This window comes from Pseudolabrys taiwanensis (assembly GCF_003367395.1).
Taxonomy (GTDB): domain Bacteria; phylum Pseudomonadota; class Alphaproteobacteria; order Rhizobiales; family Xanthobacteraceae; genus Pseudolabrys; species Pseudolabrys taiwanensis.
The window spans coordinates 2,260,388-2,372,143 of the sequence record NZ_CP031417.1 but is presented as its reverse complement, the minus strand read 5'-3'; the positions used below and the strand labels follow the sequence as shown (position 1 = coordinate 2,372,143).

The 111,756-nt window shown below is 65.5% G+C and carries 113 protein-coding genes, 1 tRNA gene and 1 other RNA gene (2 of these 115 only partly in view); 67 read left to right on the top strand and 48 right to left on the bottom strand.

The annotated features are described in order from the left end of the window. Window positions 1-655, bottom strand: partial view of an EAL domain-containing protein gene (locus tag DW352_RS11400; protein WP_115691320.1) — the beginning only. The gene continues 2,243 nt to the left of window position 1, outside the view; only the first 655 of its 2,898 coding nucleotides appear in the window; its start codon is at window positions 653-655; its stop codon lies beyond the left edge, outside the window. A gap of 366 nt (window positions 656-1,021) precedes the next feature. Then, entirely contained in the window at window positions 1,022-2,017 is a 996-nt protein-coding gene (locus DW352_RS11395) for an NAD(P)H-quinone oxidoreductase (RefSeq protein WP_115691318.1), read from the bottom strand. A gap of 102 nt (window positions 2,018-2,119) precedes the next feature. Between DW352_RS11395 and DW352_RS11390 the strand changes: the two genes are divergently transcribed. Continuing rightward, window positions 2,120-2,314: a DUF1192 domain-containing protein gene (locus DW352_RS11390; protein WP_115691316.1), complete on the top strand. Its 195-nt coding sequence runs from the start codon at window positions 2,120-2,122 to the stop codon at window positions 2,312-2,314. A gap of 389 nt (window positions 2,315-2,703) precedes the next feature. Beyond that, window positions 2,704-3,231, top strand: coding sequence for a protease adaptor protein RcdA (gene rcdA / locus DW352_RS11385; protein ID WP_115691314.1), 528 nt, complete (start codon window positions 2,704-2,706; stop codon window positions 3,229-3,231). 72 nt (window positions 3,232-3,303) lie between these two features. Here the strand turns inward: rcdA and DW352_RS11380 are convergent, their stop codons facing one another. The 3 genes from DW352_RS11380 to rpmE all read right to left on the bottom strand — a co-directional run bounded on the left by DW352_RS11380 (window position 3,304) and on the right by rpmE (window position 5,077). After that, complete coding sequence (locus DW352_RS11380) at window positions 3,304-4,224, bottom strand: NAD(P)/FAD-dependent oxidoreductase (RefSeq protein ID WP_115691312.1); 921 nt, start codon at window positions 4,222-4,224, stop codon at window positions 3,304-3,306. After that, window positions 4,214-4,678 carry an Rrf2 family transcriptional regulator gene (locus DW352_RS11375; protein ID WP_115691310.1) on the bottom strand — a complete coding sequence of 155 codons (465 nt, stop codon included), beginning with the start codon at window positions 4,676-4,678 and terminating at the stop codon, window positions 4,214-4,216. Before DW352_RS11375 ends, DW352_RS11380 begins: the two co-directional genes overlap by 11 nt. 165 nt (window positions 4,679-4,843) lie before the next feature. Then, the gene (gene rpmE / locus DW352_RS11370) at window positions 4,844-5,077 is read right to left on the bottom strand and encodes a 50S ribosomal protein L31 (protein ID WP_115691308.1); all 234 of its coding nucleotides are present in this window, start codon (window positions 5,075-5,077) and stop codon (window positions 4,844-4,846) included. Window positions 5,078-5,336: 259 nt separating this feature from the next. Between rpmE and DW352_RS11365 the strand changes: the two genes are divergently transcribed. Then, window positions 5,337-7,145, top strand: coding sequence for an ABC transporter transmembrane domain-containing protein (locus tag DW352_RS11365; protein WP_115691307.1), 1,809 nt, complete (start codon window positions 5,337-5,339; stop codon window positions 7,143-7,145). A 165-nt stretch (window positions 7,146-7,310) separates the two neighbouring features. Here DW352_RS11365 and DW352_RS11360 read toward each other — a convergent pair whose 3' ends face one another. The 8 genes from DW352_RS11360 to DW352_RS11325 form a co-directional block, all read right to left on the bottom strand. Further along, window positions 7,311-7,871 carry a GNAT family N-acetyltransferase gene (locus DW352_RS11360; protein ID WP_115691305.1) on the bottom strand — a complete coding sequence of 187 codons (561 nt, stop codon included), beginning with the start codon at window positions 7,869-7,871 and terminating at the stop codon, window positions 7,311-7,313. A gap of 14 nt (window positions 7,872-7,885) precedes the next feature. Next, a complete protein-coding gene (locus DW352_RS27635; RefSeq protein WP_115691303.1) occupies window positions 7,886-8,329 on the bottom strand; it encodes a DUF4031 domain-containing protein in 444 nt (147 codons plus the stop codon). Window positions 8,330-8,444: 115 nt separating this feature from the next. Continuing rightward, a complete protein-coding gene (locus tag DW352_RS11350) occupies window positions 8,445-9,470 on the bottom strand; it encodes a peptidoglycan -binding protein (protein ID WP_115691301.1) in 1,026 nt (341 codons plus the stop codon). A gap of 115 nt (window positions 9,471-9,585) precedes the next feature. Beyond that, complete coding sequence (locus DW352_RS11345; RefSeq protein ID WP_115691299.1) at window positions 9,586-10,566, bottom strand: flagellar motor protein MotA; 981 nt, start codon at window positions 10,564-10,566, stop codon at window positions 9,586-9,588. A 299-nt stretch (window positions 10,567-10,865) separates the two neighbouring features. Further along, complete coding sequence (locus DW352_RS11340; RefSeq protein ID WP_115691297.1) at window positions 10,866-11,660, bottom strand: inositol monophosphatase family protein; 795 nt, start codon at window positions 11,658-11,660, stop codon at window positions 10,866-10,868. A 145-nt stretch (window positions 11,661-11,805) separates the two neighbouring features. Continuing rightward, window positions 11,806-12,780, bottom strand: a complete 975-nt coding sequence (locus DW352_RS11335; RefSeq protein WP_115691295.1) for a tetratricopeptide repeat protein — start codon at window positions 12,778-12,780, stop codon at window positions 11,806-11,808. Continuing rightward, entirely contained in the window at window positions 12,777-13,433 is a 657-nt protein-coding gene (locus DW352_RS11330) for a thiamine phosphate synthase (RefSeq protein WP_115694368.1), read from the bottom strand. The genes DW352_RS11335 and DW352_RS11330 overlap by 4 nt, the downstream gene beginning before the upstream one ends. 44 nt (window positions 13,434-13,477) lie before the next feature. Continuing rightward, entirely contained in the window at window positions 13,478-15,664 is a 2,187-nt protein-coding gene (locus DW352_RS11325) for a tetratricopeptide repeat protein (protein ID WP_115691293.1), read from the bottom strand. 167 nt (window positions 15,665-15,831) lie between these two features. Between DW352_RS11325 and DW352_RS11320 the strand changes: the two genes are divergently transcribed. Continuing rightward, on the top strand, window positions 15,832-16,146 hold the full coding sequence (locus DW352_RS11320; protein WP_162826665.1) for a hypothetical protein: 315 nt from the start codon (window positions 15,832-15,834) through the stop codon (window positions 16,144-16,146). 81 nt (window positions 16,147-16,227) lie between these two features. Here the strand turns inward: DW352_RS11320 and DW352_RS11315 are convergent, their stop codons facing one another. Next, the gene (locus tag DW352_RS11315; RefSeq protein ID WP_115691289.1) at window positions 16,228-16,866 is read right to left on the bottom strand and encodes a glutathione S-transferase family protein; all 639 of its coding nucleotides are present in this window, start codon (window positions 16,864-16,866) and stop codon (window positions 16,228-16,230) included. Between the two features lie 57 nt (window positions 16,867-16,923). After that, window positions 16,924-18,504, bottom strand: a complete 1,581-nt coding sequence (locus DW352_RS11310) for an MFS transporter (protein ID WP_115691287.1) — start codon at window positions 18,502-18,504, stop codon at window positions 16,924-16,926. Window positions 18,505-18,673: 169 nt separating this feature from the next. Between DW352_RS11310 and DW352_RS11305 the strand changes: the two genes are divergently transcribed. Beyond that, entirely contained in the window at window positions 18,674-19,393 is a 720-nt protein-coding gene (locus DW352_RS11305) for an AraC family transcriptional regulator (RefSeq protein ID WP_245434407.1), read from the top strand. Window positions 19,394-19,444: 51 nt separating this feature from the next. Here the strand turns inward: DW352_RS11305 and DW352_RS11300 are convergent, their stop codons facing one another. Continuing rightward, complete coding sequence (locus tag DW352_RS11300; protein WP_115691283.1) at window positions 19,445-20,956, bottom strand: FAD-binding oxidoreductase; 1,512 nt, start codon at window positions 20,954-20,956, stop codon at window positions 19,445-19,447. 16 nt (window positions 20,957-20,972) lie between these two features. Further along, window positions 20,973-22,307, bottom strand: coding sequence for a glycolate oxidase subunit GlcF (gene glcF, locus DW352_RS11295; RefSeq protein ID WP_115691281.1), 1,335 nt, complete (start codon window positions 22,305-22,307; stop codon window positions 20,973-20,975). A gap of 121 nt (window positions 22,308-22,428) precedes the next feature. Here glcF (DW352_RS11295) and DW352_RS11290 point away from each other — a divergent pair, with 121 nt between their 5' ends. After that, window positions 22,429-23,358 carry a helix-turn-helix domain-containing protein gene (locus DW352_RS11290; protein ID WP_162826914.1) on the top strand — a complete coding sequence of 310 codons (930 nt, stop codon included), beginning with the start codon at window positions 22,429-22,431 and terminating at the stop codon, window positions 23,356-23,358. A 136-nt stretch (window positions 23,359-23,494) separates the two neighbouring features. On the opposite strand, the gene DW352_RS11285 is transcribed toward DW352_RS11290, so the two are convergent. The 4 genes from DW352_RS11285 to tkt form a co-directional block, all read right to left on the bottom strand. Then, window positions 23,495-24,523, bottom strand: coding sequence for a class I fructose-bisphosphate aldolase (locus DW352_RS11285; protein WP_115691277.1), 1,029 nt, complete (start codon window positions 24,521-24,523; stop codon window positions 23,495-23,497). A gap of 132 nt (window positions 24,524-24,655) precedes the next feature. After that, window positions 24,656-25,852, bottom strand: a complete 1,197-nt coding sequence (locus tag DW352_RS11280; protein WP_115691275.1) for a phosphoglycerate kinase — start codon at window positions 25,850-25,852, stop codon at window positions 24,656-24,658. Between the two features lie 133 nt (window positions 25,853-25,985). Then, entirely contained in the window at window positions 25,986-26,993 is a 1,008-nt protein-coding gene (gap, locus tag DW352_RS11275) for a type I glyceraldehyde-3-phosphate dehydrogenase (protein WP_115691273.1), read from the bottom strand. Between the two features lie 103 nt (window positions 26,994-27,096). Continuing rightward, the gene (gene tkt / locus DW352_RS11270) at window positions 27,097-29,109 is read right to left on the bottom strand and encodes a transketolase (protein ID WP_115691271.1); all 2,013 of its coding nucleotides are present in this window, start codon (window positions 29,107-29,109) and stop codon (window positions 27,097-27,099) included. Between the two features lie 233 nt (window positions 29,110-29,342). Here tkt and DW352_RS11265 point away from each other — a divergent pair, with 233 nt between their 5' ends. The 7 genes from DW352_RS11265 to DW352_RS11235 all read left to right on the top strand — a co-directional run bounded on the left by DW352_RS11265 (window position 29,343) and on the right by DW352_RS11235 (window position 33,240). Then, on the top strand, window positions 29,343-29,624 hold the full coding sequence (locus DW352_RS11265) for a DUF4164 family protein (protein WP_115691269.1): 282 nt from the start codon (window positions 29,343-29,345) through the stop codon (window positions 29,622-29,624). 48 nt (window positions 29,625-29,672) lie between these two features. Next, window positions 29,673-30,056 carry a cell division protein ZapA gene (locus DW352_RS11260; RefSeq protein WP_115691267.1) on the top strand — a complete coding sequence of 128 codons (384 nt, stop codon included), beginning with the start codon at window positions 29,673-29,675 and terminating at the stop codon, window positions 30,054-30,056. Window positions 30,057-30,064: 8 nt separating this feature from the next. Then, window positions 30,065-30,505 carry a PaaI family thioesterase gene (locus DW352_RS11255; RefSeq protein WP_115691265.1) on the top strand — a complete coding sequence of 147 codons (441 nt, stop codon included), beginning with the start codon at window positions 30,065-30,067 and terminating at the stop codon, window positions 30,503-30,505. Window positions 30,506-30,663: 158 nt separating this feature from the next. Then, a non-coding RNA gene (gene ssrS, locus DW352_RS11250) (6S RNA) lies at window positions 30,664-30,818 on the top strand. Window positions 30,819-30,947: 129 nt separating this feature from the next. Beyond that, on the top strand, window positions 30,948-31,532 hold the full coding sequence (locus DW352_RS11245) for a 5-formyltetrahydrofolate cyclo-ligase (RefSeq protein ID WP_115691263.1): 585 nt from the start codon (window positions 30,948-30,950) through the stop codon (window positions 31,530-31,532). Between the two features lie 6 nt (window positions 31,533-31,538). Further along, window positions 31,539-32,360: a TIGR00282 family metallophosphoesterase gene (locus DW352_RS11240; RefSeq protein ID WP_115691261.1), complete on the top strand. Its 822-nt coding sequence runs from the start codon at window positions 31,539-31,541 to the stop codon at window positions 32,358-32,360. Window positions 32,361-32,493: 133 nt separating this feature from the next. Then, a complete protein-coding gene (locus DW352_RS11235; RefSeq protein WP_115691259.1) occupies window positions 32,494-33,240 on the top strand; it encodes a YebC/PmpR family DNA-binding transcriptional regulator in 747 nt (248 codons plus the stop codon). Window positions 33,241-33,413: 173 nt separating this feature from the next. Here the strand turns inward: DW352_RS11235 and DW352_RS11230 are convergent, their stop codons facing one another. The 3 genes from DW352_RS11230 to aspT all read right to left on the bottom strand — a co-directional run bounded on the left by DW352_RS11230 (window position 33,414) and on the right by aspT (window position 37,857). Beyond that, window positions 33,414-34,262, bottom strand: coding sequence for an EamA family transporter (locus DW352_RS11230; protein WP_115691257.1), 849 nt, complete (start codon window positions 34,260-34,262; stop codon window positions 33,414-33,416). 213 nt (window positions 34,263-34,475) lie between these two features. Then, window positions 34,476-36,122: a bifunctional aspartate transaminase/aspartate 4-decarboxylase gene (locus DW352_RS11225; protein ID WP_115691255.1), complete on the bottom strand. Its 1,647-nt coding sequence runs from the start codon at window positions 36,120-36,122 to the stop codon at window positions 34,476-34,478. Between the two features lie 40 nt (window positions 36,123-36,162). Then, a complete protein-coding gene (gene aspT, locus DW352_RS11220) occupies window positions 36,163-37,857 on the bottom strand; it encodes an aspartate-alanine antiporter (protein WP_210209964.1) in 1,695 nt (564 codons plus the stop codon). Between the two features lie 167 nt (window positions 37,858-38,024). Here aspT and ruvC point away from each other — a divergent pair, with 167 nt between their 5' ends. The 9 genes from ruvC to DW352_RS11175 all read left to right on the top strand — a co-directional run bounded on the left by ruvC (window position 38,025) and on the right by DW352_RS11175 (window position 43,490). Next, window positions 38,025-38,534: a crossover junction endodeoxyribonuclease RuvC gene (gene ruvC / locus DW352_RS11215; protein WP_115691253.1), complete on the top strand. Its 510-nt coding sequence runs from the start codon at window positions 38,025-38,027 to the stop codon at window positions 38,532-38,534. A 100-nt stretch (window positions 38,535-38,634) separates the two neighbouring features. Further along, on the top strand, window positions 38,635-39,249 hold the full coding sequence (locus DW352_RS11210; protein ID WP_115691251.1) for a LysE family translocator: 615 nt from the start codon (window positions 38,635-38,637) through the stop codon (window positions 39,247-39,249). Window positions 39,250-39,257: 8 nt separating this feature from the next. After that, window positions 39,258-39,875: a Holliday junction branch migration protein RuvA gene (gene ruvA / locus DW352_RS11205; RefSeq protein ID WP_115691249.1), complete on the top strand. Its 618-nt coding sequence runs from the start codon at window positions 39,258-39,260 to the stop codon at window positions 39,873-39,875. Window positions 39,876-39,878: 3 nt separating this feature from the next. Next, window positions 39,879-40,301, top strand: coding sequence for a cytidine deaminase (locus DW352_RS11200; RefSeq protein WP_115691247.1), 423 nt, complete (start codon window positions 39,879-39,881; stop codon window positions 40,299-40,301). After that, a complete protein-coding gene (gene ruvB / locus DW352_RS11195) occupies window positions 40,298-41,344 on the top strand; it encodes a Holliday junction branch migration DNA helicase RuvB (RefSeq protein WP_115691245.1) in 1,047 nt (348 codons plus the stop codon). The genes DW352_RS11200 and ruvB overlap by 4 nt, the downstream gene beginning before the upstream one ends. Continuing rightward, complete coding sequence (locus DW352_RS11190; protein WP_115691243.1) at window positions 41,337-41,732, top strand: NUDIX hydrolase; 396 nt, start codon at window positions 41,337-41,339, stop codon at window positions 41,730-41,732. The genes ruvB and DW352_RS11190 overlap by 8 nt, the downstream gene beginning before the upstream one ends. A 114-nt stretch (window positions 41,733-41,846) precedes the next feature. After that, complete coding sequence (gene ybgC / locus DW352_RS11185; protein WP_115691241.1) at window positions 41,847-42,308, top strand: tol-pal system-associated acyl-CoA thioesterase; 462 nt, start codon at window positions 41,847-41,849, stop codon at window positions 42,306-42,308. Between the two features lie 139 nt (window positions 42,309-42,447). After that, window positions 42,448-42,915 (top strand): nuclear transport factor 2 family protein, encoded by a 468-nt coding sequence (locus DW352_RS11180; protein ID WP_115691239.1) that lies wholly within the window; start codon window positions 42,448-42,450, stop codon window positions 42,913-42,915. A gap of 44 nt (window positions 42,916-42,959) precedes the next feature. Next, window positions 42,960-43,490, top strand: a complete 531-nt coding sequence (locus tag DW352_RS11175; protein ID WP_245434406.1) for a TetR/AcrR family transcriptional regulator — start codon at window positions 42,960-42,962, stop codon at window positions 43,488-43,490. Between the two features lie 12 nt (window positions 43,491-43,502). On the opposite strand, the gene DW352_RS11170 is transcribed toward DW352_RS11175, so the two are convergent. Beyond that, complete coding sequence (locus DW352_RS11170) at window positions 43,503-43,973, bottom strand: MarR family winged helix-turn-helix transcriptional regulator (RefSeq protein ID WP_115691237.1); 471 nt, start codon at window positions 43,971-43,973, stop codon at window positions 43,503-43,505. Window positions 43,974-44,053: 80 nt separating this feature from the next. Between DW352_RS11170 and DW352_RS11165 the strand changes: the two genes are divergently transcribed. From DW352_RS11165 to DW352_RS11155, 3 genes are read left to right on the top strand one after another with little or no spacing between them, the layout of a single operon-like run. Further along, on the top strand, window positions 44,054-44,383 hold the full coding sequence (locus DW352_RS11165) for an antibiotic biosynthesis monooxygenase family protein (protein WP_115691235.1): 330 nt from the start codon (window positions 44,054-44,056) through the stop codon (window positions 44,381-44,383). 53 nt (window positions 44,384-44,436) lie between these two features. Then, entirely contained in the window at window positions 44,437-45,000 is a 564-nt protein-coding gene (locus DW352_RS11160; RefSeq protein ID WP_115691233.1) for a methylated-DNA--[protein]-cysteine S-methyltransferase, read from the top strand. 57 nt (window positions 45,001-45,057) lie between these two features. Beyond that, window positions 45,058-45,702: a TetR/AcrR family transcriptional regulator gene (locus DW352_RS11155; RefSeq protein ID WP_115691231.1), complete on the top strand. Its 645-nt coding sequence runs from the start codon at window positions 45,058-45,060 to the stop codon at window positions 45,700-45,702. Between the two features lie 171 nt (window positions 45,703-45,873). On the opposite strand, the gene DW352_RS11150 is transcribed toward DW352_RS11155, so the two are convergent. Then, a complete protein-coding gene (locus DW352_RS11150) occupies window positions 45,874-46,722 on the bottom strand; it encodes an SDR family oxidoreductase (protein WP_115691229.1) in 849 nt (282 codons plus the stop codon). 126 nt (window positions 46,723-46,848) lie between these two features. Here DW352_RS11150 and DW352_RS11145 point away from each other — a divergent pair, with 126 nt between their 5' ends. The 14 genes from DW352_RS11145 to DW352_RS11080 all read left to right on the top strand — a co-directional run bounded on the left by DW352_RS11145 (window position 46,849) and on the right by DW352_RS11080 (window position 63,254). After that, the gene (locus DW352_RS11145; RefSeq protein WP_245434405.1) at window positions 46,849-47,289 is read left to right on the top strand and encodes a winged helix-turn-helix transcriptional regulator; all 441 of its coding nucleotides are present in this window, start codon (window positions 46,849-46,851) and stop codon (window positions 47,287-47,289) included. Between the two features lie 279 nt (window positions 47,290-47,568). Continuing rightward, on the top strand, window positions 47,569-48,018 hold the full coding sequence (locus DW352_RS11140) for a DUF2852 domain-containing protein (protein ID WP_115691225.1): 450 nt from the start codon (window positions 47,569-47,571) through the stop codon (window positions 48,016-48,018). A 497-nt stretch (window positions 48,019-48,515) separates the two neighbouring features. Then, entirely contained in the window at window positions 48,516-49,229 is a 714-nt protein-coding gene (gene tolQ / locus DW352_RS11135; protein WP_115691223.1) for a protein TolQ, read from the top strand. Between the two features lie 6 nt (window positions 49,230-49,235). Beyond that, window positions 49,236-49,700 (top strand): protein TolR, encoded by a 465-nt coding sequence (tolR, locus tag DW352_RS11130; RefSeq protein ID WP_115691221.1) that lies wholly within the window; start codon window positions 49,236-49,238, stop codon window positions 49,698-49,700. Between the two features lie 9 nt (window positions 49,701-49,709). Continuing rightward, window positions 49,710-50,624, top strand: a complete 915-nt coding sequence (locus tag DW352_RS11125) for a cell envelope integrity TolA family protein (RefSeq protein ID WP_162826913.1) — start codon at window positions 49,710-49,712, stop codon at window positions 50,622-50,624. 34 nt (window positions 50,625-50,658) lie between these two features. Next, window positions 50,659-52,020, top strand: coding sequence for a Tol-Pal system beta propeller repeat protein TolB (tolB, locus tag DW352_RS11120; protein WP_115691217.1), 1,362 nt, complete (start codon window positions 50,659-50,661; stop codon window positions 52,018-52,020). Window positions 52,021-52,294: 274 nt separating this feature from the next. After that, window positions 52,295-52,795, top strand: coding sequence for a peptidoglycan-associated lipoprotein Pal (gene pal / locus DW352_RS11115; RefSeq protein ID WP_115691215.1), 501 nt, complete (start codon window positions 52,295-52,297; stop codon window positions 52,793-52,795). A gap of 169 nt (window positions 52,796-52,964) precedes the next feature. Further along, complete coding sequence (locus DW352_RS11110) at window positions 52,965-54,146, top strand: efflux RND transporter periplasmic adaptor subunit (protein ID WP_115691213.1); 1,182 nt, start codon at window positions 52,965-52,967, stop codon at window positions 54,144-54,146. 131 nt (window positions 54,147-54,277) lie between these two features. After that, on the top strand, window positions 54,278-57,427 hold the full coding sequence (locus tag DW352_RS11105; RefSeq protein ID WP_115691211.1) for an efflux RND transporter permease subunit: 3,150 nt from the start codon (window positions 54,278-54,280) through the stop codon (window positions 57,425-57,427). Between the two features lie 92 nt (window positions 57,428-57,519). Continuing rightward, window positions 57,520-58,584, top strand: a complete 1,065-nt coding sequence (gene ybgF / locus DW352_RS11100; protein ID WP_115691209.1) for a tol-pal system protein YbgF — start codon at window positions 57,520-57,522, stop codon at window positions 58,582-58,584. Window positions 58,585-58,707: 123 nt separating this feature from the next. Beyond that, window positions 58,708-59,847 carry a tRNA lysidine(34) synthetase TilS gene (gene tilS, locus DW352_RS11095; protein WP_115694365.1) on the top strand — a complete coding sequence of 380 codons (1,140 nt, stop codon included), beginning with the start codon at window positions 58,708-58,710 and terminating at the stop codon, window positions 59,845-59,847. A gap of 129 nt (window positions 59,848-59,976) precedes the next feature. Next, window positions 59,977-61,905: an ATP-dependent zinc metalloprotease FtsH gene (gene ftsH / locus DW352_RS11090; RefSeq protein ID WP_115691207.1), complete on the top strand. Its 1,929-nt coding sequence runs from the start codon at window positions 59,977-59,979 to the stop codon at window positions 61,903-61,905. A 334-nt stretch (window positions 61,906-62,239) separates the two neighbouring features. Next, on the top strand, window positions 62,240-62,950 hold the full coding sequence (locus DW352_RS11085) for an AzlC family ABC transporter permease (protein WP_115691205.1): 711 nt from the start codon (window positions 62,240-62,242) through the stop codon (window positions 62,948-62,950). Continuing rightward, window positions 62,943-63,254 carry an AzlD family protein gene (locus DW352_RS11080; protein ID WP_115691203.1) on the top strand — a complete coding sequence of 104 codons (312 nt, stop codon included), beginning with the start codon at window positions 62,943-62,945 and terminating at the stop codon, window positions 63,252-63,254. The genes DW352_RS11085 and DW352_RS11080 overlap by 8 nt, the downstream gene beginning before the upstream one ends. 11 nt (window positions 63,255-63,265) lie before the next feature. On the opposite strand, the gene DW352_RS11075 is transcribed toward DW352_RS11080, so the two are convergent. Then, window positions 63,266-64,375: an amidohydrolase family protein gene (locus tag DW352_RS11075; RefSeq protein ID WP_115691201.1), complete on the bottom strand. Its 1,110-nt coding sequence runs from the start codon at window positions 64,373-64,375 to the stop codon at window positions 63,266-63,268. 179 nt (window positions 64,376-64,554) lie between these two features. Here DW352_RS11075 and DW352_RS11070 point away from each other — a divergent pair, with 179 nt between their 5' ends. Further along, complete coding sequence (locus DW352_RS11070) at window positions 64,555-65,157, top strand: hypothetical protein (RefSeq protein ID WP_115691199.1); 603 nt, start codon at window positions 64,555-64,557, stop codon at window positions 65,155-65,157. A gap of 4 nt (window positions 65,158-65,161) precedes the next feature. On the opposite strand, the gene DW352_RS11065 is transcribed toward DW352_RS11070, so the two are convergent. Beyond that, a complete protein-coding gene (locus DW352_RS11065) occupies window positions 65,162-66,367 on the bottom strand; it encodes an MFS transporter (RefSeq protein ID WP_115691197.1) in 1,206 nt (401 codons plus the stop codon). Between the two features lie 124 nt (window positions 66,368-66,491). Further along, window positions 66,492-68,015, bottom strand: a complete 1,524-nt coding sequence (locus DW352_RS11060; RefSeq protein WP_115691195.1) for a bifunctional aminoglycoside phosphotransferase/ATP-binding protein — start codon at window positions 68,013-68,015, stop codon at window positions 66,492-66,494. 212 nt (window positions 68,016-68,227) lie between these two features. Between DW352_RS11060 and DW352_RS11055 the strand changes: the two genes are divergently transcribed. The 8 genes from DW352_RS11055 (at window position 68,228) to DW352_RS11015 (ending at window position 75,151) form a co-directional block, all read left to right on the top strand. Then, window positions 68,228-68,641 (top strand): hypothetical protein, encoded by a 414-nt coding sequence (locus DW352_RS11055; RefSeq protein WP_115694364.1) that lies wholly within the window; start codon window positions 68,228-68,230, stop codon window positions 68,639-68,641. A gap of 56 nt (window positions 68,642-68,697) precedes the next feature. Continuing rightward, window positions 68,698-69,735: a glucose 1-dehydrogenase gene (locus DW352_RS11050; RefSeq protein WP_115691193.1), complete on the top strand. Its 1,038-nt coding sequence runs from the start codon at window positions 68,698-68,700 to the stop codon at window positions 69,733-69,735. 11 nt (window positions 69,736-69,746) lie between these two features. Next, entirely contained in the window at window positions 69,747-71,573 is a 1,827-nt protein-coding gene (locus tag DW352_RS11045; RefSeq protein ID WP_115694363.1) for a glycoside hydrolase family 15 protein, read from the top strand. A gap of 84 nt (window positions 71,574-71,657) precedes the next feature. Further along, window positions 71,658-71,999, top strand: coding sequence for an NIPSNAP family protein (locus tag DW352_RS11040; RefSeq protein WP_115691191.1), 342 nt, complete (start codon window positions 71,658-71,660; stop codon window positions 71,997-71,999). A 156-nt stretch (window positions 72,000-72,155) separates the two neighbouring features. Continuing rightward, window positions 72,156-73,835, top strand: coding sequence for a thiamine pyrophosphate-binding protein (locus DW352_RS11035; RefSeq protein ID WP_115691189.1), 1,680 nt, complete (start codon window positions 72,156-72,158; stop codon window positions 73,833-73,835). A 68-nt stretch (window positions 73,836-73,903) separates the two neighbouring features. Then, window positions 73,904-74,137 carry a hypothetical protein gene (locus DW352_RS11030; protein WP_162826912.1) on the top strand — a complete coding sequence of 78 codons (234 nt, stop codon included), beginning with the start codon at window positions 73,904-73,906 and terminating at the stop codon, window positions 74,135-74,137. Then, the gene (locus DW352_RS27630; protein ID WP_115691185.1) at window positions 74,134-74,307 is read left to right on the top strand and encodes a type II toxin-antitoxin system RelE/ParE family toxin; all 174 of its coding nucleotides are present in this window, start codon (window positions 74,134-74,136) and stop codon (window positions 74,305-74,307) included. Before DW352_RS11030 ends, DW352_RS27630 begins: the two co-directional genes overlap by 4 nt. Before the next feature lie 169 nt (window positions 74,308-74,476). Beyond that, a complete protein-coding gene (locus tag DW352_RS11015) occupies window positions 74,477-75,151 on the top strand; it encodes a TetR/AcrR family transcriptional regulator (RefSeq protein ID WP_115691183.1) in 675 nt (224 codons plus the stop codon). On the opposite strand, the gene DW352_RS11010 is transcribed toward DW352_RS11015, so the two are convergent. From DW352_RS11010 to DW352_RS11000, 3 genes are all read right to left on the bottom strand, one after another. Next, window positions 75,139-75,675, bottom strand: a complete 537-nt coding sequence (locus DW352_RS11010; RefSeq protein ID WP_162826911.1) for a GNAT family N-acetyltransferase — start codon at window positions 75,673-75,675, stop codon at window positions 75,139-75,141. The genes DW352_RS11015 and DW352_RS11010 overlap by 13 nt on opposite strands. 115 nt (window positions 75,676-75,790) lie before the next feature. After that, window positions 75,791-76,618, bottom strand: a complete 828-nt coding sequence (locus tag DW352_RS11005; protein WP_115691179.1) for a universal stress protein — start codon at window positions 76,616-76,618, stop codon at window positions 75,791-75,793. 123 nt (window positions 76,619-76,741) lie between these two features. After that, on the bottom strand, window positions 76,742-77,128 hold the full coding sequence (locus tag DW352_RS11000) for a c-type cytochrome (RefSeq protein ID WP_115691177.1): 387 nt from the start codon (window positions 77,126-77,128) through the stop codon (window positions 76,742-76,744). A 140-nt stretch (window positions 77,129-77,268) separates the two neighbouring features. Here DW352_RS11000 and DW352_RS10995 point away from each other — a divergent pair, with 140 nt between their 5' ends. From DW352_RS10995 to DW352_RS10965, 7 genes are all read left to right on the top strand, one after another. Next, window positions 77,269-78,762 (top strand): FAD-linked oxidase C-terminal domain-containing protein, encoded by a 1,494-nt coding sequence (locus tag DW352_RS10995; protein ID WP_115694361.1) that lies wholly within the window; start codon window positions 77,269-77,271, stop codon window positions 78,760-78,762. Between the two features lie 28 nt (window positions 78,763-78,790). Beyond that, entirely contained in the window at window positions 78,791-79,021 is a 231-nt protein-coding gene (locus DW352_RS10990; protein WP_115691175.1) for a hypothetical protein, read from the top strand. Further along, complete coding sequence (locus DW352_RS27625; RefSeq protein ID WP_115691173.1) at window positions 79,018-79,308, top strand: type II toxin-antitoxin system RelE/ParE family toxin; 291 nt, start codon at window positions 79,018-79,020, stop codon at window positions 79,306-79,308. Before DW352_RS10990 ends, DW352_RS27625 begins: the two co-directional genes overlap by 4 nt. Continuing rightward, on the top strand, window positions 79,305-80,519 hold the full coding sequence (gene glcE / locus DW352_RS10980; protein WP_210209963.1) for a glycolate oxidase subunit GlcE: 1,215 nt from the start codon (window positions 79,305-79,307) through the stop codon (window positions 80,517-80,519). The genes DW352_RS27625 and glcE overlap by 4 nt, the downstream gene beginning before the upstream one ends. A 187-nt stretch (window positions 80,520-80,706) precedes the next feature. After that, window positions 80,707-81,522, top strand: coding sequence for a hydroxyethylthiazole kinase (gene thiM / locus DW352_RS10975; protein WP_115691169.1), 816 nt, complete (start codon window positions 80,707-80,709; stop codon window positions 81,520-81,522). Window positions 81,523-81,693: 171 nt separating this feature from the next. After that, window positions 81,694-83,013: a glycolate oxidase subunit GlcF gene (gene glcF / locus DW352_RS10970; protein ID WP_115691167.1), complete on the top strand. Its 1,320-nt coding sequence runs from the start codon at window positions 81,694-81,696 to the stop codon at window positions 83,011-83,013. Window positions 83,014-83,105: 92 nt separating this feature from the next. Beyond that, a complete protein-coding gene (locus DW352_RS10965) occupies window positions 83,106-83,432 on the top strand; it encodes a histone H1 (protein WP_115691165.1) in 327 nt (108 codons plus the stop codon). 853 nt (window positions 83,433-84,285) lie between these two features. On the opposite strand, the gene DW352_RS10960 is transcribed toward DW352_RS10965, so the two are convergent. Together DW352_RS10960 and pdxH are read right to left on the bottom strand one after the other, a co-directional pair. Next, on the bottom strand, window positions 84,286-85,038 hold the full coding sequence (locus DW352_RS10960; protein WP_115691163.1) for an SDR family NAD(P)-dependent oxidoreductase: 753 nt from the start codon (window positions 85,036-85,038) through the stop codon (window positions 84,286-84,288). 54 nt (window positions 85,039-85,092) lie between these two features. Then, window positions 85,093-85,734 carry a pyridoxamine 5'-phosphate oxidase gene (gene pdxH / locus DW352_RS10955; protein ID WP_115691161.1) on the bottom strand — a complete coding sequence of 214 codons (642 nt, stop codon included), beginning with the start codon at window positions 85,732-85,734 and terminating at the stop codon, window positions 85,093-85,095. A gap of 65 nt (window positions 85,735-85,799) precedes the next feature. Here pdxH and DW352_RS10950 point away from each other — a divergent pair, with 65 nt between their 5' ends. Both DW352_RS10950 and DW352_RS10945 read left to right on the top strand, forming a co-directional pair. Then, a complete protein-coding gene (locus DW352_RS10950; RefSeq protein WP_245434404.1) occupies window positions 85,800-86,246 on the top strand; it encodes an RT0821/Lpp0805 family surface protein in 447 nt (148 codons plus the stop codon). A 145-nt stretch (window positions 86,247-86,391) separates the two neighbouring features. Beyond that, complete coding sequence (locus DW352_RS10945; protein ID WP_115691159.1) at window positions 86,392-87,384, top strand: DnaJ C-terminal domain-containing protein; 993 nt, start codon at window positions 86,392-86,394, stop codon at window positions 87,382-87,384. 110 nt (window positions 87,385-87,494) lie between these two features. Here the strand turns inward: DW352_RS10945 and DW352_RS10940 are convergent, their stop codons facing one another. Both DW352_RS10940 and DW352_RS10935 read right to left on the bottom strand, forming a co-directional pair. Beyond that, entirely contained in the window at window positions 87,495-88,289 is a 795-nt protein-coding gene (locus DW352_RS10940; protein ID WP_115691157.1) for an anti-sigma factor family protein, read from the bottom strand. A 13-nt stretch (window positions 88,290-88,302) separates the two neighbouring features. Then, window positions 88,303-88,815: a sigma-70 family RNA polymerase sigma factor gene (locus tag DW352_RS10935; protein WP_425374645.1), complete on the bottom strand. Its 513-nt coding sequence runs from the start codon at window positions 88,813-88,815 to the stop codon at window positions 88,303-88,305. Between the two features lie 218 nt (window positions 88,816-89,033). Here DW352_RS10935 and fabI point away from each other — a divergent pair, with 218 nt between their 5' ends. Then, complete coding sequence (gene fabI, locus DW352_RS10930) at window positions 89,034-89,855, top strand: enoyl-ACP reductase FabI (RefSeq protein ID WP_115691153.1); 822 nt, start codon at window positions 89,034-89,036, stop codon at window positions 89,853-89,855. 87 nt (window positions 89,856-89,942) lie between these two features. Continuing rightward, window positions 89,943-90,542, top strand: a complete 600-nt coding sequence (locus DW352_RS10925) for a histidine phosphatase family protein (RefSeq protein WP_115691151.1) — start codon at window positions 89,943-89,945, stop codon at window positions 90,540-90,542. A 113-nt stretch (window positions 90,543-90,655) separates the two neighbouring features. On the opposite strand, the gene DW352_RS10920 is transcribed toward DW352_RS10925, so the two are convergent. Further along, entirely contained in the window at window positions 90,656-90,883 is a 228-nt protein-coding gene (locus DW352_RS10920; RefSeq protein WP_115691150.1) for a SlyX family protein, read from the bottom strand. A gap of 128 nt (window positions 90,884-91,011) precedes the next feature. Here DW352_RS10920 and aroC point away from each other — a divergent pair, with 128 nt between their 5' ends. Beyond that, on the top strand, window positions 91,012-92,136 hold the full coding sequence (gene aroC, locus DW352_RS10915; protein WP_115691148.1) for a chorismate synthase: 1,125 nt from the start codon (window positions 91,012-91,014) through the stop codon (window positions 92,134-92,136). A 23-nt stretch (window positions 92,137-92,159) separates the two neighbouring features. Then, the gene (ribB, locus tag DW352_RS10910) at window positions 92,160-93,248 is read left to right on the top strand and encodes a 3,4-dihydroxy-2-butanone-4-phosphate synthase (RefSeq protein WP_115691146.1); all 1,089 of its coding nucleotides are present in this window, start codon (window positions 92,160-92,162) and stop codon (window positions 93,246-93,248) included. Between the two features lie 3 nt (window positions 93,249-93,251). Here the strand turns inward: ribB and DW352_RS10905 are convergent, their stop codons facing one another. Then, window positions 93,252-94,238 (bottom strand): alpha/beta hydrolase, encoded by a 987-nt coding sequence (locus DW352_RS10905; protein WP_162826909.1) that lies wholly within the window; start codon window positions 94,236-94,238, stop codon window positions 93,252-93,254. Window positions 94,239-94,382: 144 nt separating this feature from the next. On the opposite strand from DW352_RS10905, the gene DW352_RS10900 reads away from it, so the two are divergent. Next, window positions 94,383-95,231, top strand: a complete 849-nt coding sequence (locus DW352_RS10900) for a DUF1194 domain-containing protein (RefSeq protein ID WP_115694359.1) — start codon at window positions 94,383-94,385, stop codon at window positions 95,229-95,231. A 123-nt stretch (window positions 95,232-95,354) separates the two neighbouring features. Here the strand turns inward: DW352_RS10900 and DW352_RS10895 are convergent, their stop codons facing one another. The 3 genes from DW352_RS10895 to DW352_RS10885 form a co-directional block, all read right to left on the bottom strand. Then, entirely contained in the window at window positions 95,355-96,596 is a 1,242-nt protein-coding gene (locus DW352_RS10895) for a class I SAM-dependent RNA methyltransferase (protein ID WP_115691142.1), read from the bottom strand. Window positions 96,597-96,633: 37 nt separating this feature from the next. After that, entirely contained in the window at window positions 96,634-98,064 is a 1,431-nt protein-coding gene (locus DW352_RS10890; protein ID WP_245434403.1) for an MATE family efflux transporter, read from the bottom strand. A 142-nt stretch (window positions 98,065-98,206) separates the two neighbouring features. Then, window positions 98,207-98,938, bottom strand: a complete 732-nt coding sequence (locus DW352_RS10885) for a TlyA family RNA methyltransferase (protein WP_115691138.1) — start codon at window positions 98,936-98,938, stop codon at window positions 98,207-98,209. A 109-nt stretch (window positions 98,939-99,047) separates the two neighbouring features. Between DW352_RS10885 and DW352_RS10880 the strand changes: the two genes are divergently transcribed. Beyond that, window positions 99,048-99,260 carry a DUF6496 domain-containing protein gene (locus DW352_RS10880; protein ID WP_115691136.1) on the top strand — a complete coding sequence of 71 codons (213 nt, stop codon included), beginning with the start codon at window positions 99,048-99,050 and terminating at the stop codon, window positions 99,258-99,260. Window positions 99,261-99,341: 81 nt separating this feature from the next. Here the strand turns inward: DW352_RS10880 and dxs are convergent, their stop codons facing one another. The 4 genes from dxs to DW352_RS10860 all read right to left on the bottom strand — a co-directional run bounded on the left by dxs (window position 99,342) and on the right by DW352_RS10860 (window position 103,696). Beyond that, window positions 99,342-101,255, bottom strand: a complete 1,914-nt coding sequence (dxs, locus tag DW352_RS10875) for a 1-deoxy-D-xylulose-5-phosphate synthase (RefSeq protein WP_115694358.1) — start codon at window positions 101,253-101,255, stop codon at window positions 99,342-99,344. A gap of 68 nt (window positions 101,256-101,323) precedes the next feature. After that, window positions 101,324-102,574, bottom strand: coding sequence for an alpha/beta hydrolase (locus DW352_RS10870; protein ID WP_115691134.1), 1,251 nt, complete (start codon window positions 102,572-102,574; stop codon window positions 101,324-101,326). Window positions 102,575-102,584: 10 nt separating this feature from the next. After that, window positions 102,585-102,833, bottom strand: a complete 249-nt coding sequence (locus DW352_RS10865; protein ID WP_115691132.1) for an exodeoxyribonuclease VII small subunit — start codon at window positions 102,831-102,833, stop codon at window positions 102,585-102,587. Between the two features lie 68 nt (window positions 102,834-102,901). Further along, complete coding sequence (locus DW352_RS10860) at window positions 102,902-103,696, bottom strand: SDR family NAD(P)-dependent oxidoreductase (RefSeq protein ID WP_115691130.1); 795 nt, start codon at window positions 103,694-103,696, stop codon at window positions 102,902-102,904. A 52-nt stretch (window positions 103,697-103,748) separates the two neighbouring features. On the opposite strand from DW352_RS10860, the gene DW352_RS10855 reads away from it, so the two are divergent. Further along, window positions 103,749-104,471, top strand: coding sequence for an SDR family NAD(P)-dependent oxidoreductase (locus tag DW352_RS10855; protein WP_162826907.1), 723 nt, complete (start codon window positions 103,749-103,751; stop codon window positions 104,469-104,471). A 147-nt stretch (window positions 104,472-104,618) separates the two neighbouring features. On the opposite strand, the gene DW352_RS10850 is transcribed toward DW352_RS10855, so the two are convergent. The 3 genes from DW352_RS10850 to DW352_RS10840 all read right to left on the bottom strand — a co-directional run bounded on the left by DW352_RS10850 (window position 104,619) and on the right by DW352_RS10840 (window position 108,287). After that, window positions 104,619-105,548 (bottom strand): histone deacetylase family protein, encoded by a 930-nt coding sequence (locus DW352_RS10850; protein ID WP_115691126.1) that lies wholly within the window; start codon window positions 105,546-105,548, stop codon window positions 104,619-104,621. A 101-nt stretch (window positions 105,549-105,649) separates the two neighbouring features. Then, a complete protein-coding gene (locus DW352_RS10845; RefSeq protein ID WP_115691124.1) occupies window positions 105,650-106,510 on the bottom strand; it encodes an SDR family oxidoreductase in 861 nt (286 codons plus the stop codon). Window positions 106,511-106,559: 49 nt separating this feature from the next. Next, complete coding sequence (locus tag DW352_RS10840; RefSeq protein ID WP_115691122.1) at window positions 106,560-108,287, bottom strand: acyl-CoA dehydrogenase family protein; 1,728 nt, start codon at window positions 108,285-108,287, stop codon at window positions 106,560-106,562. Window positions 108,288-108,584: 297 nt separating this feature from the next. Between DW352_RS10840 and DW352_RS10835 the strand changes: the two genes are divergently transcribed. From DW352_RS10835 to DW352_RS10825, 3 genes are all read left to right on the top strand, one after another. Continuing rightward, window positions 108,585-108,659 (top strand) — tRNA-Gln (locus tag DW352_RS10835). Between the two features lie 467 nt (window positions 108,660-109,126). Continuing rightward, entirely contained in the window at window positions 109,127-109,375 is a 249-nt protein-coding gene (locus DW352_RS10830) for a hypothetical protein (protein WP_162826906.1), read from the top strand. A gap of 27 nt (window positions 109,376-109,402) precedes the next feature. After that, window positions 109,403-111,756, top strand: partial view of an autotransporter domain-containing protein gene (locus DW352_RS10825; RefSeq protein WP_115691117.1) — the 5' portion only. It continues 1,228 nt past the right edge of the window; only the first 2,354 of its 3,582 coding nucleotides appear in the window; its start codon is at window positions 109,403-109,405; the stop codon falls past the right edge of the window.

Sequence of the window (111,756 nt, the reverse complement as noted above, 5' to 3'; positions counted from 1 at the left end):
AGCCGAGCGCGGCCGCGGCGGGGAACATCACCGAGCCCTTCACCACGAACAGGATGGTGAGAAACAGCGCCAGCAGGCCGGCGATGCCGATGACGATGCCGTAGTACAGCGTGAACGAGTTGATCTTGTCCTTGTAGGCGTCCGGCTCCCACAGATAGATCTGCGGCAGGTTATCGGTGCGCAACTCGGCGACGAAGGTGATGACGGTGCCGGGGTCGAGCGTGACGCGGAACACGTCGGACGTCGTGTTCTCCTGCCGCACCGGCCGGTCGCCGGACGAGGGCGTGATGGCTGCGACGCGCGAGAGGCCGAGGTCGGGCCAGATGAGGCCGGAACCGACCATCCGGTAGTGCGGCACGACGATCAGGCGGTCGATCTGCTCGTCGCTGTTGTTGGTCAGCGCGAACACCGCCCAGTTGTTGTTGCTCTCGCGGGCGCGCACCTCGATGCGGCGGACGATGCCGTCCGGGCCCGGGGCGGTCGAGACCTGGATGCGGTCGGTCTCGGTCTTGAGGCGCTCGGTGGCGGCGGTGATGTCGATGGCCGGCGCGTCGACGCGCACATTGACCGCTTCGACGGCGCGCACGGGCACGGCCGCCACGAGGGCGGCTGCCAATGCAAGCACAGCGGCGACCGCCTGCACGGCGCGCGTCATCTGCAAACCGTAGACCCTCCCGGCTTAGTCCCCACTCCAGCCAGTTCCCGATCAGTAGCCGGGGGGACAGGCCATGGGCAAGTCCCGAAGGTATCGGCCGAAATTGTGGCGAGATGTAGCGTTAACGATAGCGGGGGCGGCTCCATCGGGAGCTATCCCGGCCCTCCACGGTGTGGAGCCGGCCATACCGTAGCGGAGGCCGGCGCCTTGAACCAGGGGGCTTCCCCATTGTGTCGTCCCCGCGCAGGCGGGCCCATAGCCTGTGCCCTCTCCCGACGCTGCGGCGTAGGGATCCCGGACCTCGCGTATAGCGCGTCGAAGACGCGCTTAAACGCGCTTACGGCGCTCGCCCGGGACGACAGATCTTCACACCGTCAGCACGATCTTGCCGATGTGGGCGCTCGATTCCATCAGCGCGTGTGCATCCTTGGCGTCTGCAAGCGGGAAGGTCTTGAACATGACCGGCTTCACCTTGCCCGCGGCGAGCAGCGGCAGGACCTTGTCCTCGACCGCGCGGGCGATCGCCGCCTTGTCCTCGGTCGAGCGCGAGCGCAGCGTCGAGCCGGTGTGGTGCAGGCGCTTGAGCATCAGACGGCGGAAATCGACGGTGGCCTTCGAGGGGCCCATGAAGGCGATCTGCACGATGCGGCCTTCGACGGCGGCCGCTTCGTAGTTGCGCTCGATGTAATCGCCGCCGACCATGTCGAGGATGACTTCGGCCCCCTTCTTGTCCGTGAAGGCCTTGGTCTTGGCCACGAAGTCGTCGGTCTTGTAGTTGATCGCGAGATCGGCGCCGAGCTTGACGCAGGCATCGCACTTTTCCTGCGAGCCGGCGGTGGCGATGACACGGGCGCCGAACTGCTTGGCGAGTTGAATGGCGGTGGTGCCGATGCCGGACGAGCCGCCATGCACCAGCAGCGTTTCGCCTTCCTTCAGCGCGCCGCGTTCGAACACGTTATGCCAGACGGTGAAGAAGGTCTCCGGCACCGCCGCGGCTTCTTCGAAGGGCAGGCCGCTGACGGCGAGCGTGTGGCTTGCATGCGCGACGCAGTATTCGCCGTAGCCGCCGCCGGCGACCAGCGCCATGACGCGGTCGCCTTCTTTCCAGCGCTTGACGCCAGGACCGAGCGCCGCGATTTCGCCGGCGATCTCGAGACCCGGAATGTCGGGCGCGCCGGGCGGGGGCGGATAGAGACCCTTGCGTTGGACGACGTCGGGCCGGTTGACGCCCGCGGCGCGCACCCGCACCAGGATTTCACCGTCACCGGGTTTGGGGACCGGACGCTGTTCCGGCACCAGGGCTTCGGGTCCGCCGGGCTCCTTGATGCCGATTACGGTCATGGTGGTGGGAAGTGCGGCCATCGGATCCCTCCGTCTCGCGAGTGCGGGCTTTGTTTAGGCGTCGCCCGGCGGTGTGACAACCCGTCGGGCGGCCGCTAAATTCGCACCGCGCAGGAGAGTGAAATGCCGCTATTCGACGACGACGACAAACCGAAGAAGAAGATCGTGCACGAGATCGGGCAGGACCTGAGCCTGTTGTCGGTCGAAGAGCTTGCCGCGCGCGTCGCCCTTCTGCAGGACGAGATCAAGCGGCTCGAGGCCGACATGACGCGCAAGCGCGCGACGCGCTCGGCCGCCGATCAATTCTTCAAGAAGTAACGGCCTACGCCTTCCTGGTAGTATTGTGCGGCAAAAGCCCCGATTTTCAGCGCTTTTTACGCTTTTTTGACCATACGGCTTAAGCCTCGATTAAGCTTTCTCGAATATTACTGTGCATGTCCATCTTCATGGACGTGAGTGGCTCCTGTCCACTCGTTTGACGCCTCCCTGTTATCTACTTTGAGCCGCCGTTTTCGGCGGCTCCTTTTTTTGTCCCGTTTTGAGACGGCTGTGCAAAAAGCCGCTTCATTTCGGCACTTTAAGCACGCATTTCAACTATATCGGCAGGTTCGCATTCGTTCCGTCTGGACGAACGCCGCGCGGCGCGCCATCCTTACTCAATCGTTTACGGAGCGCTTTTTGGCTCCGATGTGAGTGAGGCGTTGCGTATGTCCGAGAAGCCGATGTTCAGCGAAGTTGAGCCCGTATCCTTCGGCGAGCGGCTCGCCAATTCGCAGGCTTTTGCCGCTTTATTCCGTGACGGCATGGCGCTGGTCGAAGAGACCGCGACCTATCTCGATGGTCCGGGCCGTCAGGAATCCAAGAAGCTCGAGCGCTCGGCCGCGCTCGCTTACGCCACCGAGAGCATGCGTCTCACCACCCGGCTGATGCAGCTTGCCTCATGGCTGCTGCTGCACCGCGCGGTGAAGGAAGGCGAGATGTCGCTGGCGCAGGCGAGCAAGGAAAAGTACAAGGTCAAGCTGACCGCGGCGGAGACGCACGATCCGAACAACCTCGCGCTGGTGCCGGAAACCTTGCGCGTGCTGATCGAGCGCTCGCAGGCGCTGCAGAGCAAGGTGCGCCGCATCGACGCCACCATCCACAACCGCACGGCGCCGGACGCCATCGTGACGCCGAACCCGGTCGGGCGTCAGCTCGGCCTGTTGAAGGCGGCCTTCGGCGGCGAGAACATCTAGCGCGTTCTTTCGACGACATGTCGTGTTGCGATGGCCGGGCTTGCCCGGCCATTTTCGTTTCACGGACTCTCGTCAGCGCGCCGACGCGTGCGCAAGCGGTTCGAACACCAGCGACTGGTGCAAGAAAACGCCGGCGGTCACACCATCGGCCGCGGCCCAACTGGCATTGTGCGGAACGCGCGCGATGTCGCCTGCGGCGTAGACGCCGGGCACGGTGGTCGACTTCGCAGCATCGGTGCGGATGACGAGTCCGAAGGGGCCGTCGTCCAACGCACAGCCGAGCTGCTCCGCGATTGGACTGTTGAGGCGCGATCGCGGTGCGACGTACATCGCATCGATGCCCATTTCCCGTCCGTCGGCGAGAAGCAGGGATGACAGCGCACCGTTGTCTCCGCGAAGCGCGGCGATCCGCGCCGGCTCGATGGTCACACCGCGTTGCGCGAGCTTTGCCTGCGTCTCTTCGTCCGGCGCTGTGCTGCCATTGAGATACAGCGTTGTCGGCCCCCAATCGGCAACGAGCAGGGCCTGGTGGGCCGCCATCGGCGTCGTCTGCAGAACACCGAGATTGCGGTCCGCATATTCGAAACCATGACAGTAGGGGCAATGGAGCACACTCTTGCCCCAGCGTTCGGCGAGGCCAGGCAGGTCCGGCAATACGTCGGAAATGCCGAAAGCCAAAACCAGTTTGGCAGCCGTCAGGGGCGTGCCGTCCGTCAACGATACTTCAAACCCGCCTTTCGCAGCGCGCGCGGCGTTCGCCTCACCGGCGACGAACCGCACGGTCGGGTAGCGCTGCACTTGAGCGCGCGCGGCAGCAATGATGGCGCGGGGTTCGTTGCCGTCCTGTGCGAAGAAGCCGTGCGACGCGGGCGCGAAGCGGTTGCGCGGATTGCCGGCATCGACGACGCACACCGAGCGGCGCGCGCGGGCGATTTGAATGGCGGCGGAAAGTCCGGCGAAGCTGCCGCCGATGACGATGGCGTCATGATGCATGGATCGTCTCCAGGTCGATGGTCTTGCCGCTCGCGACCATGCGGGCGTGAAAGTCCGCGCTGAGCTGCGCCAGCGTGACCGCGCCGAATCGCTCGAGCAGCAGTGCTTCCGCATCGCGGAAAGCATCGTCGAGGGCGCTGTTCACCGCCTGCTCGACAAGGCATCCGGGAGATTCGGTCCGATTGCCCATGGCAAAAAGGGCGGGCTCTCCGAGCGCGAGGTAAACATCGCGCAAGGTGATCGCGTTGAGGTCTCGAACGATCGTCCAACCGCCACCATGCCCCTTCTCGGAGTTGACGAACCCAGCCTCGCGCAAACCGGCCATGATCCGGCGGACCACGACCGGATTGGTTTGCATGGCTCCCGCCAACGTGTCCGATGTCACGGGGCCTTTCAGTTCGGCCATGTGCAGGAGGACGTGGAGAACGCCCGACAGTCTGCTGTCGCGTTTCATGTAATTTCATATGTTACATGATGTGGCGTGAGTCAATCCGCTGAAACGCAAAGGCCGCACGGCAAATCGGGAGGCGGGCTCGCTGGCGGCGGGGTTAAACCGGCCCCAAAACAAAAACCCCGCAGCCAGGCCGCGGGGTTTTGCATGTCCGCCGAGGCGGAACGCTTATTTCTTGCCGCCGAGGCCGAGGCCCGAGAACTTCTTCTGGAAGCGCGACACGCGGCCGCCGCGGTCCATGAGCTGCTGGGTGCCGCCGGTCCAGGCCGGGTGCGACTTCGGATCGATGTCGAGGTTCAGCACGTCACCCTCCTTGCCCCAGGTGGAGCGGGTGATGAATTCGCTGCCGTCGGTCATCACCACCTTGATGGTGTGATAATCGGGATGGATATCGGCTTTCATGGCTCGCCTTTTGCGTTCGAATTGTCGGGTTTGCGGCTTTAAGGCGCGCGCGGGCGGCGCCAAAATTGCGCGAAATTTCGCGGGTCTATACAGGAGGCGGAGGCCTGAGGCAACCCGTCCCGCCAGCCTGCCGATTGACCCTTATCAAGGCGCCGGGGCATTGTCCGGCCAACTTTGCCGGCCGTGCCGGCGGCCGGGGTTCCCCGGTATCCCGCGCGGGGGCGACGCAGGAAGAAGCAGTCAAGTCGAAGGCGTCGCAATGGACATTTCAAGTGATGGTCGCGGTCTCGGCGGAAGCACCGCGCCGGCCCCCGCCGAAAAGGGCCGCGCGCGGCTGAAACCGCTCGCCGGGCTCGTCCCCTACATCCGCCGCTACACCGGCCGGGCCATCGCCGCCCTGATCGCGCTGACGGTCGCGGCGTTGACCACCTTGCTGGTGCCGGTCGCGCTGCGGCGCATGATCGATTTCGGCTTCTCCGACAAGGCCGTCCAGCTCATCGACAGCTATTTCGCGGTGATGATCGCGGTCGTCGCCGTGCTCGCGGTGTCGAGCGCGCTGCGCTACTACCTCGTCACAACGCTCGGCGAGCGCATCGTCGCCGACCTGCGCAACGACGTGTTCGCGCATGTGACGCGCCTGTCGATGGATTTCTTCGACAGCGCGCGCTCCGGCGAACTGATCTCGCGCCTCACCGCCGATACGACGCAGATCAAATCCGCGGTCGGCGCCTCGGTGTCGATCGCGCTGCGCAATCTCGTGCTGTTCCTCGGCGGCGCGGTGATGATGGTGGTGACGAGCCCGCGGCTGTCGCTGTTCGTGCTCGTCGCCATTCCGGTGATCGTGCTGCCTCTGGTCGGGTTCGGCCGCGCCGTGCGCAAGCGCGGCCGCGCCGCGCAGGACACCTTGGCGGAAGCGTCCGGTTACGCCAACGAACTGATCGGCGCGGTGCGCGTGCTACAGGCCTTCACCAATGAGGCGCTCGCGTCATTGCGTTTCAAGGCCGCCGTCGAGGAGGCCTATGACGCGGCGCGCGGCGCGACCAAGGCGCGCGGCATCCTCACCGCCGTCACGATCTTCCTCGTCTTCGCGAGCGTGGTAATGGTGCTGTGGATCGGCGCGCAGGACGTGCTGGCCCAGCGCATGACGCCGGGCACGCTCGGCCAGTTCGTGCTCTACGCCGTGTTCGCCGCCGGCGGCCTCGGCGAGCTCAGCCAGGTGTGGGGCGAGATCGCGCAGGCGTCCGGCGCCGCCGAGCGGCTGTTCGAGCTGCTCAACATCAAGTCCAAGATCACGGCGCCGCCGCAGCCGGTGAAATTACCGGTGCCCGGACGCGGCGCGGTGACGTTCCGCGACGTGCGCTTCTCCTATCCGGCACGGCCGCTGGCCGGCGTGCTTGATGGGTTGTCGTTCAGCGTCAAGCCGGGCGAGAAGCTGGCGGTGGTCGGTCCCTCCGGCGCCGGCAAGAGCACGATCTTCCATCTCATCCTGCGCTTCTACGATCCGCAGACCGGGACGGTGAGCTTCGACGGCGTCGATGTCACGCAGGCCGACCCCGCCGATCTGCGCTCGCGCATCGCGCTGGTGCCGCAGGACCCGGTGGTGTTCGCCACCACCGTGCGCGAGAACATCCGCTTCGGTAAGACGGACGCCAGCGATGAGGAGATCGCGCGCGCGGCGGAGGCGGCGTCGGCTGCGGAATTCATCGCGCGCCTGCCGCAGGGCTACGACACGCAACTCGGCGAGCGCGGCATCACCTTGTCGGGCGGACAGCGTCAGCGCATCGCCATCGCCCGCGCGATTCTGCGCGAGGCGCCGCTGTTGTTGCTCGACGAAGCGACGTCGTCGCTCGATGCCGAGAGCGAGACCTTGGTGCAGCAGGCGCTCGAACGCCTGATGGCCTCGCGTACGTCGATCGTCATCGCGCATCGCCTCGCCACGGTGCAGTCGTGCGACCGCATCCTGGTGGTCGACCGTGGCAAGATCGTCGAGGAAGGCACGCATGCCGCGCTCACCGCGAGTGGCGGGCTCTATGCGCGGCTTGCGAAGCTGCAGTTCGAGCAGGCGTGAGCGTGACCTTTCCCCATGGTCATTGCCGGGCTTGACCCGGCAATCCATGATGATCCTCCACGCGCACTGCGGTATGTAAAGCTCACACGTGCGGCAAGTCATCATGGATGCCCGGGTCAAGCCCGGGCATGACGCCGAGTTTGCGGCGCCGCTTGCCTCAAGCTGCTACGGCCGCCACGCCATCCGGTCCACCGCGATGCCCGACACCGGGTTCTTGTCTTCGCCCGCGTACACAAACCCATGCTTCTCGTAGAAACGGATGGCGCGGGCGTTGTCCTTGTTGACGAGAAGATCGAGGCCGGTGGGCGATTGTCTCTTGGCCGCGTCCATCAGCGCCTTCGCGACCTCGGTGCCCCAGGCTTCCGGTGCGACGACAAACTGGTCGAGATAGTGGGTCTTCCGGTCGACGGTGACGAAGCCGAGCAACTTCTTACCCGTTCGTCCCCGCGAAAGCGGGGACCCAGGCTGATCGGCATTGCCTGTTTGCTCATGGATTCCCGCTTGCGCGGGAATGAACGGAGAATGGGGCGCTTCCTGCGCCTCATCCATCTCGGCCAATGTAATCGTCGCGACCGGCACCAGCTCCTTGCGCCAGCGCTCGCGCCACCAGCCAACGCGCGCCGAAAAGTCGATGCGCGGATAATGCTGCTGCCAGGTGCGGCGCCACAGCTCGATTGTCCCGTCTTCGTCGGCTTCGGTGTAAGCGCGCAGGGTGAGGGGAGTCATGCAACCTGTCCGCGTCATCCTGAGGTGCGAGCCGCATTCGCGGCGAGCCTCGAAGGATGAACGGCCGCTGAGTCGGTGCCCGTCATCCTTCGAGGCGCGCCCTCAAGTCGGCTGTAGCCGATTTGAGCTCTATTGTGCCGATCTCGGGTAAACCCGAGATCGGTGTCGCGCACCTCAGGATGACGGATCGAAGTGGCCACTTGCCGCCGCAACCGGTGTAGCACCATGACAATGGTCGTGCGGTCGACGGCCATCGCGCCGTAGACGATCGCGCGGCGACGTTCGAACGACGTGATGTCGTAATGTGGCGAGGCAGTCTTCGGCGGCCCCTGGTACGAAATACGATGCAGGCCAAGCTCTCGCGCGAAGCGGTGCAGTTCGTCGATGTCGTCGGCGAGCAGGTGGCACCATTTGCGGCCCTGCCAGCTCCAGATTGCTTCGTCGACGTAGACGGTCATTGGCCGGCTCCAACATCGTCATGGCCGGGCTTGTCCCGGCCATCCACGTCTTACTTTGCTGTCAGACCCAAAGGTCGTGGATGCCCGGCACAAGGCCGGGCATGACGGAGCCAACTTACCGCTCCGTCAGCTTGAACTCGATGCGGCGGTTGCGGCGATAGGCGTCGTCGGTCTTGGCCTGATCGATCGGCTGGAATTCGCCGAAGCCGGCGGCGACGAGCCGCTGCGGCGACACGCCCTTGCCGACGAGATACTGCACCACCGAGATGGCGCGCGCGGCCGACAAGTCCCAGTTGGATTTGAACTGGCCGGTGATCGGTCGCACGTCGGTGTGGCCGTCGACGCGCAGCACCCACGGAATATCGGTTGGAATCTGCTTCTCGAGTTCGATCAGCGCGGTCGCGACCTTGTCGAGTTCGCTCTTGGCTTCCGGCAACAGGTCGGCCTTGCCCGTGTCGAAGAACAATTCCGATTGCAGCACGAAGCGGTCGCCGACGATGCGCACGTCCGGCCGGTTGCCGAGGATCTCGCGCAGCTTGCCGAAGAAGTCGGAGCGGTAGCGCGACAGTTCGCGCACGCGCTCGGCCAACGCCAAATTCAGCCGTTGTCCGAGTTCGCGGATGCGGCTTTGCGACTCGGCGTCCTTCTTCTCGGAAGCGTCGAGCGCCTGTTCGAGCGCGGCAAGTTGCCTGCGCAGCGCGGCGATCTGCTGGTTGAGGACTTCGACCTGCGCCAAGGCGCGCGTCGTGATGTTCTTCTGGTTATCGAGTTCGGTCTGCAGTCCCGCGATGCGGCCTTCGGCACTCGCGCCGGCCGCACCGGCTGCGTCGGCCGCACCCTTGAGCTTGTCGCGCTCGGTCTCCGCGCTGGCGAGCGAGGCGCGCAATTGCGCAAGCTGCTCCTCGAGGTCGGTCTTGCCGCTCTTCTCGAGCGAGAGGAGTTCGGTGAGCTGCGCGATCTGCGCGTTGAGGCGGTTGAGCGCGGTGTCCTTGCCGGCGACCTCCTGCTGCAGAAAGAACTGCACCACGACGAACACCGTGAGGATGAAGATGATGCTCAGGATCAACGTCGACAGCGCGTCGACGAAGCCCGGCCAGTAGTTCATGCCGTTGTCGCCGCGGCGTGAGCGTGCGAGGGCCATTCGTTAGGTACTCCGACTTGGCCCGCTCGTCCCCGCGAAAGCGGGGACCCAGCGCTGGAGTCCCGCTTGCGCGGGAATGAGCGGAGAATGCGGCAACTCTGTCCGCATCAATGGGTCACCGGTTCGCGTTCTCGCGCACCATGATCTCGAGCAGCTTCTTGATCTCGCGCTGTTGCTCGGCCTGGCCGTCGACCCAGTCGCGGATCATCTGTTGTTCGTTGCGCATGTGATGCACCAGGCCCTGGATCGCCTCGGCGAGGTTGGCCATTGCCGCGGACGCCGCTTTGCCGGATCCGGCCTGATCGACGGCTTCGCGCAGGCGGTCGATCGCGCCGCGCACTTCGGCGGTGACGCCGACGCCGCCAGCGCCCGGTTCGGCGGAATGGTCGTAGACCGTGGTCGAGAGCCAGTCTTCCAGCTCGGTGTAGAATCGGTTCTGCGCCTGGCTCGATTGCAGGTCGAGGAAGCCGAGCACCAGCGAGCCGGCGAGACCGAACAGCGAGGACGAGAACGAGATGCCCATGCCGCCGAGCGGCGCGGCGAGACCTTCGCGCAACGTATCGAACATGCCGGCCGCGTCGCCGCCGGCCTTGAGGCCCTGAATGACGTTGCCGACGGAGCTCACGGTCTCGATCAAGCCCCAGAACGTGCCGAGCAGGCCGAGGAAGACCAGCAGCCCGGTCATGTAGCGGGAGATGTCGCGTGCTTCGTCGAGGCGGGTGGCGATCGAATCGAGGATGCCGCGCATCAGCTGCGAGGAGATGGCGGTGCGGCCGACGCGGCTGCCGAGAATCGCCGCCATCGGCGCCAGCAGCACCGGCGGACGCTCGACGGCGAGGCCCGGATCGGCAAGGCGGAAATTGTTGACCCAGGCGATCTCCGGATAGAGCCGCAGCACTTGCCGCAGCGCCAGGATGATGCCGATGGCCAGCACGCCCAGGATCAAGGCGTTAAGGCCTGGATTGGCCATGAACGCGACCTGGATCTGCTTTTGCAGCAGGAAGGCGATCAGCCCGCCCAGGACGACGAAGACCAGCATCCGGAACAGGAAGATGCGGGGGGAGGAGAGCTTGAGCGGGTCGAGTTCTTTTGCCATGGCCTGAGGGTAAACGGCGGCACGGAGCCTGCCAAACAAATATGGCACAGACCCGTGACGGGCAAAAATACCCGTGTGGGGAACCCTTAATGGTGATGGCGGATGAAATTGAGGCGCTTTCTTACCCTCCCCCCGCGTAGCGGTGGGGAGGGTCGGTTTGAATCACGTCATGATGCAAACCGGGGTGGGGGGATTTTATCGAGCGCTTGTGTTCACTTTCGCCCCCCACCCCCGACCCCTCCCCACCACGCGCAAAAGCGCGCGGGGGGAGGGGAGAGGGCCGCGCCCCGGAATGACGATTACGCCTTCGCGCTCTTGATAACCTGCAGCAATTCTTTGTGGATCGTCTCGTTGCCGACGATGACCTCGCCCTTGCTGAGCATGTCCTCCTTGCCGTCGCAGTCGGAGGCGTAGCCGCCGGCCTCGCGCACCAGCATGATGCCAGCCGCCATGTCCCACGGCTTGATGTCCCGCTCCCAGTAGGCGTCGAGCCGGCCGGCGGCGACCCAGGCGAGATCGAGTGAGGCGGCGCCGAAGCGGCGCAGCCCCGCGACCTTGTGCTGAACGGCCTCGGTTTCCTTCTGCGCTAGCGGGATGCCGGGCCGGCCGAGATGCGGTAGGCCGCAGGCGACGACCGCATCCGACAGGCTGCGGCGGGCCGCGACCCGGACGCGCTGGTCGTTGAGGAAGGCGCCCTTGCCCTTCTCGGCGATGAACAGCTCTTCCATGACCGGATTGTAGACGAGGCCGGCGACGATCGCGCCGTCGCGCTCCAGCGCGATCGAGATCGCGAATTGCGGGATGCCGTGCAGGAAGTTGGTGGTGCCGTCGAGCGGATCGACGATCCAGGTATTGGTCTTGTCGGTGCCTTCGCGGTGGCCTTCCTCCTCGCCCAGGAAGCCGTAGCCGGGCCTCGCCTTGCTCAGCTCCTGGTACAGCGTCTCCTCGGCGCGCCGGTCGGCGGCGGACACGAAATTGGCCGGCCCCTTCATCGAGACCTGGAGCTTCTCGACTTCGCCGAAGTCGCGCTTGAGCGCGCGCGCGGCCTTGCGCGCGGCGGCAATCATCACGTTGAGGAGGGCGGAATGGATCATGCTGCTTTCTTTTCTATCCCTCCCCCGATGGGGGAGGGTGGACGCGCTTTAGCGCGGCCGGGTGGGGGGCGCCTAGCATATTTGTAAGAAAGACCCCACCCCGGCGGACGTCGTCCGCCCTCCCCTTTCAGGGGAGGGACAAGGATCACGACTTCAGCCCCGGGGCGCCGGCGAGCCACTTCTTGGCCGCCTTGTCGGCGGCATCGCGCACATCCGGCTTCTGCTTGGCGGCGAAGATGTCGAGCTCCGGGTCGCCGGCGCCGCCGGCTTTGGCGATGATGTGCCACTTGATCGCCTCGGTCGGGTCGGCCGGCATGCCGCGTCCGGCCATCAGGATGCGGGCGAGACGGTTCTGGGCGATGGCGCTGCCGTGGCGCGCGGCTTTGAGGAAAAGCTGCGCGGCGGCGCTTTCGTTCTTGGCCACGCCGTCGCCGTTGAACTCGCCGATGGCGTATTCGACCATGGCGTCGACGTTGCCGGCGAGGGCGGCCTGGCCCATCAGTGCCATGGCCTTGGCCGGGTCTTTCGGGACGCCGCGACCTTCCTTGTACATGGTGGCGAGCGCGTATTGCGCTTCCGGATTGCCGGCGTTGGCCGCGTCCGTGAACAGCGCGGCGGCGTGGGCGAAGTCCTGCGTCACCTCGTGGCCCTGCAGGTAGAGCAGCCCAAGGTCGTAGGCGGCAATCACATGGCCGCGTTTGGCCGCATCCGTGAATAGCCGGATGGCTTCCGTCATGTTGCGCTGGCCGAGGCGGCCGTCGAAGTTGATCATGCCGAGCGCGAAGATGGCGTTGCGGTCGCCGCGGTCGGCGGCCAGCTTGTACCAGTCGGCGGCCTTCTTGATGTCGCGGCTGACGCCGAGGCCCTGTGAGTAAAGCTCGCCGAGCAGCGTCATGGCGGCGGCATCGCCTTGTTCGGCGCGGGCCGTCGCCGCGCGCAGGGCGGTCAGATAGAAGCCGCGCTGATAGGCGCCGAAGGCTTCGTCGGCATTGGCCGATGGCGCCGGTGGTGCCGGCGGCGCTGGCGTCGACGCTGGCGGCGGCGTCGCCCGCCTGGGCTGCGCGGCCACCGGCGCCGCCAAGGCAGCGGCGAGCAGCACGCCGAGCAAGGCGGCTCTCATCCCGCGGACTCCGACAGACGCAGTTGCTGCTGCGCCAGCGCGATGGCGCCGGCGGCATCGCTTTGCTGCCAGACCCAATCGCCAAGGGCGACGAAATCGGCGCCGGCGGCGACCAAGGGCGCCACTTCCTCGGGCGCGGCGGCGAAGCCGACGCAGGGCGCCTCGAACACTTCGGCCCACCACGACACGCGCTCTTCGATCGCGCTGAAGGCGGGACGGTGGCCGTCGGCGTCGGGCTCGCCGAACATCACGTAGTCGGCGCCCTGTTCGGCCGCGACCATGGCGTCGTGGCGGCTCTCGAGTCCACCGCAGCCGGCAATGCGATCGGGGCGAAGCGCGTCCAGCGCATCGCTGAAATCGGCAATAGTCGTCAGATGCGCGCCGTCAGCACCGGCGCGGGCCACGAGGTCGGCATGGCCTTCGATGAGAAGCGCGGCATCGCGCTCCTGCACGAGCGGCGCCAATTGCTTCACGCGGTTGATCAGGGTGCGCTCGTCGCCCGCTTCAAGCCGCAGCAGGACGGCGGCGACATCGCCCGCGGGCATCGCCGCCGCGAGCCGGGCCGCAAAGGCCCGGGCGTCCCCGACCGGCGGGGTGACGAGATAAAGGCGCGGCTGAGGGCGCGGTTCCGCCTGTTTGGGTCGAGAGGCCATGATGTCCGCATGGTAGCCCAATCGGGCGGAATATTGACCGTCCGTCAGCCGGCGGCGAGGGCCGCAAGCTCACGGGTCAAGGTCGCGATGACGCTGTCCCAGTTACCGTCACGCGATTGCCGGAACAAGCGGGCGCTTGGATACCACGGGCTGTCGGCGCGGTCTCGCAGCCAGCGCCAGTCCTGGATGTGCGAGAGCAGGACCCAGAGCGGCTTGCCGAGGCTGCCGGCAAGATGCGCCACGGCGGTGTCGACCGCGATCACCAGGTCGCATTGTTCGACCACGGCGGCGGTGTCGGCGAAATCGGCAATGCTGTCGTCGATACGGGCGATCGGCAATTGCGCGAGAACGGGGAGGTCGGCGTCGCGGTATTCGCGCTGAAGACTGACGAAGGACAGCCCCGGTGTCGCAATCAGCGCCGCCAGCCGTCCGAGCGCAATGCTGCGGTTGTGGTCGTTCTTGTGGCTCGGCTTGCCCGACCACACCAGCCCCACGCGGCGTGTATCGTCTTTCGGCAGGCGCGCGCGCCAGCGCTCGCGCCGCTCGGCCGGCACATGCAGGTAAGGCACCTCCGCCGGAACGGTCTCGACGCGCGTGCCGAAGGCGAGCGGCAAACTCATCAGCGGGCAATGCATATCGAACGGCGGCAGTGGCGTGCCACGGTTGAAAACAGTGACGTTGTCGGCCATGGCTCCGAGCAACGGTATCAGGGCATCCGGCAGTTCGAGCACGATGCGCGCGCCTTTGGCTTTCACCAGCGGCAGATAGCGCAGCATCTGGATGCTGTCGCCGAAGCCTTGCTCGGCGTGCAGCAAGATCGTCTTGCCGGCGACGTCCTCGCCGCGCCATTGCGGCTGGGAGAAGCCGCGCGGGGTCAGTTCGGTGGCGCCGCGCCAGCGCCATTCATAGCCTTCGAGGCCACGCTCATAATCGCCGAGGGTGAGGCACAGCAGTGCCTTGTTCCAGTGCGCTTCCGGCATGTTGGGCTCGAGCGCGATCGCCTGATCGAAGCTCGCCAGCGCCTCGTCGGCGCGGTCGAGATAGCGCAATGCGCTGCCGCGATTGACCAGCGCCGAGGCGAAAGGCTTGCCGCCGATCGCCGCGTTGTAGTCGCTCAGCGCCTCGTCGAGCCGGTTGAGCTCGACCAGCGCATTGCCGCGGTTGTTATAGGCTTCGGTGTATGCGGGATCGATCGTCAGCGCGCGCTCGTAGCTCGCCAAGGCTTCGCTGTGGCGGCCGAGCGCCTGCAACGCGTTGCCGCGATTATTGAAGCCGTAAGCGAAGTCGGGCTGCATCGCCAGCGCGCGCTCGTACTCGGCCAGCCCCTCGGCGAAACGGCCCATCTGGTAGAACACGTTGCCGCGCGCGACGACCGCATCGATGAAATCCGGTTTGAGCGCCAGCGCGCGGTCGTAGGCCGCGAAGGCCTCGTCGAAACGCTTGAGGTCGCGCAGCGTGAGACCGCGTCGGGCATGGGTCTCGGCGTCGTCGGGCGTGATGGCGAGCGAACGGTCGTAGCAATCGAGCGCTGCGGCGAGCTCGCCGCGATCGAAGAGCAGCCGGCCGCGCTCCTTCAGCGCCACGGCGTGGTGCGGATGAAGCGTCAGCGCTCTGTCGAAATCGGCGAGCGCCTCGTCCGCGCGCCTGAGCGCGTTCAGACATTGGCCGCGATTGACGAGCGCGTCGGCATAGGCCGGCCGCGCCGCGAGCGCCGCGTTGTAGCTCGCGAGCGCCTCCTCCCGGCGACCGACCTCCATCAGCGCGTTGCCGCGATTGTTGTGCGCCTCGGCGTAATCGGCCTTCAGCGCCAGCGCGCGGTCGAAGGCGGCCAGGGCATCCTCGGTGCGGGAGAGGGCGCGCAGCGCATTGCCGCGGTTATTGTGCGCTTCTGCATAATCGGGCTTGAGCGCAATGGCGCGCTCATAGGCTTCGACCGCTTCGGCATGACGGTTGAGCACCGCGAGAACGATGCCGTGGTTGGAATGCGCAGCCGGCGCCCGTGCATTGGCAGCGAGCGCTTTGCCGATCGACGCGAGTGCCTCGACGGGTCTGCCGCGCTGGTGCAGCAGCACGCCGTAGAGATGCAAGGCGTCGAAATTATTGGCCTGACGCGCCAGCACTTGGCTGTAGAGCGTCTCCGCCTGCGTCAGTTCGCCGCGCTGGTGATGCGCGGCGGCGCGGCGAAGCAAGTCGGTGAGGTCGCTTGCGGCTTTGGTTTGCGGCTGGGCCATGGGACATTGTTGATAGGCGGCGACAGACGCGGCAGCGCCCGTAGGTGACGGGCGCGTGACGAATCACTATTAAGATTATTCCGCGCGCGACGCGGCACCAAGTCTGGAACCAAAGCGGATCGAAAACGTTATCCGTGGGGTTTCTTCAAAAGAAAAAGGATCTGATTATGCGAGGTAGGCGCATCGCGCTTTCGTTCTTGTTTTCGTTGGCGATGTTCGGGGCGGCGTCTGCCGCGCCGGCACAGCATCAGAAGGGTCTGACGTCGCCGTCCGACATCGTGGACGTGCAGTATCGTCACGACAACCGTCGCCCGGGGAACGTTCATCGCGGCCCGACCTTCCGCGGCCCTCCGCATTCGCATTATCGGGCCGGTCAACGCTATCGCAGCGCGCCGCGCGGTTGGCATCGCTATCATGCGCGGCCCCGTGACTGGCAGCGTCGCGGCTGCGTCATTGTCGGGCCGGTGTGGTTCTGTCCGTAAGAACCGCGCTTGACGCCAGCGCTTAATACAAAAGCCCCCGGTAAAAACCGGGGGCTTTCTTTTTCATGCCACGCGTGACCGTCAGGCCGGCATCGGGATCGGGATCGGGCCGGTATCCTTCGGCACGCTGTAACCCTTCTGCACAGCCGGCCGCTTGGCGATGGTCTCGTACCAGCGCTTCACGTTCGGATACTGCTTCATGTCGATGGTCTGCCATTCGAAGCGCGAGACCCACGGCCAGATCGCGATATCGGCGATCGAGTATTCGTCGACGACGAATTCGCGGCCTTCGAGGCGCGTGTTCAGCACCTTGTAGAGACGGTGCGCTTCCTTGAGATAACGCTCTTCGGCGTAAGGCGCCTTGCCGGGGTTATACTTCACGAAGTGATGCACCTGGCCGAGCATCGGACCGATGCCTCCCATCTGCCACATCAGCCATTCAATGGCGCGGTAACGCCGTTCGCCTTCCTTCGCCAGCAGCTTGCCGGTCTTGTCGGCGAGATAGATCATGATCGCGCCCGTCTCCATGAGCGCGATGCCGGTGTCGCGGTCGACGATCGCCGGGATGCGGTTGTTCGGCGCGATCTTGAGGAAGTCCGGAGCGAACTGCTCGTCCTTGCTGATGTCGATCGGATGCACCGTATAGGGCAGGCCGATTTCCTCGAGCATGATGGAGGCCTTGCGGCCGTTAGGGGTAGTCCAGGTGTAAAGATCGATCACGGGATGTGTCCTTGCGAACGGGGAACCGCGGGAACGCGATCAACATATATCGCGTTGTCATGCGGAGTTCCCATAGCAGGAGGCTACTATGAAGCTCAATGTTCTTGCTCTCGCGCTGGCGGCGACCGCCTTCGGTACCCTTGGCGCAAGCGCGCAGACCACCGTCATCGAAGAACGGCGCGATCCCGCCGTCGTGATCGAACACGACAAGCCGGCCGATTCCTCGGTAACCGTCGAGAAACGCGAAGGCATTCTCGGCGAGAAGAAGACCATTACCAAGGAAACGACCGGCGCGGGCGGCTGCGATAGCAAGACCGTGCACCGCGAAGGCATCGGCGGTTCGACCACCGTGAAGAAGACCAACTGCGACTGATTTGGTCTGGTGAAAATTAAGCGCGGCGAGGTGGGTGCGAAGTCGCGCCCACCTCGTTTGCGCGTGTTACGCGGCCAGTTCGGGATCCTTGCGTGCAAGAAGGATAACAACCAGGACCCGACAAGGCCGGCGAACCCGCCGATCAGGAAGACGACACCGTAACCGAACTGGTCGGCCAGCAAGCCCGTCACCGGACCGGTGAGTCCATAGGCCAAATCTTGAAAAGCCGTGAAGCCGCCCGTTGCCGTGCCGCGCAAGTGCGGTGCGACGCGCCGCACCACTTCGAGGCCCATCGCCGGGAAGATGAGCGAGCAGCCGACGCCAGTCAGGGAAGCGCCGAGGAGAGCCAGCGCAGGGCTCGGCGCCGACCACAGCAAATACTGTCCGGCCGCTTCGATCGCCATTGAAATCAGGGCAACAGGGATGCCGCCGATTTTATCGGGCAGATGGCCAAACAAAATGCGCACCAGCACATAAGAGCCGCCGAAGCACGTGAATCCCAGTCCGGCATGGGGCCAGCCTTGATGCAGAAACAAAAGCGGCATGAACGCGCCGATCGCCGCGAAGCCAATGCCCTGACAGAAGAGCACGAGGCCCGGCTCCCATATGCGGCCGATGATGCGCCAGAACGAAGGACGCTTGCCGGTGTGCAGGGCTGCGGCCGTCACCGGCAGCACCATCGCGAGGCCGATAAGGGGAACGAGCGTGCAGGCAGCCATCGTGCCCACAAACCCGCCCCGATCGAACAACGCTAAACCGATGGGGCTGCCGATCGCGAAAGCGCCGTAGATGCCCATGCCGATGAGTGCGAACACGCGGCCGGAATGCTGCGGCCCCATGATGCCCAAGGTCCAGCCCATCACGCCGACCGTCGCCAAGCTTTCGCCCAGACCCAGAAGCAGGCGGCCGGCGATGAGAATGCCGTAGGCGATCGGCGCCGGTAGAGAGGGCAAACTCGCAGCGCCGCAAACGACGCCGGCCAGCGCATAGACGACGAAGCCCCAGATCATGCAGGCTTTGCCGCCACGGTGATCGGTCAGGCGGCCGGCCAGCCCGCGCGTGAGAATTGTCGAGGCAAAGGCGATGCCCACCGCGAGGCCGGCAAGCGCGTTGCCGAAGCCGAGTTGCGTGGTGACGTAGATCGATGTCACCGGCAGCGACATCGCCACGCACAGATAGGAGAGGAATAGCGCCAGCGTGAGCCAGATGACGCGGTGGAAGTTCCGATCGGCGCGGAGACGCGGCGCGGATGTTGCAGATGGCATGACAGTCGACTCTTATGGATACGAGAATTACGCGTCCTTGAACTGGACGCGTAATTGACAGTATCCATGCGTTTCCGCGATGTTGCGCCAAAGGATATCGATGACACGCCAATCCGCAGAACGGCCGCTTTTCCGGACGCGGCGCGGGAGCAAGGCACGGGGCTCGTCCGTGGTGCTGCATGCGCATGACGAGGCGCAGCTCATTTATGCCGCATCGGGAGCGATGCAGGTCCATACGGCGTATGGCCGCTGGCTTGTGCCACCGCAACTCGCCGTTTGGCTGCCGGCGGGAGTCGCTCATCGACTCGATGTGCTCTCCGATTCCGATTTCTGGATGATCTATTGGGCCCCGTCGGCAACGCGGAATTGGGCGCCGTCCAAGTCCCTCGACAGGACGTTCGCGTTGAAAGTGACGCCCCTTCTTCGGGAGTTGATATTCGCGGCGTTTCGGGCGAACGCCGTCCTCGACAAGACCAGGCTCGTCGTAAAGCTCATTCTCCACGAACTTACCGAGGTGCCCGACGCGCCGACCTTCTTGCCGCTGCCGTCGGGCGCGATCGGCAAGCGCGTTGCCAAGGTCGCTCTGGCCGATGTGCGGCATCAACTCGATATCGACGAAATTGCTTCGCGCTCGGCCACGTCCGTCCGCACCGTCAGCCGTCTGTTTCCCGCCGAGACCGGATTGACCTTCAAGGCGTGGCGACAGCGCGCGCGGATCGTGCTTGCAATCGATCAGCTATCGTCGGGGCGCTCGATTGCGCGCGTGGCTGCGCATGTCGGTTTCGCCAGCACGGCGGCGTTTTGCTATTCCTTCAGGCAGGTCACGCACATGACGCCGACCGCATTTCTCGACCAATCCACTTCTCCGGCTGACGATCGGAAGCGTTGATGGAAGGCGCACGAAAAGGCCGCGTCCGGTGACGCGGCCTTCTTCCGTCGGTTACTGAATGCCGTAGCGGCCCGGCGCGATGACACCGTTCGGGTCGAGCGCCTGCTTGATCGCCGTACAAGCCTGGCGGAAGCCGGGCATGGTCTGGGCGAAGTGCATGTCGTGATAGTCGAGCGGCGCCCGGCCGACGAATACGCCGCGCTCGGCGAAGGCCTTGGCCATGGCGCGATAGCAGGCGTCGGCGCGTTTGCTCTCGTCGGCGTCCTCGCGATTGAAGGTGATGACGTGCAGGCCGCGGGCGAAACGGGCGCCGCAGACATTCATCACGGTGTAATCGAAACCGTGATCCTCATAGATTTTGCGGCAGAGATGCTGGAATTCGTTGGCGATCTTGCCGTCCATCGGCGTACCCGGCGTGAACCAGATGTTGCCGCCGCCCGGGCGCCATTTCAGCAGGCCCAGTTCGCCGAGGCTCGGCGTGCCGGAAAAGGCGTTGATCGCGACCTGCAGAGTCGGGATCGACTTGGCCTGCTCGTGGTCGATGTAGCGCGCCTTGCCCGATTTCATGAAGTGATCGCGCACGCGCTGGATCATCGGCGCCATGGCCGCTTCGTTCGGACCGTAGAACGCGCCGGAGATATTCCAAGCTCCCAGGCCGAAGTGCTCGCGCAGGGCGCGGCGGCCTTCGGTCGAGAACGCTTTGCCGCTGCCGTATTCCTTGCTCTGGCCTTCCGACGCGCTGAGATAGAGATCGTTGGCAACTCGGAAGAGCGTCGGCACGAAGTTCGACATCTTCAGCGGCCGGCACAGCTCGATGACCTCTTCGAGATCATCGTCGTCGGGAAACGTGAAGTGGAATGACTGTACGGCGGGCGGCCGCGGCATCAGCCAGAAGCCCATGCGCGTGACGATGCCGTAGTTCGACTGCGTGAACAGACCGTCGAGGATCGGTCCGAACGAATATTTCGACGTGTGCCAGTTGACGAGCTTGTCGCTGTCGATTGAACCGTCGCCGGTGCGCAGCACCTCGCCGTTGCCGAGCACGACCTCCATGCCGCAGGCGAAGCCGAAGTGATCGAAATAGGGCGTGTAGCCCGCGCCCTTATCGAGCGCGTTGCCAAGCGGGCCGCCTTGCGGCGGGCCCGACGTGACGTCGAGCATCAGCTGGCCGCCGCGGCGCATGAGCTCGTCGGTGATCGCCTGATAGGTGACGCCGGGCTCGACCACGCAATAAGCGAGACGGTCGTTGATCTCCAGGATGCGGTTCATTTTGCGGCCGAGATCGACGATCACTTGGCCGGCTTTCGACGCGGAGCGGCTGCCAAGACCGATATTGTTGCCGGTCGATACCGGATAGAGGGGCACCTTGTGCGTGTTGGCGGCGCGCACGATCGTCTGCACCTCGGCGGTCGATGCCGGATAAACGACGCCGGCCGGCCGGCGGTCGCCGCCGGGCATGGTGTTTTCGCCGTAACGCGTCAGCGTCTCGTCGCTGCGGTTGACGGCGTCGGTGCCGAGCTTGGATTGGATCTCGTTGAAGAAGGCGTCGAAGTTCGCGCTCATCATTTTCCCCTGATACTCACCAGAAACCGGCGTCGGCGGCCGGTGCGACCTGTGTTTGAACGGCTTGCGGCTCCGGCAGCGGTACGCCTTCCAGCGCCGGCGGCAGCGGTCCGCCGGTCGCCCAGTCGAGCAGTTCGGCCGTGTGGACGACGGGCCTGCCGAGATAGCGGGAAAGCTGCGTCATGCAGCCGATATTGCCGGTGGCGACGATGTTGGGCGTGGTGCTGTCGATGTGCGCGGCTTTGCGCTGGCCCAGAGCCTCGGCCATCTCCGGCTGAAGCAGATTGTAGGTGCCGGCCGAGCCGCAGCAGAAATGCTTTTCCGGCACGTCGACGACCTGGAAGCCGGCGGCGCGCAACAGCGCGCGTGGCTGGTCGATCACCTTCTGGCCGTGCTGCATCGAGCAGGGATCGTGATAGGCGACGCGATAGGCGCGCGGGTTCGGCGGCGTTATTAGGCCGATGTCGTGCAGCACCTCGGTGATGTCGCGGGTGAGGGCGCTGGCGGTCTTGGCATCGTCGGTGTGCAGCAGATGGCCGTAATCCTTCATCGTCGTGCCGCAGCCCGAGGCGTTGACGATGATGGCATCGAGGCCGTGCACGCGCGCTTCGCGCGACCAGGCGTCGACATTCGCCGCGGCGAAGCGCTTGGCCTCGTCTTCGCGGCCCATATGCAAGGGCAGCGAACCGCAGCAGCCGCTGCCTTCCGCGATCACCACCTCGCAGCCGTGACGCTGCAGCAAGCGAATGGTGGCGGCATTGATGTTGCCGTTGAGCGCCTGTTGCGCGCAGCCGGCGAGCAGCGCGACGCGTTTCTTGCGCGAAGCGTCGGCGGGATAGATCCGGGGCGCGAGGATATCGGGCGATGCCTGCGCGGGAATCATCGACAGCATGGCACGCAGCCGTGACGGCAGCATCGATGAGAACGGCTGCGCCAGCCAGCCGGCCCGCATCGCCGTCTCGAACAGACGCGGCCGGGGCAGCACAAAAGCGAGCAGGGCGCGCATCAAGCGGTCGGCGAGGGGCCGACGGTAGTGCTGCTCGATATAGGTGCGCGCGCGGTCGATCAGATGCACGTAGTCGACCTTCACCGCGCAGGTGGTCATGCAGGACAGGCACGACAGGCAACGGTCGAGATGGTGCACCGTCTTGGGCGCGGGCGTGCCGCCCTGCTCGAGCATGGCGCGGATGAGATCGATGCGGCCGCGCGGGGAATCGTTCTCGTCGCGGGTCAGCACGTAGGTCGGGCAGGCATTGGTGCAGAAGCCGTAGTGGACGCAGGTCTGCAGGATCTGGTCGGCCTCGGCGATGGCCGGGTCGGCGAGCTGGGCGGCGGTAAAGTTCGTGCGCATGGCGCAACGTTACGGCGGCCGGCGCGGCGCGGTCTTGGCCGTGCGTGCAGCGGCTTGGCCGAGCGCGCAAAGCCGTATAGTTTTTGCGAGCCTTGCCGGGCTCTAAGCGATGGAGCGGGCCATGTCCGCGAAAACCTGGTCGACCGATAGCGTGCGGGCCCGCGAGGGGCTTTCGTTCTGGCGCGATGCCGTGTGCGAAGCCGTGCTGAACGTCGTGCCGGAGGCGCCGGGTGAAACCTTTCGCGCCAGCCTGTCGGGGCAGGCTTTCGGGCTGCTGCGCTTTGCCGCCTTCTCTTCGACCGGGCACTTCATTGTGCGGGAGAAGGGCCACGTGAACCGGGCCAGCGACGATCACTACCTGATCAGCTTGCAGCAGCGCGGCTCGAGCGGCCTGGAGCAAGGTGGCGATCCCTACTGGCTGGCGCCGGGCGAGGTCGGCATCGTCGATGGCACGCGGCCGTTTCGGGTGCGCTTTCCGAGCGCGGTGAGCCGTCTGCTCGCCGTGGTGCCGCGCCAGCGTATCGAGGCGCGCGCGCCTTGGCTGCGTCGTGGGCCTTCGCGCAAGGTCGCGGCGTCATCGCCTTATGTCGATCTGGTCCGCCGACATCTCGTCGAATTGGCGAGCGGCAGTCTCGACGCGCATCAGGCCGAACTGCTCACGGATAATCTCTGCAATCTGCTGGCACTGGCGACGGCGCCGCAGGGGCCGGTCGAGGACATGCCGTCGGCGACGCAGACCGAGGCGATCATGGCCTATTGCCGCGCCCGTCTTTCGGATCTGACGCTCAACCCGCGCGCGGTCGCCGCGCAATTCGGCATTTCGCTGCGCACCTTGCATCTGCGCTTCGAGCAAACGGGTGCGAGCTTCGGCCGTTGGCTGCTGGAGAGCCGTTTACAGGAATGCCGGCGCATCTTGAGCGATCCGGCGCAACATGGCCGCACCATCTCGGAAATCGCTTACGCGGCCGGTTTTGGCGACCTGTCGCATTTCAGCAAGGCGTTCCGCGCCCGCTTCGGTGAAGCGCCCCGCGACCTGCGCAAGGGGCACTGACTCTGTCGCCGTCATGGCCGGGCTTGTCCCGGCCATCCACGTCTTGCTTGTTGGCAGGGTCCAAAAACGTGGATGCCCGGCACAAGGCCGGGCATGACGCTGGTGGGTGGGCGATCGCCCTGATGAGCGGGCGCGCTTACGCCGCCTTCGCCTTTTCCAGGTCGGCCTTCCACTGGCCGAGCGCGGCGAGGCCGTTCATCTTGGCGCGGTGCGTGAAGGCGCGCTGGCCGGCAGCGACGTTCTCCGCCTTGCCCGACCACGCCTTCTGCGGCGCGGCCTGCAGCGCGCGACCGTACGAGAAGGTGAGGCCCCACGGCAGATTGCCGATCTTGTTCATGGCGTCGAGATGCGCGGTCGCTTCTTCGTCCGACTGACCGCCGGAGAGGAAGGCGACGCCCGGTACGGCGCCCGGCACGCATTCCTTGAGCATCTTCACGGTCTTCTCGGCGACTTCCTGCACCGAAGCCTTCTTCGCGCTCTTCTTGCCCGGCACGGCCATGTTCGGCTTGAGCACCATGCCTTCGAGCGCGACGCGCTGATAGTAAAGCTCCTGGAAGGTCTCCTTGAGCATGAACTCGGTGACCTCGTAGCAGCGGTCGATGTCGTGATCGCCGTCCATCAGCACTTCCGGCTCGACGATCGGCACGATCTGCGCCGCCTGGCACAGCGCGGCGTAGCGGGCCAGCGCATGGGCGTTGGTGCGGATCGCGGTGTAGCTCGGAATGCCGGCGCCGATGTCGATCACCGCGCGCCACTTGGCGAAACGCGCGCCCTGCTCGTAGTACTTGGTCAGGCGGTCCGCGAGCTTGTCGAGGCCGACGGTGATCAGTTCGCCCGGGCAGTTCGGCAGCGGCTTGGTGCCTTCATCGACCTTGATGCCGGGAATCGCGCCCATCTGCTCGATGATCTTCACGAGCGGTGTGCCGTCCTTGGCCTTCTGCCAGATCGTTTCGTCGTAAAGGATGACGCCGGAGATGTGGTTCTTCATCGCCTCGGCGGTGCGGAACATCATCTCGCGGTAGTCGCGGCGATTGTCCTCGGTGTTCTCGACGCCAATCGCGTCGAAACGCTTCTTGATCGTGCCGGTGGACTCGTCCGCGGCCAGAATGCCCTTGCCGGGTGCGACCATCGCGCGAGCCACTTTGTTCAGTTCGTCCAGATTCATCGTCAACTCCCCTCTCATCAATGCATCTCTCGGCGTCATCGTCCGCGAAAGCGGCCGATCCAGTATCCCTGAGCAGCCAACGGGCCTTCGGGTTACGGGATGCCCCGCTTGCGCGGGGCATGACCGGTGAACTTACTGCGCGCGTAAAACTTCTACGCCTGGCAAGGCCTTGCCTTCCATCCATTCGAGGAAGGCCCCGCCGGCGGCCGATACGTAGGTAAACCGTTCCACGACGCCGGCCACGTTGAGCGCGGCGACGGTGTCGCCACCCCCGGCTACCGTGACAAGCTTACCGGCGGCCGTGAGTTCGGCCGCGGCCTCCGCCACTTCGACGGTGCCGTTGTCGAAGGGCTCGATCTCAAACGCGCCGAAGGGGCCGTTCCACACCAAAGTCTTGACCCGCGCCAGCACGGAGACGGCCTGTTCAATGCTGCGCGGGCCGATGTCGAGGATCATATCCTTATCCTCGACGTCGTCGATCGCGACGACGCGCGACGGCGCATGCGCCTCGAGCTTTTCGGCAACGACGGCGTCGACCGGCAGGACGATTTCGCGGCCGGCGGCCTTGGCCTCGTCCATGATCTTCTGTGCGGTGTCGACGAGATCGCGCTCGACCAGCGAACGGCCGACGCTCTTGCCCTGCGCCATCAGGAATGTGTTCGCCATGGCGCCGCCGATGATCAGGACATCGACCTTCTGCAACAGATTGCCGAGCAGATCGAGCTTGGATGAGATCTTGGCGCCGCCGACGATTGCGGCGACCGGGCGCGTCGGATGGTCGAGCGCCTTGCCGAGCGCTTCGAGCTCAGCCTGCAGGCTGCGGCCCGCGTAAGCGGGTAGGAGATGGCCGAGGCCTTCGGTCGAGGCGTGCGCGCGGTGCGCGGCCGAGAAGGCGTCGTTGACCCAGACGTCGCCGAGCTTGGCGAGCGCGGCCACGAACTGCGGATCGTTCTTCTCTTCGCCCGGATAGAAACGGGTGTTTTCCAGGCACAGAATGTCGCCCGGCTTCATTGCGGCGACGGCCTTTTCGGCAACCTCGCCGATGCAATCGTCGGCGAACTTCACCGGGCGTTTGAGCACGCGCGCGACTTCGGCGGCGACAGGCTTGAGCGATTGCTTCGGATCGCGGCCTTTCGGGCGGCCGAAATGCGACAGCAGGATCACCTTGCCGCCCTTGTCGGCGATCTCGGTGATCGCGGGCGCGGCGCGCTCGATGCGGGTGGCGTCGGTGACAACGCCGTTTTCGACGGGGACGTTGAGATCGACGCGGACCAGGACGCGTTGGCCCTTCACATCGACATGGTCGAGGGTGCGGAAGCTCTGAGACATCAGGAAGGCTCTTTTGCCGTCACCCTGAGGTGATCGGCTGAAGGCCGAGCCTCGAAGGGTGGCGGCCGTTAGACCGTGCCCGTCATCCTTCGGGGCGCGGCTGCGCCGCGCACCTCAGGATGACGGTTCGAAGTTAGATCAGCTTGCCCATCGCCACGGCCGTGTCGGCCATGCGGTTGGAGAAGCCCCATTCGTTGTCGTACCAGGACATCACGCGCACGAGCGTGCCGTTCATGACCTTGGTCTGGTCCATGTGGAAGGTCGACGAGTGCGGGTCGTGATTGAAGTCGATCGAAACGTTCGGGTGCGTGGTGTAGCCGAGGATGCCCTTGAGCTGTTGCTCGGCCGCACGCTTCATCGCCTCGTTGATCTCTTCCTTCGTGGTCGCCTTCTTGGCGACGATCTTGAAGTCGATCACCGACACATTCGGCGTCGGCACGCGGATCGAAACGCCGTCGAGCTTGCCGTTGAGCTCGGGCAGGACGAGGCCGATCGCCTTGGCGGCGCCGGTCGAGGTCGGGATCATCGACATTGCCGCGGCGCGGGCGCGGTAGAGATCCTTGTGCATGGTGTCGAGCGTCGGCTGGTCGCCCGTGTAAGCATGGATCGTCGTCATGAAGCCGGTCTCGATGCCGACGGTGTCGTTCAGCACCTTGGCGACCGGCGCCAGGCAGTTGGTGGTGCAGGAGCCGTTGGAGACGACCAGGTGGTCCTTGGTCAGCTTGTCGTGGTTGACGCCGTAGACGATGGTCGCGTCGGCGCCGTCGGCCGGCGCGGAGACCAGCACGCGCTTGGCGCCGGCGGTCAGGTGGGCCGAGGCCTTGTCCTTGGCGGTGAAGATGCCGGTGCATTCCAGCGCGATGTCGATGCCGAGGTCTTTCCACGGCAGCTTGGACGGGTCGCGCTCGGCCGTCACCTTGATGGCGCCGTTGCCGATGGAAATGGTGTCGCCCTTGACGGTAACCTCGTGCGGGAAGCGGCCGTGCACGCTGTCGTAGCGCAGGAGATGGGCGTTGGTCTCAACCGGACCGAGGTCGTTGACGGCGATGACCTCGATGTCCTTGCGGCCGCCCTCGGCAATGGCACGCAGGATGTTGCGGCCGATACGGCCAAATCCGTTGATGGCTACGCGTACAGTCATTTCGTCGCTCCCGGGTCCTTTCGGTCATGCCCAGGTTCCACCCAAGCATCCATCTATGTTCGAATTATAGATGGATCGCTCGGTCAAGCCCTGCCATGACGCTCTAACGAAGTTTACTTAATGCCGCTTCGGCAATCCCCTCAGCGGTAATTCCGAATTTCTGATAGAGTTCCTTGTAGGGCGCGCTGGCCCCGAAAGTCGTCATGCCGACGAAGATGCCGTCGGAACCGATGATGGCATCCCAGCCCATCCGGACGGCGGCCTCGACGCCGATTTTCACCGGGGCGGTGCCGATGATGGCGCGGCGGACGTCCTCAGGCTGTTCGGCGAACAGTTCGAACGACGGCACCGAGACGACGCGCGCAGCAACGCCCTTGGCGGCCAGGAGCTTCGCGCCGTCGACCGCGATCGAAACTTCCGAGCCGGTGGCGAAGATCGAGACCTGCGCGGCGCCGTCGGGGCCGGCGATCTCGTAGGCGCCGCGGGCGCACACGTTTTCTTCGTCGAGGCGGTCACGCAATTGCGGCAGGTTCTGGCGCGTCAGCGCGAGCACGCTCGGCCGATCCTTCGACTTCAGCGCGAGTTCCCAGCACTCGGCGGTCTCGACCGCATCGGCCGGACGGAACACGAGCAGATTCGGGATGGCGCGCAGCGCCGCAAGGTGTTCGACCGGTTGGTGCGTCGGGCCGTCTTCGCCGAGGCCGATCGAGTCGTGCGTCATCACATGGATGACGCGTTCGCCCATCAGCGCCGCGAGGCGGATCGCCGGGCGCGCATAATCGGAAAAGACGAGGAACGTGCCGGAATAGGGGATGATGCCGCCGTGCAGCGTCATGCCGTTCATGGCGGCCGCCATGCCGTGCTCGCGGATGCCGTAGTGGATGAAGCGGCCCGAGAAGTCGGCGGCCGAGATCGCCTTCATCGACTTGGTGCGGGTGTTGTTGGAGCCGGTGAGATCGGCCGAGCCGCCGACCATTTCCGGCACCGCCGGCACCAGGAATTCGAGCGCGTATTCGGACGCGCTGCGCGAGGCGATGTTCTTCGGCGTTGCGACGAGGCTTTCCTTGAGCGCGCGCATCGCGGCGGCGAGCGCTTCAAGCGGCAAATCGCCCTTCATGCGGCGTTCGAACTCGACGCGTTTGGCCGGTTCGACCGCGGCGAGCTGCTTCTGCCAGGCGGCATGCACGCCCTGTGAGCGGCTGCCCGCAATGCGCCAGGCGGACAGGATGTCCGCCGGAATTTCGAATGGCGGATAGTCCCAACCGAGGGCGGCGCGGGTGCCCTTGATCTCGTCGGCGCCGAGCGGCGAGCCGTGCGACGAGGACTTGCCGGCCTTGTTCGGCGCGCCATAGCCGATGGTGGTCTTGCACGCGATCATCACCGGGCGGTCGGCGCTCTGCGCCTTCTCCAGCGCGGCGGCGATGGCTTCCGGGTCATGCCCGTCGATGCGCCACGACGCCCAGCCGGCGGCTTCGAAGCGCTTGACCTGATCGACCGAGTCCGACAGCGACAGCGCGCCGTCGATCGAGATGCCATTGTCGTCGAACAGCACGATCAGCTTGGAGAGCTTGAGATGGCCGGCGAGGGCGATGGCTTCCTGACTGATGCCTTCCATCAGGTCGCCGTCGGAGGCCAGCACGTAGGTCTTGTGGTCGACGATGCCGCCGAACTCCGCGGCGAGATGCCGCTCCGCGATCGCCATGCCGACGGCGGTGGCGAGCCCCTGGCCGAGCGGGCCGGTGGTGGTCTCGATGCCTTCGGTGACGAAGTTTTCCGGGTGGCCGGGCGTCTTCGAGCCGAGTTGGCGGAAGCGCTTGATCTCGTCGAGCGTCACCGACGAATAGCCGGTGAGGTAGAGCAATGCGTAGAGCAGCATCGAGCCGTGGCCGGCCGACAGCACGAAGCGGTCGCGGTCGGCCCACTTCGGCGCCGCCGGATCGAATTTCAAAAAGCGCGAAAACAGGACAGTGGCGACGTCCGCGGCGCCGAGCGGCAGGCCGGGGTGACCGGAGTTCGCCTTTTCGACCGCGTCCATGGCCAGCGCGCGGATCGCGTTCGCCATGCTTTTGTGTGCCGTGATCGGGGTCGCGGACCCGTGGCGTTCGTTGGCCGCCATGGCCGCCTGAGAGGCTTGTGCGCTCATGAAAAATGCCTGTTGGTTGCGGCTCCTTAGCATGTGACGGCCTTGAGTCAATGTGAGCGCACGCGCGCAGGCCCGCCATGCACAGCGCTGCGAAAACACCTGGGCAAATTGGCGAACGGGCGTTGACGCGGTGGTTGTGCGACACGTAAGGTTCTCGGTCTAAACATTTGCTACCGCAGGAGTTTTGGGTATTCAGAGGCGGGGCGATGAGTGAGCAAAGCGCAATCGATGCTGCGGTGAAGCGCCTGGCGCTCGCGCTCGACGCGCTCGATGCCGCAGTCGAGCGGCGGCGTGAGGCCGACCGCAGCGAAGAGGCGCTCGCCAATCAGGTGCAGGCTTTAGGCGTGGATCGCAGCAAGCTCGCCGCGGCGCTCGACGGCGAGACGTCGCGCTCGCGCAAGCTCGAGGCGACCAACCGAGAGATCGCGGAACGGCTCGATGCGGCGATCGCCGACATCCAATCGGTGCTGGACACGCATCAGAAGTAAGTCGCGAGCGTCGGATCGAACGAACGGGAACAGTCAGCGAGCACAGTCATGGCCCTCGTCAATGCCACCATCGCCGGCCGCCAATTCCGTCTCGCCTGCGAGGATGGGCAGGAGGAGCATCTCACCGCGCTGGCGAAGGACATCGATACCCGCATCATCGATTTGCGCCGCAAGTTCGGCGAGATCGGGGACACGCGTCTCACGGTGATGGCGGCGCTGATGGTCGCGGACGATCTCAGCGAATCGCACCGTCGCATCCGCCGGCTCGAAGAGGAGATTCAGGCGTTGCAGGATGCGCGCATGGTGTCCTCGGACCGCGCGCGGGCGGCCTCCGACGCGGTGGTCGGTGCCTTCAATTCGGCGGCCGAGCGCATCGAGGGCATCACCAAGAAACTCAACCAGACGCTCGGCCCCGGCGCGGCGATCGGGTGAATGCCGCAATGACCCCTGCCGAGGTCGAAACGCGAATCCGCGATTCCTTCGCCAAGCAGACGATCATGCAGACAATCGGCGCCGAGGTCCTCGCCGTGCGGGCCGGCGAGGTCGAGATCGTGCTGCCGTTTTCCGACAAAGTGCTTCAGCAGCACGGTTTCGTGCATGCCGGCGCGGTGGCGACGATCGCCGATTCGGCCTGCGGCTACGCGGGATTGTCGGTCATGCCGATGGATGCCGCGGTGCTGACCACGGAGTTCAAGATCAACCTCCTCTCGCCGGCCAAAGGCGACCGGCTGCGCGCGGTCGGCCGCGTCATCCGCAACGGCAAGACCCTGGTGGTCACGCTCGGCGAGGTGTTCGCGGAAACCGGCGGCACGTCGAAGCAGGTGGCGATGATCACCGCGACGATGATGGTGGTGAATACCGGGACGGGGCTGAGGGATTGATTGCCGTCTGTCGTCCCCAAGAGGGCGGGGACCCATACGCGCTGTCCTGTCGAGATGCTGCGGCGTATGGGGCCCGGACCTCGCTCGCAGCAAGTGCTCGCTCGCCCGGGATGACGGAGATGGTGGCGCTTCCGGCTCGTAGCGCCTACATTGCCCTGGCGGGGCTGCGGGGTGCGTGAGGAGTCACATTCCCCGGGGCCTTACGATCCCTAAGGGAGCTGTCCCTGACCGGGCCCGTGGGCTCGGACATATGGCGCCCACCTACTTCTGTAGGTTCCCGGGATCAGCCTCCCACGGCCATCGTGGCTCCGCGCTTGTTTCTTTCGCTCGCGACCTTTCGCCGTCACCCTGAGGTGCGAGCGACCGAAGGTCGCGAGCCTCGAAGGGTGGGGCGGTGTGGCATCCTTCGAGGCTCGCTGCGCTCGCACCTCAGGATGACAGTTTGAGTCAGTTCGCCGAGCCGGCCACCAAGGAATCTCTCCGTGCCGCCGCGCTCGCCCAGCGCGATGCCCTGCCGGCGGCCGAGCGCCAGGCCGGCGCCGAGACCATCGCCGCACGCCCCTTTCCGGTGAACATCGCGCCGGGCGTCATCGTCTCCGGCTTCATGCCGATGAAGAGCGAGATCAACCCGCTGCCCTTGCTGCACAAGGCGGCCGATCAGGGCGCGCGGCTGGCGCTGCCGGCGATCGACAAGCGCGGCAAGCCGCTGATCATGCGCGCCTGGAAGTTCGGCGATCCCTTCAAGGCCGGGCAATGGGGCATCCGCGAGCCGGTGCCGGAAGCGCCCGCGGTCGATCCCGACATCCTCATCGTGCCGCTTGCCTGCTTCGATCGCGCCGGTCACCGCATCGGCTACGGCGCCGGCTACTACGATATGACCATCAATGCCCTCCGTGCGAAGAAGAAGGTGATTGCCATCGGCATCGCTTTCGCGGTGCAGGAAATTCCTCGTGTGCCGGCGACGGAGCGCGACGAGCGGCTCGATCTCGTGCTAACGGAGCGCGAGGCGATTGATTTCCGTGGATAATTCTAAATGCGCATACTCTTCATCGGTGACATTGTCGGGCGTGCCGGACGCGCCATCGTGCTCGACCGTCTGCCGAACCTGATCAGGGACTGGAAGCTCGAACTGGTTGTCATCAACGGCGAGAACGCCGCCGGCGGCTTCGGCATCACCGAGGCGATCTACAACGAGTTCATCGACGCCGGCGCCGACGCCATCACGCTCGGCAATCACGCGTGGGATCAGCGCGAGGCGCTGGTGTTTATCGAGCGCGCGCCCCGCCTCGTCCGTCCCGTGAATTTCCCCGCCGGCACGCCCGGGCGCGGTGCCGCGCTGGTCGATACTAAGAACGGCAAGCGCGCGCTGGTGATCAACGCCATGGGCCGCATCTTCATGGACCCGCTCGACGATCCATTTGCGGCAGTCGATCGCGAATTGAACGCGTGTCCGCTGCGCAGCGCCTGCGATGCCGTGATTGTCGACATGCACTGCGAGGCGACGAGCGAGAAGCAGGCCATGGGCTTCTTCGTCGACGGCCGCGCCAGCCTGGTCGTCGGCACGCATACCCATGTGCCGACTGCCGACCATCGCATCCTTCCGGGCAAGACCGCCTTTGTTTCCGATGTCGGCATGACCGGCGACTTCAATTCCGTCATCGGCATGGGCAAGGACGAGCCGCTCAACCGCTTCCTGCGCAAGATTCCGAGCGCCAAGTTCGAGCCGGCCAATGGTCCGGCGACCCTGTGCGGCCTGGCGGTGGAAACCGACGACGCCTCCGGTTTGGCGGTGAAGGTCGGCGCGGTCCGTCTCGGTGGAACGCTGGAAGAAGCGCGGCCGCCGTTCTGGGCCTAGCGGGCCGGCCGGCGGTTCCGGACGCAAGAGGGGCGTTTATTTTCCGGCGTCGGCATTCTATATAGCCGCGCGGCGGCAAGCCCATTCCTTAACTTTGAAGCCTTTAGGCCCCTTTTAGCGAGCGTGGACGGTCATGGCCGGTCATTCCCAATTCAAAAACATCATGCACCGCAAGGGCAAGCAGGACAAAGTCCGCTCCAAGCTCTTCGGCAAGCTGGCCCGCGAAATCACCGTCGCGGCCAAGCTCGGCATGCCGGATCCGGCGTTCAACCCACGCCTGCGCCTCGCGGTGCTGGCGGCACGCGCCGAGAACATGCCCAAGGACAATATCGAGCGCGCCATCAAGAAGGCGTCCGGCGCCGACCAGGAGAACTACGACGAGATCCGCTACGAGGGCTATGCGCCCGGCGGCGTCGCCGTCATCGTCGAGACGCTGACCGACAATACCAACCGCACCGCCGGCGAAGTGCGCTCGATCTTCACCAAGGCCGGCGGCAACCTGGCGACGACCGGCGCGGTGTCGTTCATGTTCGACCACGTCGGGGTCGTCGAATACGACGCGGCCAAAGCGAGCCCCGACGACATGCTGGAAGCGGCGATCGAGGCTGGCGCCGAGGACGTGGTGTCCGACGACAGCGGCCACCAAGTGATCACCAAGACCGACACGCTGCACGAGGTCACCAAGGCGTTGGAGGCCAAGTTTGGCGAGCCGCGCAAGACCGGCATGGTGTGGAAGCCGCAGAACACGGTCGCGGTCGACGACGAGGCGGGCGAGAAGATACTCAAGCTGATGGACGCGCTCGACGACAACGACGACGTGCAGAACGTCTACGCCAACTTCGAAGTGTCCGACGCACTCGTGCAGAAGATGAGCGCGTAAGACCAGTCATCGAGCGCTGAAGCGCCGCGAGCACGGCGCGACTCCCTCTCCCGTTGGGGAGAGGGTTGGGGTGAGGGGGCTCCTGACTCTAGGGCTTTGTAACCTGTCACCCGGCGCACTTCGAGCGCCGACCTCTCCCATAGGGGGAGGTGAAGAGAGGTTGCGGCGTAGCTTCAACTCACCGCGAACAGCCCGAGCGCCGCGATCGCCACCACAAGGCCGATCCGCTTGCGTGCGTTCAGCTTCTCGTGGAATGCCAGCGCGCCGACGATGGCGGTGAAGACGAAGCTCATTTGCGCCACCGGGACCAGCACGCTGGCCGGACCGAGCGCGAGCCCGTGCAGCAGCAGCACGAAGGCGACGAGCAGCGCAAAAGCGGCGGGCGCGGAATAAGTCCACGCCCAAGGTGTGAGCCTCAGGCGCCTCTCCTGGACAAAACACAGCAGTGTGGCGAGCGACGAGAACGACCAGGCCTGCGCCGCCACCATGGTCTCCGGCACCGCGCCTTGGGTGAGCCCGATCTTGTAGGACAGATTGGCGAAAGCCATCGCCACCGTGGCGATCAAAACGCGCGTCAGCGACGCGAGCTTGATCTGGCCGCGTGCTGCGCCGGGCTCGGCGAGCAGCAGCCATACGGCAACGAGCGCGCAAGCAAGGGCACCTGCCTTTGCGATGGTGAAAGTTTCGCCAAGCAGGACGATCGCGAGCGCCGCCGTCAGCGTGAAGTTGAGGCGAAAGATCGGCGCATTGGTCGAGACCGCACCGTCCTTCAGGCTGCGCGCGAAATTGTAGAAGGCGACCAGCGAGAACAGGCCGGCGAGCGAGCCCCACGCCGCCGACCAGTGCACGTCGAGCGTGCCGGTCAACCAGGCGTACAGATTGATCGAGGGCGCAAACGCCCAGGCCTGCAGCATCACGAATTGCGCCGCGCCGATGCCGGCGGCGGCCGCGCGCTTGTAGATGAGATCGCCGACGCCAAAGAGCAGCATGGCGCCGAGCGCGAACAAAAGGCCGGGAGTCATGAGAGCCGCACGGAGGAGAACCTGTGTCTCCGGCTTAGCGGCTGGTACGCGGGATGTACAGGGCGTGCGTATGCTCCGTCATGCCCGGCCTTATGCCGGGCATCCACTTCTTCTTTTCAATGGGCGAACAAAGAAGGCTGCGGACGGTCGGAACAGACGCTCGTCCACGTCAGCTTCCCGGTCCATGACGAACCGGCGTGCGGTGTCTCGGCGCTACTTCTTCTTTGCCTTCCGCCACTCGTCGGCATATTCGCGCACGATGGCTTCCAGATGCGCGCCGATCTGCGCATAGGCGTCGTCCGGGAGATTGGCGAGCGAGGTTCGCACCGACCACAGCGGGCCGTCGAAACCACTGCCGTTCAGCAGCACCGTGCCGTATTGCTCGGCGAGCCGGATTAGGATGTCGATCGGCTCGTAGGTCTCCTGCATGTAGTCGACGAACTCCTGGCCGAGCGCCTTGTCGGCGCCGATCAGGATGTCGACTGTGGAGTAGTAGTTGGCGCGCAAGGGATCGACCGGCGGCTTCAGATGGAACCCTTCCCAGAACTTCTCCGTTCGCTTGGCCACGATGCGGCGCGTCAGCTTCTTGTAGGCGTCGCCTTTGTCGGTGAGGCAGAACAGCGAGAACAGCATCATCTGTACCTGCTGCGGCAGCGACAAGCCGGCGGTGTGATTGAGTGCGACGCGCCGCGAGTCCGCCACCATGCGGTCGATGAACTTCATCTTCTCCGGCTCGAGCGTCAGCGACTCATAGCGCCGGTGTAACGCTTTCTTATCTGCGTCCGGCAGCGCGGCGATCATGCGGTCGTAGATGTTGTCCTGGTGCACGCAGACGACGCCCAGACGCCAGCCGGTGCAGCCGAAATACTTCGAGTACGAGTAGACGCCGATGGTGTTGTGCGGCAGGTCGGCCATCAAGGAGCGGAAGCCCTCGACGAAGGTGCCGTAGACATCGTCGGTGATGATGATGAGGTTGGGGTTCTTCTTCTCGACGATGTCGACGATGCGGTCGATGGTCGGCTGCCGCACGGCGGTCGAGGGCGGATTGCTCGGATTGACGAGGAAGAACGCCTTGATCGCGGGATCGGCGAGCTTGTCGATCTCGTTGTCCGGATACTGCCAGCTGTGGATGCCTTCGGTGCGCATCTCGCAGGCGTCGATGCGGACGACTTCGAGCCCGTACTGGTCGAGCTGCGGCATCTCGATATAGGGGGTGAAGATCGGCGCGCCGATGGCAATCTTGTCGCCGCGCTTGATAAGGCGATTGATCTGCAGGCTGTCGAAAATGTAGCACATCGCCGCCGTGCCGCCCTCGACGGCGAAAAGATCGAAGCGGCCCTTGGGCGGCCGGTTGCCGCACATCTCCTGCATCAGATAGGCGTGCGCGACCTGTTCGGCGTGCGTGAGCATGCGGTCAGGCACCGGGTAGTTGTCGCCGATGATGCTATCGGTGAGTTCGTGCACGAAGGCGTCTTCGTTGAAGCCCAGCGTGTTGACGCCGTAGTCGAGCGCGGTCTTGAGGAGCCGGCCGCCGTCGCTCTCGCCGTGCGTGGCAAGGAAGGCGTGCAGGCGCGCGGCGATGCCGTCCTTGGCCGGCATGCCGCCGAGATCCTTGTCTTGCCACACGCGTTTCGACTCGCCGAGCGCGAACTGACCGAGCAGGAAGAAGGATTCGCGTGGCGTCGTGGCGATCCAGTTGGGATTGCCGCGGCCGGCGTTGAGCATCTGATGGGCGCCGGCCATCTTAGCGCGCTCTTGCGCGATCTTGATGAGCTTGTCCTTGAGTTCGAAGGGGCTGAGCTGCTCGAGCGCTTTCTCTTCGGCGCGCTCCATGTGCTTCATCTGTGCCGCGTCTGCCATGACGACTACTCCTGTTTGACCGCGTTGAGGATGCGCGCCGTCACGCCAGCAGCATGATGATGACCATGCCCCAGATGGTGAGCAGCGTATTGCCGACGGCGTAAGTGACGGTGTAGCCGAGGCCGGGCACCTGGCTCTTGGCGACCTCGCAGATCATGCCAAGCGCGGCGGTGGTGGTGCGCGCCCCTGCGACGCAGCCAAACAGGATGGCTGGATCGAAGCGGAAGATGTAGCGCGCCGCGAACATGCCGAGGATCAACGGCAGCGTGGTGGCGAACACGCCCCACAGGAACAGGCTGATGCCGAGCTGTTGCAGGCCGGCGACGAAGCTCGGGCCGGCGGAGATGCCGACCACGGCGATGAAGACGTTGAGGCCGACCGAGTTCATGAACCACACCGTCTGTGACGGAATGCGGCCGAAGGTCGGATGGATGGAGCGCAGCCAGCCGAAAACGAGACCGGCGATCAGCGTGCCCCCGGCAGTCGATAGCGTCAGCGGCACGCTGCCGATATTGAGCGTGAGTGCGCCGACAAGTGCGCCGATCGCAATGGCGCCGCCGATGAAGGCGACATCGGCGACGGTGCTGGGCTTGTCGATATAGCCGATATGCTTGGCGGCGGCTGCGATGTCCTGCGTGCGGCCGACGAGCGTAAGAATGTCGCCGCGATGAATCTGCGTCTGCGGCAGGATCGGAATATTGACGCCGGTCGCGCCGCGCGTGATTTTGCGCAGGAAGACGCCGCGCGCGCCCGGCTGCGACGCCGCTTGAGCGAGCGTGATGCCGTCGAGCCTCTTGTCGGTGACATAGACGTCGACGCCTTCCAGGCCGACCGCGAGCAATTCCGGGTCCTCGACTTCGATGGCGGCCTTACCCACGACGTCGACCAGGATCTCGCGCCGGCCGGCGAGGGCGACGATGTCCCCATCCTTGAACACGGTGTCGGGCTTGGCCTCGATGATCTTGCCGTCGCGGCGGAGGCGCTCGACGAACACGCGCGCGGGCAGGGCCATCGCTTCGGCTGCCGCGCATGTCATGCCGACGACGCGGCCGCCCTGCCGCACCTGATAGGCGCGCAACTCGAACTGATGCCAGCCGCCTCCTTCCTGATCGGGTACGCCGCCGCCACCGCCCATCTGTTCTTCGTAGCGCTTGCAGGCGGCGACGAGATCGAGCCGCAACAGGAGGGGGCCGAGCTGCGCGAGGATCACAGCCGAGCCAATGGTGCCGAAGATGTAGCTCACCGCATAAGCGACCGGCATGGCGTCGAGCAGCCGCTTGGTCTCGTCGGTGGGTAGGTGCAGCCGGTTGATCGCGTCGGTGGCGAGACCCATCGACGCCGAAATTGTTTGCGAGCCGGCATAGAGGCCGGCCGCGTATCCGAGGTCATAACCGGCCATCCGCGCGGCGACGTAGGCGACGGCGAGGCATAACAGGCACTGCACCACTGCGAAGAGCGCCTGCGGCACGCCATCCTTGGCGATGCCGCGCACGAATTGCGGTCCGACGCCGTAGCCGACGGCGAAAAGGAACATCAAAAAGAAGATCGTCTTGACGTTGGCGGAGACGGTGATGTGCAACTGGCCGATGATGACGGCCGCGATCAATGTCGAGGTGACGGCGCCGAGACTCAGCCCTTTCCACGACTTGCCGCCGACCCAATAGCCGATGCCGAGCGAGAGGAAGATCGCGATTTCGGGATGATCGCGCAGGGTCTCGACGAACCATTTCACCATCGGGGTGCCCCTTGGTCGTGAGCGGTTCGCCTTTACCGCCGGCAAAACCTGTGAGAAGGCATGGGGCGCCGTCCGCGATGGGCGCACATTGATTTTGGTCAACCGCTGGTTTTGCAAGCATCGGAGCCGTCTAGGCGGGCAGGGGCGGCGCGGCTATCAACGGGACCATGCTCAGGCAACCGATTCGCATTCTCGGCATCGACCCGGGACTCCGCCGCACCGGCTGGGGCCTGATCGAGGCCGACGGCAATCGCCTGATCCATGTCGCTTGCGGCTCGGTCGAGACCAAGGACAAAGCGCCGTTGAGCGAGCGCCTCGTGGTGATCCACGACGGGCTGATCGCGGTGATCGAGCAATACGCGCCGCACGAAGCGGCGGTGGAGCAGACCTTCGTCAACACCAACGCGGCGTCGACGTTGAAGCTCGGCCAGGCGCGTGGCGTTGCCATGCTGGTGCCGGCGCGTCTCGGTTTGAGTGTCGCCGAATACGCGCCGAACCTGGTGAAGAAAACGGTGGTCGGCGCCGGTCACGGCGACAAGACGCAGATACGCATGATGATCGGCGTGCTGTTGCCCAAGGCCGCGCCACAGAGCGACGACGCCGCCGACGCGCTCGCCATCGCGGTGTGCCACGCGCATCACCGGCAGAGCGCGGTGTTGCGCCGCGCCCTGGGGTGAGTTCAATGGGGCTCAGAGCCAAGGCAAAGCAGGGCAGGCCGGCATTTGCGCCGCGCCGCCGCGTGACTACATTGGGCGGCCCCTCATCCGAGACCGTGTCATGACACTGACTGCCCTGCTGATCTTCTCCGGCGCTCTGCTCATCGCCGCCGCGTCGCCTGGTCCCGGCATTTTTGCCTTGGTCGCGCGCGTGATCAGCGGCGGGCTCACCGGAGTCGTCCCCTTTGCCGCGGGGCTGATCACCGGCGATTTGATCTGGCTCGGCGCGGCCGTGCTTGGGCTGGCAGTGCTCGCGCACACCTTCTACGATGCCTTCATGGTGGTGAAGTTCGTCGGTGCCGCCTATCTCATTTATCTTGCCTATCGCATGTGGACGACGCCGGCCTACGCGCCGGATGCCGATACGTCGCCGAAACGCGGCAAGCCGCTGGCGATGTATTTCGCCGGGCTCGCGGTCACGATGGGCAATCCGAAGGTCGTCGGCTTCTATCTCGCGCTGTTGCCGAGCCTGATCGATCTCGGCGATGTCGGGCTCCTCGGCTATGTCGAACTCGCCGGGCTCTGCGTCGCCATTCTGTCGCTCGTCTTGGCCTTCTATATCGTCGCGGCGGCACGCGCGCGCATGCTGTTCAAGTCGCCGCGCGCATTGTGCGTGCTCAACCGGACAGGCGGGACGCTGATGGCGGGCGCAGCCATCGCCGTCGTGACGAAATAGAGCGGCACATGATAGGCAAGCTCAAAGGCTTCATCGACTCCTACGCCGACGATTACGTCATCCTGGACGTCGGCGGCGTCGGCTATCAGGTGCATTGCTCGGCGCGCACGCTGCAAGCCTTGCCGGCACCGGGCGAGCCGGCGACCTTGGCGATCGAAACGCATGTGCGTGAGGACCAGATCAAGCTGTTTGGTTTCGCCAGCGACGCCGAGCGCGAATGGTTCCGCCTGCTACAGACGGTGCAGGGGGTCGGCGCCAAGGTCGCGCTCGCCGTGCTCGGCACCCTCAAACCATCGGAACTCGCGACCGCGATCGCCACGCGCGACAAGGCGATGGTGGCGCGCACGCCGGGTGTCGGCCCGAAGGTCGCCGAGCGCATTGTGACCGAATTGAAGGACAAGGCGCCCGCTTTCGCCGATGTCGATCCCGGCGTCGTACATCTCGCCGGCGCAGTCGATGAAAAGCGCGCGCCGAAACCCGTGGCGGACGCGGTGTCGGCGCTGGTCAATCTCGGCTACGGTCAGCCGCAGGCGGCCGCTGCCATCGCGGCGGCCGTGCAGCACGCGGGCGAAGGCGCCGACACGGCCGCGCTCATCCGCCAGGGACTGAAGGAACTCGCGAAGTAGCTCATGCCGCTGAACAATAAAGATCAGGAACTCATTGACGCTGCGACCAAGGCCATCAAGTCGCGCTATCGCAACGACTGGCAGGAGGTCGGCGCGGCCTTGCGCACGCGCGACGGCCGAGTCGTCGTCGGCGTCAATCTTGACGCTTATGTCGGGCGCGGCGCGGTCTGTGCCGAGGCTGTTGCCATCGGCACCGCGCTCACCGACAAAGGCGACCAGGGCATCGAGACCATCGTCGCCGTGCGGCACCCGAAGCCCGGTGAGCCGGGCGATATCGCGGTGGTGTCGCCGTGCGGCGCCTGCCGCGAACTGATCCACGACTATGACGCCAAAGCGCGCGTCATCGTGCCGAACGGCAAGCAGGGCCCGGAGGTGACGACCATCGGCGAACTGCTGCCGAACAAGTACCGGCGGGGGATGACGTGACCACCACGCCCCGCCGCCTCGTCTCTGCCGACAAGCGCGACGACGACGTCGACGCGTCGCTCCGGCCGCAGAAGCTCGCCGACTTCATCGGTCAGGAGAAGGCGCGCGCCAACCTCAAGATCTTCATCGATGCGGCGCGTGCGCGCGGCGAAGCGCTCGACCATGTGTTGTTCGTCGGCCCGCCCGGTCTCGGCAAGACGACTTTGGCGCAGATCGTCTCGCGCGAATTGGGCGTCAACTTCCGCTCCACCTCCGGCCCGGTGATCGCCAAGGCCGGCGATCTTGCCGCGCTGCTCACCAATCTCGAACCGCGCGATGTGCTGTTCATCGACGAGATCCACCGCCTCAATCCGAACGTCGAGGAAATCCTCTATCCGGCGATGGAGGACTTCCAGCTCGACCTCATCATCGGCGAGGGACCGGCGGCGCGCTCGGTGAAGATCGACCTTGCGCCGTTCACCTTGGTCGGCGCGACGACGCGCGCCGGGCTGCTCACCAATCCCTTGCGCGACCGTTTCGGCATTCCGGTGCGGCTGAACTTCTACACCGAGGCGGAGCTGGAGCTGATCGTCAAGCGCGGCGCGCGTGTGCTGGGGCTCGGCATGACCGAGGACGGGGCCAATGAGATCGCGCGGCGCGCGCGCGGCACGCCGCGCATCGCCGGGCGGCTGCTGCGGCGCGTACGCGACTTCGCGCATGTCGAAGGCGCGACGGCGGTCGATCGCAAGATCGCGGACCGCGCGTTGTCGGCATTGGAAGTGGATGCGGCCGGTCTCGATGCCATGGACCGGCGCTATCTCAGCACCATCGCGCTCAACTACGGCGGCGGACCGGTCGGCGTCGACACCATCGCGGCGGCTCTCTCGGAGCCGCGCGATGCGATCGAAGACATCATCGAGCCTTATCTCATCCAGAAGGGTTTCATCCAGCGCACGCCGCGCGGGCGCCTGCTCACCAGCGCCGCCTTCAAGCATCTCGGCCTCGCCGAGCCGCAGCGCGATGCGGCGCAGTTCGGGCTGTTCGGGGGTGATGAGGATGAGTGATAAGATCATCACCATCGTCGCCGCGCTGATCCGCGACGACGAGGGGCGGATGCTGCTGGTGCGCAAGCGCGGCACGTCGGCCTTTATGCAGCCGGGCGGCAAGCCCGACGCCGGCGAGGACGACGTCACGGCGCTGTCGCGCGAGATCACGGAAGAGCTCGGCTGCGCGGTCGACGGCGACGATGTGCGCCCGCTCGGCACGTTCGAATGCGCGGCGGCGAACGAGCCGGGCTATCGCGTGCGCGCGGCGGTCTATGCCGTGAACATTCTCGGTGCCGTCCGCGCCCAGGCCGAAATCGATGAGGTGGTGTGGGTCGATCCGCGCGCGCTGCCGGATCTGCCGCTGGCGCCGTTGACGCGCGATCACATTCTGCCCCTGGCGGTGTAGGTATTGCGTCATGGCCGGGCTTGTCCCGGCCATCCACGTCTTTTATGTCGTGACATTCGAAAGAGCATGGATGCCCGGCACGGCCGGGCATGACGGTTGAGAAGCGGTGTCCTTATGACCTCCATCGATGGCGAGATTCGCGACGGCAAGCACTATCAGCCCGTGCGCGTGTATTACGAAGACACCGACTTCTCCGGTATCGTCTATCACGCGAGCTACCTGCGTTTCATGGAGCGCGGGCGCACCAATTATCTGCGGCTCATTGGCGCCGATCATCGCGCGCTGTTCGAACAGGCCGAGAAGGAGGCGCCCGGCTTTGCCTTCGTCGTGCGCCACATGGACATCGCCTTCAAGAAGCCGGCATTCATGGACGACCTCCTGGAGATCGTCACGGCGCCGGAGGACGTCAAAGGCGCTTCCGTGATGCTGCATCAGAAGGTGATGCGCGGCGAGGACTTGCTGGTCGAGACGCATGTGCAGGTGGCGTTTGTTTCCGGCGGCCGCGCCAAGCCGATCCCCAAGCCTTTGCGCATCGCCATGAAGGCGGATCTCGACACCGGTACGCCCGGCGGTTGATCGGGGCGTCTCCTTACCGATTAGCAAAAGCGTCTCGGCTCGTGGCGGCGGCGGCCGCGTCGAAATACGCTTGACAAAGTTTTGTACCGATCGGTACAGACCGGCGACATCGCTGTCTTTGTCTCTTGAAGGAGCTCCGATGTCGCGTCCCCCGCTGCCGCCATTCACCGAGGAAACGGCCCGCCAGAAAGTGCGCATGGCCGAAGATGCTTGGAACAGCCGCGACCCTGCACGTGTCGCGCTCGCCTACACCGAGGACAGCCGCTGGCGTAACCGCTCGGAGTTCCTCGAGGGTCGTGACGCCATCGTCGCCTTCCTTACCCGCAAGTGGCAGAAGGAGCAGGATTACCGGCTGATCAAGGACCTCTGGGCCTTCAGCGGCAACCGCATTGCCGTTCGCTTCCAATACGAGTGGCACGACGCCAAGGGCGACTGGTTTCGCTCTTATGGCAACGAGCAGTGGGAGTTCGACGATCAGGGGCTGATGCGGCGGCGCGAGGCGAGCATCAACGACGTCTCGATTGTGGCAAGCGACCGTCGCTTCCATTGGGCCGCGCCGGGTCCGCGCCCGGCCGATGTGCCGGGGCTGGCCGCGGTGCCGTTCTGAAGACGCGTAAGACAACGGCGACGCCGGCCGCCAACCGCGCTGGGTTGCTGCCGCAGCTCGGCGAGGTGTTTCGCGAGCACGGCTACGAGGGGGCGAGTCTGACCTTGATCACCAAGGCGACGGGGCTCGGAAAAGGCAGCCTTTATCACCTCTTCCCCGGTGGCAAGCAGCAGATGGCCGCCGAAGTGCTGGTAGAGATCGACGGCTGGTTCGAACGCAACGTGTTCGTGCCTTTGCGCAAGACGGAAGACGCGCGCGCAGGCATCGCGCACATGTTCGACGCGGTCGATGCCTATTTCCGCTCGGGCCGCCGCGTCTGTCTCGTCGGCGTGTTTGCGCTCGGCGCCGCGCGCGACGAATTCGCCGCCGCCGTGCGCGGCTATTTCAAGGCCTGGGACGAGGCGCTCGCCGCCGCGCTGCGTCGCGCCGGTTATGAGCGCGCCGAAGCCGCGGCCTTGTCGGAAGACCTGCTCGCCGGCATTCAGGGCGCATTGGTGCTGGCGCGCGCGGCCGACGACGCCAAGGTGTTCACACGCACGTTGGGACGGCTGAAGAAGCGCGTCGGCATCAAGTAACGCGGGCCGCAGTCAGTCCTCCTCGCGTGCTTCCTCATCGAGCCGCTGCCGCAGAGCAGCGAGCACGCGGCTCGCGGCGGCGAGGTCGGCCGCGTTCAAGCTCTTTGCCAGTCTATTCACCCAGGGCTTTTGCATCCGGTCCGCCGCTTCGTAGGCCGTTCGCCCTTTTTTCGTGAGCGTCACCAATTTGGCGCGGCGATGATGCGGATTGTCCGCGAAGGCAACGAAGCCTTCCTGCTCGAGCTCGTTGACGATGCGCTGCACGCCTTGACGATAAAGCCCCATGCTGCGGGCGAGCCAGGCGACCGGCTGCGGCGCAGTGGCAAGCGCGATGGCGCCGAGCACCTGCCAGCGCGCGCTGGTGAGACCGAGACCGGCGACCAGCCGGTCGCCTTCGGCGAGCAGGCGGCCGTTAAGCCGGAACACATCGAGGATGAGCAGGCTGAGGGCGGCGCCTGTCGGGTTGCGCTGTCGGTCGGTCATTGACAATGGATATCCGAATTGACCATATATAGTCAAATATAGGTCGGTGAGATCCGGCCGGTGTGCAACGGAGTTTGTTCATGTCAGCCGCTACGCCATCCGTTTATCGCGTCGACAAGTTCGTCGTGCCCGCCGCCGCGCGCGCGGAATTCATGACCCGCATCGCGACGATCAAGGGTCTTATCGACGCGCAGCCGGGCTGCCGGCAGAATCTCGTGCTCGAACAGGTCTCGGGGCCGGGCGCGTTCAACGTCGTCACCTTCGTCGAATGGGAAAGCGCGGATGCTTTGGAGAACGCCAAAACGGCCGTCACCGTGCGCTACAAGGAAATGAACTTCAATCCGCAGGACTTGATCGCCCGGCTCGGCATCACCGCGGACATGGCCAATTACGGTCTGTATGCCGCCTAGCGGACGCCAGAAAGCGGGTGGCGGAATCGGCGGCAGAGCTTAAGTTCACCGTCATGCCGGCTCTCGACTTCACCATCTTCGACACGGCCATCGGCGCCTGCGGCATCGTCTGGAGTGCGCGCGGCGTCTTTGCCGTGCAAATGCCCGAGGCGGATGCGGCGACGACCCGCGCGCGGCTGATTAAACGTTATCCGCAGGCACTCGAAGCGCTGCCGCCGGCGCCCATCCGCCACGCCATCGACGGCGTCGTCGCGTTGCTCGCCGGTGAGGCGCGCGATCTTGCCGACATCGTGATCGACGATGACGACACGCCGCCGTTCAACAAACGCGTCTACGCCGTCGCCCGCGCCATCCCGCCCGGGAAAACGCTGACCTATGGTGAGGTGGCCGAACGTCTCGGCGACAAGGCGCTGTCGCGCGCGGTCGGCCAGGCGCTCGGCGAAAACCCGGTGCCGATCATCATGCCCTGCCATCGCGTGCTCGCCGCCGGCGGCAAGAGCGGCGGCTTCTCCGCGGCCGGCGGCGTTGCGACCAAGCTGCAACTGCTCACCATCGAGGGTGCGCAGCCGGGCGGACCGACGCTGTTCGATCATCTGCCGCTCGCCGCGCGCCGGTAGCCGCCATCGACGCGGCCATCCGAGTCATGTAAAGACCCTTCACATGAAGGTATTCACATGACCTGGGGCAAAGGCAGCGGCCCGCGCGGCTACCACCACGGCAATCTGAAGGAAGCCCTGGTGCGGGCGGCCCTCGAATTGATCGCGGAGAAAGGCCCGGCCGGCTTCACCTTTGCCGATGCCGCGCGTTGGGCGGGCGTTAGCCCGGCGGCGCCCTACCGGCATTTCCGCGACCGCGAGGCCTTGCTTGCCGATGTCGCGCGCCGGGGCTTCGAGGAATTCGCCAGTGTACTGACCAAGGCCTGGGACGAAGGCCGGCCGGATCTGTTCGAGGCGTTCGACCGTCTCGGCAAAGCCTATCTCGATTTCGCCAAGCGCGAGCCGGCTTATTACTCGGCCATGTTCGAAGCGGGCGTTTCGCCCGATGCCGATCCGGCTTTGCGCGAGGCAGGCGATCGCGCTTTCGGCGTGTTGCGTTCGGCGGCGGAGAAACTGGTGGCGACAATGCCGGCGCAGGCACGGCCGCCGGCGCTGATGGTGGCGTTGCATATGTGGTCGATGACGCACGGCATCGCGTCACTGTTCGGGCGCGGCGATGCGGCGCGTCGCACATTGCCGATGGCGCCCGAGGAACTGCTAGAGGCCGCAGTGCTCGTCTATCTGCGCGGCCTCGGCCTGCCGGGATCGCCGGCAGGCGCGTAGTTCCAATCTCCGTTCATTCCCGCGCGCGGACATCGGGTTTACCCGATGTCCGCTATTATAGTGCGCAAGTCGGCTACAGCCGACTTGCGGCGGGAATCCAGCGGGACCTAACAAATTTGCACCGTCGCACTGGGTCCCGCTTTCGCGGGGACGAACGGACAATTGGACGGTTTAGCCTTTCAGGATCGCCTTCACCGTTTCGCCAAATGGCGTCGTCGGACGGCCGATCAGCTTCGACAGCGTATGGCTGTCATCGAACAGCGCGCCTTTGGAAATCGGCGTTTCCCAGCCCGCGATCATCTTGGCGAAGCCTTCCGGCACACCGTGACTCGCCAATGCTGCCGCATAATCCGCTACGGGCAGATTCTTGTAAGGGACCGTCTTGCCGGTTTGGCGCGAAATCTCGGCCGCGAGATCGGCAAGCGTGAAGGCGGCGTCGCCAGCAAGCTCATAGGTCTTGCCGTCGTGGCCCGCGCCCGTCAGCACGGCGACAGCCGCGGCCGCATAATCGGCCCGTGTGGCCGATGAAATCTTGCCGTCACCGGCGCTGCCGATCAGCGCGCCACCGGCCACGGCGCCGCCGATGCCGGCTGCATAGTTTTCCGTGTACCAGCCGTTGCGCAGGAACGTGTACGGAATGCCCGAGGCTTTGATTGCGGCTTCGGTCGCGCGATGCTCGGCGGCGAGATCGATCGCCGAGGTGTCGGCGTGCAGGATGCTCGTATAGGCGATGCGCTTCACGCCCGCCTTCTTGGCGGCGTCGATGACGGCGCGGTGCTGCGCTTCGCGCTGACCGACCTCGGCCGATGAAATCAGGAGCAGGGTGTCGATGCCAGTGAGCGCGCTCGCGAGCGTCGCGGGCTTGGAGTAGTCCGCTTCGCGCGCGGCTACGCCGAGGTCGGCGGCCTTCGCAGGGGTGCGGACGAGGGCGACGATGTCGCCGGCTGGGGCTTTCGCTTTCAACTGGGCGACGACGAGACGGCCGAGTTGGCCGGTGGCGCCGGTGATACCGATGGTCATGAGGCTTCTCCTGTGTGCTCGATCGACCCCACATAGAAGCCTTGATTACTTTTCGTAAGTACCTACATAAATGTAAGTATGAAGAAGAGAACCGCCATGCCGCGCGCTTCCCACAAAGGAGAACCGGTGTCCCAGCCGCGATCCGATCATGAGGTCGGCGAGCCGCTGTCGGCGCAGCTTGCCCGCGGCGATCTGCTGGCTAGCGACTGTCCGTCGCGCGACGTGCTCAAGCACCTGACCAGTCGATGGGGCGTGCTGGCATTGATCGTGCTGGAGCGCCGCGTGCATCGCTTCAGCGAGCTGCGCCGCGCCATCGGCGGCGTGAGCGAACGCATGCTGGCGCAGACGCTGCAACAGCTCGAAAACGACGGCATGGTTGCGCGCGTCGCCTATCAAGTCGTGCCGCCGCATGTCGAATACAGCCTGACGCCGCTCGGTCGTGAAGCCGCGGAAAAGGTGAGGGAACTCGCCGATTGGATCGAGATGAGCATGCCGCGCATCAGCGCGCATTGGGACAAGGCGGGTCTGTCTTCGCAGGCGGCAGAAGAGCGGGACGCTACGCCCTAAAGCAATCTGCGCCGTAGCCGGGGCCGGGGCGGGCCACTGAGCCGACGCGAATCGGCTCCCGGTGACAGGCCCCGCTTAACCCGCGATCGATCGGTAAGCGTCTTCGGACTTCGCGCCGGGCTGGGACGTGCCGTCCCGTGCGCGTGCCAAAGCGCCGCGACCACTCGTAAAGCGCCGGGCCGCCCCCATGTGACAATTTGGAATGTGAAGGGTGTTGACATCCGTTCGTCACGACCTTATCCATGTAAATGTTATTTACATTCACACGCGAGGCAGACGATGCCAATCACCGCCAAGCTCGACGAATTCGGCAAACCCGCCTGGATCGCACTGATCGTGCTCGGGTTCATGGCCTTCTGGCCGGTGGGCCTGGCGATTCTGGCCTTCACCATATGGAGCGGACGCATGGGATGCGGTTACTACGGCAGCCAGGATCGCTGGCAGCACAAGATGGATCGCCTGCAGCGCAAAATGGACTGGATGAAGAGCCGCATGAGCGGCGGTCATGGTCCCTGGGGCGCCGGCTCTTGGAGCCAGGGTCCGTCGAGCGGCAACCGCGCCTTCGATGAGTATCGCACCGAGACGCTCAAGCGCCTCGAGGACGAGCAGCGCGAGTTCAAGGATTTCCTCGAGCGCCTTCGCTTCGCCAAGGACAAAACCGAGTTCGACCAGTTCATGGCCGAGCGCCGCAACCGTCCAGCTCCCGACACGCCCCCGTCGCAGGGCTGAACGGCCAACCGACGCCGAACATGATGCTGAGGCCGCCCCGTCCCCTGGGGCGGCCTTTTTCTTTTTCTGAATCGCGGCGTACGCGAATGCCTCCCCCTGGAGTGGGGTGTGATCTTCCTTCTTACCCCACCCCGCTCAGCGTCGTTTCGCTGAGCGACCGTCCCCCTCCAGGGGAGGGTAAAGCGAAGTGCGTCGGGGAAGGGGAGGCAGAGTGCTCGCGACGGAGGGGAGTCCGCGGTGCGTTGACATCCCCCGGTAACCCATCCTTAACCATAATCAGCGCTGGTTAGGCTTGAGAGAGCCTGTATGCGGCGCCCTAGTTTGGTCAATTTTCGCGGGGATTTCGTGCTTTCGCCGGTGGCGGTCACGCGTTTTCGCGGAACTTGCGGCCTTCTCGACTTGGCGCTGAGCGGGCTCGCCCGGCGCGCTTACGCGTATCACCCCCGCGTGCCGCGCCGGCTCGACCATAGAACCCGAGTAGCTCAAAGGACGTGCCCATGAATCCTGCCGATGTGGCACAGTCGGCGTTGCCGCTTACTTCTTCCGACCTCTCGCTCCTCACGCTGTTCTGGCACGCGCACTGGATCGTCAAGCTGGTCATGCTGGGCCTGTTGGCGGCTTCGGTGTGGGTGTGGGCGATCGTCATCGACAAGACGGTGCTCTACGCGCGCAGCCGCCGCGCCATGGATTCGTTCGAGCAGGCCTTCTGGTCCGGCGAGTCGCTCGAGGACCTTTATCGCTCGCTCTCCTCCAAGCCGAACCATTCGATGGCCGCGCTGTTCGTCGCCGCGATGAGGGAATGGAAGCGAAGCTTCGAGGGCAATCAGCGCTCCATCGGCGGCCTGCAGATGCGCATCGACAAGGTCATGCAAGTGACCATCGCGCGCGAGGTCGAGCGGCTGGAGCGGCGCCTTTTGGTGTTGGCGACGGTCGGCTCGGCCGGCCCCTTCGTCGGTCTGTTCGGTACCGTTTGGGGCATCATGACCAGCTTCCAATCGATCGCCGCCTCGAAGAACACCTCGCTGGCGGTGGTGGCGCCCGGCATCGCCGAGGCGCTTTTCGCGACCGCAATCGGCCTTGTCGCCGCCATACCGGCGACGATTTTCTACAATAAGTTCGCTTCCGAGGTGAACAAGCAGGCCCAGCGGCTCGAAGGCTTCGCCGACGAGTTCGCCGCGATTTTGTCGCGCCAGATCGACGAGCGGGGGTAGGGGACCATGGCGGCAGCCAATGCCGGAACACCGGCGGTTGGGGGCGGAGGCCGGAGAGGCCGCCGTCAACGCCGTGGCGTGATGGCCGAGATCAACGTCACGCCGATGGTCGACGTGATGCTTGTGTTGCTCATCATCTTCATGGTGTCGGCGCCGTTGCTGACCGTGGGCGTACCGATCGACCTGCCGCAGAGTCAGGCCAAGAGCCTCGACCAGGACAAGGAGCCCTTGACGGTCTCCGTCAACAGCAAGGGACAGGTCTACCTGCAAAACGCCGAAGTCGCGGCCGCCGATCTCATTCCCAAGCTGCAGGCGGTGTCGCAGGCACGCGGAGGCACCGAGGCGCGCGTCTATGTGCGCGGCGATAAGACGGTCGACTACGGCACGATGATGCGGGTCATGGGTCAGCTCTCCGGCGCCGGCTTCCACCGCGTCGCGCTGGTGACCGAATTCGAGCAGGGCTCGAAGTAACCGATGCAGATGAAAACGGCATCCATGATCTCGACCGGGTTGCACGCCGCCGTGCTCCTGTTCGCGGTCGTGTCGTTTTCAGGCAAGAATCTGGAAGCCACTCCGGTCGAATCGATGCCGGTCGACATGATCAGCGAGAAGGAGTTCTCGCAGATCACCAAGGGCATCAAGGACGCGCCTAAGCCCGTCGAGAAGCCCAAGCCTCTGGTCGAGAAGATCGCGCCCGAGGTGAAGCCGGTCGAAGAATCGAAACCGAAGGTTGTCGAGAACAAGCCCGAGGTGAAGGCGACGCAGTCGAAGGCCGAGCCGCCGCCGCCGGAGAAGCAGGAAGTCAAAGAGCAGAAGCCGGTCGAGAAGAAAGAGACCAAGCCGGAGCAGCCCCCGGCGCCGGTCGCCAAGGACAAGGCCGATCCCATCGCCGACAAGATCAAGGAAGCCAAGAACGAGCCGAAGCCGCTGCCGCCGAAGCGTCCGCAGCCGCCGCAGAAGCACGAGCCGAAATTCGACGTGAACAAGATCGCCGCCCTGATCGACCAGCGCGATCCGCAGCGCGTGGCCGCCGCCGGCAGCGAGCTCAACCGCGATCCGAGCCTCGGCCATGTCAACGCCAGCGCCGCGCAGCTCTCGCAGAGCGAGATCGACGCCTTCCGCCGCCGCATCACCGATTGCTGGAATCCGCCGGTCGGCCTCGACAGCGCGCAGGATCTCGTCGTTGTCTTCCGCGTGATGTTCAACGCCGACGGTTCGGTGAAGAGCGGCCCGGACGTCGTCGGCGGCAAGCCGACCGCCGCGGGACCTGCTTTTGCCGAAAGCGCGCGCCGCGCGATCCTGCAATGCCAGCCCTATACGATGCTGCGTAAGCAGACCTACGACAATTGGAAGGACATGGAGCTCGCCTTCAAGCCGAGCGACATGTTCCGCTGATGCCGATTTCAGACACGAGAACCAGAAGCTCACGATGAGTCATTCTTTCACCACGTCATTCACCCGTCGTCCTCTCCTCAATCGCCGCACGCTTCTTGCGCAAGCCGGCGCCGCCGGCGCGGGCTTCGCGACCGGCCTGCTGCCGCAACTTGCCAGCGCCGCGGTTCGCGTCGACATCACGCAAGGCAACGTGCAGCCGATGCCGATCGCGATCACCGACTTCGTCGCCGGTTCTGCCGGCGAGTCGGAGATGGGCCGCAACGTCACCGGCGTCATCACCAACAACCTGCAACGTTCGGGGTTGTTCGCGCCAATCAATCCGGCGGCTTTCACCGAGAAGATCACCAACACCGACGCGGTGCCGCGCTTTGCCGACTGGCGCGTGATCAACGCCCAGGCGCTCGTCACCGGCCGCATGACGCGCCAGGGCGACGGCCGCATGAAGGTTGAATTCCGTTTGTGGGACGTGTTTGCCGGCCAGCAGCTCGACGGCAAACAGTACTTCACCACGCCGGACAACTGGCGCCGCATCGCGCACATCATCTCCGACGCGATCTACGAGCGCCTCACCGGCGACAAGGGCTACTTCGACAGCCGTGTCGTCTTCATCGACGAGACCGGCCCGAAGGAGCGCCGCATCAAGCGCCTCGCGATCATGGATCAGGACGGCGCCGGCGTGCGCTATCTCACGCGCGGCGACGATCTCGTGCTGACGCCGCGTTTCAATCCCTCGACGCAAGAGATCACCTACATGTCCTACGGGCAGGGCGATCCGCGCGTCTATCTCTTGAACATCGAGACCGGTCAGCGCGAAATCGTCGGCAACTTCCCCGGCATGACCTTCGCGCCGCGCTTCTCGCCCGACGGGCAGCGCGTGATCATGAGCTTGCAACAGGGCGGCAACGCCAACCTGTTCGTCATGGATCTGCGCTCCAAGCAGACCACGCGCCTCACGGATACGCCGGCGATCGATACCTCGCCATGCTATTCGCCCGACGGCAGCCGCATCTGCTTCGAGAGCGATCGCGGCGGCTCGCCGCAGATCTATGTGATGGCGGCCGGTGGCGGCCCGGCGCAGCGCATCTCCTTCGGCGAGGGCTCGCATTCGACGCCGGTGTGGTCGCCGCGCGGTGACTACATCGCCTTCACCGGCCAGTCGCGCGGCCAGTTCTCGATCGGCATCCTGAAGCCGGACGGCTCGGGCGAGCGCCTGCTCACATCGGGCTTCCATAACGAGGGGCCGACCTTCGCGCCCAACGGCCGCGTGGTCATGTTCTTCCGTGACCTCGGGCCGGGTCCGAACCTCTTCACCATCGATGTGACCGGCCGCAACGAGCTGAAGGTGCCGACGCCGAGCTTCGCGTCCGACCCGGCCTGGTCGCCGCTGTTGTCATAACAGCACAGGCTCGCGCCCAATTGGATGGCGGGCCTTCACGCCGCAAGTCCGCCTTTTTTTCACCCTCTGTTAACCATGAGAAATGGTTTACGGGGTCGTTAGACCTTAAAGCGGGTCAAGCAAGGTTCCATCAAGGTTGATGGAACGTTCGCTTAACGAAGTCGGCGTTACGACAATCCCTCATGAGCATGATCCAGAAGAGTCCGTGGGGCCCTTCGGGGGTGTCATGCGTCAGTTTCAACTTCCGGTCAGTGCGTGAAATGGAGTCACCGGTATGATCGAACTCAGGCAAATGCTTCGTAGTGCGCGGTTCGTGGCGGTGTTCGCCGCTGCGCTGGCGATTTCGGCTTGCGCCAAGAACGCCGCGGACGATGCGCAGGCCAATGCGGCCGGCGGCGCATCGACGCCCGGCAGCCAACAGGACTTTGTGGTCAACGTCGGCGATCGCGTCTTCTTCGAGACCGATTCGACGGAGCTGACGACGCAGGCGCGCGCCACGCTCGACAAGCAGGCGCAGTGGCTGACCAACTATTCGAACTACACCCAGTTCACGATCGAAGGTCACGCCGACGAGCGTGGCACGCGTGAATACAACATCGCGCTCGGCGCCCGCCGTGCCCAGGCGGTGCGCGACTATCTGATTTCGCGCGGCATCGCGGCCAACCGCATGCGCACCATCTCTTACGGCAAGGAACGGCCGGTAGCGGTGTGTAACGACATCTCGTGCTGGTCGCAGAACCGTCGCGCGGTGACGGTGCTGGGCGTCAGCTCCTAAATCGGATTACGCACTGATCGACGACCGAAGCGGACCGGGGCCCCAACGGCCCCGGTCCGTTCGTTTTTTTACAGTTGCAAATCCCCCGGAAAGCCCGATGCTCGCCTGTCATATGGGCGCGCAATGATCGTGACATGAAGCCGCCCGGAAGGCTCATCGGGGGGTGGTTATGGGCGGATACGTGCACGTGAGGCGGGTGGCGATTCCGGTTGGGATGCTGCTGGCCCTCGCGGCCTGCGGCGAAAGCAACACCTATGTGCCGCCGCCGCCGCCGAAGGTCACCGTCGTCACGCCCGAGAAGCGTGCGGTCACGATCTATCTGGACGCGACCGGCAACACCGCCGCTGTCAACACCACCAACCTGGTGGCGCGCGTGCCCGGTTTCGTGACGTCGATCAATTATCAGGACGGCGACCTGGTGAAGAAGGGCACCTTGCTCTTCACCATCGAGCCGGAATCCTACGAGCTCAAATACAAGCAGGCGCAGGCGGCCGAGGAAGCCGCCGCCGCGACCGTCAAGCAGACCCAGGCGGACTACGAGCGCCAGGTCGATCTGCAAGCCCGCGGCACGGCCTCCAAGGCGACGCTCGATACGTCCACCGCCAACCGCGACACCGCGCGCGCCAATTACGAGCAGGCGCAGGTCAACACCCAGCTCGCCAAGATCAATTACGGCTACACCAGCGTGACCGCGCCGTTCGACGGCATCGTGACGGCGCGCACCGTCTCCGTCGGCGAATATGTCGGCGCCAATTCGCAGCCGACGGTGCTCGCCACCATCGTGCAGCACGATCCGATCTATGTGAATTTCTCCGTCAACGAGCGCGATCTGCTGCGCATCCGCGCCGAGATCCGTAAGCGCGGTCTCACGGCGGAGGAGCTGAAGAAGGTGCCGGTGGAAGTCGGCCTGCAAACGGAGCAGGGCTTCCCGCACCGTGGCACGCTCGATTACGCTTCGCCGACGGTCGATCCCTCGACCGGCACGCTGACGGCGCGCGCCATCTTCGAGAACCCGACGCGGGTGCTGCTGCCCGGTCTGTTCGTGCGCGTGCGCGTGCCGATCGAGAAGCGGGACAATACCCTGCTGGTGCCCGACGTCGCGCTCGGCAGCGACCAGAGCGGCCGCTACGTCTACGTCGTCAACAAGGACAATGTGGTCGAGCAGCACAATGTCGACATCGGGCCGCTCGAGGGCACGATGCGGGTGATCAACAGCGGCATCACCGCCGACAACCGCGTGATCGTCGCCGGTCTGTTGCGTGCGATCCCGGGACAGAAGGTCGAGCCGCAAACGGCCCCGCCGCCGGCGCAACCGGCCGCGGATAAGCAGCCCGCAGCCGACAAGAAGTAAAGACGATGCTCGCCCAAGCGGGCCGCAAACGCCGCGCATTCCCGCGCAAGCCGGAATCCAGCGCCACGACGAACGACATGAGCTTCTTGTATTGGATCCCTGCCACTGCGCGGGGATAAGCGGGTGACGAGATGATCTCCAAGTTCTTCATCGAGCGTCCAGTTCTCGCCAACGTCATCGCCATTCTTATCGTGGTGATCGGCGCGGTCGCCATCTTCTCGCTGCCGGTCGCGCAATATCCCGACGTGGTGCCGCCGACCGTGCAGGTGACGACGCGCTACCCCGGCGCCAGCGCCCGCACCGTCATCGACACCGTCGCGCTGCCGATCGAGCAGCAGGTCAACGGCGTGGAAGGCATGATCTACATGCAGTCCTACGCCGCCGCGGACGGCTCCTACACGCTCACCGTCACCTTCAAGATCGGCACCGATCTCAACTTCGCGCAGGTGCTGGTGCAGAACCGCGTTTCCGCCGCGCTGTCGTCGCTGCCGCAGGCGGTGCAGGCGCAGGGCGTGAACGTGCAGAAGAAGTCGACGTCGATCCTGCAGATCGTGACGCTGACCTCGCCCGATGCGCGCTACGACAGCCTGTATCTGGCCAACTACGCCACCATCAATCTCAAGGACGACATCTCGCGCCTGCCGGGCGTCGGCAACGTCGCCGTGTTCGGCGCCGGTCAGTACGCTATGCGCGTCTGGCTCGATCCGGAGAAGATGAAGGCGCGCAATCTCACCATCACCGACGTGACCAATGCACTGCAGCAGCAGAACACGCAGGTCACCGCCGGCCAGATCGGCATGCCGCCGGGGCCGGACACGGTGTCCTTCCAGTACACGATCAATGTCGCCGGGCGGCTCGACGACGCCGAGCAGTTCAAGGACATCGTGGTGAAGACCGGCACGGCCGGGCAGCTCACGCGCGTGCGCGACATCGGCACCGTGGAGTTGGGCGCGCAGACCTACAGCCAGGTTTTCACGCTCGACGGCAAGCCGGCCGCTGGCATCGCGATCTTCCAGTCGCCCGGCGCCAACGCGCTCGACGTCGCGAAAGAGGTCAACAAGCGCATGACGGTGCTGGCGAAGGCGTTCCCGCAGGGGCTCGTCTACGACATCCCGTTCGACACGACGATCTTCGTCAACGCGTCGATCAACGAGGTCTATCACACGCTGTTCGAAGCCGGCATTCTCGTGCTGATCGTCATCATGATCTTCCTGCAGGATTGGCGGGCGATGCTGGTGCCGGCGACCACGGTGCCGGTGACGATCATCGGCGCTTTCGCGGCCATGGCGGCGCTCGGCTTCACCGTCAATTTCGCCACCTTGTTTGCCCTGGTGCTGGCGATCGGCATCGTCGTCGACGACGCAATCATCGTGGTGGAGGGCGCCGCGCACAACATCGATCGCGGCATGAACGGCCACGACGCGTCGATCGCGGCGATGAACTTGTTGCTTGGCCCGATCATCGGCATCACCTTGGTGCTGCTGTCGGTGTTCCTGCCCGCGTCGTTCCTGCCGGGCCTGACGGGACAGATGTACAAGCAGTTCGCGCTGGTCATCGCCGCCACCGCGCTGATCTCCGCCATCAACGCCGTGACGCTGAAGCCGACGCAGTGCGCCTTGTGGCTGCGGCCTTCGGTGCCGATGGAAAAACGCAACTTCTTCTACCGGGGCTTCAACGCCGTCTACAACAAGGTCGAGCATGGTTACGAGCGCATGATGCGCTTCCTGGTCGGCCATTCGAGCGTCATGGTCGTCCTGGCGCTGATCGTCACCGGTCTCACGATCTTCGGCTTCTCGCGCATCGCCACCGGCTTCATCCCGATCGAAGATCAGGGCTACATGCTCGCGACCGTGCAGTTGCCCGACGGCGCGTCGCTGCCGCGCACGCAGGCGGTGCTCGACAGGGTGTCGAAGGCCGCGCGCGAAACGCCGGGTGTCGACAAGGTCATCACCATTGCCGGCGTGTCGGCGCTCGACAATAACGCGTCGCTCTCGAGCTCCGGTGTCGCCTATATCATCCTCAAGGATTGGGACGTGCGCGGCAAGGCGCAGGGCCTGCTGCCGATGCTCACCAGCCTCAACAAGGCGATGGCGCCGATCGAGGAGGCGCAGGTGCGCGTGCTGCCGCCGCCGCCGATCCAGGGCATCGGTTTTGCCGCCGGCTTCACCATGCAGATCCTGCTGCAGGACAACAGCCTCGACTTCACCAAGCTGTCGACTGTGACCGATACGATCGTGGCGAACGCGGCGGCGCAATCGAACATCGCCCTGGTGATGACCTCGTTCCGCGCCAACGTGCCGCAGTACACGGTCGACGTCGATCGTACCAAGGCGCAGACGCTGGGCGTCACCGTCGACCAGGTGTTCAACGCGCTCGGCGGCTATCTCGGTTCGGCCTATGTCAACCAGATCACCAAGTTCGGCCGCACCTTCCAGGTGTTCGTGCAGGCCGACTCGGATTTCCGCCTCAACATCGACGAGGTGCGCCGCCTCAACGTGCGTAACAACGCCGGCGATATGATCCCGCTCGGCACCTTGGTGAACATCACGCCGATGTCGGGGCCGTCGCTGATCAGCCTCTACAATCTCTACCCGTCCTCGACCGTGGTCGGCATGCCGGCGCGCGGCTTCTCAAGCGGTCAGGCCATGAGTCTGATGGAGCAGGCGGCGGCCAAGACCTTCCCGCCGCATGTCGGCTACGAATGGACGGCGATGTCGTATCAGGAGAAGATCGTCGGCAGCCAGATGTATCTGGTCTTCGCCATGGCGTTGCTGCTGGTCTATCTCGTGCTCTGCGGCCAGTACGAAAGCTGGTACCGGCCGATCGCCGTCATCTTCGCGGTGCCGATCTCGCTATTGGGGCCGGTCGCGACCTTCTCGGTGCTGCACATCGACAACAATCTCTACACGCAGATCGGCATCGTGCTGCTGATCGCGCTGTCGGCTAAGAACGCGATCCTGATCGTCGAGTTCGCGCGCGAACTGCGCGAGGCCGGCAAGGATATCGCCGACGCGGCGGTGGAGGCGGCGCGGGCGCGGTTCCGGCCGATCCTGATGACGTCATTCGCCTTCATCCTCGGCGTGGTTCCGCTGGTGTTCGCGAGCGGCGCCGGCGCCAATGCGCGCGCATCGATCGGCATCACCGTCTTCACCGGCATGATCGCCTCGACCTGCCTGGCCGTGCTGTTCGTGCCGTCGTTCTTCGTGCTGCTGCAGCGGTTCGAAGAGTGGCTGATGGCGCGCAAGAACCGCAAGACGGAGGCCGCGCAGCCGGCGGAATAGGACCGGCCACAATCTGGTCCTGATCGGCGGGCTATGGTAGTCACCTGCTCGCAAATCACCGACATCCGTCCGATCGGGACCGATAAACGCCGATGACCCACACCCGGCTTCGCCTTTCACTCGCCGCTGCGCTCGCGGCCAGCCTCATGCTGGCGCCGGCCGCCCATGCGCAGCAGCGCGACGGCAATTTCCTCGACAATCTGTTCAGCCGCGGCGAGGGCGGCGGCCAGGACCCGCAATCGGCGCCGCGCGGCGGCAGCCGTACGGTCGGGCAGGCCGATGACGATGTCAGCGTGCGCATCGATCGCCTCGAGGGCGCGCTGCGCCAGCTCACCGGCCAGATCGAGCAGCTTCAGTATCAGAACCAGCAACTGCAGGCGCAGATGCAGCGGATGCAGGGTGGCGCCCCCGGCGCGGTGCAGCCGCAGTATCAGTCGCAACCGCAGTACCAGCAGCAGCCGCAGTATCAGCCGGCGCAGCCGGGCCGCCCGAACCAGCCGGCGGCCGGTACGCCTGGGCGCCGTAGCGACGTGTTCGATCCGAACCAGGATCCGAACGCGCCCGGCGCGCCGCGCACCTTGGGTCAGACCGCTTCGGCCGGACCGTCCGCGCCCATCATGAACGATGCACCGGTGGGTGCGCCCGGCGGCCGCGACGCCGGTGCGCCGCTCGATCTGTCGACCATGTCGGGCAACGGCGCCGCTCTGCCGCCGCCGCAGGGCGGTGCGCCGGCACAGGCCAACAATACCCGGCTTGCGACCTTGCCGCCGTCGGCCAAGCCGAAGGACGAGTACGACCTCGCTTACGGCTACGTGCTGCACAAGGACTACGGCCTCGCCGAGCAGGCGCTCAATGATTTCCTGCGCAAATATCCGGACGAGCCTCTGGTGCCGGAAGCGACCTATTGGCTCGGTGAATCGCAATATCAGCAGCAGCGCTACAGCGAAGCGGCCAAGAATTTTCTCGCCGTGCTGACCAAGCACGAGCGGTCGGAGAAGGCGCCCGACTCGTTGCTGCGTCTCGGTCAGTCGCTCGCCGCGCTGAACAAGAAGGAAGCCGCCTGTGCGACGCTCGCCGAGGTCGGCCGCAAATATCCGAAGGCGTCGGCGACCATCAAACGCGGTGTCGTGGCGGAACAGAAACGCGTTCACTGCTAGAGTTATCCCGCGTCCCCGCGAAAGCGGGGACCCAGGGTAAAAATGCTAATGTGCGTTGGGCTCCTGGATTTCCGCTCACGCGGGAATGAACGGAGTATGTTTCGGCGCCGGCGGATCGACGCGATGCCTCCTGACGACAGCGAACCGGTGTCCGGCGCGGAAGCGGCGGCGCTCTTTGCCGATCTGATCGATGCCCCGGCCTTGGTGCTGGCGGTGTCGGGCGGACCGGATTCGACGGCGCTGATGATGCTCGTGGCGCGCTGGCGGGCCGCATTGAAACACGGCCCGAAGCTGATCGCGGTCACGGTCGATCACGGTCTGCGTCCGGAGGCCAAGCAGGAAGCCGCCGCCGTTGGCAGGCTCGCGCGCAAGCTCAAGCTGTCGCATGCGACCCTGCGCTGGACCGGCAGGAAGCCCGCGACCGGTCTGCAGCAAGCGGCGCGGTCCGCGCGCTACCGGTTGCTCGCTGACGCGGCCCGCAAGGCCAAGGCGACGCATGTCCTCACCGCGCACACGCTCGACGATCAAGCCGAGACGGTGCTCATCCGCATGAGCCGCGGTAGCGGCGTCACGGGCCTCGGGGCAATGAGCAGAACACGCTCCCTCCCCACGGCACGGCGGGCTTCCTCTCCCCGGGAGGGAGAGGGCCGGCGCGAGGGAGCTGGTGGCACGTCGCAGGTCACACTGCTCCGCCCTCTGCTCACCATCCCCAAATCCCGCCTGATCGCCACGTTGCGCGCGGCGGAAATCGCCTTCGCCGAGGACCCCTCGAACCGCGATCCCCGCTTCACCCGGGCGCGGCTGCGCGGCCTGATGCCCCAATTGGCGGAGGAGGGGCTCGATGCCCACCGGCTGGGGCAGCTCGCCCGCCGCCTGAAGCGGGCCGATGCCGCACTTGAGGCGGTGGTATCGGTTGCCGAGGCTGAGCTGGTCCTGGGGGCGGGATCGGGAGGTATCCGCTACGATCGGGGGCGCTACGACACGATGCCGGAGGAGATCGCGCTGCGGCTGCTCGGCCGCGGCATTGCGCGCTATGGTACCGAGGGGCAGGTCGAACTGGGCAAGCTGGAAGCGCTCAAGCAGGCCCTCGATCAGGCCCACAAAACGGGCAGCCGCTTCCGCCGCAGTCTGGCCGGCGCGATTGTGACACTCACGGTTGCAGAAATTTTGGTGGAGCCGGCGCCGCCGCGTCGCAGCAAGACCTTAACCAAGCACCGACAGGGCCGCGCCGGAGGCCGCGCCACGCGCGGCAAATCGCGCTAGAATATATAGAATCGAGCCCTTTCCAGGAGGCGGCGTGCTGCCTACATTGGCAAGGACGCGAAGCCGCCACGAATGCGGCGTAGAAATCTCATGGCCGCGGGCCGCTCTCGCGGCGGGTAAGGACGCCTGATGAACGCCAACTTACGCAATTTCGCCCTCTGGGTGATTATCGTCCTCCTGCTGCTCGCGCTGTTCACCCTCTTCCAGAACCCGGGACAGCGCACCACTGCGCAGGATATTTCCTTTTCTCAGCTGTTGAGCGAAGTCGATCAGGGTCGCGTGCGCGACGTCGTGATCCAAGGGCCGGAAATTCACGGCACCTTCGCCAACGGTACCAGCTTCCAGACCTATGCCCCGAGCGATCCGGGCCTCGTGCAGAAGCTCTATTCCAAGGGCGTGTCGATCACCGCGCGGCCGCAGCAGGACAACGTGCCGTGGTTCGTGTCGCTGCTCGTGTCGTGGCTGCCGTTCATCGCGCTCATCGGCGTGTGGATATTCCTGTCGCGCCAAATGCAGGGCGCTGGCGGCAAGGCGCTCGGCTTCGGCAAGTCGCGCGCCAAGCTCTTGGCTGAATCGCACGGCCGCGTGACGTTCGAAGACGTCGCCGGTGTCGACGAAGCCAAGCAGGACCTGCAGGAGATCGTCGAATTCCTGCGCGACCCCGGCAAATTCCAACGTCTCGGCGGCCGCATTCCGCGCGGCGTATTGCTGGTCGGCCCTCCGGGCACCGGTAAGACGCTGATTGCGCGCGCCGTCGCCGGCGAAGCGAACGTGCCGTTCTTCACGATTTCGGGCTCCGACTTCGTCGAGATGTTCGTCGGCGTTGGCGCTAGCCGCGTGCGCGACATGTTCGAGCAGGCCAAGAAGAACGCGCCGTGCATCATCTTCATCGACGAAATCGACGCGGTCGGCCGTCATCGCGGCGCCGGCCTCGGCGGTGGCAACGATGAACGCGAGCAGACGCTCAACCAGTTGCTGGTCGAGATGGACGGCTTCGAGGCGAACGAGGGCATCATCCTCATCGCCGCGACCAACCGTCCTGACGTGCTCGATCCGGCGCTGCTGCGTCCCGGCCGCTTCGACCGCCAGGTCGTGGTGCCGAACCCGGACGTCATGGGCCGCGAGCAGATCCTGAAGGTGCACGTGCGCAAGGTGCCGCTGGCGCCGGACGTGAACCTCAAGACCGTCGCGCGCGGCACGCCCGGCTTCTCCGGCGCCGACCTGATGAACCTCGTCAACGAAGCCGCCCTCATGGCCGCGCGCCGCAACAAGCGCATGGTCACGCAGGCGGAGTTCGAGGACGCCAAGGACAAGGTGATGATGGGCGCCGAGCGCCGCACGCTGGTGATGACGGACGAGGAGAAGCTCCTCACCGCCTATCACGAAGGCGGGCACGCGCTGGTCGCGCTCAACGTCAAGGCGACCGATCCGGTGCACAAGGCGACGATCATCCCGCGTGGCCGTGCGCTCGGCATGGTCATGCAGTTGCCGGAACGCGACAAGCTGTCGATGTCCTACGAGCAGATGACCTCGCGCCTCGCCATCATCATGGCCGGCCGCGTGGCGGAAGAGCTCGTGTTCGGCAACGAGAAGGTCACCTCCGGCGCCGCCAGCGACATCGAGCAGGGCACCAAGCTCGCCCGTATGATGGTCACGCGCTGGGGCTTCTCGACCGAGCTCGGCCCGGTCGCCTATGGCGAGAACCAGGACGAAGTGTTCCTCGGCTACCAGGTCGCGCGGCAGACCAACGTCTCGGAAGAGACGAGCCGCAAGATCGACGCCGAGGTGCGCAAGCTCGTCGAGTCCGGTCTTGAGGATGCGCGTCGCATCCTGACCGAGAAGCGCGCCGATCTCGAAACGCTCGCCAAGGGCCTGCTCGAGTTCGAGACGCTGACCGGCGATGAGATCAAGGACTTGATCAACGGCATCCGTCCGGTGCGCGAGTCGGTGATCGAGCCGACCGGTCCGCGCTCGTCGGCGGTGCCGCCCGCCGGCAAGCCGCGGCCGCGTCCCGATGCGCCGCCGACCGGCGATGTCGCGCCGCAGCCGCAGGGCTGAGGCTTGCAACACGGATACGAAACGCCCGCCGCATGGCGGGCGTTTTCTTTTGGAGTGGTGCCGGGGCTGCCGACCTATGAAGCTGTCGTCGCCCGCGAAAGCGGGCGATCCAGTGCTCGCGCCGCCACTGCAGCGTACGGCGGGGCATAACGGCGGCACGCATGGCGGTCGGTTTCGTTTGTGGCTTCCGCGTCAGGCTCTTTGCGGATAGACGAACATCTATTACGGAGTGCCGCTCATGCCCCCGAAAGCGGGTATCCAGCGCGCCGTGCATGGCTTTACGAACTGGGTCCCCGTTTCGCGGGGACGAGCGGAATTGAAGCGATAGCTTCCAATGACCTCCCGATCCTCTCAGCCGACACCTGCCTGGACCTTCGCGGCCTTCCGCGAGGGCGTCGTCGTCACTCTGCCGGTGATGCCGGGGTTGTTCGCCTTCGGCATGGCGTTCGGCACGGTGGCCGCGCGCAAGGGCTTCACGCTGCTGGAAGCTGAACTGATGAGCGCGGCCGTGTTCGCGGGCGTCGCGCAGATCATCGTCGTCGATTCCTGGCCGCAGCAATTCACCGCAGCCACGATCTTTGCCGCCGCGGTGGCGACCTTCGTCATCTGCTCGCGCTTCCTGCTGATCGGCGCGTCGATGCGCCCGTTGCTCGGCAGATTGCCGGCGTCGCAGGTCTATCCATTCCTGCATTTCCTCGTCGAGCCGCCCTGGGTCCTGGGGCTGCGCTACCGGCGCAATGGCGGCGACGATCCGGGCTTCGTCATCGGCAGCGCCGCGACCTGCTGGGTGACCTGGGTGATCTCGGCGGCGCCCGGCTATTGGCTCGGCTCGGCGGTCGACCCCTATCGCTTCGGCCTCGACATGGTGATGCCCGCGTTCTTCACGGCGATGCTGGTGTCGCTATGGCAAGGCTCGCGGCGGTCCATCGGTTGGATCGTCGCCGCCGTCGTTGCCGTGGCGGCGGATATGCTGCTCGGCGGCTTCTGGTACGTCATCCTCGGCGCGCTGGCCGGCAGCATCGTGGGTGGGCTGATCGATGATTGAACGCGATCCGCTCGGCTTCTTTGCCATCGTCGCCGCGATGGCGCTCGCGGTCTATCTGACGCGCGCGGGCGGCTACTGGCTGATCGGCCGCGTGCCCATCGGGCCGAGTCTGTCGCGCGTGCTCGAGGCGCTGCCGGGCGCGATCATCGCCGCCACCGTCGCGCCGCTTCTGGTGCATGGCGGCGTCAGCGGCTTTGCCGCGGCACTCGCGGCGCTGACCGCCATGCTCACCTTGCGCAACGACTTCGCCGCCGTCGTCGCCGGCGTTGGCGCCGCCGCGCTGGTGCGCGCGGCGGGCTTCTGACACGCGGCGCGTCAGGCGGACTTCAGCCGCGGCACGAGACGCAGCGCGTTCTCGCGGTTGACCGCCTTGAGATCGGCGCCCTTGAAGAAGGCGCCGACGCCCTTGGTGTGGTCCATGCCGGTGCGGTAGGGGAAGTCCGTGCCGTAGACGATCTGCGAGGTCGGCACGAGCTTCACCAGCGCCGAGAGCGTGACGTCGTTCGATATCTGTGCCGTGTCGTAATAGAAGCGCGTGAGCTGCGCATTGACCTGCTCGCGCGTGACCTTGTCCTTGTAGGGCGGGCGCATCATCGCCTGCACGAGGAAGCGCTCGGCAAAGGCGGTCAGCGCGCCGCCGCCATGCGACCAGATCCAGTTGATGTCCGGATACTTGGCCGCCGTGCCGGAGAAGACGAGGCTGAAGATCGAGCGCGCGGTGTCGGTGCCGAATTCGAGATAGGCGTCGTCGATCCCGCGCACGAGATTGACGCAGCAGTTCGCGGCGGTCGGATGCGTGTAGACCGTCGCCTTGCGGCGGTTGAGCTCCTTCCACACCGGATCGAACTCGGCATAGCCGAGCCATTTGTCGCCGTAGCTCGTCATGCAGCCGATGCCGTCGACTTTCAGCGTGTCGAAGGCGTATTCGATCTCTTTCAAGCTCTCGTCGATATGCGGCAGCGGCAACATCGCCCAGGTGCCAAAGCGCCCGGGATGATCGGCCTCGAGCTTCTTGGCGAATTCGTTCGACTCGCGGGCGACGCGCGCCGCGCGGGCGGCGTCGAGACCCAGCGTCTGCGGCGTCGTCGGCGAGGTGATCGCCGTGGCGATGCCGGCCTTGTCCATGTCGTCGAGCGATTTCTGCACCGACCAGTTCGCCATCGGCGGGTTGTCGGCCTTGAGACTTTTCACGGCGTCGAGCCATGTCGGCGCCGACAGATGATGATGCACGTCGATGCGCTCGCGCGGCATCGTCTGAGCGACCGCTTCGGCGACGAAGCCGGGCGCCGCCATGGCCGCCGCGCCGAATGCGAGGGTTGCGGCGCCGCCCGTGAGCAGGTTTCGCCGGCTCAAACGCAGGCCGGATGTCGTGTTGCAGCAAACGCAGGAGGTTGGCGGCGCGATGCCGTGAAAGGCCTTGGTCATCGTTCTCTCCCTGACCGCCGGGCTTGAAAGCCCGGTCGTTATGGCCGGACGTTACCGGCGATTTGTGGTGCACAGAAGCTAGCGAGAGCATAGTGGTTTGTCACCGGTTCCATGAGGCGATTGCGTTCCTTGTGTGCATTCGCTCTGGTGCGCACTGCGCGTGTCTGCGATTATTTGCCATGCCCCTGCACTCGCGCGTGTCACCCTTCGGCGAATTGTTCGCGACTGGCGCGCGCGGCACGCTGATGGGCAATCGCGGCGGACGGCTGCACGATAGCGAGCGAAAGCTCACCGCGCGGCGCTGGACCTCGAAGCAGTGGATCTGCTGCAAGCTCGACTTCAACGATCGCCATCGCAAGGTCTGGGGCGACAGCTACACCGAGCTGTTCTTCCTCGACGAAGTGACCGCCTTCGCCGCCGGTCATCGGCCGTGCTTCGAGTGCCGGCGCAAGGACGCCGAGCACTTTGCAGTGTTGTTCGCTAACAAGGCGAAACGCGCTTCCGCCGCCGACATGGATCGCGTGCTGCACGTCGAGCGGCTCGACGGCAAGCAGAAGCGCCTGCACCGTTTGGCGATCGAGGCGCTACCCGATGGCGCGATGATCGCGCGGGGCGGGGAGGCCTTTGCGGCGCGCGGCCGTCACATGCTGCCGTGGACCCCGTCCGGCTACGGCGTGCCGCTGCAGCGGCCACGCGGCCTCGTCTATGTGCTCACGCCCCCCGCGATCCTCGGCGTGCTGACGCGAGGCTACCGGCCGCAATGGCACCCATCGGCGGCTTGATCGATCAGGCAGGCTCCATCGCCGTCGGCGGTGGATGGCCGGCATCGCGGCTCCAGGTGGTGGCGACGATCGTCGCCACCAGCGTCAGCATCACCGCCATCAGCGCGACGCAGGCCGGCCAGCCGCCGTAAACCCAGGCGACGCCGCCGAGGGCGCCGCCGACGCTGCCGCCGAGATAGAAGCTCGTCACGTAGAGGCCGACCGCGGACGAGCGTCCGACCTTCGCGGTGATGGTGACGAAACCAGTCGAAACCGCCTGGCACAAAAGTCCGCACGCCGCGCTCAAGGTCAGGCCGACGAGGATGATCCACAGCGGTGAAAGCAATGTGAGCGCGATGCCGACCAGCCAGATGCCGATGGTCACGATCATGACCTTGCGGCGCCCGAGCCGCCCGACGGCATAGCCGGTCATCGGCGTGATCGCCGAGCCGACGAGATAGACGACGAAGATCGCGCCGAGCCAAGTCGCCGACAAAGAGTAGGGCGGCTCGGCGAGACGGAAGCTGATGTATGTGAAGGTCGCGATGAAGTTGAACAGCACGCCGAAGCCGACGGCGTAAGTGGCGAGCAGCCGCGGATTACGGAAGTGTGCGAGCATCTGCTTGGCCGACGCGGCAAGCCCCGCCGAGCGCACGAACTTGCGTTCGCGCGGCAGCGTCAGCATCACGATGACCGCGCCGATCAGCGTCAGCAGTGCGAGAAAGCAGATGGCGTAACGCCATCCGAACAGGTCCGAGAGCACGCCGGTAAACAGCCGGCCGCTGAAGCCGCCCAAGCTCGCACCCGAGGTATAGACACCGGCCGCGGCGGTGGCTTCGTGCGGCGGCAGTTCCTCGCCGAGATAGGCGATGGTGACGGCGAAGACCGGCGGCATCGCCAGCCCCTGCACGAAACGCCAGAAGATCAGCGCATTCAGCGTCGGCGCCAGCGCCGCCATGACCGTCGGAATCGACAGGATGATCATCGCCGTGACGATCACGCGCTTGCGGCCGAGGACGTCGGCGACCGTGCCCGCGAACGGCGCGATCAGCGCGACGGCGAGGGTGCCCGCCGAAATGATGGTGGCGATCTGCGCCGGACCGGCGCCGAATTCCTGCGACAGCAGCGGCAGGATCGCCTGCGGCGAATAGAGATTGATGAAAGTGCAATAGCCCGCCAGCCCGGCCGCCAGCCGAATGGCAAGGGAATGGCGGCTTTGGGGGCTCATCATCTGATAATGACCGGCGCGGCGACTAGCTCGTACAAGCTATGCATCGGATAGCTATGCGCCGCCAGGGGCCGCGGCGGTACTTTGCCGGACGCTTCTGCATGGCTATGCGCCGGATGCGGGCGCTTCACAGTTTCAGAAGGTGTCTCGCGCGCTGCAGCGTTTCGTCCGGCGTGCCGGACGCGTCGACATCGCGCCAGTGTAACGGGCCGAGCTGATAGTGCTCCTGCCGGCGCGCCACGTCCGCGTCGGCGTCCGAGGCATCCGCAACGCGCGCGCCAACACGGACGACGCGGGTCTTGAGGTCCGCTGTCAGAAATAGCCCGTGGAACGGAATATTGTGCGCCGCGCCGGCGATCGCATCGCGCTCTTCGGCCTTGGCAAACACCGCGTCCACCAGTGCGCTATGACCGGCCGCGATGACTCGTGCCGCCTTGGCGGCGAGCGTCGCGTAGACTTTCACTGTCACATCCTGCGTATAGCCGGCTGGCGGCAGCTTCTCCGTCTCGCCGGCATTGAACAGACGCTTGCGCTCGATGTCGCTGCGCAACACCACGGCGCCGGGCAGGGGCGGCAGATGCGGCGCGAGCGCGCGGGCCAGCACCGACTTGCCGGTACCGGACAAGCCGCCGACCGCGACCACGCAGGGCGGCGGCGGCTCGATCAGGCGGCTCGCCAACGTGAAATAATCGCGCGCGCTCTGGGCAGCCTCCTCCGGCGAGGACGCATGTTTGCGCCGCGCCGCCGTCACCTTGGCGCGGATCGCCGCGCGCACCGACATGAACAGCGGCAAGGCGGCGAGCGCATCGAGATTGTCGTCGTGCGCTGCCGCGAGCAGGTAGCGGTTGAGCACGATGTTGGCTTGGTCAACGAGGCCGCGCTCGATCAGGTCCATGAGCAGGAAGGCGAGGTCGTAGAACACATCGCTGGTGGCGATGCGCTCGTCGAACTCGATGGCGTCGAACAAGGTCGGCCGGCCGTCGATGAGGACGATGTTGCCGAGATGCAGATCGCCGTGGCAGCGCCGCACGAAGCCGTCACGCTCGCGATGCGCCAGCAACGGCGTCAGGCGTGCCAGCGCCGTTTGCGTCTTGCCTGTGAGAGCCGCGACCGCATCCGTGTCGAACAGGTCCGGCGCGTCGCGTAACTCGAGATCGTTCTGCCGGACGATTTCCGTCAGCGCCTCGACAAAGCCGAAGTCGCGCACGACCGGCACGCGCGCATGCGCCGCGGCGACCGCGCGGCCGAGCGCATCGGCCAGCGCCGCGTCGATGCGGCCCGCCGCGGCGAGATGGTCGAGCGTCTGCGTCTCGTCGAAACGCGCCATCTCGACGGCCCATTCCACCGGCGCGCCGTCGCCGCCGATGGCCAGCGTTCCGTCTCGCCCGCGCGTGATCGGCACGACGCGCTTGTAGATTGCGGGCGCGAAGGGACGGTTGACCTCAAGCTCGGCTTCGCACGCCGCCTTACGCTTCTCCAAGGTGGAGAAATCGAGAAAAGGGAATTTCACCGCGCGCTTGATCTTGAGCACGCGGTCTGGCGCCAGAAACACCGCGGCGGCATGGGTGTCGACGCGCGCGACCTTTTGACCCCCGTGCGTCCCGGCGGCGCCGAGGAAGTCGATCACCGCCTGTTGGTCGTTGCCGGTCATGAGACTCCATATCGAACGGGTTGCCCCACGCTCTGTCATGCCCGGCCTTGTGCCGGGCATCCACGACGTGAGGCGTCCTGTGGCAGCAAGACGCGGATGGCCGGGACAAGCCCGGCCATAACGACTAAACTACGGCTCGTGTTCGGCATTCACGTGATCCAGATCAATACGCGGATACGGGCGGTCAGGCCATGATGCCGGTGCCCGCAACGATGGAGACGCGACCCGTGACGACCCTGCCGCATACGTTCAAGCGCATCAGGCTCAATCTCGCCCGCTCGAAGGAGTTCCCGGAAGGCTCGACGCGGCATGGCTACGAGTTTGTCGCACCGCTCGATGCCAAGGGTCACATCGATGCGGCGCAGTGGCGTCAACATCGTGACAATTGCCGCGTACGCCGCTTCTGGGCGGGCGAAGACGACCAGATCGGCTTCCTGGTGCACAAGCCGGGCGGCCCGGAGCACAGCCGCTGGGTGTTCGATTACGACAAGACGGCTGAGACGGACGACGAAAGCGGCTACCGTTTCGGCGCCCACGCCTTCACGCCGGGCGAATATGTCTCGATCCGTGACGAGGATGGCGACATGCACACCTTCCTGGTCGTCTCCGTGGAACCGGCCACCTGAGTTTCGCATTGTCCCGATGACGATCGAGGGGGGCGCCTCTTTCAGTTCGCCCCCGCATGCACGCCATCACCATTCGTCCTCATGATCCCACCTCGCTTCGCCTCGACGATGTCGCGTCGCCGCCCGTCAGCGACGGGTCGGTGCTCGTGCGCGCGCTCTCGCTCGGCATTTGCGGCACCGATCGCGAAATCGTCGCCGGCCACTATGGTGACCCGCCTGCGGGCGAGGAGCGGTTGATCATCGGCCATGAATCGCTCGGCCGGGTTGAGCAGGCGCCTTCGGGCTGCGGGTTCGATCGTGGCGACCTCGTCGTCGGCATCGTGCGGCGTCCCGATCCGGTGCCCTGTCCGGCCTGCGCCGCCGGCGAATGGGATATGTGCCGCAACGGCCGCTACACCGAGCGGGGCATCAAGTCGCGGCATGGTTACGGTGCGCAGCAGTTTCGCGTCGAGCCGGATTTCCTGATCAAGCTCGACCCGGCGCTGGACCGGCTTGGCGTGCTCCTCGAGCCGACGAGTGTCGTTGCCAAAGCGTGGGAACATGCGCTGCGCATCGCGACGCGCGGGCCGGCATGGCGTCCCCGTATCGGCCTTGTCACCGGCGCAGGCCCGGTCGGCCTGCTTGCCGCGATGATGGGCGTTCAGCACGGGCTGGAAATGCACGTCTTCGACCGCGCCACGGACGGTCCGAAGCCCGGCCTGGTGCGTCAACTCGGCGCGGTCTATCGCACAAGTCTCGACGACATTTGGCCCGACATTGTGATCGAGTGTACCGGCGCCGGGTCTGTGGTGCGCGACGTGATGGACCGGACGACGGCGGATGGCGTAGTTTGCCTCGCCGGTTTGACCTCGGGCTCGCACGAACTCACCTTCGACATCGGCGATCTCGATCGCAGCATGGTCCTGGAGAATCACGCGGTGTTTGGTTCAGTGAATGCCAACCGGCGGCACTATGCCGCTGCGGCCGCCGCGCTTGCCAAGGCCGACAGGGATTGGCTGGCCGGGTTGATCACCCGGCGCGTGCCGCTATCGCGATGGCGTGAGGCTTTCGAGCGGCGCAACGATGATATTAAGGTCGTACTCGATTTCGATTGACGATTCGCATCATGCCCGCACGTATTGAAGACTACGCCATGATCGGCGACCTCGGCACCGCCGCGCTCATCTCGCGCGATGGCTCGATCGATTGGCTGTGCTGGCCGCGTTTCGACTCCGACGCCTGCTTCTGCGCCTTGCTGGGCGGGCCGGAGCAAGGCCGCTGGCAGATCGCGCCGCGCGGCGACAGCATTCGCATCACCCGCCGATACCGGCCGAACACCTTGATCCTGGAGACGCGTTTCGAGACCGCGACCGGCGCGGCGACCGTCATCGACTTCATGCCGCCGCGCGAAAGCCCCTCGCATCTCGTGCGCATCATCCAGGGCGAGCGCGGCCACGTCGATCTCCATGGCGAACTGATCGTGCGTTTCGGCTACGGCGCGCAGGTGCCTTGGGTCACGCGGGTCGACAAGCACACCGTTCGCTTCATTTCCGGGCCCGACATGCTGGTGTTGCGCTCGTCGGTGGAGCTGCATGGCGAGGACTTCAAGACGGTCGGCGACTTCTCGATCGCAGCCGGCGAGCGCATGGCCTTCGTTCTGTCTTACGGCGCCTCGCACGAGCCGCTGCCGGAGGCGATCGATGTCGACGCCAGTCTCGCCGCGACCGAGAAGTATTGGACCGACTGGATCGGCCACAGCAACATTTCGTGCCCGTGGGACGAAGCGGTGTGCCGCTCGCTCATCACGCTCAAGGCGCTCACCTACGGGCCGACCGGCGGCATGGCGGCGGCGCCGACAACCTCGCTGCCGGAATGCATCGGCGGTCCGCGTAACTGGGACTATCGCTTCTGCTGGCTGCGCGACGCGACGCTGACGCTGCTCGCGCTCATGAATGCCGGTTTTTATGAAGAGGCGCATGCGTGGCGCGACTGGCTGTTGCGCGCGGCGGCCGGTTCCCCCAATCAGATACAGATCATGTATGGCCTCGGCGGCGAGCGCCGTCTCACCGAATGGCAGGTGTCGTGGCTGCCGGGCTACGAGCATTCGCGGCCGGTGCGCATCGGCAATGCCGCGCACGGCCAGCGCCAGCTCGACATCTTCGGCGAAGTGATCGACGCGCTGCATCAGGCGCGCGAAGGCGGCCTCGCGCCGATGACCAGCGGCTGGGATCTCGAACTCGCCTTGATCGCGCATCTGGAAACGATCTGGCACGAGCCGGACGAAGGCATCTGGGAAGTGCGCAGCGGCCGCGAGCACTTCACCCACTCGAAGGCCATGGCCTGGCTCGCCTTCGACCGCGCGATCAAGAGCGCCGAACGCTACAAGCTGCCCGGGCCGCTCGACCGCTGGCGTGCGACGCGCGATGCCATTCACCGCGACGTCTGCGCGCATGGCTACGATGCCGAGCGCAACACATTCGTACGCGCGTACGGTTCGCGCGAGCTCGATGCCAGCCTTTTGCTGCTGCCGGCGATCGGCTTTCTGCCGCCCGAGGATCCGCGCATCGTCGGCACGATTGCCGCCATCGAGCGCGACTTGGTGGTGGACGGTTTCGTGCTGCGTTACGACACGCGCACGGCGTCCGACGGTCTACCGCCGGGTGAGGGTGTGTTTCTCGCCTGCAGTTTCTGGCTCGCGGACGCCTATCTGATGCTTGGCCGCCGCGCCGAGGCGGTCGCTTTGTTCGAGCGCCTGCTAGCGCTGCGCAACGACCTCGGCCTCTTGAGCGAGCAGTACGACCCCATCGGCGGGCGCCAGGTCGGCAATTTCCCGCAAGCCTTCTCGCATCTGGCGCTCGTCAACACGGCAAGCAATCTCGCCCATATCCGCAAGCCGGCCGAGCAGCGCTCGCAGCACGCGGTGGAGGGGGCGGCGCCGGCGCATGCCGGCTGAGCGGCGCGGTCTATTGACCGTGCGGCGCCGTCCCTGAGAATGTCCGCAGCCGCGCAAAGCGGAATTTTCACGGGGAGGAAATGCGTGCTTTTGGATGTCCGCACCTACAAGTGCAAACCGGGGCGTGTCCCGGCGCAGCTCGAGATCTACAAGAAGTACGGCTATCCGGTGCAGCTTCGCTATATGGGCGAGCCGCTGATGTATGCGGTGGCCGAGAGCGGCGAGCTCAACACCTTCACGCATGTGTGGGTCTACGACAGCGCCGCCGACCGCGAGGAGAAGCGCGGCCGCATGATGAAGGATCCCGATTGGGCGGTGTATCTCGCCGAGAACGTCAAAGGCGGGCACATCGTCGAGCAGAAGACCGTGCTGATGACCCCGGCCGCCTTCGCGCCCAAGCCGGCGATGCCGACGATTCATAAGTGACGGAGGGCCGTTAAAGCCTCTCCGCTGTCATGCCCGGCCTTGTGCCGGGCATCCACGTCTTTCTCACACGGCAGCAAGGAAGGCGTGGGTGGCCGGGACAAGCCCGGCCATGACGAGGTAATCTCTGCGCCCTGATATCCAAGACGGGACTTCTTTATGCGCTCGAACGACGGCACCCGCACCGGCGGCGAAATCCTCATCGACCAGCTTGCGATCCAGGGCGTCACCCACGCCTTCTGCGTGCCGGGCGAGAGCTATCTCGCCGCGCTCGATGCGCTGCATGACAGCACCATCAAGCTCACGGTCTGCCGCCACGAAAGCGCCGCGGCGATGGCCGCCGAGGCGATCGGCAAGGCGACCGGCCGGCCCGGCATCTGCTTCGTCACGCGCGGTCCCGGCGCCACCAACGGTTCGGCGGGCGTGCACATCGCGCGTCAGGACTCGACGCCGATGATCATGTTCGTCGGCCAGATCGGCCGCGAGATGCGCGACCGCGAGGCGTTCCAGGAGCTCGACTACCGCGCCGTGTTTGGCACCATGGCAAAGTGGGCGACCGAGATCGACGATCCGGCGCGCATTCCGGAGATCGTGCAGCGCGCCTTCCACACCGCCTGCAACGGCCGCCCCGGTCCGGTGGTGATCGCGCTGCCGGAAGACATGCTGACCGAGCGCGTCGTGACGCCGGACGCGCGCGCGGTCGAGCCGGTGGAGATCTGGCCGGGCCTTACCGACATGAGCCGGCTGCAGAAGCTGCTCTGGGCGGCCAAGCGTCCGGTGGTGATGGTCGGCGGCAGCCGCTGGTCGGAGCAGGCGACCGCGGCGCTGATGCGCTTTGCCGAGCGCTTCCAGGTGCCCGTCACCACCACTTTCCGCCGCGGTCATCTCTTCGATGCGCTGCATCCCTGCTACGCCGGCGACTTCGGCATCGGCCCCAATCCGAAATTGCTGGCGCGCGTGAAGGCGGCCGATCTCGTGCTGCTGATCGGCTCGCGCATGAGCGAGATGCCGTCGCAGAGCTATACGCTGTTCGACATCCCCGAGCCGCAGGTGAAGCTCGTGCATGTGCATCCGGGCTCGGAAGAGCTCGGCCGCGTCTATCATCCGTTCCTCGCCATCAATGCGTCGCCGACGGCGTTCTGCTCGGCGCTCGAAGGCTTGCAGCCGCCGAACGAGATTCCATGGAAAGGCGAGAGCGATGCCGCGCACGCCGACTTTCTCGCCTGGACGGAGAAGGCGACGCCGCAGCCGGGCAACGTCAATCTCGGCGCATGCATGACGTGGCTGCGCGATAACCTGTCGCGCGACGCCATCATCACCGTCGGTGCCGGCAACTTCACCGGCTGGGTGCACCGCTTCTATCGCGTGCGCCAGTATGGCGGCCTGATCGGCCCGACCTCGGGCTCTATGGGTTACGGCTTTCCCGCAGCGCTCGGACTGCAGACGCTCTATCCAGACCGCACGGTGGTCTGCGTCGCCGGCGACGGCGACTTCCTGATGACCGGGCAGGATTTCGCGACGGCCGTGCAATGCGAACTGCCGATCGTCATCGTGCTCTACGACAACAGCCTCTACGGCACGATCCGCATGCACCAGGAGCGCGAATATCCGGGCCGCGTGATCGCCACGCATCTGCGCAATCCGGACTTCGCCGACTACGCCAAGGCCTTCGGCGGCTTCGGCGTGCGTGTCGAGAGGACAGAGGACTTTCCCGCCGCCTTCGAGGCGGCACGCAAATCCGGCAAGCCGTCGATCGTGCATCTCAAGGTCGATCCGGAGGCCCTCACGCCCGGCATGAGTCTCTCCGCCATCCGCGACAAGGCACTGGCCGGGAAGTGATTTTATCCCGAAAGGGAGGGGAGTGGACGAGGCTCGCATTGCCCGGCGTGGCTGGCTATATTTCCCCGATGACGAAACTGCTGCGCGACGTTCTTGAGCGTGTGACTCAATGGCCTGACGAGCGTCAGGACGAGGCAGCGCATATGTTGCTCGAACTGGAGGCGCAGCGGACGAGCAGGTTGCGCCTGACGCCGGAGCAGGTGGCGGAAGTCGCGAGGATTAGCCACGGCCTTCGCGACGGCACCGAGAAATTCGCCTCCGACGAAGAGATGGATGCATTTTGGAAGTCCTGCGGCCTATGAGGCTGCGCTACACCGCCAGCGCTCGTCGACACCTTCAATACATTTTCGATTTTATTGCGGAACGTAATCCCCCTGCGGCACGGCGTGTCATCACCGACATTCGTACTGCGGCGACCCGTCTAAGTGAATTTCCCCACCGGGGCCGGACAGGCCAGCAGTCGGGAACCTGAGAACTCGTCGTTCTCGGGACGCCCTATATCGTCATCTACGAGATTTGGCCGGCGAGCGACGAGATCGTTGTGCTTGCTATCATGCATGGCGCGCAGGACCGCAGCACGTATTCGGAGCAAATACCCGAATGATTGCTCTTTGCTGTGAATCAGCGTTCAGTATTTGTGCATGCCCTACCGCCGCACAGCCAATGTTGTCCGCCGCATGGCCGAGCGCGAGCGCTCGATCATCGATGCCGCGCAGAAGCTGGCGGCCGAAGGCGGCATGGCGGCGGTACAGATCGCGGCGGTGGCCGACCGCGCCGGAATCGCTGCCGGCACGGTCTATCGCTACTTCCCGTCCAAAAACGACCTCGTCGCCGCGCTGACCAATTCGGTCGCCGAGCGCGAGCTGGCGGCCATGCGCGCCGCCGCCAATGCCGCGCCGGGGCCGTTATCGGCGCTCGCGGCCGCCATCGCCACCTTCGCGGCGCGGGCGCTGGCCGAGCGGCGTCTGTCCTGGGCGGTGATCGCAGAACCGGTGGATGCCGAAGTGGATGCTCTGCGGCTCGACTTCCGCCAGTCGCTCGCCGCCGAATTGCAGGACCGCATCAACATCGCCGTCGCCCGCAAGCTGCTGCCGGAGCAGGACGCGCGCATGACGGCCCCGGCCGTTGTCGGCGCGTTGATGGAAGGGCTGCTTGGGCCCTTGGCGCCGACCTACGATGCCGAAGGGCCGGCGCGCGAGGCGGTGCAGAATGCCGCACTATTGTCGCTGCGGGCGCTCGGCCTGTTCGATGCGCACGCCAAGGGTCTTGTGGCGCAGACCATCCTGCCGCCGGCGAACGTCGCTCAGGGGAAGTAGACGGCTTCCGCCGGCAACTCGTCGAGCGGCAGCGTCACATCCTTGACCCCGCGTTCGAGTGGATCGTCGATGGCGTGAAAGCCCAGTTCGCCGCACATCTGCAGCATGGTGCTGTTCTCGGTCATCACCTGACCGCGCACCGCCCGCAGGCCTTTGGCCTTGGCGTTGACGATCATGTGTTTCATCAGCAGCCAGCCGATGCCGTGTCCCTTGAGGTTCGAGCGCAGCAGGATGGCGAATTCGCCGCTCGTGCCGTCGGCGTCGTCATGCAGCCGCACCACGCCGAGCAGTTTTCCGGTGGCGTCGTCGATGGCGACAAAGGCCATCGCGCGCTTGGGATCGTAGTGAATCAATTTGTCGATGAGATCGGGATTGACCTGCCGCATTGGCGCGAAGAAGCGCAGCCGCAGGTCTTCGGCGGTCACGTCGGCGAGGAAGTCGGGATAAAGCGTCGCATCCTCGACCGTCAGCGGCCGCAGGAACACCTTGTCGCCGGCGATGGTCGTGACGTGGCGTGAGAGCATGCCCATCTCCGCTCGTCCCCGCGAAAGCGGGGACCCAGGGGCAAAACATGCAGGCCGTGCAATTCTACCCTGGATTCCCGCTTGCGCGGGAATGAGCGGAAATACGCGGCAATCCTTAATGCGACATCAGCACCGGCACGGTCATCGACTCGAGCAGGCCGCGCGTGACGCCGCCGAGCACGAATTCGCGCAGGCGCGAATGACCGTAGCCGCCCATCACGATCAGGTCGGCGGAGGAGTCGGCGGCGTAAGACAAGATCGTGGAGGGCACGTCGATGTCCGGCGAGGTGATGCGTTTGACCTCGACCTTGAGGCCGTGGCGGGCGAGATGCTGACCGAGATCGGCGCCCGGAACTTCGTCGCTCTTCGGGCGGCCGGTGGCGACGATCACCACTTCCACCTGCTTGGCCTTCTGCATCAGCGGCAGCGCGTCGGCGATGGCGCGCGTGGCGGCGCGGCCGCCGTCCCAGCACACCATGACGCGGTCGAGCTTGGCAGGGCCCTTGAAGATATACGGCACGAAGACCACCGGGCGGCCGCTTTCGAACAGCACGCCCTCGTCGACCACTTCCTCCGGCATGCCGGTCTCGCGCTCCGGCTGGCCGACCACGGCCAGATCGAAGCGGCGAGCGATGCGGCCGAGTTGTTCGGCCGCGCTGGAAATGGACGCCGTGACGACCCGCGTTTCGAACGACAGGCTCGAGCGCTTGGCGGCGGCCTCGAAACGTTCGATGGCGGCGCGCGCCTTGTTGTCGGATTCGGTGCGTTGCGCTTCGATGAACTCCGGCGGAATGCCGCCCATCACCGAGCCGGGAATGACAGGTTCGTAAGCAAAGGCGACGCCGAGCACATGGGCGTCGACCGTCTCGGCCAACGAGATCGCGAATTCGCTGGCCGGATCGCGGTCGCCCAGACCAAGATTGACGACAATATCTTTAATCATGACTGCAATGTCTCCTCACCCGAGCCGAGCGCTCGCGAGCAGCAAATTACCGTCCCATCATGGCGCGGCCTTGACTAAGGTCAATGGGGCCGCGCCGCGGCGCTTTTGCAGTCTTGCCTGATCTTACTTCTTCTTGCCGTCCGGGCCGAACGAGGCGAGATAGGCCCAGAGGTCGCCCGCCTCTTTCTCGTTTTTGATGCCGGGAAAGATCATCTTGGTGCCCGGGATCTTGGCGCGCGGGTCCTTGATGTATTCCAGGAACTGCTCCTTGTTCCAGGTGATGCCCGAGTTCTTGTTGGCGTCGGAGTAGCTGTAGCCGGGCGCCGTGCCAGAGTGGCGGCCGTCGAGGCCGTTGAGTTCGGGGCCGACCTTGTTCTTCGCGCCTTCGCCGATCGCGTGGCAGGGCAGGCACTTCTTGAACGAGTTCTCGCCGGCGGCCACGTCCTGCGCCTGCGCGGCCTGTGTCATCATGGTCACGGCCGCTGCCGCGATCGCCACACGCACCTTCATTGCAACGCTCCTTCTACCGGTCTAAGGGGGCCGATGCCCCATAGGCCATTTTCGGAATTTCCACCAGTCCGCTGGGTCAAGCACCGAATGGCTGATATGTTCTAGCGCGCGCCAGCCGCAAGCCGGGAGGTATGGAAAACATGTCGGTGAAGATGCCGGAGCCGGACCAGGCGGTGCTTTCCCGCCGCGCGGCGATCGTGAAGGCGCTGCGGACCATCGTGCCGGGCGAGGGCGTGATCGCGATCGAGCGGGAAATGAAGCCGTTCGAGAGCGACGGCCTGACCGCCTACCGCCAATTGCCGATGGTCGTCGTGCTGCCGGAGACCACGAGCCAAGTCGCCGCCGTGCTGCGCTATTGCTACGAGGAAGGCATCAAGGTCGTGCCGCGGGGGGCGGGGACGTCGCTGTCCGGCGGCGCGCTGCCGCTCGCGGATGGCGTGCTGCTCGGCATGGGCAAGTTTAATAAGATCCGCGAGATCGATCTCGACAACCGGGTCGCCGTGGTCGAGCCGGGCGTCACCAATCTCGCCGTGTCCAACGCCGTGGCGCATGCTGGCTTCTACTACGCGCCGGATCCGTCGTCGCAGATCGCCTGCACCATCGGCGGCAACATCGCCGAGAATTCCGGCGGCGTGCATTGCCTCAAATACGGCATGACGACCAACAACGTGCTCGGCTGCGAAATGGTGCTGATCACCGGCGAGGTGATCCGCGTCGGCGGCAAACACCTCGACAGCGCCGGTTACGATCTCTTGGGCCTCATCACCGGCTCGGAAGGCTTGCTCGGCGTCGTCACCGAGGTGACCGTGCGCCTGTTGAAGAAACCGGAGACCGCGCGCGCTTTGCTGGTCGGGTTCCCGTCGTCGGAAGCCGCGGGCGATTGCGTCTCGAAGGTCATCGCCGCCGGCATCATTCCCGGCGGCATGGAGATGATGGATAGACCGGCGATCCAGGCGGCGGAAGAATTCGTGCACGCCGGCTATCCGCTCGACGTCGAAGCGTTGTTGATCGTCGAGCTGGATGGGCCCGCGCAGGAGGTCGATCACCTTATCGAGCGCGTCGACAAGATCGCGCGCGACTGCGGCGCGGTGTCTTGCAAAGGCTCCGTCTCCGAAGAGGAACGCCTGTTGTTCTGGGCCGGCCGCAAGGCGGCGTTCCCGGCGGTCGGCCGGATCTCGCCGGACTATTACTGCATGGACGGCACCATCCCGCGCGCCAAGCTGCCGCAGGTGCTCGCCGCCATGAAGGACATGTCGACGAAATACGGCCTGCGCGTCGCCAACGTGTTTCATGCCGGCGACGGCAATCTGCATCCGCTCATCCTCTACGATGCGAATGTGCCGGGCGAGTTGGAGAAGGCCGAGCACTTCGGCTCCGACATCCTCAAGCTTTGTGTCGAGGTTGGCGGCGTGCTCACCGGCGAGCACGGCGTCGGCGTCGAGAAGCGCGATTTGATGCCGGCGATGTTCAACGACACCGATCTCGATCAGCAGCTGCGCGTCAAATGCGCCTTCGATGCGAAAGGGCTGCTCAACCCGGGCAAGGTGTTCCCGCAACTGCACCGCTGCGCCGAGCTCGGCCGCATGCACATCTCCGGCGGCCAGTTGCCGTTCCCCGACATTCCGCGGTTTTGAGAGCGGCAGAATGTGCTAAGGTTGCACCATGACGATCAACCTCAAGAAAGTGCTCACGCGCGCACAGGCTTGGTCTGAGCAGGATCAGGAGGAGCTCGCGCAGGTCGCACTTGAGATCGAGGCCCGCCGCCACGGCCTCTATCACGCGACGCCTGAAGAACTGCGGGCTATCGATGAGGCCTTGGCCGAAGTCGCGCGAGGCGAAATTGCAAGCGACGAAGAGGTTGAGGCGGTGTTCGCCAAATATCGCCGGCCATGAGGCTTCGGTATTCTCGGCGAGCGATCAACGAGTTGAATGCTATCTTATTTGAGCTAGCCGCGAAAAATCCGGTTGCCGCGCAACGTTTCGCCGAAAGAGTTGATCAAATCGGCCGGCGAATAGTTCAATTCCCTCTCGGTTTTCAGGAAGTTGTCCAGCGACCCGGCGTTCGACGCGTCCCGATGGTGCGCTATCCCTATCTTATCTTCTATAAGGTCATCGGTGATGAAGCCGTAGTGCTAAGCGTCACGCACGGCGCACGCAGAGAGCCCTGGGAGACCTTGTGACCAACACCCTCAAACCCCGCGACGGCAAAGAGGTCGAGGACGCGATCCGCTGGGCCGTGTCCAATGACAAAGCGCTCGAAGTGGCCGGCGCCGGCTCGAAGCGCGCGCTCGGCCGGCCGAGCCAGACCGACATCACGCTCGATCTGTCGGGCCTTACGGGCGTCACGCTTTACGAGCCGGCCGAACTGGTGCTGTCGGCGCGCGCTGGCACCAAGCTCGCCGACATCGAAGCGCTGCTGGCCGAGAACAACCAGGAGCTCGCTTTCGAGCCGGCCGATTACGGTCCGCTGTTCGGCGGCGAGGCGGGGCAGAGCACGCTCGGCGGCGTCATCGCCACCAACCTCTCGGGCCCGCGGCGGCTCAAGGCCGGCGCGGCGCGCGACCATTTCCTCGGCGTCACCGCAGTCACCGGCCGCGCCGAGACCGTCAAGTCGGGCGGCCGCGTGGTGAAGAACGTTACCGGCTACGATCTGTGCAAGCTGTTCGCCGGCTCCTTCGGCACGCTTGCGGCGATGACCGACGTGACGCTCAAGGTGCTGCCCAAGGCCGAGACCGAAGTGACCGTGCTGGTCGAGGACCTCGACGACGCCGAGGCCTGCCTTGCCATGGGCGCGGCGCTCGGTTCGCCGGCAGACGTATCCGGCGCTGCGCATCTGCCCGATCACATCGCCTCGTTCTTCGACGGCCTGCCCCAGGCGGGGGCCGCCACCGTGCTTCGGCTTGAGGGCTTCGGCCCGTCGGTGACCGCACGCAAGGAGGCGCTGGCCGCGCTGATGGCACCGTTCGGTGCTGTTTCCCTGCTCGAGGATGGCGAGTCGCGCCGGCTCTGGAAAAGCATCCGCGACCTCAAGCCATTCGTGTCCGATGCCGCGCGCCGGCGTCCTTTGTGGCGGATCTCGACCGCGCCGTCCGAGGCGCATCGCCTGGTCGATCTCATCACGCCGGCCGCGCAGATGTTCTACGACTGGGGCGGCGGTTTGGTTTGGGTGGCGATGCCGTTCGAAGACGAGCCGGACGCCGCATCGATCCGCGGTGCGGTCGCCGAGTTGGGCGGCCACGCCACGCTCATTCGTGCGCCGGCGGCGGTGCGCGCCGCGGTCGACGTTTTCCAACCGGAAGGCGCGGCGGTGGCGGCGTTGAGCAAGCGGGTCAAGGAGAGCTTCGACCCCGCCGCCGTCCTCAACCCCCGGCGCGTATGGGCAGCTGTATAAACTTTTAGTTGCATTATGGTGGCGCGCTCGGTTACCATCGCGGTGAACTAACGCGGTGCCACGCGAAGGCGCTGAGGAGCGGTTCTCCGGCTGGCGCGTGCAACCGGTCTGTGGCGCATCTTTCGCCAAGGTGCACGCAAGGCGAACAGCTTCGATCTGTCGCGCGGCAGCCGGTCTGGAGCCGCCCATGACCGTTTCTGTGTCGCTGCCCGAGGTGTGGTCGGCTCTTGAAGACGTGCGCGCCCGCCGGCCTCTCGTGCACAACATCACCAGCTACGTTGCGATGACCGTCTCGGCCAACGCGTTGCTTGCGCTCGGCGCTTTGCCGGCCATGGCGCACGCCACCGAGGAGGTAGAGGATTTCGTCGCCACCGCCGACGCCCTGGTTATCAATATCGGCACATTGTCATCGGATTTGAGCGCGGCCATGCGCAAGGCGGCCAAGCATGCCGGCGAGGTTGGCAAGCCGTGGGTGCTCGATCCCGTCGGCTGCGGCGCCAGCGCCTATCGCACCCATGCCGCGGTGGCGCTGGCGGCGCTCGCGCCCGATGTCATCCGTGGCAATGCATCGGAAATCCTCAGCCTGGCGGGCGAAGCCTCGGCCGGGAAGGGCGTCGAGTCGATCAGCCGGGCTGAGGAGGCAACCGGCGCGGCGATGGCCCTCGCCAAGCGAACCGGCGCTGTGGTTGCCGTCACCGGCGCCGTGGACTACGTCACCGGCGGCGGCGCGCCGATCCCGGTGCGGACAGGCCATGCGCTCATGCCGCTGTCCACCGCCATCGGCTGCGCCCTGAGCGCGGTGATTGCGGCCTTCACGGCGGTGCGGCCGCCGCGCGAAGCGGCGCTTGCGGCGCTCGCGGTGTTTGGCGCGGCCGGCTCCGCCGCCGCGGGGCGCTGCCGCGGCCCGGGTCACCTGCCGGCCGAGATCTGCGATGCCCTATATCTGATGTCGCCCGACACCCTCGGTCAGCACGCGCGCATCGGCGCGCCCGTCGCGGGTTGACCTTACCGCGCAAACAACGATGGTAGCTGTCGTCCCCGCGAAAGCGGGGACCCAGTACGCCGCAGCCGATCTAGGTCGCGGCATACCGGCTCCCGGCTCGCGTTCGCTGACGCTCGCTCGGCCGGGATGACCCACGAACATTGCCGCGGCGCCCCCAAGTCGACAGTCACAATGCAAACCAACTTCACCCTCGCGCAACTCGCCGATCCGCAGGTCGCCGTCTCGGAAAAGATCCTGCGCGCCTGCGTGCACTGCGGCTTCTGCACCGCCACTTGTCCGACCTATGTGCTGCTCGGCGACGAGCTCGATTCCCCGCGCGGCCGCATCTACCTGATCAAGGAGATGCTGGAGCAGGACCGTCCGGCCACCCGCGAGGTCGCCAAGCACATCGATCGTTGTCTTTCGTGCCTCTCCTGCATGACGACCTGTCCGTCCGGCGTGCACTACATGCACCTCGTCGACCACGCCCGCGATCACATCGAGAAGACCTACAAGCGCCCGTTGGCCGACCGTTTCATGCGCGGCCTGCTGGCCAAGGTGCTGCCGAACCCGTCGCTGTTCCGCTTGGCCGTGGTGGCGGGCTGGCTCGGCAAGCCCTTCGCGCCGGTGCTGCGTGCGGTCGGCCTCACGCGGCTGGCCGCCATGCTCAAGCTCTCGCCGGCGAAGCTCCCGGCGCCGCCGGCGGAAACCGGTAAGGTGTTCCCGGCGCAAGGCCCGCGCCGCGGCCGGGTGGCGCTACTGGCGGGCTGTATCAATCCTGTGCTGTCGCCGTCGATCAACGACGCCGCGATCCGTGTATTGAACCGCAACGGCATCGAGGTGGTCGTGGCGGCAGGCGAAGCCTGCTGTGGCTCGCTGTCGCATCACATGGGACGCGAGGACGAGGCGCTGGCCTTCGCCCGCAACGACGTCGACGCCTGGACGCGCGAGATCGACGGCGAGGGGCTGGATGCCATCCTGATCACCGTGTCCGGCTGCGGCACCACGGTGAAGGACTACGGCTTCATGCTGCGCACCGATTCGGCCTATGCCGAGAAGGCCAAGCGGGTGTCGGCGCTCACCAAGGATGTCAGCGAGTATCTATCCACCCTTAATTTGCCGGCCGCCGAAGCGCCCGCGCCCCTCACTATTGCTTATCATTCTGCATGTTCGTTGCAGCACGGACAGAAGGTCGTGCGCGAACCGAAAGATTTGCTTTGCAAGTTTGGTTTCATCGTCAAAGATGTACCCGAAGGCCATTTGTGTTGCGGCTCGGCGGGCACTTACAACCTTCTCCAGCCAACGCTGGCGGACCAATTGCGTGACCGCAAAGTCGCCAACATCGAACGGCTCCAGCCGGATGTGATCGCAGCCGGCAATATCGGCTGCATCACACAGATCGCCACCGGCACCGCTATCCCCGTCGTGCACACCGTCGAGTTGATCGACTGGGCGACCGGCGGGCCGATGCCGGAGCCGCTGCGGAAGCTTGAGGCACTCACCAGCGCCTGAGGCGGCCGGAGCAGGCGGGAGCCGGGCTGCGCCAGGCAAGCGCGGCCGCCTCCGTGGGGAAGTCTGCTTCAACCGATCGGGAGATCGATCACATGGCGAAGAAGCGTAAAAAGGTAAAAGCGAAGAAGACGAAAGCGAAAAAAGCGGCGCCAGCCAAGAAGAAGAAGACGTTGAAGGCGGCCGGCAAGAAGCCGGCCAAGAAAGCCGCATCGAAGAAGCCAGCCAAGAAGGCGGCAGCGCCGAAGAAGCCCGCGGCTGCAAAGCCTGCGGCGCCCAAGCCGATGGCGGCCAAGCCGATGGCGCCTAAGCCTGCCGCACCCAAGCCTGCCGTACCCAAGCCTGCTGCACCCAAGCCTGCGGCACCCGCGCCGGCGATGCCGTCTCCGATGCCGGCGCCGCCGCCGACCGACAGCCAGTAGTCGTTTCCAACGTTCAGGTTTCGAACGGCCGCCGCGCTCCCGGCGGCCGTTTCTTATTGTCCGCGGCCCAAAACCGAGGTTGCCGAGAGGCAGGCGCCGCCGGCTGCCGAAAAATATTCCTATCTCTGCTTGCCCTATATTCCAGGGTGGACTATAGTCCTTTTATCCCGCCCCACTGCGAGGGGTGTCTGATCAGCGTCTCCAGACGCGGGGCGGGGAGCGGTGGCCGGACTGGAAGCGTCGGAGATGCGGCGCAAGTTTCCCTCCGGCGGTCCAAACCGCAGCGTCCCGATGCGCTTGCCGTGCATCACGGGGCCTGGCCCAGGGTGGCCGTCGTCGCCAGAATTGGGAACGTGACGACGGCTGCGCGGGCCCATAGCGGTGGATAGGCGCCCAAGCCCGGAAGGGAGGGCGCCTGAAACGGGTAGTCCACCGGGGGCGCTGCGGAGCAAACCGATTAAACACCGCGCGCGGGACGCCACGGGACTGGCGGACTTGCGGCTTAACTCACCTCGACAAGCCTCGATGTCGCGAGGCATCGAGGTCCGTGGGTCCGTCGGACCCAGTGGTGTCCCGCGCGCCCTCTATTTTTTCCAGAGAGAGCCGCGGAGCGAAGACCTCGGAATGCAAGGCGCACCCGGCGCCTTTCAAAGAATACGGGCGGCGGAGCTATGTCTGCTGTCGTCCCGGGCGAACCGTAGGGTGCGCAAAGGCGCTCCAACAGCGCGGCTACGCGCGTCTTCAACGCGCTATGGCGCGCCGTGCGCACCCATTCGGTGTTTGGCGGAGGCTGGGCACGGCGCTGACGCGCCTTTGCCCACCCTACGAACTCATGCGGGCTACGGCGCCGTAGCTAAACGTGCTGGCCGCCGTTGATGTGGATCTCGGCGCCGTTCACGTAAGACGACGTCTCCGTGCACAGCACATAGATGATCTTCGCCACTTCGTCGGGCGTGCCGAGGCGCTGCAGCGGGATCTGCTCGACGATCTTCTCGGTGCCCGGCGACAGGATCGCGGTATCGATCTCGCCCGGCGCGATGGCGTTGACGCGAATACCCAAGCGCCCGAAGTCGGCCGCCATCTCGCGCGTCAGCGACGCCAGCGCCGCCTTCGACGTGGCGTAGGCCGCGCCGGCGAACGGATGCACGCGCGAGCCGGCGATCGAGGTGACGTTCACCACCGAACCTTTCGCCGCCTTGAGTTCGTCGACAAGGCCGCGCGCGAGCATGATCGGCGCGAAGAAGTTGACCTGGAAGACGTGATGCCAGGTGTCCATCGTCGTCTCGATGGCGTTCAGACGCTTGCCGCCTTCCGCCTTCGGCGAGATGGCGGCGTTGTTGACGAGCGCATGCAGTTCTTTGTTGTCGAGCCGGCGCTTGATCTCCGCGATGGCGTCGAGCGTGTTGGCTTCGTTGGTAAGGTCGACCTGGATGTGATCTTCCGGTCCGGCGTCCCACGGGCAATTCTCCGGAAACGGATGCCGCGAACAGGTGATGACGCGCCAGCCGGCGGCGGAAAAACGTTTCACGGTGGCGTGGCCGATGCCGCGGCTCGCGCCGGTCAGGAGCAGCGTGCGGCGCGGTTGGTTGGTGTGCGAGGTCGGCATAGGCGTCCTTGGAATAATTCTACGGTCGCGCGCAAGCCGCGTGACGACATTAGCTCACGGATAGAGCCGCGTCTTGCTCCACGGCTGACCGGCGGCATCGCGCTTAAATACGATGCGGTCGTGCAGACGGAAGGGGCGGTCCTGCCAGAATTCGATCGACACCGGCACGATGCGGAAACCGGACCAGAACGGCGGACGCGGCACCGTGCCGAGCGCATATTTCGCGGCGGCAATCGCGATCGCTTTTTCGAAAGCGAGGCGGCTCTCGAGCGGCGTGGACTGCTTGCTCGCCCAGGCGCCGATCTGCGCCTGCTTCGGCCGCGTGGCGAAATAGGTGTCGGCTTCCTCCTCGCTGACCGGCTCGACGGTGCCGCGCACGCGCACCTGCTTGTTGAGCGACTTCCAATGGAACACGAGCGCGGCTTTTCGCTGCCCGTCCAACTCCTGCCCCTTTTGGCTGCCCAGGTTGGTGAAGAAGACGAAGCCCCTTTCATCGGCGCCCTTCAGGAGCACCATGCGGGCGTTCGGCATGCCGTCGGCATCGACGGTGGCCAGCGTCATGGCGGTGGGATCGCGCGGTTCCGTCGCGGTCGCCTGTTCGAGCCAAGCGGCGAAGAGCTGAAAAGGCTCCTCGGCGGCGGTGAAATCACCAGTCGTTAACCAGCTTGGGTGTTGAATTGGGGCTGAATCGGACATGTTCGGAGTTTCGCGTGGCGGGGACCACGACCAGGTTGTTTCGTCAGCGCGGTTATAGGGGATGTATGCGGCTGCGACTATGGCGCTGCGCGCCGGCCATCGGTGCTCTGGTGCTGGCGCTCGGCGCCGGCGGCTGCAGCTTGTCCGGGCAGCTGGACTCCTATTTCAGCAGTGACAAGGACGTCACCGGTTCGATCACGCCGCCGCCCGGCGCGAAGGCGGACGCCGAGATGCCGCCGGAGGGCGATCTGGCCTATGCGCGCGCGGCCGCGAGCGAAGTACTCCGTCGCGGCGAGAAGGACTCGAGCCTTACCTGGGAAAATCCGCGCAGCGGCGCGCGCGGCACCGTGACGCCGATCGCCGCCGCTTACACGCAGGACGGCCAGACCTGCCGCAACTTCCTCGCGAGCTATGTCAACGGCAGCGCGCAATCCTGGCTGCAGGGCGAAGCCTGCAAACAGGGCCGCGGCGGCTGGGAAGTGCGCGCGCTCAAGCCGTGGAAGAGCTCGTAATCTCGTCCTGAGGTGCCGACGTCGCACCTTGGAATGACGGCCTTTTGCGCAGGTGCGTTGCAACTTCGCGCAAGAACCCCACATTATGGGAAGATTCGCCGGTCCTTCCGGCCGGCGGGGGAATTTCACGAAGGAGTTGGGACGGATGCGCGACCCCTACGAGATTTTGGGGGTGTCTAAGTCTGCGAGCGAGGCGGAGGTGAAAAGCGCCTACCGTAAGCTCGCCAAGAAGCTGCACCCCGACGCCAACAAGCACGATCCGAAGGCGGCCTCGCGCTTCGCCGAGCTGAATGCCGCCTACGAGATCGTTGGCGACGACGAGAAGCGGAAGGCCTTCGACCGCGGCGAGATAGATGCCGAAGGCAAGCCGCGCTTTCAGGGCTTCAACGCGGGCGCCGGCGCGGGCGGCCCCTGGGGCCACCAGCAGGGCGCGGGCGCGAGCCATTTCGAGAGTTTCAGTTTCGGCCCCGACGGCTTCCAGCGCCGTGCGGGCGGCGGCGGTGGTGGCGCCGGTGCCGGCGGCTTCGAGGATTTGCTGCGCGGCATGTTCGGCGGTGGCGGTGCGCGCGGCGGCCGCACGGCTTTCGAGACGGAAGATTTCGGTACCGAGACGACAGGCCAGGACCTGCATGCGACGCTGACCATCTCGCTGCCCGAGGCCGCCAAGGGCTCGAAGGCGCGGGTGTCGCTGCCGACCGGCAAGGAGATCGAGGTCAAGATTCCCGCCGGCATCACCGACGGCCAGCAGATCCGTCTGAAGGGGCAGGGCTGGCCGAGCGCGCATGGCCGCGCCGGCGACGCGCTCATCACCGTCAATGTCGCGCCGCATCCGCTGTTCAAGCCGGACGGCAGCGACCTCAGGCTCGAGCTGCCGATCACGCTTTACGAAGCGACGCTCGGCGGCAAGGTGCGCGTGCCGACGCTCGACGGCGCGGTGGAGCTGGCGATCCCCGCCGGCACCAATTCGGGCCGCACCTTCCGTCTCAAGGGCAAGGGCTTGAAGGCGAAGGGCGCGACCGGCGACCTCTTGGCGACGGTGCGCATCGCACTGCCCGATCAGCTCGATGACGACTTCAAGAAGCTGATGGAAACCTGGCGCGACAAGAAGCCGTACGATCCCCGCGGCGGGTTGGGGTGAGCAACACACGCCGCTCATTCCCGCGCAAGCGGGAATCCAGAAGCCCCCTTCGAGAGCGCTTGTTGTGTTGCGCTGGGCCCCCGCTTTCGCGGGGGCGAGCGGTGATGGAGCTACGACTTCCGCACGCCCGCCTTGTCGACCTGCTCCCACACCGCCTTGCTGATCGTCTCGAGCTTGTCGCGGTCCGCCGGACCGGACACGACATAAGCGACCTTGTCGTCGACCCAATAGAAAGCCGACACCTGCTGGCCTTGCTTGAAGCGCAGCGCCGTTTCCGGTGCGGTCGCCTTGGAGCAGTAGATGGTGAAGCGCTCGCCCGACGGTCCTTCGTACATATAGAAAGCGGCGGCGCCCTTCGGACCCGGCAACAGCCGTCCACCGACCAGCTTCAATCCGATCGCCTGCAGATCGGGAATGCGCTGCTCGTAGCCGAGCCGCTTCGTCAGCCATTGCGTCATGTGCGCGCGCTCGGAGCCCGGCACTTCAACCGGGTGACGCACCTCGACGACATAGAGCTTATGCGCCTCGACCGCATCGGCGGTCAGCGTCTCGAAACCGCTCGGCGCGGCCGCGGAAGCGCCGCGTGCGAACCAGCCGGCCGTGCCGCCGACCAGAAAGGCAACGGTCGCGGCGGCCGCGGCCATCGCCAGCCATTTGCGGCTCACGGCGCCGGTCATCCGCAACACGTTCTCGATCTGCAATCGCTCCGGCACCGGCTCGTCCGCAACCGCGCCGTAGCGTGTGCGGATCGCCTCGGCCTGCGCGCGCCAAGCCGCGACCATGGCCGCCTGCTCGGGATTTTCCGCGAGCCAGGAGGCGACGGCCTCGCGCCGGTCGGGGGGCAATTGGCCGTCGATGAAGGCGTGGAGTTCGTCCTCGCTCACCGGTGACATGCGTTCGATCATGATCCCCACATCCTTATTTCACGCGACGCAGCGCCGGGCGCTCGCCGTCGAGGTAGCCTTTGATCTGCATGCGCGCACGCGCCAGACGCGACATCACGGTGCCGATCGGAATACCTTGCACCTCGGCCACCTCGCGGTAGCTCAGGCCTTCGAGCACGACCAACAGCAGCGCCTGTCGCTGATCCTCGGCGAGCGTCGCCAACGCGCGCTCGATGTCGCGGCTGCCGGCTTCCGGCCCGGAGGCGTCCGGAGCGTCATTGTCCTCGATCGAGGACAATGACGGCCGCCGTGCCAGCGAGCGCAGGCGGTTGCGGTTCAGGTTGGTGAGGATGGTGTAGAGCCAGCTCCGCACTTCCTCGCCCTGGAATAGGTGCTCGGAGCGCAACGCGCGCACGAGCGTGTCCTGCACCAGGTCGTCGGCTGTGTCAGCGTCTCGCGTCAGCGCCCGTGCATAGCGCCTGAGCGCCGGGATCGCTGCCTCGACCTTCTGCGCGAACGTGGCCAAGCCGCTTCTCCGTCCCCTCATGAACCGCAGGCGGGCGAGGAGGGGTCTCCGGCGGCCGCTTCCGGACCCGTCATCCGGCTGTCATTCACTGCCAATAACCCCTGCTGTCCCCTCATATTCCCGGAATTGAATTGAATTAACAGCGGAATAGGGAGCGGGGCCCGGCTTGCTTGATGGGGCCTGGGCCCTATGCCATAGGGGGACAGGTCGGCGCCTGCCGGCCGAAAATGGGGACAATAATGGCGGAATCCTCGGGTCTTATGCGCGGCAAGCGCGGCCTCATCATGGGCGTGGCGAACAACCGCTCGATCGCCTGGGGCATCGCGCGCGCCTGCCGCGACCACGGCGCGGACCTCGCCTTCACCTACCAGGGGGAGGCGCTGAAGAAGCGCGTCGAGCCGCTGGCCGAGGAGGTCGACGGCCTGGTCGTCGGCCACTGCGACGTCACCGACCCGAAGAGCCTGGATGCCGTCTTCGCGGCGGTCGAGTCGGCCTGGGGCTCGCTCGACTTCGTCCTCCACGCCATCGCCTTCTCCGACAAGGACCAGCTCGACGGCCGCTACGTCGACACCACGGAAGACAATTTCGTGAAGACGATGGTGATCAGCTGCTACTCGTTCACCGCCATCGCCCAGCGCGCCGAGAAGCTGATGACCAATGGCGGCTCGCTGCTGACGCTGACCTATTACGGCGCCGAGAAGTGGATGCCGCATTACAACGTCATGGGCCTGGCCAAGGCGGCGCTCGAGAGCTCGGTGCGCTACATGGCGGCCGACCTCGGCCAGAAGAACATCCGCGTCAACGCTATCTCGGCCGGCCCGATCAAGACGCTGGCGGCGTCGGGCATCGGCGACTTCCGGTATATCCTGAAGTGGAACGAATATAACACGCCGCTGCGGCGGAACGTGACGCTGGAAGACGTCGGCAAGGCCGGCGTGTTCTTCCTGTCCGACCTGTCGAGCGGCGTCACCGGCGAGATCCAGCACGTCGACGCCGGCTATCACGTCGTCGGCATCAAGCATCCGGACGCGCCCGATCTCGCGGTCGGTAAGCTCGAGTAACTTTTTTGTCATCGCCCGCGGAAGCGGGCGATCCAGTATTCACTGGCTCCGCTTTCGCGGGAATGAGCGGGGACAGGCTGTACGTTGATGGCGATGCCGACCGTCTTCTATATCCGTCACGGCGAAACCGACTGGAACGTGGCCGGCCGCTTGCAGGGCCGGCGCGACATTGAGCTCAACGAACGCGGTCGCGAACAAGCCCGCCACTGCGGCGCCGTGCTGCGCGATCTCCTGGCGCGGGACGGCCGCGATCCGTCGACGCTCGACTTCGTCTCCAGTCCGATGGTCCGCGCGCGCGAGACCATGGAACTGGCGCGCGGCGCCCTGGGCCTCGCGCCGGATGCTTACGCCGTCGACGAAGCGCTGGCGGAGATTTCCTTCGGCGATTGGGAAGGCTTCACCATCGCGCAATTGCACTACAGCGATCCGGCGCGCATCTCGCAGCGCGAGCACGACAAGTTTCACTTCCTGCCGCCCGGTGGCGAAAGCTACGAGATGGTGATGGCGCGCATGGGCCGCTGGTACGAAGGGCTCACGCGCGACACGGTGGCCGTCGCCCATGGCGGCACCGCGCGCGGGCTGATGGCGCATCTCGGCATCGCCAGGCCGGCCGCCGCGCCGCTCATCGATATCGTCCAGGGCGTGGTTTATGTGTTCGAAGGCGACAAGCTCACGCGCTACGCCTAGCCGTCATTCCGGGACGCGCTGAAAGCGCGGACCCGGAATCCAGACGCAAACACGGTGCGTGTTTCTGGATTCCGGGTTCGCGTGCTGCGCACGCGCCCCGGAATGACCGAATGTCAATAGTGCGGCGGTGGCGGCTCCGGCGCGCCGTCGCGGGGCGCCTCGAGTTCCGCCAACTGCTCGGTCAACTGGCGCAATTGCCGTTTGAGGCCGTCGATCTCCTTCCACTGCGCCATGATGGTGGCGTTGAGGTCCTCGATCATGCGGCCGCGGTGCGCGGCGTCCATCTCCAGCGCCTCGATCCGGCGCATCAGCGTGGCGATGTCCGGCTGCAGGTCGGGCATAGGCGCTCCTTTGGGTGTCGTCCGCTCTGGGCATAGCGTCCGTCCGGCCGGCTTGCCAGCCCGCGCCGGCCTCTATTTGACCAGCCTCGGGTCCCGGGCTACCAAACCGCTGCAAAAGCGGAACCCCTATGTCCTTCAACACCTTCGGCCGCCTTTTCCGGTTCACCAGCTTCGGCGAAAGCCACGGGGCGGCGATCGGCTGCGTGGTCGACGGCTGCCCCCCGCGCATCCCCATCACGGCCGAGGAAATCCAGGTCGAGCTCGACAAGCGCCGGCCCGGCCAGTCGCGCTTCACCACGCAGCGGCAGGAGCCGGACGCGGTGAAGATCATGTCGGGGGTCTTCACCGATGAGGTCTCCGGCCAGCAGGTGACCACCGGCACGCCGATCATGCTGATGATCGAGAATGTCGACCAGCGGTCGAAGGACTACTCCGACATCAAGGACAAGTACCGGCCCGGCCACGCCGGTTACGCCTACGACGTCAAATACGGCATTTACGATTACCGCGGCGGCGGCCGTGCCTCGGCGCGCGAGACTGCCGTGCGCGTCGCGGCCGGAGCCATCGCCCGCAGGGTGGTACCGGGGCTCACCGTGCGCGCCGCGCTGGTGCAGATGGGTCCGCACAAGGTCGACCGCTCGCGCTGGGACTGGAACGAGGTCGGCAACAATCCGTTCTTCTGCCCCGATCCGGTGCAGGCGAAGTTCTTCGAGAGCTATCTCGACGGCATCCGTAAATCCGGGTCGTCGATCGGCGCTGTCATCGAGGTCGTCGCCGAAGGCGTGCCGGCGGGGCTCGGCGCGCCGGTCTATGGCAAACTCGACGCCGATCTCGCTGCGGCGTTGATGAGCATCAACGCGGTCAAAGGCGTCGAAATCGGCGACGGCATGGCCGCGGCCGAGTTGCGCGGCGAGGACAATGCCGACGAGATGCGCATGGGCAATGACGGCAGCCTGTTGTTTCTGTCCAATCATGCCGGCGGCATTCTCGGCGGCATCTCGACCGGCCAGCCGATCGTCGCGCGTTTCTCGGTGAAGCCGACGTCGTCGATCCTCACCCCGCGCAAGACGGTGGACCGTTACGGCAACAACACCGAAGTGGTGACCAAAGGCCGCCATGACCCCTGCGTCGGCATCCGCGCCGTGCCCATCGCCGAGGCGATGGTGGCATGCGTCATCGCCGATCACTATCTCCTGCACCGTGGCCAAGTGGGAGAGGGGCCGTCCTGGCCGTTCCCCATGCCGGGCGCCTGAAAAGAATCTTGAGGTAATCCGTCGTGCTCAATGCCCATCAGCGTGTCGAAGCGGCGATCAAAGCATTCGCCAGAGGCGAGCTCGTCGTCGTTACCGATGACGACGATCGCGAGAACGAGGGCGACCTCTTCATTGCAGCGTCGCTCTGCACGCCGGAGAAGATGGCCTTCATCATCCGGCATACGTCGGGCATCGTCTGCGCGCCGCTTGCGCTCGATCTAGCGCGCAAGCTGCATCTCGAGCCGATGGTGGCCGAGAACGACGCGCCGCTGGGCACCGCCTTCACCGTGACGGTCGACGTGCGTCATGGCCTGACCACCGGCATCTCGGCGGAGGAGCGCACCAATACCGTGCGCGCTCTGGCGAACGACAACAGCGGCGCCGCCGACTTCGTGCGTCCTGGCCACGTGTTTCCGCTGGTCGCTCGCGAGGGCGGCGTGCTGATGCGCTCGGGTCATACGGAAGCCTGTGTCGATCTCTGCAAGCTCGCCGGCGTTTCGCCGGTCGGCGTGCTGTCGGAACTGATGAATGACGACGGCAGCGTCATGCGCGGGCCGGAGGTCGCGGCCTTCGCCGAGAAGCACAAGCTCGTCTATCTCTCGATCGCCGATCTCATCGCCTACCGTCAGAGCCGCGACAAGCTGGTCGAGCGTGTCGGCGAGTTTCAGGTGGATTCGGAGATCGGCACGCTCAAGGGTTATGCCTACGTGACGCCCTTCGATCGCGTGCACCACATCGCTTTCGTTTATGGCGACATCGGTGACGGCGCCAGCGTACCGGCGCGTCTGCATCGTGCCGATGTGATCGGCGACGTGTTCGGCGGCGCCAAGACGATCCGCGCGGTGCTCGCGCGCTTCAAAGCGGAAGGCCGCGGCGTCATCGTCTATCTGCGCGACGGGACGGCGGGCGTGCCGGTGTCCGAGATCCCGCAAGGGGACTCCGAGACCGAGGCGGCGCGCGCCCGGCAGTGGCGCGAGGTCGGCCTCGGCGCGCAGATCCTGCGCGACCTCGGCATCTCGTCGATCCGCCTGCTGACCTCGACCAAGCGCACTTATGTCGGCATTGCCGGCTTCGGCATCGAGATTGTCGATACCGAGCCGGTCGAAGGCTGACGTTCAGCCGATGCCCATCATGCGCAAGGCCGCGCGTCCGTTCGGGCCGTAGGGGTTGCCGAGGGTTTCGCACATCTCGAAGTGATTGTAGCTCGGCGCTTCGACGAGCTCGACCGGCTTGCCGGCGGCTTTGACGGCCGCGACGAAGTCCCGGCTCTGCCGTTGAAACTCCGGCGTCTCGAACGTGCCGTAAGTGACAACGACCGGCACGCGCAGTTTGTCGAGATGCCGCTGCGTGCTCATGCTGGCCTCCATGTCGTCGTCGAATTTGACGTAGGAACTGCGCTTCGACAACCGCACCGGCTTGAGGTCGTACATGCCGCTCATGCACATGCCGGCTTTGATGAAGGTCGGCGGCAGGCCGAACTCCTTTTCCCAGTCGGTGACCAGCGCGACGCCGCAGAGATGGCCGCCGGATGAATGGCCGCCGATGTAGAAGCGGTTGGGATCGCCGCCATAGCTGGCGATGTTCTTGTAGGCCCAGGCTATGCCGCTGCGCACCTGTTTGGCCATCACGCGCAAATCGCCTTGCGCGGCACCGATGCCGGTGAAGTCGAGCGCGATGTAGGTAGCGCCCGCATTGACGAATAGCTCGGCCGGATAGCCGTACTCCTTGGCTTCGCCGCGCAGCCACGCGCCGCCGTGAATGAAGACGAACACCGGCGCATTGGGGTTTTTGGCCGGATAGACGTCCATGCCTTCGACCGGCGTCGAGCCGTACGAGAACCGCTTTGGCGGGCCGAGGCGCTTGCGTACCTCTTCGCTGCTCGTCGCATAGCGCTTCAAGATCTGACCGAGCGTCGGCGCGTAGGTGGCTTGATCGTAGGCGGCGTCCAGTTCGATCTGGTCCAGGTTCATCCAGACCAGCGGACCCTTGTCGTGCGCCGGCGGGCCGATGTCACAGCCCGCCGCGTGAGCGGCCGACGCTCCGATGGCGGTCGCGCCGACGGCCCCGGCCGCGCGCAACAGTGTCCTGCGATCCACGCTCATGTTTGCCTTCCCCAACGGTGTCCAAGAAAAGTTCGACCGCAAGCCTAACCGATGGCGACCAGGCGGGTCAGTGCCGTCGGAATAACAATCCACTGACCATTCATTGGTCTTTCCTTTGCCCGTGTGCCGTGCCAGCATTTGCTCATGAGGCGACCTGGTTATGCGGCCATCGCCGGACTGGTCATCGCAGCGGCTTTCGCGGCCGCCAGCGCCGCCACCCCGCATCTCCCCCGCCTCGCCGACAAGAACCCCAGCGCCGTGCCGGTCGACGTCGAACTCGTGCTCGCGGTCGATGTCTCCTATTCGATGGATCCGGACGAGCAGGCGCTGCAGCGCGACGGCTACATCCAGGCACTGACATCGACCGAATTCCTGCGTGCGTTGCGCGAGGGCGCCAATGGCAAGATCGCCATCACCTATTTCGAATGGGCTGGCGCCAACGATCAAAAGATCATCATGCCGTGGCGTCTCATCGACGGCCCGGAGGCGGCGGACGCAGTGGCCGCGGAGATTGCACGTGCGCCGTACCGCCGCGCCTCGCGCACCTCGATTTCCGGCGCGTTGATGTTCGCCAAGCCTTTGTTCGACAACAGCGGCTATCGCGGCCTGCGGCGCGTGATCGACGTGTCGGGGGATGGCGCCAACAATTCAGGCTTGCCGGTGGCGCATGTGCGCGATGACGTGCTTGCGGCCGGCATCACCATCAACGGCCTGCCGATCATGCTCAAGCGGCCGACCGGGACGATGATGGATATCGAACAGCTCGATATCTATTACGAGGATTGCGTGATCGGTGGCGCGGGGGCTTTCGTGGTTCCGATCCGCGACCGGTCGAAGTTCATCGAAGCGACGCGCACCAAATTGGTGCTCGAGGTCGCCGGCCGTCAGCCGGAAGCGCGGGTTATTCCGGCGTCGTCGCAGTCACCGCGCATTTCCTGCACCATCGGTGAAAAGATGTGGCAGGAGCGCTGGGGCGGATACGATTTTAGGTGAAGTGCCGTCGCCCTCATGTGCTCGGCGCTTTAGCGCCGCGCCTCGATGGGCTTCTGACTCGCCGCCGCCATCCTTCGAGGCTCGCTGCGCTCGCACCCCAGGATGACGGCTCACTACCGCGCGTTACTTCTCGAACTTCCCGACCATCTCGACATGATGCGACCAGCGGAACTGGTCGACCGCGGTGACGCGCGCGAGCTTGTAGCCGCCGGCAATGAGGATATTCGCATCGCGCGCGAAGGTCGTCGCATCGCAGGAGACGCCGACGATCGTCTTCACATTGCTCTTGGCGAGTTCGCGCGCCTGCGCCTCGGCACCCTGGCGCGGCGGGTCGAACACGACCGCATCGAAGCCCTTCATCTCCATCGGGAGATAGGGCCGGCGGAAGAGATCGCGCGCCACGGCTTCGACCGGCTTGAGGCCGCTGGTCATCTGCGCGCCGCGCTCCAGCGCTTTCACCGCGCCGGCTTCGCTGTCGGCCGCGGTCACGCGCGCCTTCTCGGCGAGCCGCAAGGCGAAGGTGCCGATACCGGCGAACAGATCGGCGACGCGCTTGGCTTTGCCGACGTGCTCCATGACGAGCTTGGCCAATGTGTCTTCGCCGAGCGCGGTCGCTTGCAGGAAGCTGCCGGGCGGTAGCGGTACCTGCGCGCGGCCGACGGTGAGCATCGGCTGGCCGCGCTGGGCGACGAGTTCGCCATGGCGCGTCAGCCGCGCCAGTTTGTGCGCTTCGACCAGTTTCGCGAGCGCGGTCGTCATCGCGGCGTTCAGCGATCCCGAGCCGCGCACATCGACATCCATGCCGCTGTCCGTCGCCGTCACTTGGATGTCGAGTGGCTTCTGCGCCGGCTTGAGAATCTCGGCGATCGCCCAGGCGGCCTTGATCGCGCCATTCAAGCCGGGCGCCAGGATCGGGCAGGAGTCGATGGCGACGATGTGGTGCGCGCGCGGCGCGGTGAAGCCGACCTCGAGCACATCGTGCGTGCCGCGCCGCGCATGCAGCACGGCGCGCCGGCGGCCTTGGCCATGCGCATCGATGATCACCTCGTCGACCGGGGCGATGAGGCCGGCATTGGCCAAAGCCTCAACGACCAGCGAGCGCTTCCAGAGGTGGTACTCGGCCAGCGACCAATGCTGCAGGGCGCAGCCGCCGCATTGACCGAAGTGCTTGCAGACGGCGGGGACGCGCTCGTGGCTCGGTCTGTCGATATGCACGAGATGCCGCCGGTCCGGATGGCCGGCGACCTTGTCGACCGTCACCACTTCGCCCGGCAGCGTATACGGCACGTAGATCGCGCCACCCGGCGTATCGGCCACGCCGTCGCCGCGATGGCCGATGTCGGTGATGGTGAGTTGTTCGGTCATGCCCCCGCTTAGCGGCAAGCGCGGGGGCGAGCAATGGTCAATGCGCCACCGTGTGGCCGGGCGTCGCCGGCAGATAGCCGCGCCGGGTGAGGGCATCGAACCGCCACAGCAGCAGCCCGGCATAGATGCCGAGGCCGACCGTGAAGCCGATCCAGATGCCGACCGCCCCCAGTCCTGCAGGGAAGGCGAGGCCGTAGGAGGTCGAGAAGCCGATCACCCAGAAGCTGACCGCGGCGAACAGCAGCGGCACGCGCGTGTCGTTGAGCCCGCGCAATGCGCCGTTGGCCACGGTTTGCACGCCGTCGACGATGAAGAAGGTCGAGCCGAGCAGCAGCAGGGTTGCCGCCAGCACGAGCGTTGCGTCGGTGTCGGCGGTCGCGGTGCCGAGGAAGGCAAGCGGGATGACGTGGCGGAGCGCGATGACGATGAGCACCATCGCGGCCATGAACACCGCGCCGAGACCGATCGCGGCAAAGCCGGCGCGCCGCGTGGCGGCCGCATCATGCCGTCCGACCGCATGGCCGACGCGGACGGTGGCCGCCATCGATATGCCGAACGGCACCATGAACAGGATCGCCGCCGTTTGCAGCGCGATCTGGTGCGCGGCGAGCGCCGTCGTGCTGATCCACCCCATCATGATCGCCGCCGTGGCGAACAGACCGTATTCGAGCAGGAACGAGCCGGAGATCGGCGCGCCGACCGCGATGAGGCGGCCGAGCAGCGGCCAATCGATGCGCCATAAACGTCCAAGCACCCGGTATTTGCGAAACGGTCGCTGCCGATAGGTAATCCAGACGCAGGCGACGCACATGCCGAGATTGACGATGGTGGTCGCGATGCCGGCGCCGAGCAGCTCGAGGCGCGGCAAGCCGAACCTGCCGTAGATCAGCGCGTAAGCGAGCAAGGCGTTGATCGGAATGGCGACGAGCGTGACCCAGAGTGCGGGCTCCGGACGATTGACAGCGCCCATGAAGCCGCGCAGCGCGATGAACCACCAGCCGGGCACCAGCGACCAGCCGAGACCGATGAGATAGAGGCCGGCGAGCCGCGCGGACTCCGGCTCCTGGCCGGTCGCGATGAGGATGTCTTCGCCCAGATGCTGCAGCGCCGTCGCCGGAATGCCGAGCAGCACGGCCGCCCAGAGGCCGACGCGCAAGGAGCGCCGCACCATCCGCGGCTCACGCGCGCCGAAGGCCTGCGCCGCGAGCGGCGCGACCGCCGACACAAGGCCCATGCCGACGACGAAGGCGGCGAACAGCACGGTCTGGCCGAGCGCCGCGGCCGCGATCGCCTTGTCGCCGAGATGCCCGATGAGCATGAGGTCGCTGGTCATCATCGCGACCTGACCGAGTTGCGTCAGCGCGATGGGCAAGGCGAGCTTCACCGTGGCGTTCATTTCGACGCGCCAATGGTTCGTTTCCGCCAGCGTTCCCGCGCTGGCGGCGATGTCTGCGTTGCGATGAGTCATAGCCGGCACCATAAAGATGGTTGTGGCGGGAGAAAGGTCACGCGATGCCGCACGGCTGACTTCGTTCGAGTGTGGTGGCTTTGCGGACACATGCATCAGGGACGCTGATGTGCCGGATCGTTTGGCCTGATGCTTAAGCCGCCTAAGCCGCCCGTGCGCCTAGCAGGAACTCGACATTGCCGTCGCCGCCTTCGATCGGCGAGGGGATGACGCCGAGCACGTCCCAGCCGAGCGCCGCGACCACCGAGACAATGTCGTCGCAAACGGCTTGGCGTATCGCCGCATCGCGCACCACGCCCTTCTTCAGGGCGCTGCGGCCGGCCTCGAACTGAGGCTTGATCAGCGTCACCAGCTGCGCCGGTTTGTGTGCAAGTGCGAGAGCCGCCAGCAAAACCTGCTTTAGCGAAATGAAGCTGACATCGATGGTGACGAGATCCGGCACTTCAGCGAAACGGTCGGGTGACAGCGTGCGGATGTCGGTCTCCTCCAGCGAGATCACGTCGCCACGTACGCGCAGGCTTGCGTGCAATTGGCTGCGGCCGACGTCGACCGCATAGACGCGTGTGGCGCCGCGTTGCAGCAGCACATCGGTGAAGCCGCCCGTCGAGGCGCCGACATCGAGACAGATGCGGCCCTTCGGACCGAATTTGAAATGATCGAGTGCGGCGGCGAGCTTCAATCCGCCGCGTGAAACATAAGGATGAGCCGGGCTTGCGACGACATGCGCGTCGGTCGGTATCTCCTCGGATGGCTTACGCACGACAGTATCGTTCGCAAAGACGAGTCCAGCTTCGATCGCGGCTTGTGCTTTGGCGCGGCTTTCGAACAGTCCGCGTTCGACGAGCAGACGATCGGCGCGCATGCGCAACGTCATCGACGTTCTCTCGTCAAAAGAAGATGCATGTCGAATGCAGACCGGGAACTAGTTCCATGCAGGAAGGTTAGGCCATCGTTGAAGATAATCAAACCAACTGGGGAGCCTCATGGCACGGAAATACTCCAGGAGCGCGTCCAAGGACGTTGCGCGTACGTTGCGCAAGCGCAAGAAGGGCACGCTCAAGAGTGGACGCAGCGGCAAGAAGGTGAAGAGCCGGAAACAGGCGATCGCTATCGGCCTGTCGGAAGCGCGGCGCAAGGGCAAGAAAGTGCCGAGCCGCAAGAAGGGCCGGAAGAAGAGTAAGAAGAAGCGCCTCTGAGCGCGCTCCGCTGACGCGGAATCAAACCACTCTCCGCTCATTCCCGCGACAGCGGGATTTGAGCGGAGGTGGGAGAGATCTCTAAGCCAGTTTGACGGTCTCGGCCGAGATGTCCTTGCCGAGCGCTTCGAACACCTTGGCGACAATGCCCTTCGCGTCGAGCCCGGCCTGGGCATACATCGCCGCCGGCGAGTCCTGATCGATGAAGGTATCCGGCAGGACCATCGCCCGCACGCGCAGGCCGCCTTCCAGCGCGCCGCTTTCGGCCAGAGTCTGCAGTACGAAGGAGCCGAAGCCGCCGATCGAGCCTTCCTCGACGGTGATCAGCACTTCGTGCTCGCGCGCCAGCTTCAGCAGCAGATCGACGTCGAGCGGCTTGGCGAAGCGCGCATCGGCGACGGTCGTGGAAAGTCCAAGCGCGGCCAATTCATCGGCCGCCTTCAGACACTCGCCCAGCCGGGCGCCGAACGAGAACAGCGCCACCTTATGGCCTTCGCGCAGGACGCGGCCCTTGCCGATCTCGAGCGGCTTGCCTTCGTCGGGCATCGCCACGCCGAGGCCTTCGCCGCGCGGATAGCGCAGCGCGGAGGGGCGGTCGTCGAGCGCGACCTGCGTCGCCACCATGTGCACAAGCTCGGCCTCGTCGGCCGCCGCCATGATGACGAAGTTCGGCAGACAGCCGAGATAGGCGACATCGAACGAGCCGGCATGCGTCGGGCCATCGGCGCCGACGAGACCGGCGCGGTCGATGGCGAAGCGCACCGGCAGGTTCTGGATGGCGACGTCGTGCACGACCTGGTCGTATGCGCGCTGCAGGAAGGTCGAGTAGATGGCGCAGAACGGCTTGAAGCCTTCGGTCGCGAGGCCGGCGGCGAAGGTCACCGCGTGCTGTTCGGCGATGCCGACGTCGAAGGTGCGCTTGGGGAATTCCTTCTGGAACATATCGACGCCGGTGCCGGACGGCATGGCGGCCGTGATGGCGACGATCTTGTCGTCCTTCTTGGCTTCCTTGATCAGGCTTTCGCCGAACACCTTGGTGTATTGCGGCGCGCCGCCTTTCGATTTGGCCTGCGCACCGGTGGCGACGTCGAATTTGACGACGCCGTGATACTTGTCGGCCGACGCTTCAGCCGGCGCGTAGCCTTTGCCCTTCTGCGTCACCACATGGATGAGGATCGGCCCGATCTCGGCGTCGCGCACGTTGCGCAGCACCGGCAGGAGATGATCGAGATTGTGGCCGTCGATCGGCCCGACGTAATAGAAGCCGAGCTCTTCGAACAAGGTGCCGCCGGTGACGTAACCGCGTGCGTGCTCGACCGCGCGGGTAATTGCGCGATCCAGCCCCTTGGGCAGGTGGTTGGTGAGTTGCTTGCCGACATCGCGCAGCTTGAGATAGGTGCGGCCCGAGGCGAGCCGCGCGAGATAAGCCGACATCGCGCCGACCGGCGGCGCGATCGACATGTCGTTGTCGTTGAGAATGACGATCAGACGTTCGTTACGCGCGCCGGCATTGTTCATGGCTTCGTAGGCCATGCCGGCGGACATCGCGCCGTCGCCGATGACGGCGATGACGTTGTTGTTGCCGCCGGCGAGATCGCGCGCCACGGCCATGCCGAGCGCGGCGGAAATCGAGGTCGAGGAGTGCGCGGCGCCAAACGGATCGTATTCGCTCTCGGCCCGCTTGGTGAATCCGGACAGGCCGCCGCCCTGACGCAGGGTGCGGATGCGGTCGCGGCGTCCGGTCAGGATCTTGTGCGGATAGGCCTGGTGGCCGACGTCCCAGATCAGCCGGTCGGCCGGTGTGTCGAACACGTAGTGCAGCGCCACCGTGAGTTCCACGACGCCGAGGCCGGCGCCCAGATGGCCGCCCGTCTTGGCAACGGCGTTGACGGTTTCACTGCGCAACTCATCGGCGAGTTGCTTGAGCTGCTCAGCCGACAGGTTCTTCAGGTCCGCGGGAACGCGGACCCGGTCGAGCAACGGGGTTTTAGACATCTCGGGCACGAGCAACTCCGGAAATTGGCCTGAAAATGGCCTGCCGCCACCGGGGCGGCACTTGAGGCTTACACCACATCGCCACTTTTGAGCAATTCGACGTTGCGGGCCGCTCTGGTCCCCATTTTGGGCGCCATCGCGGCGATGACCCGGTCGGGTTCCGTCGCGCGGGTCAGGAGATCAAACGGTCCGCAACAAATCAGGTAGTAATCATATGCCGCGCCGAGCCGTTCGTTGGCGAGCAGAAATTGGAAATGAGCGCGGAAGAAGTGCCAACGGCGGCGCTCGAAGTCGTCCGACGCCCAGAGATCGCGGAAATTGACCGCCACGACGTGGGGGTTGCGGCGTTCGGGCCCCAAATCGATGCCGTGGTCGGCGACGGGGTCGAACGGCCAGAAATTCATGATGTCGTGGCGCGACTGGAAGTCGATCCAGTCGATCTGGTTGGAGGCGCCCAACCGGGCGATCTTGTCGCGGAACCAGCCCGCCGGTTTGTGAAAGCCGACAATCGGCAGATTGGCGCCGATGGTCAGGAGCCGTACCGCGGGACCCTGCCGACCGAGTGCCGGATCGCGGTTCAACGCCCTGTCGACGACGTCGACGGCAAGAAAGGAGCCGGACGAATGGCCGACGATCACCACTTCGTCGGCGCCGCTCGTCCGGACCGCGTCGACCACATATTCCGCGAACGTCTCCATCCGTTCTTCCCAATCCGGCCGCCGCCGATGTGCGTACTGGTAGGTGGAAGCCACGTCGTCGCAGAGGTAGAGCAGATAAGTCTGCGGGCCGGTGAGCCAGAGTGCGCTGGAAAAGACGGCGAATCCGGCGACCGCGCCGACAGCGACGCCGAGCCAGTGCGGAACGCCGAGGTTGGATGCGATTTCGTCGAGTGCGAGGCCGGTGACGACGCCCATCGCGATCCAGAAAGTCATCAGCACCATCGGGTAGAGCGTGAAGAGCCCAAAGCGCCAATGCGCGCGCATGATGCGGGCTACGACGCCATTCAGGATGGCGATGCCCAGCGCGTAGTACATCGCGGCGATCTTCCACCAAAACGGCCGCGCGAAATCCCTTCGGATGATGTCTTCCCACCGCAGGAACATGTAACGCGTGTCGACGCGCCAGTCTTCGCCGCCGGTCGATGCATTCCAGGTGGTGACGTGTCGGGCGGGATCGTTAGCGGGCTTGCCGACGTCGCCGCTTAAACCGTAGAGCGAGCAAGTTTCGCGATATTCGCGCCGGAATATCCGATAGTACTCCGCGAGGCCGCGCGGGTCGTAGCCTTGTACATAGATAATGAGCCGGCGTCCGACCTGCACGGCATCTCCTTTAATCGACGTCGAGCGGCTCGCTGCCAGAGGGCTTACCTGAAGCATCGAGCGTGATTTTTTCCACGCGCGCCTCTGCCTGCCGCAAAAGTTCCTCGCAACGCCCCTTCAACGCTTCGCCGCGTTCGTAGATGGCCACCGATTCCTCGAGCGGAACTTTGCCTTCCTCGAGCCGCTTGACGATCGATTCCAGTTCCTCGATCGCGCGCTCGAACGGCAGCTTTTTCACGTCAGTGTTGGTGTCGGCCATTTCAGTTCCCTGGAGGACAGAGTTCGCCAGTATATTAGGTCGGCGTGGGGGAGGGGCGGTAGAGTAGATTATCGGCCGCGGGCCTGCCGTCGCCAGCGCCACGCGACGACGGCCAGCACCAGCGCGCGCGGGGTGAGCCGCGGCAGCAGTGTCATGATCCGGTTCTCGGTGCCTGGTACGACGATGCGGTGTCCGCCCATGAAGCCTTCGTACCCCTCGCGTGCCACGCGGTCGGCGGGCCGGGCGAGGAACCGGGGGAAATAGTCGTGCGGCAGGCCGGCGCGATGGAAGAAGCCGGTTGGCACCGGCCCGGGACACAAAGCGCAGACTTTCACGCCATCGGCTTTCAGCTCGGTGTGCAGGGCTTCGGTGAGCGAGACGGTGTAAGCCTTGCTGGCGTGATAGACGGCCATGCCGGGCCCCGGCAGAAAACCGGCGATCGACGCCACGTTGAGAATACCACCTTTGTGGCGGACGATGCTGTCCAGAAAACGCAACGTCAGGTCGGTAAGTGCGCGGTTGTTGAGATCGACAATGGCGAGCTGGCGCGCCAGATCGAGCGCTGCCGCCTCGCCGAGCAGGCCGATCCCCGCATTGTTGACCAGGATCGAGACCTCGAGCCCGCGCGCGTGGATCGCCTCGGCGAGCTGACCTATGCCGTCAGGAGTACCGAGATCGGCGCTGATGACAGCGGGGCGCGCATGGCCTTCGGCGGCGATTTGATCCGCCAATCTGTTCAGTTCGTCTTCACGCCGCGCCACGAGCAGCAGCGGATGATTATGCCGGGCGAATTCGCGCGCGAGCGCTGCGCCGATGCCGGAGGAGGCGCCTGTGATCAGGCAGACGGGTGCCGCGGATGACATGACCAGATGAATGATCGACAATGCACCGGAATGCAATGAGGGGATCAGGCGCGTGGAGCTGAACGGCAAAATCATCCTGGTCACAGGGGCCGCCGGCGCGATCGGCAGCGCGATTGTCCGCTCCGTCAGGGCTGCGGGCGGCACCGCCATCGCCAGCGATCTGGTCGGTGCCGCGGGCGTCGACGCCACGCTCGACGTCACGAGTGAGACCCATTGGCAGGACGTCACCACCCGGATTGGCACGGAGCATGGCCGCCTCGACGGCTTGGTCAATGCCGCCGGTATCGCGGTGGTCGGCTCGATCGAGAAGACCGACTTCGCCACCTACCGGCGCGTCATGGCGATCAATCTCGACGGTACCTATCTCGGCTGTCACTACGCCTTTCCGCTGTTGCGCAAGAGAGGCGGCGCCATCGTCAATCTGTCTTCGGTACTCGGCTTGATCGGGGGGCCGAACCTCGCCGCCTACAGCGCTTCGAAAGGTGGCGTGTCGCTGCTGACCAAGTCGGTGGCGCTTGCCGGCGCGCGCTACCAGCCGCCGGTGCGCTGCAATGCCGTGTGTCCAGCTTTCATCGAAGGACCGATGGTCGATGGTATCGCGCAAAGCACACGCCACCCCGACACCGTGCGGCAGAAACTGGCGCTCGACATTCCGCTGCAGCGGCTCGGACAGCCGGAAGAGGTAGCCTCGCTCTGCGTCTATCTGTTGTCGGACGCGTCCGCTTATATCACCGGCGTCGATGTACCGATCGATGGTGGGCTGACGGCGAAGTAGCCTCTGTCACTCCGGGCCGCGAGCGCAGCGAGCGAGCCCGGAATCCATCATCCCAAACGTATCAATTCCACCGAAGTCACGCCGCATCACCACTGCCGCGGCGTTTGGGTTCGGGACACGGCGCTATACGACGCCCCAGAACGACAATTACCCCCGCATCAGCGCCGTGACGTGCGCCGCGACCGAGCGCGACAGGCCCTGCAGGTCGTAGCCGCCTTCCAGCACCGAGACGATGCGGCCGTTGCACGATGCGTCGGCCACTTCCATCAGCTTCTGCGTCACCCAGGTGAAGTCGGCTTCCACCAGATTGAGATTGGCGAGCGGATCGCGCGTGTGCGCGTCGAAGCCGGCGGAGATGATGAGAATGTCCGGCTTGAACTCGCGCAGCCGGGGAAGGATCGATTGTTCCATCGCCTGGCGGAACTGGTCGCCGCCGTCGCCGGCGCGCAAGGGCGCGTTGACGATGGTGTTGAAGGCACCGCGCTCGCTGACCGCGCCGGTGCCGGGATAAAGCGGCATCTCATGCGTCGAGCAGTACATCACGGTCTTGTCCGACCAGAAGATGTCCTGCGAGCCGTTGCCATGGTGCACGTCGAAATCGACGATGGCCGCGCGCTCGGCGCCGTATTTCTTCTGCGCATGGCGCGCGGCGATGGCGACGTTGTTGAAGAAGCAGAAGCCCATCGGCCGCGCCGTTTCCGCATGATGCCCGGGCGGGCGCACGGCGACGAAGGCATTTGGCACGCGGCCGCTCATCACCTCGTCGACGGCCATCACCGCGCCGCCGGCGCCGCGCAGCGCCGCCTCGAAGGTGCCGGGCGACATCGAGGTGTCGGCATCGAGCCGCACCATGCCTTCCGACGGAGAGGCGCGCCGGATCTCCTCGATATATTCCATCGGATGCGCGAGCGCGATGAACTCGGCTTCCGCCATCGGCGCCTGCTCGCGCGCGAGCGATTGGAAGCGTTCGTCCTCGAGCGCGCGCTCGATGGCGCGCAGACGGTCCGGCCGCTCGGGATGGCCGGCAGGCGTCAGGTGGTTGAGGCAGGCGGCGTGGGAGATGAGGAGCGTGGACATGGGGTTTATGTAGGACTTCGGTTGGTTCGCGTAAATGGCGAAGCGGTGCAACACGCTCTCTTCCCCTCTCCGGCAAGGGGAGAGGGTACTCGCGCAAGCGGCTACGCTTTCGCCTTGAAACTCACGCCGGGCGGCGGCGGGACATCGTCCGGCACGAAGAAATCCACTTGCAGCGGCTGGCTTGGATCGGCGCGGTATTGATCGAAATCGGTAACGCCTTCCGACGCCAGGAATGTGTCATCGATCAGGAAATTGCCGGTGAAGTCGGCCGGCTTCTGGAAAATGCGCCAGGCGGCTTCCGCCAGAATGTCCGGCGTGCGTGACATGCGCATCATGGTGTCGCCGCCGAGCAGGTTCTTGATCGCGGCGGTGGCGATGGTGGTGCGCGGCCAAAGCGCATTGACTGCGACCTTGCCGCGCATCTCACCGGCGAGGCCGAGCACGACGAGGCTCATGCCGAACTTGGCCATGGCATAGGCGGTGGCTGGCGCGAACCATTTCTCTTTCATGTCGAGCGGAGGCGAGAGCGTCAGGATGTGCGGATTCTTCGCCTTGGTCAGATACGGCAGCGCGTACTTCGAGACCATGAAAGTGCCGCGCGCGTTGATCTGATGCATCAGATCGAAGCGCTTCATGTCGGTCTGCGCCACCGGCGTGAGGCTGATGGCGCTGGCGTTGTTCACGACGATGTCGAGGCCGCCGAAGGTCTTCGCCGTTTTCTCGAGTGCATCCGCCACCGAAGCTTCATCGCGCACGTCGACTTGCAGCGGCAGTGCGCGACCGCCGGCCTTTTCGATCTCGGCGGCCGCGGTGTGGATGGTGCCTTCCAGCTTAGGGTGGGGCTCGGCGGTCTTGGCGGCGATGGCGACATTGGCGCCGTCGGCGGCGGCCTTCAGCGCGATGGCGAGGCCGATGCCGCGCGAGCCGCCGGTGATGAAGAGCGTCTTGCCTTTGAGGGACATCGGGCCTCCTAACTTTTTTCTGTCGTCCCCGTTTGCGCGGGGACGACATTTAATCAGCTAACGCCGCTTCTGCATTAGTGACGCTGTCGGCGCCCTCGGTCACCGTCCGCTCGAGTCCATTCGCCTGCACGGCGATGTTCTCGGCGAAGAACCGCGCCAACGCGGTTCGGCCTGCACCGTCGCCGGCGCGGAGAGCCGCCAGCGCCTGTTCGGCGAGCAGACAACCGCCGGCAGCGTTGCCGAACAGCCGGAGATAGGGCGTCGCGCCCGCGAGCGCGCTGGCCGAGCTCTTTTGCGCCAGCAGCCACTTCGTCGCTCGCTCGAGCGAGTCGATGGCCTCGCCAAGCCGCGCCGCGGTCTCGCCGAGGGCCGGCGAGTTGCTCTCGCGTACGGCGTTCACGGTCGCGCGTAACTCATCAAGATAAAGCGCGACCGTCTTGCCGCCTTCGAGGGGCAGCTTGCGGGTGACGAGATCAATCGCCTGAATGCCGTTGGTGCCTTCGTAGATCGCGGCAATGCGGGCATCGCGATAATGCTGCGCGGCGCCGGTCTCCTCGATGAAACCCATGCCGCCGTGCACCTGCACGCCGAGCGACGCGACCTCGATGCCGATGTCGGTGGCGAACGCCTTGGCGACGGGCGTGAGCAGCGAAGCGCGTTCGTGTGCGGCCTTGCGCGCCGCGTCATCCTTGCTGCGCAGTGAGCGGTCGAGCGCGACGGCGGTCGCATAGCAGATGGCGCGCGCGGCGCCGGTCAGGCCGCGCATGGTGAGCAACATGCGCTTCACATCGGGATAATTGAAGATGACGCCGCCGGCGCCCTGCTTGCGCTCTCGCGCGTAAGAAAATGCCTGCTGTAAGGCGCGCTCGGCAATCGCCACGCCCTGCAGGCCGACGGCGAGTCGCGCCCGGTTCATCATCGTGAACATGCAGAGCATGCCCTTGTTCTCTTCGCCGATGAGCCAGCCGACGGCGCCGCCGTTGTCGCCGTAGACCATGGTGCAGGTGGGCGAGGCGTGGATGCCCATCTTGTGCTCGACCGAATGCGCACGCACGTCGTTGCGCGTCCCGTCCGGCATCACCTTTGGCACAAGGAATAACGAGATGCCCTTGGTGCCGGCCGGCGCATCCGGCAGGCGGGCCAGCACGAAGTGAATGATATTGTCGGTGAGATCGTGCTCGCCATAGGTGATGAAGATCTTGGAGCCGGTGAGGCGATAGGTGCCGTCACCAACGCGTTCGGCCTTGGTGCGCAGCGCGCCGACGTCGGAGCCAGCCTGCGGCTCGGTCAACTGCATCGTGCCCATCCACTCGCCGCTGATGAGCTTGCCGAGATATCGGTCTTTCAGGTCGTCATTGCCGTAGGCATGCAGCGCGTCGATCGCCGCCATGGTCAGCACCGGCCCTATGCCGAAGGCCATCGAGGCTGCGTTCCACATCTCGATGCAGGCGGCGTTGACCGCGTGCGGCAGATCCTGGCCGCCGAAATCGGCGGGCGAGGCGAGGCCGTTCCAGCCGGCCGCGGCCCAGGAGGTGTAGGCCTCCTTCCAGCCGGGCGGCGTCGTGACGGTGCCGTCCTTGAACGGCGTGCCGAAAGTGTCGCCGAGGCGGTTGAGCGGGGCGATGACGTCGGAGGCGAACTTGCCGGCCTCCTCCAGGACGCTGTCGATGGTGGCTTCGTCGAGATCGCCGTAGAGGCCCTCGGCGATGGCTTTGTCCACGCCGGCGGCGTGCTTGAGAGCGAAGGCGATATCGGAGACGGGGGCGCGATATGTCATGCGAGGCAATCTAGCGGGGGGCCGCTTGTGGTCAATGCGAGGTGCCCGGCCGCCAAGGGGCGGCCGGCCTTCATGCCGCGGCGCACAGGCTGCAGGCGGCCGGGCGACGGCCGGCCGGTAAGACCTCTGTTTTTACTTGGGAAATTCCGGCGGGAAAGGGTCGCGCGGGCGTTGATCGGGGACGGCTTGGCGGCTATGGTCCGCGCCGCCGATATAACGAGTTGCGGGGACCACACCGCATATCGGCACGACGCCGAGATGCCCGACATTGTCGGGCGCGACCGGCACGGTCGGCATTGGGGCGTAGCCAAGTGGTAAGGCAGCGGATTTTGATTCCGCCATTCCCTGGTTCGAATCCAGGCGCCCCAGCCAGCCAGTCCTCCGCGCCCAATAGAAAAGAATTTCGGTTCCGGTTGCGCGCCGACGCACGGCGCTGCGGCAGACCCGGTCGCACAACGGCGCTCGCCGTGTCGCTCGCCTAGCAATCGTCGAGCGTAGCGACGCGTCCGCGTGCCGCGTTGTTCGACGCAGCGATTGCCTCTTGCGAACAGAACTCCCGGATGCGGCCGGTTCGCGCTTCGCATCGCCCAAGATGGGCAGCCTATCGTTCGAACATTGCTGTGGTCTGCACGGTGTGCCGAGTTCCATCCGCCGGCCGCGCACGCAGTTCAATTTCCACAATCGGCATTTGGTTTTGACGCAGTTCGGAACCCGCATGTGCTCCGCACAAGTTTAGCGCGATCGTCATTTTCAGTGCTTGCCCAAAGAAGGTGAGCGCAATTATACCGGAGAGTACGTATCATCGTACTCGCTTCGGCTTGCTCAAAGCCGGCGCGGCCATGGAAAAAATCGAGACGTCGGAATTGAAAGTATCCATCGCCTCCGAACAATCGAATGCGATGCTCTCGGCGCGAAACGGTGAAGCAATCGCGCCCGCCGCTCCTCTCGATGCGCCGTTCGAGCACACCTGTTGTGTGATGGCGGATCGAAGCGCCCACGATTTTGGCCGTCGCTCGCTCGAACTCCCGAGCGCTCTCGTCGCTGTGCGACGCAGACACGTGCGCGACGGCCATCACTTCAAATCATAACAAGCGGAATTCGGGGTGGCGGGGGCCATGGTGCTTAGAAGAAATTGTCGTAATCTCAAGCTGCTGCTGGGATCGACCGCGTTGACGCTGTTGGTCACGCAAGCTGTTGCAGGGCCGCGTGATTGGGGTGCCCTCCCTCAAGTACCGACCGCGGAAGCTTTCACCAAGGCATCGCCTGCGCGGGCGGCGAAGCGCGAGAAGGCGCTTCCGCCTGAGATCGTCAATGCGCTGAATCTCTCCGTGCGCGGCGGGAAGAATGCCGTGCTCGCCGGCGTGTTCGACGCCGTGTATCGCAACCCCAATCAGCGCGATCAGGTGATCGAATACGCGCGCGGCCTGGCTCCTGGTCTTGCACGGGATTTAACCACCGCGGCCGACCTGGGCGTCCTCACCACCGGACACAGGCTGGCGCTCGCGCCCAACGCGCCGCAGGTCATGACGGCGCGCAATGCCACGAGCGGCATCGGGGCCTCGGCCTATGCCGCACCGGTCATGGCGCCGACGGCGAACAACCCGTCGCCCAATCTTCCGCTCAGCGCCTCGACCTTCGCCCAGACCTGGAACCTCGACCTGATCGGCGCCAACACGGCCTATGGCCGCGGCTTTACCGGCAAGGACGCCAGCAACAATCCGGTTTACGTCGCGGTCGGCGACACCGGCTTCGACGTCAACAATAACGCGCTGCGCAACAAGCTCGATCTCTCGCGCGCGATGAACTACATCCTCGTCAATCCGGGGGACACTTACGACCCGACCGACGTCGGCGTGGAAAGCCCGGATGCGAAAGACCAGCACGGGTCGCACGTCGCTGGCCTCATCGCGGCGGAAAAATTCGACAACGTGGCGACCCACGGCGTCGCTTATGACGCCAAGGTGGTGCCCATCCGTGTGATCAGCGCCGGCAAGGATGGCGGCGCGCCCAACGCGGCGCCGGCGCCGGGATTCAGCACGGTCGACGCCCTGAACTACTTCACGTCGCTCAGCAACGTGATGGTTTACAATGCCAGCTACGGGCCGAGCCTGCCCGAGGGCACGCCGCCGCAGGCGATATGGAGCGTTTCACCCTATTCGGCCGATGAGGCCGAGGCAGCTGGCAACGCCCTCAAGGCCGGAAAAATCATCGTCGCCGCCGCCGGCAACGACCGTAGAGAGCATCCAGAGGCCGGCCAAAATCCATCGGGGCTCGCGCTTTATCCCTTCATTCGCCCAGAACATCTCGATGCCGGCGTCTATCACGACTACAACAGCTACCTGAATTATTCTTCACTGCTCGCCGAGCCCGGCATCATCATCGGTGTGATGTCCATCGGCATAAAGGAGACCAGCCCAGGAAGCGGGGTCTGGCTTAAGCAGCCGGCTTATTATTCGAACTACTGCGGCGTGACCGCGAGCTGGTGCGTGGCCGCACCTGGCGGCGACGCCGAAACGGATGGCGGCGTCTACTCAACCGTGCCTTACGACAACTACGCGCCCTTGCAGGGCACCTCGATGGCGGCGCCGACCGTATCGGGCGCCATTGCGGTGCTGATCGGGGCTTATCCCGATTACAATGCGCGCGACCTCGCACGCCTTCTCTTCTCCACCACCGAGGATCTCGGCGCGGCCGGCCTCGACGCGATTTACGGCTACGGCCTCATCCGGCTCGACCGTGCTACCGACGGACCGACGACTTTGGCCGCTAATTGGACGGAGACGGTTCCGACCGACACCACCGTCTATTGGAGCCAGCCGCTCACGACCTCCGGCGGGTTCAACAAGGACGGCGATGGCATTCTCACCATCGCGGGCCGCACCACCGCCCCCGGCAATGTCTCCGTGTTCGGTGGCACGCTCGCCGTCGACGGTACGTTGAGCGTGATCGGCAACGGCCATGCACTGACCGTCGATCGGGGCGGGACGCTCGCCGGTATCGGTGAGATCAACGGCGCGACGACGATCGCCGGCACGCTTTCGCCAGGCAAGATGCCGAACGTGACGGACCTCATCGCCAATGGCGCCATCGCGCCGGGCACGCCCGTGGTCGGCAACTCGGCGGGCATGCTCACCTTCAACGACAGCGTCACGCTGACCTCGACGGCAACGACCCGCATCGACATCGACGGCACGCTGATCGTACCGGGTGGCCCGGGCACTTACGACCGCATCATCGTCACCGGTCCGGGCAATGCGTTCAACGCCAATGGCGCGCTCACGCCGATCCTGCGCGACAGCGTCGGCACGCCGAGCAATTACACACCCTTGATCGGCACGCGCTTCATGTTCGTCGAAGCGACATACGGCGCGCACACCGCGGGCGCCTTCACCTCGCTGGCGCAGCCGGACGGGCTTCCGGTCAACGGCCGCTTCGATGTTATTTACGCGCCGACCTCGATCACGCTGGC

Coding starts and splice junctions, on each gene's coding strand:
- DW352_RS10945 (WP_115691159.1), top strand. CDS start 86,392: ATGCGCGACCCCTACGAGATTTTGGGGGTGTCTAAGTCTGCGAGCGAG.
- DW352_RS11390 (WP_115691316.1), top strand. CDS start 2,120: ATGCCGCTATTCGACGACGACGACAAACCGAAGAAGAAGATCGTGCAC.
- DW352_RS11310 (WP_115691287.1), bottom strand. CDS start 18,504: ATGCCATCTGCAACATCCGCGCCGCGTCTCCGCGCCGATCGGAACTTC.
- tolQ (WP_115691223.1), top strand. CDS start 48,516: ATGAATCCTGCCGATGTGGCACAGTCGGCGTTGCCGCTTACTTCTTCC.
- DW352_RS11010 (WP_162826911.1), bottom strand. CDS start 75,675: ATGCTCTCACGCCACGTCACGACCATCGCCGGCGACAAGGTGTTCCTG.
- DW352_RS11200 (WP_115691247.1), top strand. CDS start 39,879: ATGCCGCTGAACAATAAAGATCAGGAACTCATTGACGCTGCGACCAAG.
- DW352_RS27625 (WP_115691173.1), top strand. CDS start 79,018: ATGAGGCTTCGGTATTCTCGGCGAGCGATCAACGAGTTGAATGCTATC.
- DW352_RS11240 (WP_115691261.1), top strand. CDS start 31,539: ATGCGCATACTCTTCATCGGTGACATTGTCGGGCGTGCCGGACGCGCC.
- pal (WP_115691215.1), top strand. CDS start 52,295: ATGATCGAACTCAGGCAAATGCTTCGTAGTGCGCGGTTCGTGGCGGTG.
- DW352_RS10830 (WP_162826906.1), top strand. CDS start 109,127: ATGGAAAAAATCGAGACGTCGGAATTGAAAGTATCCATCGCCTCCGAA.
- DW352_RS10925 (WP_115691151.1), top strand. CDS start 89,943: ATGGCGATGCCGACCGTCTTCTATATCCGTCACGGCGAAACCGACTGG.
- DW352_RS11365 (WP_115691307.1), top strand. CDS start 5,337: ATGGACATTTCAAGTGATGGTCGCGGTCTCGGCGGAAGCACCGCGCCG.
- DW352_RS10845 (WP_115691124.1), bottom strand. CDS start 106,510: ATGTCCCTCAAAGGCAAGACGCTCTTCATCACCGGCGGCTCGCGCGGC.
- DW352_RS11225 (WP_115691255.1), bottom strand. CDS start 36,122: ATGGCAGACGCGGCACAGATGAAGCACATGGAGCGCGCCGAAGAGAAA.
- DW352_RS11045 (WP_115694363.1), top strand. CDS start 69,747: ATGCCCGCACGTATTGAAGACTACGCCATGATCGGCGACCTCGGCACC.
- DW352_RS11190 (WP_115691243.1), top strand. CDS start 41,337: ATGAGTGATAAGATCATCACCATCGTCGCCGCGCTGATCCGCGACGAC.
- DW352_RS10965 (WP_115691165.1), top strand. CDS start 83,106: ATGGCGAAGAAGCGTAAAAAGGTAAAAGCGAAGAAGACGAAAGCGAAA.
- DW352_RS10995 (WP_115694361.1), top strand. CDS start 77,269: ATGTCGGTGAAGATGCCGGAGCCGGACCAGGCGGTGCTTTCCCGCCGC.
- DW352_RS11180 (WP_115691239.1), top strand. CDS start 42,448: ATGTCGCGTCCCCCGCTGCCGCCATTCACCGAGGAAACGGCCCGCCAG.
- tolR (WP_115691221.1), top strand. CDS start 49,236: ATGGCGGCAGCCAATGCCGGAACACCGGCGGTTGGGGGCGGAGGCCGG.
- pdxH (WP_115691161.1), bottom strand. CDS start 85,734: ATGTCCGATTCAGCCCCAATTCAACACCCAAGCTGGTTAACGACTGGT.
- DW352_RS11160 (WP_115691233.1), top strand. CDS start 44,437: ATGCCGGCTCTCGACTTCACCATCTTCGACACGGCCATCGGCGCCTGC.
- tilS (WP_115694365.1), top strand. CDS start 58,708: ATGCCTCCTGACGACAGCGAACCGGTGTCCGGCGCGGAAGCGGCGGCG.
- DW352_RS11030 (WP_162826912.1), top strand. CDS start 73,904: ATGACGAAACTGCTGCGCGACGTTCTTGAGCGTGTGACTCAATGGCCT.
- DW352_RS10885 (WP_115691138.1), bottom strand. CDS start 98,938: ATGACGTTGCGCATGCGCGCCGATCGTCTGCTCGTCGAACGCGGACTG.
- DW352_RS10860 (WP_115691130.1), bottom strand. CDS start 103,696: ATGTCATCCGCGGCACCCGTCTGCCTGATCACAGGCGCCTCCTCCGGC.
- DW352_RS11110 (WP_115691213.1), top strand. CDS start 52,965: ATGGGCGGATACGTGCACGTGAGGCGGGTGGCGATTCCGGTTGGGATG.
- glcF (WP_115691281.1), bottom strand. CDS start 22,307: ATGCGCACGAACTTTACCGCCGCCCAGCTCGCCGACCCGGCCATCGCC.
- DW352_RS10905 (WP_162826909.1), bottom strand. CDS start 94,238: ATGAGCGTGGATCGCAGGACACTGTTGCGCGCGGCCGGGGCCGTCGGC.
- DW352_RS11005 (WP_115691179.1), bottom strand. CDS start 76,618: ATGATTAAAGATATTGTCGTCAATCTTGGTCTGGGCGACCGCGATCCG.
- ftsH (WP_115691207.1), top strand. CDS start 59,977: ATGAACGCCAACTTACGCAATTTCGCCCTCTGGGTGATTATCGTCCTC.
- dxs (WP_115694358.1), bottom strand. CDS start 101,255: ATGTCTAAAACCCCGTTGCTCGACCGGGTCCGCGTTCCCGCGGACCTG.
- DW352_RS11325 (WP_115691293.1), bottom strand. CDS start 15,664: ATGGCCCAGCCGCAAACCAAAGCCGCAAGCGACCTCACCGACTTGCTT.
- DW352_RS10865 (WP_115691132.1), bottom strand. CDS start 102,833: ATGGCCGACACCAACACTGACGTGAAAAAGCTGCCGTTCGAGCGCGCG.
- DW352_RS11285 (WP_115691277.1), bottom strand. CDS start 24,523: ATGAATCTGGACGAACTGAACAAAGTGGCTCGCGCGATGGTCGCACCC.
- rcdA (WP_115691314.1), top strand. CDS start 2,704: ATGTCCGAGAAGCCGATGTTCAGCGAAGTTGAGCCCGTATCCTTCGGC.
- DW352_RS11070 (WP_115691199.1), top strand. CDS start 64,555: ATGCCCCTGCACTCGCGCGTGTCACCCTTCGGCGAATTGTTCGCGACT.
- DW352_RS10900 (WP_115694359.1), top strand. CDS start 94,383: ATGAGGCGACCTGGTTATGCGGCCATCGCCGGACTGGTCATCGCAGCG.
- DW352_RS11265 (WP_115691269.1), top strand. CDS start 29,343: ATGAGTGAGCAAAGCGCAATCGATGCTGCGGTGAAGCGCCTGGCGCTC.
- gap (WP_115691273.1), bottom strand. CDS start 26,993: ATGACTGTACGCGTAGCCATCAACGGATTTGGCCGTATCGGCCGCAAC.
- DW352_RS11235 (WP_115691259.1), top strand. CDS start 32,494: ATGGCCGGTCATTCCCAATTCAAAAACATCATGCACCGCAAGGGCAAG.
- DW352_RS10850 (WP_115691126.1), bottom strand. CDS start 105,548: ATGTCCACGCTCCTCATCTCCCACGCCGCCTGCCTCAACCACCTGACG.
- ybgF (WP_115691209.1), top strand. CDS start 57,520: ATGACCCACACCCGGCTTCGCCTTTCACTCGCCGCTGCGCTCGCGGCC.
- DW352_RS11255 (WP_115691265.1), top strand. CDS start 30,065: ATGACCCCTGCCGAGGTCGAAACGCGAATCCGCGATTCCTTCGCCAAG.
- DW352_RS11340 (WP_115691297.1), bottom strand. CDS start 11,660: ATGATCCATTCCGCCCTCCTCAACGTGATGATTGCCGCCGCGCGCAAG.
- ruvA (WP_115691249.1), top strand. CDS start 39,258: ATGATAGGCAAGCTCAAAGGCTTCATCGACTCCTACGCCGACGATTAC.
- DW352_RS11210 (WP_115691251.1), top strand. CDS start 38,635: ATGACACTGACTGCCCTGCTGATCTTCTCCGGCGCTCTGCTCATCGCC.
- DW352_RS10935 (WP_425374645.1), bottom strand. CDS start 88,815: ATGAGGGGACGGAGAAGCGGCTTGGCCACGTTCGCGCAGAAGGTCGAG.
- aspT (WP_210209964.1), bottom strand. CDS start 37,857: ATGGTGAAATGGTTCGTCGAGACCCTGCGCGATCATCCCGAAATCGCG.
- DW352_RS11060 (WP_115691195.1), bottom strand. CDS start 68,015: ATGACCGGCAACGACCAACAGGCGGTGATCGACTTCCTCGGCGCCGCC.
- DW352_RS27635 (WP_115691303.1), bottom strand. CDS start 8,329: ATGACCGTCTACGTCGACGAAGCAATCTGGAGCTGGCAGGGCCGCAAA.
- fabI (WP_115691153.1), top strand. CDS start 89,034: ATGGCGGAATCCTCGGGTCTTATGCGCGGCAAGCGCGGCCTCATCATG.
- DW352_RS11155 (WP_115691231.1), top strand. CDS start 45,058: ATGACCTGGGGCAAAGGCAGCGGCCCGCGCGGCTACCACCACGGCAAT.
- DW352_RS11035 (WP_115691189.1), top strand. CDS start 72,156: ATGCGCTCGAACGACGGCACCCGCACCGGCGGCGAAATCCTCATCGAC.
- DW352_RS11065 (WP_115691197.1), bottom strand. CDS start 66,367: ATGATGAGCCCCCAAAGCCGCCATTCCCTTGCCATTCGGCTGGCGGCC.
- ruvC (WP_115691253.1), top strand. CDS start 38,025: ATGCTCAGGCAACCGATTCGCATTCTCGGCATCGACCCGGGACTCCGC.
- DW352_RS11380 (WP_115691312.1), bottom strand. CDS start 4,224: ATGCATCATGACGCCATCGTCATCGGCGGCAGCTTCGCCGGACTTTCC.
- DW352_RS11360 (WP_115691305.1), bottom strand. CDS start 7,871: ATGACTCCCCTCACCCTGCGCGCTTACACCGAAGCCGACGAAGACGGG.
- DW352_RS11075 (WP_115691201.1), bottom strand. CDS start 64,375: ATGACCAAGGCCTTTCACGGCATCGCGCCGCCAACCTCCTGCGTTTGC.
- DW352_RS11165 (WP_115691235.1), top strand. CDS start 44,054: ATGTCAGCCGCTACGCCATCCGTTTATCGCGTCGACAAGTTCGTCGTG.
- tolB (WP_115691217.1), top strand. CDS start 50,659: ATGAGTCATTCTTTCACCACGTCATTCACCCGTCGTCCTCTCCTCAAT.
- DW352_RS11320 (WP_162826665.1), top strand. CDS start 15,832: ATGCGAGGTAGGCGCATCGCGCTTTCGTTCTTGTTTTCGTTGGCGATG.
- DW352_RS11015 (WP_115691183.1), top strand. CDS start 74,477: ATGCCCTACCGCCGCACAGCCAATGTTGTCCGCCGCATGGCCGAGCGC.
- DW352_RS27630 (WP_115691185.1), top strand. CDS start 74,134: ATGAGGCTGCGCTACACCGCCAGCGCTCGTCGACACCTTCAATACATT.
- DW352_RS11105 (WP_115691211.1), top strand. CDS start 54,278: ATGATCTCCAAGTTCTTCATCGAGCGTCCAGTTCTCGCCAACGTCATC.
- DW352_RS10960 (WP_115691163.1), bottom strand. CDS start 85,038: ATGCCGACCTCGCACACCAACCAACCGCGCCGCACGCTGCTCCTGACC.
- DW352_RS10950 (WP_245434404.1), top strand. CDS start 85,800: ATGCGGCTGCGACTATGGCGCTGCGCGCCGGCCATCGGTGCTCTGGTG.
- rpmE (WP_115691308.1), bottom strand. CDS start 5,077: ATGAAAGCCGATATCCATCCCGATTATCACACCATCAAGGTGGTGATG.
- DW352_RS11375 (WP_115691310.1), bottom strand. CDS start 4,678: ATGAAACGCGACAGCAGACTGTCGGGCGTTCTCCACGTCCTCCTGCAC.
- DW352_RS11330 (WP_115694368.1), bottom strand. CDS start 13,433: ATGGCCTCTCGACCCAAACAGGCGGAACCGCGCCCTCAGCCGCGCCTT.
- DW352_RS10940 (WP_115691157.1), bottom strand. CDS start 88,289: ATGATCGAACGCATGTCACCGGTGAGCGAGGACGAACTCCACGCCTTC.
- DW352_RS11050 (WP_115691193.1), top strand. CDS start 68,698: ATGCACGCCATCACCATTCGTCCTCATGATCCCACCTCGCTTCGCCTC.
- DW352_RS11000 (WP_115691177.1), bottom strand. CDS start 77,128: ATGAAGGTGCGTGTGGCGATCGCGGCAGCGGCCGTGACCATGATGACA.
- DW352_RS11170 (WP_115691237.1), bottom strand. CDS start 43,973: ATGACCGACCGACAGCGCAACCCGACAGGCGCCGCCCTCAGCCTGCTC.
- DW352_RS11080 (WP_115691203.1), top strand. CDS start 62,943: ATGATTGAACGCGATCCGCTCGGCTTCTTTGCCATCGTCGCCGCGATG.
- DW352_RS10920 (WP_115691150.1), bottom strand. CDS start 90,883: ATGCCCGACCTGCAGCCGGACATCGCCACGCTGATGCGCCGGATCGAG.
- DW352_RS11300 (WP_115691283.1), bottom strand. CDS start 20,956: ATGAGCGCGAACTTCGACGCCTTCTTCAACGAGATCCAATCCAAGCTC.
- DW352_RS10880 (WP_115691136.1), top strand. CDS start 99,048: ATGGCACGGAAATACTCCAGGAGCGCGTCCAAGGACGTTGCGCGTACG.
- DW352_RS11335 (WP_115691295.1), bottom strand. CDS start 12,780: ATGAGAGCCGCCTTGCTCGGCGTGCTGCTCGCCGCTGCCTTGGCGGCG.
- DW352_RS10840 (WP_115691122.1), bottom strand. CDS start 108,287: ATGACATATCGCGCCCCCGTCTCCGATATCGCCTTCGCTCTCAAGCAC.
- DW352_RS11290 (WP_162826914.1), top strand. CDS start 22,429: ATGTCCGCGAAAACCTGGTCGACCGATAGCGTGCGGGCCCGCGAGGGG.
- ybgC (WP_115691241.1), top strand. CDS start 41,847: ATGACCTCCATCGATGGCGAGATTCGCGACGGCAAGCACTATCAGCCC.
- thiM (WP_115691169.1), top strand. CDS start 80,707: ATGACCGTTTCTGTGTCGCTGCCCGAGGTGTGGTCGGCTCTTGAAGAC.
- DW352_RS11345 (WP_115691299.1), bottom strand. CDS start 10,566: ATGGCAAAAGAACTCGACCCGCTCAAGCTCTCCTCCCCCCGCATCTTC.
- DW352_RS11150 (WP_115691229.1), bottom strand. CDS start 46,722: ATGACCATCGGTATCACCGGCGCCACCGGCCAACTCGGCCGTCTCGTC.
- DW352_RS11280 (WP_115691275.1), bottom strand. CDS start 25,852: ATGTCTCAGAGCTTCCGCACCCTCGACCATGTCGATGTGAAGGGCCAA.
- DW352_RS11055 (WP_115694364.1), top strand. CDS start 68,228: ATGGAGACGCGACCCGTGACGACCCTGCCGCATACGTTCAAGCGCATC.
- DW352_RS10895 (WP_115691142.1), bottom strand. CDS start 96,596: ATGACCGAACAACTCACCATCACCGACATCGGCCATCGCGGCGACGGC.
- DW352_RS11085 (WP_115691205.1), top strand. CDS start 62,240: ATGACCTCCCGATCCTCTCAGCCGACACCTGCCTGGACCTTCGCGGCC.
- DW352_RS10890 (WP_245434403.1), bottom strand. CDS start 98,064: ATGACTCATCGCAACGCAGACATCGCCGCCAGCGCGGGAACGCTGGCG.
- DW352_RS10990 (WP_115691175.1), top strand. CDS start 78,791: ATGACGATCAACCTCAAGAAAGTGCTCACGCGCGCACAGGCTTGGTCT.
- DW352_RS11125 (WP_162826913.1), top strand. CDS start 49,710: ATGAAAACGGCATCCATGATCTCGACCGGGTTGCACGCCGCCGTGCTC.
- DW352_RS11350 (WP_115691301.1), bottom strand. CDS start 9,470: ATGGCCCTCGCACGCTCACGCCGCGGCGACAACGGCATGAACTACTGG.
- tkt (WP_115691271.1), bottom strand. CDS start 29,109: ATGGCGGCCAACGAACGCCACGGGTCCGCGACCCCGATCACGGCACAC.
- glcF (WP_115691167.1), top strand. CDS start 81,694: ATGCAAACCAACTTCACCCTCGCGCAACTCGCCGATCCGCAGGTCGCC.
- DW352_RS11140 (WP_115691225.1), top strand. CDS start 47,569: ATGCCAATCACCGCCAAGCTCGACGAATTCGGCAAACCCGCCTGGATC.
- aroC (WP_115691148.1), top strand. CDS start 91,012: ATGTCCTTCAACACCTTCGGCCGCCTTTTCCGGTTCACCAGCTTCGGC.
- DW352_RS11395 (WP_115691318.1), bottom strand. CDS start 2,017: ATGGCCGCACTTCCCACCACCATGACCGTAATCGGCATCAAGGAGCCC.
- DW352_RS11260 (WP_115691267.1), top strand. CDS start 29,673: ATGGCCCTCGTCAATGCCACCATCGCCGGCCGCCAATTCCGTCTCGCC.
- DW352_RS11230 (WP_115691257.1), bottom strand. CDS start 34,262: ATGACTCCCGGCCTTTTGTTCGCGCTCGGCGCCATGCTGCTCTTTGGC.